Source organism: Paenibacillus sp. NPDC058071 (assembly GCF_042885235.1).
In the GTDB taxonomy this organism is placed as follows: Bacteria; Bacillota; Bacilli; order Paenibacillales; family Paenibacillaceae; genus Pristimantibacillus.
In genome coordinates, this window is the sequence record NZ_JBHVSK010000011.1 from 1 (window position 1) to 115343 (window position 115343).

A 115343-nucleotide genomic window follows, 5' to 3' on the forward strand; every position below is an offset into this window, starting at 1 on the left:
TGTTGTTTTGGCATTGTAGAGATCCGCTCCTTGGCATAATAGGTCTATTCTACAAGCCCTTATTTTTATTGTCCAACTAAGTGTAGCCGATCCAGTCTGAAACCCGCAGTTGTTGCGCGTAAGTACGATGTGACACCCCAAACGATTCATGCCTGGGTCAGAGAGTTTCAAGACACCCTTGGTGAGGATACACTGCCTACACTGAGCGAACGAGCAGCAGAAGAAAAACGTTATCAGGAGCTAGAAGAGAAGCACGCCCGTGTCCTGAAAGCGTTTGGTGAAAAAGAACTCGAACTAGAGATCCTGCGTGAGCTTCTAAAAAAGAAGTCCCCTCTCTCGATGACAAATTCCAGGTTGCTCAAACCTTCATCGAGCGAGGATACGCGGCAGTAACCGTGCTAAATATGACGGGCGTGTCCTCGTCCACCTACTATGCTCGGAAAAAGCAGCATCCTACTCTCCCTCCTACGGCGCATACTTGTAGACGTCCTGTATCCATGCATACCCTACTTCAAGATGGCGAAAAAGTGAGTAATGAGCAAGTGCAAAAGTGGCTGATAGAGCTGATTAGCGGTGAAGAGCACAGCTATGGTTATCGCAAACTTGCTGCATGTTTGCGCCGTCAGCACCATGTGATCATCAACGACAAGAAGGTGTATCGCCTGTGTGAAGAGTTGGACATCCTGAAGCCGCAGCGCCGAAAGATCGTTCATTAAATCAAGATGCAGCTAGCGGAGCGAAAATGAACAACCCAATAATGAGATGAAGATAACTGCGATTCCTGCACTTAGTAGGCCATAACGGAAAATAGAAAACCAGTTACTTTAGGATGACCGGTTTATGATTATTTATCCAATTATACAGCCGACAATACTACTTAAAATCAACGACAGGATAACATCAGGTAAGTGTCATTATTAAATAAAGTTTACAGTTTACACCTGTGAGTAATATCTATGATTGAGATTAATACATGCCAAAACCAATCGATATTATATTTACCACCGATACTTTAAATATTTACAATTGAGACTTTTACCTTAAAATATATTTACCGTTGATACTAATGTACGATCACCTTATAGATATCGACAAATGCCCTTAAAAACTGTTTCACAGTGAAGAAATAAAGCAAGAGGTAGGAAGAATCTTTCCGCTCTTTGGTTGAGTACCGAATTGCGATCGCCGTATAAATTTCACTTCTTTCTATCACTTAATTGATGGGAGTAAAATTCAATATTCTTTTACAAACATCACACTGAACTTCGATGAATAACCCGATTCCTGTTGGAATGAATTTATATTTAAGCTTAGCCCCGGACACATCCACTGCTTTGCACGAGTCCCACTCATGAATTCTTTTCTCCATTTCTTCGGATATTTCAAATATCATCCTAGCCCAGCCCCTCCTTACTTTATGCGTTTACTCTTACTCGTTTATCGCGATATAAAAAGAAGTACCGATTCACTTATAGAGTATATTAATTTGTTCTGCTAGTACTTGAAGAAAACCAATATTATGTCCTAATTGGCTTTGACTTGAAGGATGAACCATATGATTTCGCACGAGACGTGTCATATGAAAGTGCTTAGCATCTTCCTCAAGAATAATTCCATGATGCTTTAGCAAATCAATTTTTTTAGCTAGTTGAATCCTCTTATTTATTTCCTGAAGTTCACTAAGCTTAATAGTTATGGCTAACTCCCAGGATTTCATTGCTTGCTCTAGAGCTACAGTAAAAAATGTCCAATAAAGATAACCATAAACATATAAAGCTCTTGATGTCTCAAATAATTCTTTCACTTCATTTGGTGCGGATTGATTGACATTAAGAAGCTCTACAGCATTAATGTAATCAGATTCCGTAAGAGATTTCATCTGGCCATCTTCATACTTGGCGAATAATGATGCTGCTTCACAAGGCTTATAGTAGTTTTCTACTGTAATCAATTTAACTACATTCATGTAGATCACTCCTGATCGAGATACTATCCCCTATCTATTATAAGAACCAACCTATTCATGAAAAGAAATTTAATTTTTATAGTCGTTCATTTCTAATTGGTTATTTATCGCAGTTCTTTCTTTTGCTTTCATATTTACGTGGTTTCCGTTTACTCTGAAGCTTTTGTACTCAATTCCAGTTGTTCTAATATTGACGTATTTTTTATTGAAAATAATAAATAGATTGTATCTAATTAAAATCACAAAGTTTAGAAAGCAAATAATTGAGAAGCATTTTCCTACAGATGGCATTTTAACTAAAGAACAAAAACAAATGATTCTTTATGATTTAGATTACGTATTCGAAAACGCGCAAATTATTCGTGAAAAGAGTAGGAAGATAGGGAAACCAGTTACTGGAGACATGGAGGAGCTTGCAACGTTATACAATAGTGTAATCGACAATAAAAAACTGACACGAAAACAGATAGATTGATGATGTATGAAGAACACATACTCCGCCTTTACATGTGAGATAGTCCAATTATTCAGGATAGTTATGGTCGCATGGTCTCTCCCCACTCTTTACTGATTTTTTCTTAATTCATCCATTTGAATATGTTCCATAATTATCCCTCCAGGTGTTTGACTACATGATTATAGTATAGATTCAGCGATGTTATAGTAGGTTGATCAGTGTATGTTTTCCAGTATGGTAAAGGGTAACTATATTCAATCTCAAAGCCTTCATGCAATGTTCTGTCAAGAGTTATATAGTAGTTGTCGTATTGCTGGTTTGCAGCTTCAAACTGTTTATATGTTAAGTCGATAATTAAGCCATTCTGCTCCAACCATGCATGACGTTGACCGCCAACTACATGAATATAAGATTGTCCATGTCCATATTCGTCTAAGAAACGTTTTAAAATCCATGCAGTATCTTGACAGCATCCATGAGGAAACGATTCATATGGGAATGGAAGAGGCTTAGCTTTGATTATTGCATTGTAAAAGGAATCAACTAATTGATGAAGATTAGACATGCTATCACATCCTAGTGTTCGATGAAAATAAAGTAATAGACTGGAGTTGTTGATTTGACGCGGTTTTTTAGTTTGAAAATCGTCAGCTTTTGAGAATTTAGTTTTTACTACGTGTACCATATTGTAAAGACTTTTTTTAAAATCAATAATCTATTGTGCTCCTTTTTTCAGGTAAGCAAAGTATCCTTGTAGCTACTGTTGCCGTATTAATCATTGTAATCATCGTGAACAAATATGATGGATCCCCACTATTAATAAATTGATAGGTGTTGTTTTTATGTATAAACCAAATACGAGGAAAATGCCATACCGGATTAACCGCCAATTAAGAAGCACATTTAAAAATTACATACCGTATGCCATGTATCGTTTATTCATAGTATTGCTACTCCTTACACGCCTCAACCGTAAATGTTAAAGCAGCATGTCAGACAATTGATCACTTGTTGTTGGCAATTATGAACGAAAACAAAAATGCATGAGTCAAATAGCCCTCACTTTAGCAATAAGCTGAGAGCTATTTGATGTTTAATTAAGTAAATAGAATTTCATCGGGTTCTGTCACCTCAATTTCTGAAGTTTCAACCCTACTTTTTAAAGAAAAGAATAATGTTTCATCTGGCTCTGTTTGTTCGACAGTAAAGGTATCTTTACGATCTTGATTTACAAAGAACCACTCATCTGGTTCATGCCCTTCAAGACTACGAGTTTCTCTACTATCCTTAGCGTCGCACCACATTTCATCAGGGTCTGTCTGTTCCGTCTGTTCTGTAATAATCCTATCATCGGAAACTACTGAAGTTAAATATGCAGCAATATAAGGTTTTTTCATATATCTCACCTCCTCTCCCAAATGAGATTAACCCACCCCTCTTCAGATTCACGATCATCATATACTTCTATAATCGGCACATTTTCTACATTCCAAAACTTTATCAACTGTAAAATCGCTTCATATTCCTCATTGTTATTTATCCAGTTCCCAATCAAAATAAATTGACTTATTTCTCCATTTAATGCATCTCGTTCGAGTTTCTGGATAGTGGTTGCATGTTTATCCAGAAAGATTCGAGGTGATTGTTTGAGATCTATATGTAGTAAAGATGTAGTGGTCTGGGTATCGGGTACAGTAACAGCACTAGGTTTCTGTAAGTTGGATGGAATGCCCAGATATAAACCTAATATTATTATGCTAAGCATAGTAATACCAGTAATATATCTTTCTATGTTAGCGATTACTGTGACTTCATTTGTCGTATCTAAGTCGAGCTGCTGATAATCTATATACAATTGATTAACATGCGCAATTTCGGGATCAACCGCAATTTTGATTTCCTTATACTTAGATCGTATTGAAGACTTAACCTTAATAAATCTATGAAAAAAAAACATAATTTGAAATAAATTATAACCTATGAAGCCTAATGGAATTACATATAACATAGCTAAATATATAGGAAATTTGGCAAGCAAGTTAATCTTAAGAATATAGGGAATGTAGAGAGGAATAAGAAAGGCAAATACGGCTAGATATGCAAGAAATTTATTGAACGTTCGATTTGTTTTTTCTTTTAACTGATCTAACCGGTATTGTAGCGCATCTTTATATGCTGATATCTTACTAGAACCTTCAACCGTACGCTCCTCTAAAAAACTTAAATGATCACTCCAAAGTCTTTGTTTCTTCTCATCACTTAATTTATGAATTGGCAGTCGAATTCTATAGTACCACTTCCAGTTTTTCAATATTCCTACGCTTGGTTGACCACGATTAAATGACCTGCTAATAAAACTAATATAATAAGGACCGAAATTAAAGCTAAGCAATGAAACACGTAATTTGGTGGATGAACGTGTTAAAGTTCCCCAATTTTCATCGTCTGTGATACGCAGAAATGGTATTAATGATAGAAATTTAAAGAAAACATAAAATCGATTATACATGAGCAGTTGTCCCTTTCTGTAGAACTTTTAGTATCGATTGAGAAATAGGTATTTTTAAAATTTGCTCTAGCCATAACCATTGACCATTCGGATTGGCCTCTAGAAAAACAAATTCTTCTCCGTTATGGATGAAATCAAATGCTGCAAATTCAAGAGATAATTCTTTCATGAGTGCCTGACACTGAAAAAGCAACTGTTTAGGAATATCAGTTACACTGTAGACATTGAGCGATCCTTTTTTACGCCAATCTACTGGGTTATTAGAATTAATCCGGACTGTATATACATCATCACCAACAAAGGTGACTCGATATTCACCGTTTACTTTCGGAATATATTTTTGAAAATATGATGGACTGATTTCTAGTCCTTCAATTGGAATCGTTTGATCTACCTGATTTGTCTGCAATATCCACTCTGTATCACCTCTTTTTACACGCCCAGTTGCTAAGGGCTTAACAATGGCCGGATCCTGTTTAATGAAATGTAAAGCCGATTTATTATCATTTGTAATAAGCGACTCAGGGATTCTAAAACCAATTCTGTGAGCGAGATTTAATTGAACAAGCTTATTTTCAGATCTACGTAATATTGACGGTCTGGTCAGTGCTATACTCCCTAATGACTCAGCTAGTCCTTCCACTACTGCCATGATTTCTCGTTGCATCAGCGAATGCAGAGCAGGTTCATATAATGACAAATCTGGATATGCCACCTTTCGATAATAGACAGCATTAATATCATTGCCATGTATATCAAACTCGTTATTTGCAATTCTTACTCCCGTTGAACTTATATTTATACGATAGTCCTGAATTCTATCAACGTCCAAGCGATACCACATACATTCACTTGAGTATTTTTTAATCATATAATCTACTGTTGCATCTTTGGAATAAGTTATGGTTAGGATCCGCTGCATAAAGTAAACTTCTCCATTCTTTTCATCTGTTTTCCATATTATATCATAATCAAAAGCTACCGATTTACTAACTATCCCATGCTCAGCATATTAACTTTACAAATAGAAAGGAGCTGCTACTTTAAACAACTCCTTAATTTATTTTTTAGAGCTGATTCAATTTCCTGTCTATTTAAAGCATCCCCCTTGAAACCAGCAGTTATTATGCTGGATCTAATCTCATTAAATCTGGAGATTAGATCCGTGTCAGACCTAACATCCAGCACTTCTTTCTTTGGTTTATTTGCCAACTTATTGAACAAACATCAACACCAACTTCTTTCTTATCTCGTTGGCTCTTGCTTCCCGTAAGGCCTTACTTAACAGGCTTTCATGGCATTAAATAGAGTTACTTCGCAATCGACAAGATATGTTAATTCCTCAGTTCGATTGTTGTTTTTGAAAACTATTTACCTAAAGCGGGTAAGACATCTGTCATACAAAAAATGGTCTGATACCTTCACTATACTGAAGGTATCAGACCATTTTTTGTTGTGGTTTATTCTAAGCGCTGTAATTAGTGACGAAATACTAGTCTTACCTCGCCTTGTTCTAATCATGAGGTACTTATCGGGACTATAATCCTATCTCTAGCTACGCAGACTCCATTAGAATAAGATAGCATTCGACATAGTGCTCTCCCCGAATATCAGATGATTCATTTTTAATTTGCCTTCCACTATCTTTTACAATTTGTCCTCTAATGCAGTTACTTCTAATGGCTTCATCACCGCGGTTCAATACTTTCCAATATACCTTGTATTCAAGTTTGTTCTCTTCATCTTTAACTTTCAAATTGATTTCATCAATTTCATTTTCTTCAATGAAAAACTTAAGTTTTTTCTGCTTTGCACGAGTCCCAATCATGAATCCGCTTCTCCATCTCTTCGGATAATTCGAATATCATTCTTAAACCAAATCCTCCTATCTATTTACATGAAGCTAATTTACGATCGTTTCCCAGTCAAGGTTTATTACAAAACTTATAATTATCCAAAACACAGTGAAAAAGTTTTCTTATCTAGAACTCACAGATATTGTTTGAGACATCCAAGGAAAATCACAGCACTCTTACACAACTACAAATGTTGAATGCATCGTTGATTAATATCCCTAGTTTTTAATCAAGAAACTAAACAATATAACCAATCCAATTATCAATATTGTAAGCGTTATGGTTCGATAATACCGTTTAGGATTTGTGATAAAGTCAATAATGGTACCGCATAGCTGCCTGAATGCTATGAATGGTATAAGTGAAATTGCTTCTGGAGAAATTAGTAAACAACGTGACACATGAATCTTTTCGTTATACCATCTAAAACTTTCATATAAAGTAGCTGCTGTTGAAACGTTTCCTAGAATACCAATCGCTTTATCACTTGGCCGAATATACATACGATTTACTTGTAGGTCTGCAAATGGGATAACGACCTTGTATGCCCTCGGCAAAGATTCGGATGAATGGTTCTCCCAAAAAGCAGTGAAAGTTGGTTCCTCACCTTGATCCACTTCGGATAAGTGGAACCAAGTAAACTTTTTCCCTGCATCCTTCCACTTCATAGAATAGTTCGCTCTTCGACTGCCATTCCCCACCAAGTGAACAAACCCCGTATTGCGTTGAAGTGAAACCCCCTGTTCAGAAAGATAGTCCGTATAATGAATCAAATTCCTCTTTAGAAAGCTATTGTATTCTTCTTCAGTGATAGGTCGAAGAAAATAACGTTTTAAACCCAGTACGCTTAATGTTCCAATTAAACAATATGTACCTATAACCCATAGATACAAATGCCAAAAAGGAATAGCTATTATCCTACTAATTAACCAAGCTGCTATAGAAAACAAAATAAAATATATTGAAAGTCCAACTGATGTAAGTATTAAACGGAAGAATCCTCTAAATCCTCTGACTTTGTTATTTGATTTCCTTTTTCTTTGTGAAATATAAATCCCCTCTTTAATAGTAATAGTCAAGATATTCACTTATACTGTGAAGTCCAATACTTCAAATACTGTAATTATTAGATTTTGTTCATGGCCGGTGTTCTCGAAAAATGCCTTAAACAATGACAAAGGCAGCCGATTAGCTTTTCGGCTGCCGCCATGTTCGATTGTGCTATCTTGTTCCGCAATACTTAATCCAGCATTTCATCATTAATTCTCACATAAGGGTCATAGAACATTATGATTTTTGTCAGGCATACCATTATGGTAGAAGCCGATAGTACTAATTAACCTTTAGGTGGGAAAGGATCGTTACCGTAACTGTTCTTATCCCTGAACTGTCCTTTCTGACGATGAATTACAACTTCGGATCGTTGGTTGCGAGCAATCTCTGTCGCTCTCGCTATTGCTTGCGCTTGCGTATTTGTTCGCACTGTAGCTCTTTCGTTCCCTCCGCCTTTCACTTGCCAGCCACCATCTGGATGTGGGGTAACATGTTGGTTTTTTTTCATTTAGTTCATTCTCCTTTTGCTTATCTTGTTTAGATATTAATGCTTTTTTAAGAGGCTAGTCGCTAGCCTCTTACTCATTTTTAATTGTCTTTTACTTTGCTTTTGTTATTATCTCTATTTGCTTTTTTTTCTTGGTATTTTTTTTGTTGTTCTTCAGATACTTCGAAGCAAAATGCTTCCTTACCCTTTTGTGACGCATATAATCTTTGACCATTTTTAAGAGTAATATAAGGAGTACATACAAGCATCATTCTCACCTCACCTAAGTTGATGTTGTCAGAGTCCGATGAGAAATGGTACAATTAATAATACATTTTCCAGATGTGATTTATTAATTGTGCGACAAACCATTTTATATTGCTGTCGGCCCTCTGACGGGTTGGCAGCATTCTTTTTTTATCACCTTATCCCAACTCCTTTAAACCAATTTTATTTAAACCCTTTGAAAAATTTTGATCTTGTTAAAACAAGATCAAAATAACGATTTATAAATAAATTGCGAGCCTTCTGAATTCCTATCCTCAGTTCTTAATACTAATCCATGATCGTACAATTTTTTTAATTTTGTACTTTGACTATTTATATCCTCTTTAAGATCGTCTGCGAGTTGCCTTGCTGTAATTTCCCTTCTATCTTTCATTACTAAAGCGAGTTCCATTAGATATCTTGGTAATTTACTACCGAGAATAGTCCAGTGAGAACCATTGAAACACCAAATTGCCTGCTTTTTCCGATCAAGAGCAATCGATATGTTTTCAAAATGATTTTCTGAAAGGTTTAACAGTACAATTCCCTTTCCATTTCGCTCTGATGGATATTCTTGAAAATGTACAACAATTTCATCGGAACATGAGAAATCAATTCCTGTAACATCTTTAAAGTCTAGAGCTACAACTGCGTCTGCTGCGTTCGCTATAACTGATGAAAGTTCTTTACGTACTCGTGCCCCTTGAAGTCTTAAGATTAGTAATTGAGTATTCAAGATTTCCTTAGTTAAGCTTCCTACGTTGATCATCGTAAATTTATGTATCATATACTCACCTTAAATAAAAACTATTTAAACCCAGTGTAACATATATACCCTATACTATGTCAACTAGCGTTGAGGTAGTCGTAATTCAATCTGTGTTCCCGTGAACTGGGCTATTCTACTATTGATTAAGTACTTTCCTTTACTATCAATAGTTAACTCTGCTGAACCAGATCTTATATATAACGATCCGCTGTACTTCTTAACCATTTCTTTTATACCATAAAAACCTATTCCCCCCTTCTCCTTACTCGTAACCGAATCGATGACCGCGAGCCTTAATGCTCTCATATCATTGATATTAGAAAAAGACAAAAAGGGGCTTTCCACTAACGAACGCTTTACTCCAATTCCGGTATCAGAGATACATACTGACACATAAGAACGATCCGAATTTGGATATCGATATACTTGTGCACAAATGTATCCTGTTGCCTTGCTGTGACGTATGATATTATCTAGTAGTTCACTTAACATAGTGATAAATCCCAATATCTCATTATCACTATATTTTAGGGCTATCTCAAGAATTGATCTTGTTTGTTCTGTAACAATCCGGATTACAGACAGTATATCTTCCGAACTTTCTATTTTCGTTATTTCTAGCATTGTTGAGTTATCTTCTTTCTTCTTATACAAAAATCTCAATGTTTTTGCTTTCTTATCAAGCGATTTGAAATTTTCTAAATGAGAGAAGAAACTTGCTCGAACCATATAGGATGCTACATTATCTAATGGGTAATCAATTCGATCAATAGAATTCATACTTCTTAACAATTGAAGTAAAAGCACCATTCCATATGGATCAACAAACTTCACTGATGAAATATCCAAGTAACTTATAGTCTTGATATTCTTCATTGTCACTAAATCAATTAGATCATTTATTGCTTTTCTATCTAATTTATTTTTAATCGTAAGTTCCATATTGGCCCCCCGATAATAAATATTTTGATTTACAGCTATTCTCTCATCGCGTACTTTATGTAGTCTTGTTGAATATAAAAAGAGCCAGGGATTCTTTCCCACATGCTCTAAAAAAAGTACCATAAAGTAAATAACTTATCAATACTTCGTGGAATGATTTGTAATAAAAATCGAAATAGCGTTGATATTGAACTCATAGTTAATAACCACCACATTCTCAGATAAATAACCTAAGCAATAATCACTCTTATTAGGACATAAATGGATTTACAGTGAAGAAACTTAAATTACTCATCCCCCCTTCCCCGTTCATAATATTGTTTCTATAACTCAAAAAACGCCCTATTGCTTAGGCTTTTTAATTCTTCCAATCCCATCTGAACAGAGGTAGAATCACACGCTTTCTGGCAACGACTTATACTTGTTCTGCCTATTCAGACCCGTTTTAGATACAATTTCCAACTTACCTTATCTATGCTTAATCGTTCGTCTTCACAATTCTATAATTTGCAAATCGTTTCAATCTCTAGCAACCACTAAACCGCTAAATATCTTTATATATCTAGCTAGCATCTTTTAATACTCAGCAAAGAATGAAACGTTGACCTCCTGCTTGCTTGCCCCAATCCTATGAGACTGATTTGCAGCTCGTTGTATCAGCTATTAGAGCACGTGTATAGTCCAGATTATAAAGGTATATTGATTTGATGTCGTTCCCGCCTCACTCTGGTTTAAAACCAAAGACAAATCCCAAGAGATGACATAACTAATTTTTTACTATATTAAGCGCCTTCTATTCATAACTAATAATAATTATTTTGATTGAAATTAAGTATTAAGAAATAATTCCTTACTCCACTTATTATTACTTGCAGCTACTTCGTTCCCTTCATGAAGAAAACCACACACGGAAATTAAGGCAACATTTCATTCAGTTGATCGAAATATTGCCTTAATTTCCGTGTGTGGCCCTGAACTGTCCTAACTCATCCTTCTTAGCAATATATAATTTAGAGGGTTAGGGTAATCGCTGCCTGATCCGAGATTCGGTAATATCTTGACTTTTCTCATCAGTGAGCAACAGCATATCCAATATTCAATGTGAGCCGAATGGCTATATTGTAAGAGAAGTCCTTGTTTGTTGAGACATCGATATTATCTTCGACAAGTAAACTATCTCGGCACCACAGTATGGGCAGTACGTACATGTGAAATTTCATCATCATCCATACGAATTTTCTTAGGTTTTAGATGACAACAAGTTCCCCTTCTTAATCAATTCCTCTATTCTAAGGCGAATCCCTGGTACGGCTCTAGGCTTGATTCTCATCATCTCTTAAATATTCATTAATATTTATTCATTCGTCACCGGATAACCATAAGAATATTTTACATAATTAATAAACTGTTTAACTGCAGGTGATTGAAATTGAGAAGTTGGCCACTGCATCCCTACCTCCCAATACCAATAATTCTCTTCAATAGGGATCCAAACTAATGATTCTAAGAGCAATCCTGCCTTTCTAGGTACAAATGAAATGCCAAGTCCAACAGCCACAAAACCTGCAACAGTAGTCAAATCCTCTGCTTCATAAACTAGATTCAGTTCTGTCTCAGATTGGATGATGCATGCATCCACTAATGCTTTAGACCACAACTGTTCTTCAGACCAATATAATTCTCATTTATCAATTCATGAACGCTAAGTGATGATGCATTAGCCAATCTATGATTTTCCGAAACAATAATGTAAAGCGGGGCCTTTTCTAAGGTGATCCAATTAAATTCCGGGGATACTTCTTTTAATGAAGTGATAGCCAAATCACAGTTTCCTTCACTTAAAACATCATTAATAGGGTCATGATTACCCTGCACTAATTCGAATTTGATTTTGGGATATAGTTCCGTATAATCCCTCACAAGTTTAGGTATAAAGTCTGCTCCGAGAATATTGAGATAAGCGATACTTACTAGGCCTGTATCCGAATTCGACCATTCGTCTAACATTTTTTTTGCCGTGCTTCAACTCCCGCACGGCTCGCTCCACATTTTCGGAAAATAAAGTGCCATATCGACTTAATTGAACATTCCTGCCACTTCGTTCGAATAATGGAACATCCAGCTCCGTTTCCAGTTTGGATATGGCCTGACTAAGGGCCGGTTGCGAAATAGATAATACCTTGGCCGCTCTGGTTATATGTTGATAACGTGCTACTGTAAGAAATATTCCAGCTGTGTTAATTCCATCTTCTTCCCCCTATATTCATAATTAATGCTATTGTTTATATTGGGATTATGAATTATACATTACAAAAAGATAATGATCACAGTACGATACGATCATTATCTTTTTGTTTAGATTGGAACCAAATTTCACATTATTTTTGAATTCATTCCTTGGGGGGCATGAGTAAGAAAAATAAAAACCCAGCAGGATCAAGAACTGATCCAACTGGGCTATAGATATATAGTCTCATTCGTTTATATTAATGTCTCAATGGGTAGTATAAACGGTCTCAATCTTAAGTATTACTCACAACACCTTTTAGTTTTTCATATTAAATCTTATAAGCCTTCATCGCTTTGCGAATCTCTTTCCACGAAGGACGTTTACCGTACATCAGGACGCCAGTGCGATAGATTTTCGCCGAAATCCAGCCCGATACGTAGATCGATACGAACAGAATGCCGAGCGAGAGCAGCACCTGCCAGACCGGCGGATTGCTGAGTCCGATACGAATCATCATGACGAAAGGCGAGAAGAACGGTACGTAGGAGGCGACTTGTACGAGCATCGTTTCCGGGCTGGATAAGCTGAAGGAAGCGATATAAAAGCCTGCCAGCGACAGCAGCGTAATCGGCATTACCGCTTGGCCAAGATCCTCGGTCCGGCTTACAATCGAGCCGATCGCCGCATACAATGTAGCGTACAGGAAGTAGCCTGCCAAATAGTAGATCAACGCGTAAACGAGCAGCATCGGATCAACCTTCGTCAGATCGATGTTGTATGCCATGAAAGCTTCCTTATTGTGCGGTAAGCTCGCGTTGCCGATAATAACAAGTACATAGATCAAGATTTGAGACAAGCCTACGATGAAAATACCGAATATTTTACCGAACATTTGCGTGAGCGGCGCAACGCTCGTAATGAGTACCTCCATGACGCGCGAGCTTTTTTCCGACGTTACTTCGGATGCGATCATTTGCCCCGTCACCATAATGGCGAAGAACAGGATGAAAATGATAATGGTAATGACCCCAATGGCTACCCCTTGCTCGTTCCCGTTCTTCCCAGCACTGCTTCCCGCCCCTTCTGTGGCGGAAATTTGCACCGAATCGAGCGCTACCGGAGCAAACAGCATCGCCTTCTGCTCCTCGGTCAGCCCGGCGTCCTTCAGCAGATTTTCCTTCTGCACATTTTGCAGAGCCGTCTGAAGCTTGTTCATAACGGAGGAAACGATCATTTTCTCCGATTTGTACGTCACGCTCGGAAGCCCGCTTTCGTTCGGGTCGCCGAAGGTCAAGTAGCCTTTTGCCTGCTTATCGGCTACCGCCGCCTTCAAAGCCGTCTCAGCTTCAGCTGAATTAGCGACTTTGGCTGCTTCCAGCAAAGAAATGCCCTGCTCCGGATGTTTGCCGAAGTATTCGGCAAGCTGCTCGGCAAGCTTAGTGCCCGCGGGATCGTCTGCCTGTACGGCATAACCGACGATTTGAGCCGTTGTCTCTTTCTCTTCCTTTGTGAACAGTCCGATAACCGCCGGCAGATTGACACCGATCGTCATAATAATCGCCATAATAAGCGTTGTAATCAAAAACGACTTCGCCCTCATTTTGTTCCGTACCGTAAAGCTGATTACCGTCCATAATTTATTCATGCTTATCACCAACCGTTCTAATAAAGATTTCATTTAAAGTAGGCTCCAATACGTCGAAGCGATAAATGTCCGTTTGCTCAATGGCATGCCGCAAAATGTCGCCTGCCGCTTTCTCGTTCGCAATTCCGATCTCATAGCCCTGCTCGTTCCGGCTAACCCGGGTTACGCCAGTGATCTTATCTAAGCCGTCGACATCGCCCGTCGTCCGTAAAATAACTTTTTCACGCGGGTAACGATTTTTAATCTCCTTCACGCTGCCTTGCAGGACAGCGTTCGAGCGATGCAGAATCGTAATATTGCGGCACAGCTCCTCGACATGCTCCATTCGGTGCGTTGAGAACAGCATCGTTGTGCCATTATCCCGCAGCTCCTTAACGGTTGATTTCAACAGCTCTACGTTAACCGGGTCCAAGCCGCTGAACGCTTCGTCCAAAATGACGAGTTTCGGATTATGAATGACGGAGGCGATAAACTGGATTTTTTGCTGATTGCCTTTCGACAGCTCCTCAACCCGCTTGTTGTAATATTCCGGCACTTCGAACCGCTCAAGCCATTTCTTCAGGTTGACGTCCGCGTCTCGTCTCGACACGCCTCTTAACTCTGCAAGGTAAATCAACTGGTCGCTCACTTTAATTTTCGGATACAGTCCGCGCTCCTCTGGCAAATAGCCGAGCATGTGAAGTTGTTCTTTCGTATATGGTTTTCCATCGTACAGAATCTGTCCTTCGTCCGGGAAAATCAACCCCAGCACCATGCGCATCGTCGTCGTTTTGCCAGCGCCGTTCGCTCCTAGGAGACCATAAATTTCGCCTTCCTCTACCTCGAAGCTGATGCCGTTTACGGCTGTCTTCTCTCCGTACTGCTTATAAATTTGATTCACTTTCAAAGGATTCATCGATTTTTCCCCACTTTCGTCGATTTCATCGTTATCGTCTTGCTAAATGTCTAGGATCTGACCCGAATTCGTTCCTGTTCAATGAGTACGGCTAAAATATCATCCAAGTTGAGCGCTTGACGGCCGATAATACGGATTTGTTCACGTTCAAGCCACTGCTCAGCCTCCAGGGCTTTTCTCGTCACGATGCGATAGGAACCGCCTCCGGTCTCTTCAATGCTGCATTGCCCGGGAACGGATTGCGCCGTTTTCTTCGTAAAGCCCTCGCTGTTGATATAGAACGCATGCCAACTGCTGAAGAGTTCGTCTTTCTCATACACGCCAAGCACTTGGCCATATCCCATAAAAACGATGTAATCGGCCAGTCGCTTCACTTCTTCGATGATATGAGACGCCATTAGAATGGTCCGATCTCCATGCTCCATATAACGATGCAAAATATCAATCATCGTCCGCCATACGAGCGGATCAAGACCGGAAGACGGCTCGTCGAGGAGCAGAAGCTCCGGATGATGGGCAAGCATCAAAGCAAGCTCGTATTTCCGCCGTGTCCCTTTGGACATCCTGTTCAGCTTCATGCTGTCGTCGACCTCAAACAGCCGAAGCAGTTCGCGGTATAGATTAACGTCCCATTGGTCGTACCATACTTTCGTGAAATTGGTTTTCGCCGATGCTTTCATGCCCCCGTCATGACTGCCAAACTGCTCCGGCAAATAACCGATTCGACGCTTTAGAGCTGTATCGCTGCCGTCGCCGATACGATGACCCAATACCGTTATCGTTCCTTTATCCGCCTTAGCCAGATCGAGCAACATGCGAAATGTCGAGCTTTTGCCCGAACCGTTCGGACCAACGATCGCCGTTACATATCCTAACGGAATATCCAGCGTTATTGGCCCAAGCCGAAAATGCGACCGTTGCTGCTCCACCCCTTCTAATCGGATTGCGGATTGTTCATTCACTGTGGAAGCCTCCCTCGTTCTCGTCCATTATGGCTCATCGTATGCCTTATCCAGCACTTCTCGGAATATCTCCGTCAGCTCTTCCTTCGAACACTGCACCAGCTTGCCTGCGGCCACGGCGGTTTCCATCGCTTCGACGACCGCCTCGAGACGGTGACGATCCATCTCCTTCTGTTCCACTCTGGCAACGTACGTGCCGGTGCCTTGCCTAGTGCGCAGCAAGCCTTCGCCTTCCAAGTCCTGATAAACTCTGCGCACCGTTATGACGCTGCATTTGAGAAGCTGGGCCAATTCCCGAATCGACGGCAGCAGCGTGCCTTCCGCCAATTGCCCGCTTACGATCAGCGCTCTGAGTTGGACCTCGATTTGGTAGTAAAGGGGTTCTGCGCTTTGTTCGTTAATTTGAATGGGCAGCCACACGGCTTCACCTTCTTTGCTTCGCTTTTATTCCTGACGCTTAAGCGCCTTTCAATTTGCTCTTATTGATATAGCTTCTTCTCGTTAGTCTTCTGTTGATCGCATAGTAGCCTGCAATGAGCGACGCGCAGCAGATGAGCAGCGCCGCAGCTGTATACCACCATCGTCCCTCGTTCGTCCCGTTTAACACTTCAAGCACAATGCTTTGTTTTGTTACCAATTTTACGATTACAACTGCTACAGCCAAAATCGGAAGGACCAGGTAACTGTAAATGGTGAATGCCATTCCTGAGTGGCCCAATTCGTAGTAGACGTAAGTAACAGCGAAAGCTAATCCGTAAAAGAACCAAAACAGACCATTTAGTGCAAAAGCCGCGATGCTCACGTTCGCAGCGATATATCCGCTGAAGACATACTGTAAGATGAAGAAAATAAGAGTCGCCGGAGCCAACGTTAGCACTAGCTGAATCATTCGCCCTAACGTAAGTGCATGGATCGGAATCGGCATCGACCGCCATTCGGCAAGTTTATCCGTATACGTATCCTCCCGCCATACTCGAAACATCGTGCGATTCATGACGTACGCTAATGTCGGAAACGTAATGATAAAAGCGCTGTCCAGCAACCAGGTCGCAGCGAACGGCACTTCCTTGCTCGGCCCTATTAACACGAATGTGATAAGCGCCATGTAAATGCTGAAGCCTAAAGTAAATAGAAGTCCGTAACGATCTCTAACCATCTCATGCTTGGCTATATGCCAGGCTCCTTGCCATAGGGTCAAAACGCTATCCCCTTTCACCGGTCATCATACTGTATATATCTTTATACACAGTATAATCACAGTGCCGCACACTGTCAACAGCTGTAAATAAAATTATGATTTTTGCCTTGTAATAAAATAAGACCGAGCACTTCCCTTTCAGGAGGTGTCGGTCTTTCAGGTACTATTGCATCTTCGTACACAATTGCAGTGATCTCTTACTTGTTATATCGGTCCGTAATAATCGGTTTCAGCTGCTCTGTCAGCTCTTTGATGAAAAAATGATGGCTGAATCCAGGCGGCAGGTTAGGAATGACCGCATACTCCTTATATCCAAGCTTCGGATAGTAGTTTGGAGCTTGGAAGGTGAATGTATTAAGCTTTATATAATCACAATTCCATTCCTTTGCTTTCTCCTCTATCTGTGCGAGAAGCTGTGCGCCAATCCCTTGCCCGCGAAACTGCTCGTCAATCCATAAAATGTTGACCTCGATCCAATTCCATAGATGAACAGCATTCAGTCCTCCGACTATCCGGCCTTCATCATCGATCGCCTTAAGTACGATTGGTACGTAAACCGTGGGGGCATGCTTGGCATTGTAGGCGAGCAATTGGGAGCGAATCCATTCCCCTTCTTCCTCATTTCCTATGCTGATGGAAAAGTTCGTCATTGCCCGGCCTCTCTCCCGAATTGGTTTCCCGGCCTCGTTAAGCCTAGCCGTTCTCTTAAGGTTGCATCCTCGTACTCTGTTCGATGCAAGCCTCGTATTTGAAGCTCCCGAATAATGCCATCCGCCCAAGCGTCTACACTTTCTGGAAGCAGCGGAGGGATGAAATTAAAACCGTCACAGCTGCCGGAGAGGTACCAACGTTCAAGCTCGTCGGCAATCTGGGCTGGCGTTCCTGCGACTGTCAGCCATCCGCCGATGCCAAGGCCCTGGCTGTTCACACTAGAATCGGCAAACAAAGCTTCTAGAAGCTTTGCTTGCCGATTGGCCTCTTGCTCCGTATCGCCTTGGATAAGCATCACATTCAACAGAAACAATTTCTGATCGCCAGTAACGCTAACAGCCTTAGCAACCTGCTTTACAACTGCATTGGCCTGCTTAGCTTCATCTATTGACTGAGCGCCTCCGAAGACGATATCCGCATGTTCCGCTGCGAAGCGGAGCCCAAACGGTGAGTCGGCTCTTGTCAATTTGATCGGGTGTCCTTGCGGCGGGCGGAGCACATTTAATGCTCCTTTAACTGAATAGTACCGCCCCTTGAACTGCAGCGGATGATGCTTATCCGGGTCTGCGTATATACCCGATTCCTTATCAATAATAAGTGAATCATCTTCCCAACTGTCCCACAGCTTATCCGTTAACCCGAGAAATTCCTCCGCTTGCTCTTGTTGCTCCTCCAGCCCTTTCAAACGCTCCCGCCCGAAATGCCTTTCCGCGGCGTCACCGCTGTTAAAGGCAATATTCCATGCAGCTCTGCCCTTGCTTAAATGGTCTAAGGAAGCGAGTTTTCGGGATATATGGTACGGCTCGTTAAAGGTGATCGGAATGGTCGCCGCTATGCCGACGTGTTCTGTAAACGGGACGAGCATGCCGGCTACGCTGACCGATTCCGGTCGAATGGAAGCGGCGGTCGTCAACTGTTCCGCAGCATAGCCGTTGAATCCGGGCAAATCGTCGATCAAAATGAAATCAAACTTTGCCTTCTCCACGGAAGCAGCAAGTTTTTTGTAAAAGTTCCTATCTAGCCAAGCTGGAGGATCGATTCCTGCCGCTGCAGGCCCCGTCCCTGGAGCATAGCCGGCGCCATTGACGGACAAGCTCAGCACCATCGTTCTATTAGGTTTAATGTCACTCATTTCGTTTCCCCTCCTTCCTTAAACACCGATATGCTGACGCAGCGTTGTCCCCGCATAATCTTGCCGATAAATGCCTCTCGCCTGAAGCTCGGGTACGACTAAATCGACAAATTGCTCCAGCCCGCTTGGGAATTGCGCAGGCAAAATGTTAAAGCCGTCGCATGCCCGATTTTCGAACCATTCCTGCATATGATCGGCCACTTGCGAAGCCGTTCCGTATACCGTCTTATGACCGCGCGAGCCAATCATATGCTTGATCAGACCTCGGATATTCAGCCCCTCCCGCTTCGCCATGTCGGATACAAGCTGAAATCTTCCTTTGCCTGCATTTACCTTGTCGATATCCGGCAATTCCGGTAAAGGTCCGTCCGGATCACAGCCTGTCAGGTCTGTAGCTAGAACAATCGACAGCCAAGCCAATCCTAAAGAATCTACTAGCAAACTATGCATATGCTCGGCTTTTTCTTTCGCTTCCTTCTCCGAATCCCCGATTACCGGGTAAATGCCCGGAAGAATTTTTATGCTGTTAGGATCGCGATTGTACAACGCAAGCTTCTCATGAACGCTTGTATAGAACCGTCTGGCTTCCTCTATCGTATACCAGGCAGTAAATACGATATCGGCGTTTCTCGCCGCGAGATGCTGACCGGCTTCGGATGCGCCAGCCTGAATCAGAATCGGTCTGCCCTGCGGCGTGCGCGGCAGATTTAATGGACCCTCAACCTGAAATTCATTTCCTTGATGGTTGAAGTTCGATTGCCGACTATCCCATAAACCTGTAACGACATCGACAAATTCCTGAGCTCGTTCATAACGGTGAGCATGTTCTAAATGGGCATCGCGGAAATTAAGCGCCTCTTCCTTCTCGGCGGTCGTTACGACATTCCATGCAATACGCCCTCCGCTTAAATGATCGAGTGTGGCGATATCGCGCGCCAGATTATAGGGCTCTGCAAAAGAGGTCGAAACGGTCGCCGCAAGCCCGATTTTTTCAGTTACGCCAATTAATGCCGACAGCAGCGTTATCGGCTCGGGATAAGCGTTAATGGAATGCTTGATCGCCGCTTCATAACGATCGGTGACAGCCAGCCGGTCTGCGATAAACACCATGTCCAGCTTGCCCCGTTCAGCCGTTTGTGCAATATGCTTATAAAATTCAAAATCAAGTAATTTTTCCGGCTCTGCCGAGGGATCTCTCCATGCTGCAATATGATGTCCGACGCCTAACAAAAAGACGCCGATGCTCATCTGCCGTTTGGCAACGGTCATACGTAACACTTCCTTTTTACCCATTATGAATAGACGAGCGGCTTTGTATCATAAGCGCCTTCATGGACAGGCAGTACTGCGTTGATCAGCTTTTGCGTCGCAGGATGCTCCGCTGATTGAAACAGTTGGTCAGATGGAAGCATCTCGACCAGTCTGCCTTTGTCCATGACTGCAACCCGGTCACAGAAAAATTCGATTACAGCGAGATTATGACCGATGAACAAGTAAGTCAGCCCGAATTCTTCCCGTAAATCTAGCAGCAAATTTAAGATTTGAGCTTGAATGGACACATCCAGCGCAGATGTTGGTTCATCCAAAATAAGAAACTCAGCTTGAACGGCCAATGCTCTCGCAATGCCGATACGCTGCCTTTGCCCCCCGGAGAACTCATGCGGATAACGGCTGAAATGCTCCGACTTCAGCCCCACCCGCTCCAGGAGCCTTTGCGCCTCATACACCGCTTCTTTACGCGACGAAGCGGTGCCTAACCGCAGCATGGGAACGATGATTTGCTCGCCTATCGGTTTCCGAGGATTAAGCGAAGAGGTATTATCCTGGAAAATCATTTGCATTCGACGGTAAACCGTCCTCATCTGTTTTTGGGTATACCCGGTTATATCCTCGCCGTTGACTATAATCGATCCTTCGGTAGGCTTTGTTAATTTGCAGAGCATCCGGCCAAGAGTAGACTTTCCTGATCCCGACTCGCCGATCAAGCCCATAATTTCACCGCGTTTGATAACGAGGTCGACGGAATCGACTGCCTTATGTTCCTTACTCCCAAGCCAACCGCCCGTCCCATAGCTTTTGCTCAATCCGACCGCTTCGAGATACGTCGTCATAGTGCTGCACCTTCCTCTACGGCGAAGCAAGCTGCCAGACGATTTTCCGAATACGTTTTTGATTTCGGCATTTCTGCAGAACAGCGGGGAAGCGCCTGCGGACAGCGCTCATAAAACACACAGCCCTCGGGCAGATTGAGCAGATCGGGCGGACTTCCTTCGATTTGCTGCAGGCGAGCGGCGGTTTTTTCCGATGCTTGCCGTTTCCCTCCTTCGGGAACAGAGCCGATCAGACCTTTGGTATACGGATGGAGCGGATTGGCAATGACATCCTGCGTCCTGCCGTACTCAATCAGCTTACCTGCGTACATGACAGCCACTTTATCGCTTATGTTCGCCACAACTCCAAAATCATGCGTAATCATCATAATCGACGTTTGCTCTTCTTGATTGATCGTTCGGAGCAGTTCAAGTATCTGCTTTTGGATCGTGGCGTCGAGAGCCGTCGTCGGCTCGTCCGCAATAATCAATTTCGGTTTGCCGCTTATGGCCATAGCGATAACGATACGCTGCCGCATTCCGCCGCTTAGAGCATGGGGATAAGCGCGCAGCACCCTTTCCGGGTCGGTAATCCCCACCTTTTCGAGCAGCCGGCGGGCTTCCTCCAGCGCTTGTTTGCCGCTTATTCCTTTTCGCCGGAGTCGGATTACCTCAGTTAGTTGACTGCCAATCCGGAAGGATGGATCGAGCGCCGTTAGCGGATTTTGAAATACCATCGACATTTCCTCACCGCGAATACGGTTATATTCTTTAGGAGATAAGCGGGTCAGTTCTTTATTCCCGAACTTGATGCTTCCTTTCGTAATTGAAGCATGCTTGCCATTCAATAGCCCCATAACGGTTAATGCCGTAACGCTTTTGCCAGATCCAGATTCGCCAACAACCGCCAAAATTTCTCCCTCGTCAACTGTAAAATCGATGCCATTAATCGCTTTGACGGTTCCTCGGCCCGTTCTAAACTCCGTATGCAGTTCACTCACTTCAAGCAAAGCCACCGCCCGCACCTCCCTGCCGCTTTAGTTGTAATGTGGATCGAAGGCATTCCGTAATCCGTCTCCCAGCCAGCTAAATCCAATCGATACGATTAAAATAACGAGCCCGGGAATCGTTGCCGCGTGATAGCTGCCCTGCAGCAGGACAGCCATACCGTCTGACGTCATTTTGCCCCAGTCGGATTGAGGCGCTTGAATGCCTAAACCCATGAAGCTAAGACCTGCGGAAAAGATAATCATTTTCCCGACCAGAGAAGTCGCATAGACCGTTAAGGAAGTAATCACATTGGGCAGAAGCTCGCTGTACAGAATCTCCCACCTCGACGCGCCAAGCACGCGAGCCGCTTCGATATATTCCTTTCCCGTCTCCGATATAACGGAGGCATACATAATTCGGGTCATGTGCGGAATAAGAGCGATGGTGAGCGTAATCATGACGGATTTAAGCCCCGCTTCCAACAGAGTAGTTACAGTCAACGCGATCAATATCGTCGGAAAGGCGAACAAAATATCCATAGCGCGCATGATGAGCTCTCCAGCTCTACCCTTTATGAAGCCGGCAACCAGGCCAAACACCGCGCTAACCACAAAGGCCAAAGCGATCGGCAGCAAAGCCGAAATCAGCGATATTCGTCCTCCGTAAATAAGTCTGCTTAAAATATCTCTGCCTTGCTGGTCCAGCCCCAGAATATGTCCTTCTGTTCCCGGTGAGCCCAAACGAAGGGAGTTATTGCCGACATCGGGATCGTACGGAGCAATCCATGGCGCGAACAGCGATATGATGATAGCTCCCGCTACAATAAGCAAACCTGCAAGTGAGAATTTATCTTTCACCCACACCCGCACCCATTTGCGCCAGCGGTTAGAACCTGTTCCAGGCCAGCTTGCCGTCCGCTCATGCTGGAGAGCTATATGATTTCTTTTGCCCAAAAGCCGCTCCTCCTTTTTTCTCTGACGTGATTCCATTAGCCCCTCAGCCGAGGATTTAATAGGGAAACGATAATATCCGCCAGCAAATTGACAAACACATAAATGACGGCGATTAATACGACTCCCGCTTGTATAAATGGAATGTCATGACCCATTATGCCGTTGTACAGCAGCGTGCCGAGGCCCGGCCAGGAAAACACCGTTTCGACGAATAACACGCCTCCAAGCAAATACCCGACTTCAAGTCCCGTAATATTAACTACCGGTGCAAGAATGTTGCGGAGCAAATGCTTGCCGACAATTCTGCGAAACGGTAATCCATGCGATCTGAGCGTCTGAATGAAGTCCGCATTCATCACTTCAATGACGCTTGCTCGGATCAGCCGGGCTACAACAGCCAGCGAGGATACGGCAATGGCGATAGAAGGAAGCAGCATATGTTCTAGCAAACTAGCAAATGTTTTGTCTCCTCGTAAATCGTACATCCCAGATGACGGCAGCCAGCCAAGCTTAACGGAGAACAGGGCTGCTAAGACGATGCCTAGCCAGAAGGTCGGCAGATTGGAGCCGACCGTCGTCGTAAACATAATGATCCGATCCAGCCAAGAAGATGGCTTTAGTCCGGCTGCTACGCCGATCAGAATGCCGAACAAACAGGTCAGCACAAGCCCGCCGGCCGCCAGAATGACCGTATTTTTAAATTTGTCCATTAGAACATCGTAAACGGGAGTTTTGTGAATGTATGAATTCCCAAAGTTCCCTTGGCCAAGATCAGCCAGCCAATTGACGTATTGTACAAGAAGCGGCTTGTCCAATCCCATTTCACGACTAAGATTGGCTACCGCCTCTGGCGTCGCAGCATTGCCGAGAATCATGTCGACGGGATTTCCCGGGCTATAATGAACCGCCAGAAAGACCGTAAAGGTTACAAAAAGCAGCACGGGAACGACAGCTAGCATTCTCTTTCCGATATAAAGCGCCAAAGCCTATCTCCCTCTCACCGCGAGCCCGCCGCGTTACTCTACCCAAACTTTGTCAAGGTCGTACCAGTTTTGCGAAGGCAATACGAAGCCCTTAACGTTTTTGCCCAAAGCTACAAGCGTTTTGCCGCTGAACAGCGGTACAATTGCCGCATCCTCGTCGATAATGTCTCGGGCTTGCTTCCAGTACTCGAATGATTTCTGTTGATCTACTTCATTCAACGCTTTGTCTACGGCAGCGTCAAATTCCGGATTTGCATAATTGCCATAACGCCCGGTGCTCTCCGAATAACCGACGATGTACAGCCAATACGCCGTCACAAAGCCCCAGTCCATCGTGTTGATGCCCACTTTCGGGCTCATGAAACGAAGCGAGCCGAACGTTGCATAATCATAGGATTCAATCTTCACTTTAATGCCGATCTTGGCCAAATCCCGCTGAATCCACTCCACATAAGCGTCATTGCCGTTATAGGTTTGCAGTGTGATCTCGAATCCGTCCGGATAGCCAGCCTCCGCGAGAAGCTGCTTTGCTTTCTCCAAGTTGTATTGAAGCGGCTTATGATTAGGATCGAAAATCTCACTTCCGGCGTTTACAGCGCTGTAAGCCGGCAGGGCGTAGCCTTTCAGCAGATCCTTCGACATGCTCTCACGGTCAATCGCCAGCGTCACAGCTTGGCGAACGCGCACATCTTTGAAAAACTCATTTCCCGTATTAAGCGTCAAGTAATAAACGATAGGCAAATCCGCTTCAGGAACCTGATAGCCCTCTTCCTTGAGCTTGTCGATGCTATCGATCGGAGGTCCTTGAATAATATCTACTTCCCCGGTTTTCAGAGCAGCGATGCGAGCATTTTCGTCTACAATAGGACGGAAAATAATTTTCTCGCTATACGCCTTATCTCCCCAGTACCCGTCAAACCGCTTCAGAACGATTTTTTCGCCCATGACGCGTTCCTCCAACTGATAAGGGCCAGTGCCCGCAGGATGCTCTGCGTAGCCGTCGTTTCCATATTTTCTAATGGCTTCGGCGCTGGCTAACAGCCCGGAACCGCCGCTTCCCTGTGCGAGCAGGCGCAGAAACGCCGGATAAGGGGTGTTGAATTCAAACACTACCGTGTGCTCGTCCGGTGAGGTGACATTTTTCAACGCATGGTAAGTACGGCTCATTAATGCCGCGCTTAATTCATCGAAAAACTCGAAGTCTTTATCCCATGCGCGTCGTACGTTGAATTCTACTGCTTCCGCATTAAAATCTGAGCCGTCCTGGAACTTGACTCCCTGGCGCAAGTGGAATGTATACGTTCGCCCGTCCTCGGAAATATCCCATGACTCGGCAAGACTCGGTACAATGGCAACCTGCGGAGACTCCGCCGAAGTCTTCGACAAATCCTCCTTCACAAGCGATTCGTGAATGTTCCGGTTGACCAGATAGGACTCCCAGCCGGCTTCTCTAGTAGGGTCAAGCGCACTTACATCCGTCGTTAGACCAACGATGAGCGTTCCGTCCTTAACCGGCCCTTTAGCCTCGCCTTCTGGCGTTGTCGCATTGGTTGCATTGCTCGGTGCGTTGTCAACCGTTTTTCCATTCCCGCCCTGACCGCCAGCGCATCCCGTCAAAAGCAATGCAAATGCAAGTACGAGTACGAGTGATGCCTTCCACATATTGCGTTGATACTGTTTTTTCGCTAAAAATTTCATTTTACTTCCTCCTATAGATGGTTTCACAAGCTTTCCTTATATGAATCTGTATATAAATCTCTGCAAGGATCAGCTTCTACAGAGGACTAATTCAACTTTAGGTAAAGTATGGTCATTTCCTCGAATGCTGCGCTAAACCTTCGTCTGGCATCACCCCTTTCATGCCTATTCCTTTAACGCTGCAGCGTTTGAGCAGAATGGTCCAGTAAAGGAAACAGCAGCTCGGCCACACGCTCCGCTTCTCTCAAATGCGGATAACCGGATAAAATGATCCTATCGATTCCTAAGGCCTCATACTCGCGAATTCTGGCCGCTACATTCTCGGCGCTTCCGACCAATGCTGTACCTGCGCCTCCCCATACCAAGCCGATGCCCGACCAAAGATTAGGCCCGGCAACAAGCGAATCCCGCTTTCCTCCATGCAGCTCCGTCATCCGGCGCTGCCCTTCTGATTCCAGTGATTTGAATTTGCTGTGCGCTTTTTCAATCGTTTCGTCATCTACATATCGAATAAGCTCGTCAGCGGCTTGCCACGCTTCTTCTTCTGTTTCTCTGACAATCACATGCAGTCTAATGCCAAATTGAATCGTTCTGCCCTGCTCTTCAGCCAGCGTCCTCATCCGCTTTATTTTGGCTTCCACTGCCGGAAGAGGCTCTCCCCAGGTCAGATAAACATCGATATGACGAGCAGCGACGGCCATTGCCGCTTCCGAGGAACCGCCGAAGTAAAGCGGCGGGGAAGGAGACTGCACAGCCGGATACAGAAGTTCAGCTTCATTAACGCTGATATGCGTACCGCTTGCCGTAACTTTATGCCCTCCGATAACTTGCTTCCATATGTGAAGAAACTCACCCGTCAATTCGTAACGGGCATCATGATCCAGAAATAGCCCGTCGCCCGCCAACTCAGCAGGGTCCCCTCCGGTTACAACGTTGACGAGAAGTCTGCCGCCCGAGAGACGATCGAAAGTGGAAGCCATTCGCGCGGCTAACGTCGGAGACATCAATCCCGGTCTTGCAGCGATTAGAAACTTCAGTCTTTTCGTGAAAGGAAGCAGCGCTGAACCAACGACCCATGCGTCTTCCCATACTTTCCCGGTAGCTATCAACGCGCCTTCGTAGCCCAACTCGTCAAGTCGGCCAGCCAGCTTGGACAAATACCCGTAATCGACGGGGATCGCCTCTATTGAAGAAGACAAGTAAGTTTCATCAGTTGGAGATGTCGGTATAAACCAAAACCATTTCATCAGTGCTTACTCCCTTCCTTGATTAATTGCCACACCGGCCCGGTGAAAAAGGAATGATCTGCGTTTAAATATTGCAAGGCGTGGCCCTTAATAGGGTCTCCGGCATAAAATCGCTCGTATAGCTCATGGCGGGAACCAAACGAGCTGCCGATCAAATCCCAAGCCAGCTTCAGCAGCTGCACTTTTTTCTCCGCGCTTACGGTTGCCCCTTCGAAATAAAGATGCATCTGCTTCGAGATCTGGCCGTAGAAATCTTCCATGCCTGATGGGGTTTGTACGAACCCGCCGCCCCCGACTTGTTGGAGAATCTCGACAGCTCGCGGATAAAATTTAGTTCCCATATTTCTTGCAGTATGGATATAAGAAATGTCTGGCACGTAGATGCCGTCGGCATCAGGGGCCGCATGGCCTTCGGACGCGTAGACAAGCGCTTTGACCGAATCGACCTGTGTCAGCAACTCGCCAAGCTTTTCTTGAATGTGGAGAAAACCGTTTACGCCGATCGATTCGGCAACTGCCATCGTAACTCCGGTTATAAATTCGAGCTTCGCCACCATTCTCACGGCCGTTTGATGATACGCAAGCGAATTGGCTGTCCGGTTTTCTCTCAGCTTTAATACCGCATCGGCATTGCCGTGTAAGAGAACGCGTTCCCAAGGGATTAGCACATCGTCGAAAAACAGCACAGCATCCATTTCCTCATAACGCGAACTTAGAATATGTTCCTTCGAGCGATTGTCAGCAAATGATTCCCTGCAGACAATATGCAGCCCTGGGGAATTCGCCGGCACGATAAGCACGTGTGCATGCTTCGCCTGATCACGATTAAACTGCAGCAAAGAAAAAATAACGAAATCATGGGTGTACGGCGCTCCCGTCGCAATCATTTTGGCCCCCCGAACGACAATGCCTTCGCTTGTTTCCCGAACGACATGAAGGAAACGCTCCGCAATTTTTTCATCCTCCAGCCCATTCGCCCGGTTAATCTGAGGGTCGAGGATAGCTGTCGTCAGGAACAAGTCTTGATCGCGGGCTTCCTTGTAATAAGCCGTTATCTTTGACTCGAAATGAGGATCCAACTGACCAAGCTGTTTCCTTGCGCCGTACCATCCGGTTATCATTGATCTGGCATAATCGGACAGCCTGCTCATCATTCCATTGGTTTCTTTGGACCAGCGATGAAAAGCACGGCTTCTGGCCGCTAGCTCCTCTCGCGAATAAGGCACCAAAAATGAACTGTGGGCGTAGCTTCCATCCGGCTTCAAAAATCCTACCTCATCTTGTTCGCCTGGAGTATCCAGCATGTCGAACAGTCGGCTAATGCTCTGCAGCGTTCCTTTAAACGCGGGGTGATGCTGAAACTGTTCAACTCGTTTTCCTTCCAGCCATACGTTTCTTCCGTCGTTAAAGCTATTGATAAATTTGATTCCTCTAGAGGACATCGTCATTTTTTCTCCCTTGTCAGCTATATTGTGTAGATGGATAAGCGCCTGTAAGTACCCAATCGCCTACGCTGCGCAATTTATATTCAACCGGATCATGCAGGGTATGCGTCCGAACGTTGCGCCAAAATCTGTCGAATCCGTTCTTTCTTGTCGCCGAACGCGCCCCCATGACCTCGAATATCCGGCTGGTCACTTCCAGCGCAGTATTTCCCGCATGCACGTTCGCCGCGCTAACGATGACGGCCGCTTCCCCTCTCTCCTGCTCCGTCAGAGACATTCCCTTGTTCCACGCTGAATCCAGTACGGCAATCGCGTTGTCGGTAAGACTCGCAGCCGCGACAGCTTGTATCCATAATTCGCCATACTGCCTTTTAATCCAAGGGTCCTCAATCGCTTTATCTACGCCAGAGGCTATGTAAGGACGAGTATGATTAACGGTGTATTCCTTAGCGGCCTCTATCGCGCCGAATGCGCTCCCGACGTATACGTTTGTGAGCACGCTTTTGGATAAGATCGGTGTTAATGTGGCGTAAGGCAAGTGAATCCTCTCTTTGGAATCAAGCAGTTCTCCTTTATCGATATACACCTGGTTAAACTGTACGGTCCCGCTACCGGTTTGCCGTTGGCCGATACCATCCCAATCGTCATGAACGGTTATGCCGGCTTTATCCGTCGGAATGGCAGCGAATAAAAGTGAATCATCCGCTTCGTCCCTCCATGAGATTACGAGACGGTCAGATCCCGGCGATCCGGAAGAAAATCCTTTTTCCCCGTGAATGCGGTAGCCATCTCCTTCCCGCTTGCCAGTCAATCTGCGATCGTAATAGTTCACCGAGTTGCCCCAGAACCAATTGTGGCACACAGTGCCGGTTTCCAAATATTCCTGCTGCTTTTCCGTACCGTTCCATCTGGCTGCCAAAATATTAAGTGTGTGAAATCCGTATAAATGAGCTAACGAGGCATCCTCTTTGGCAAGCTCACGCACAATACGAAGCACCACGGACCATGGTTGTCCGTCTCCTCCGTATTTTGGAGAGACAATGACTTTTAGCAACCCGCTGTCCTTAAGGAGATTCAGTTGCTCATAAGCCGCCCCGCCTTCTCGATCCCTCTTTGCTGCGTCAACGGCTAGCTGCTTAGACAATTCAATGGCTTTAATTACGAATACATTGGAATCAGTGCTGCTTATTAATAAGGACTCGGTCATGGCGGAAACTCCTTTTGATTAAATTATATTTTTCCTATTAAATTAGTTGGTTTTTATGCTATCATTATAGCAATTTGGATTAACGTTACAAGCATCATTATTATTGTTTTTAATGTATAAACAACGGAATAATAATAGTTGATGATTATTTATTAAATGTTGGACAGTTTTAAAATAACCGTTTTTTCTTTGAAATCCACATTTGTAATAAAAATATGTAAAATACACAAAAATTAAATATGTTTTTTATGCAACAAATAATGGATTCCTGTCTATTTGTTGTTCAACCCTATTTTATAGATTAAGAGGTGCTATAGTGTCTGAGAAAAAGCTGAATGACCGCAGAATTTTAAGAACAAAAATGATCCTTAGAGAGGCATTGCTGCAAGTTCTATCCGTTAAAATCATAGAACAGATAACGGTTAGCGATATCACGGAGGCAGCTAATATTAATCGTTCCACTTTCTATTTGCACTATCAGGATAAAGAAGAACTTATTGCTACGATGATCGCGGAAAAATTGACGCTTCTTCAGGAATCGATGAATTCTGCTAATGCTAACCATACAACTTCCGGTGAAAATGAAGAACCCGACACTTATTTGCTGGCGCTGTTTCAGCATTTTTCCGACCATGAGAGATTTTACCGGATCATGTTCGACAAGAACGGAGAATTCATTAATGCTAAGCTGTACGAAGTGATTCGGGAAAGCCATTATCATCGGACATCTAGTTTGAACATGGAGCAAAAAATGCTTGTTCCGCTTGATATTTTTCTCGATTATATAACCTCCGCCATTCTTGGTCTTATCCATAAGTGGTTTGATCAGCAAATGGTCTATTCGCCGCGTTATATGTCCATACAACTGACACGTCTTGCTTATCTGGGTACGAACAAGGTTATGGGCATCGAATCGAGTAATTGAACGGCATCCACCGAAAGTCCAAATAAAAAAACCGGCTTTGCTAATTGAGAATGTCAAATTCCCAATTAGCAAAGCCGGTTTCCTAATGCTGTAATGAAGTCGTTGGTTTTACAGTCCAAAAATCGCGTCGATCATCGGCTTCGTGTGGCCGCCCGGATACAATAAGTAAAGCAAAACATAAACGATCACGCCAGTAATCGCCGTAGCAAACCAAATCACCGACGTCACGCGTCCCCACTTCCGATGCTTCGAATACTTTTCCTTGAAGCCCAGCGTCAGCGTCGTAATGCCAAATACAGCCGCTACAGTCGCCATGACGATGTGGAAGTACAGGAAAATATGATAGTAAAGCTTCAAACCTTCCGGTCCGCCCCACGTTGTGTTCCCTACTAGAACAGTTCGGGACGCATAAATAATAAAGAATAGAATCGCCGCGATCGCCGCCGCGATCATCACCTTTTTATGCGATTCCAATTTGCGCTGAACGGCAAGCCGCCAGCCGAACGCGACAAGCACGGCGCTAATAACGATAAAAGAGGTGCTGACGGTTGGAAATATAAAATACCAATTCAACTTGAATCCCACCTAACGGAAATAATAGACTTTCTTCAGTATCGCGCCCTGCTAGACGGTACCGGTATTCGTATTCGGCAGCTCGTCGTCTTTATGCTCGCGTCTAAACCAGTGGAAGAAGATATACGACAAAATAATGCCGTACATAAGTTCTTGCACCAGCTTCATGACGATTCCGCCCAACTGCTGATCCTCGGTCGCCTCCATCAGATTGAAGAACTGCGGGCCCTCGAACATGTCCAACAACCGCGAAGGGTCTCCCGACACGCAATAGCCCATCGCTTGAACCCATACTTGCGGGTCGCTGTAAATCGCATACATCGGCGTACTTGCGAAAATAATAAGTGCGCAGGCCGGCGTCAGCAATACGCCGTTTGCGAATACGTAAGCCATCTTCTTCAAATCGGTCAACCGGTTCCATTCCTGTACCGGACAAACAATTTGCCACCACATCATAAGAGCGGTAACGAATAACACGCTATAGTAGAACCGGTGCAGCGCAAAATGGGTCATTACATAGTCGTGTACGACCGGGATGTGATAGATCGAAAACAAGAGATTAAATAATACGAGCGTTGAAATCGGATTCATCAAGAAACGAAGTTTTTGCCACCAGGCGTGTGAGAAAACTCGGCGCCAGACGTAAGACGGTATCGAATACAGCAGCATTGGCGGCACGATCAGATAGGAAACTGACATATTGACCATATGGAACGTAAACATCACGTGTCCCAGCAGGCTCAACGGTCCCCCCTGCACCAAATAGAACAATACCGCCGCGCCAACAAACATCGTTTTCTGCAGCAGAGTCACTTTCGGTTCATCTGGTGCGTGCTTCTCCCGCCATGGTCCGATGACATAAAAGTAAAGAATGACAATCGCGGCCATCCCGAAAAGAAACCACGGGGTCCACAACTCCTCAAAGCTGAAATATTGTAAGCCAAGCATTTGTGGAAGCTCCTTTCAATTTTGCAAAAGAGGAGGGACCCAATAATCCCGGGACCCTCCTCTTTTTAATTATACGGCCCTTTTACCACCAAACCCAATACTCGGCCATAATGACGCATGTAAATACGATGAATACGCCGGTCAAAATACCGATAGTCGCATAAGCGTGCCCGCGATCCTTCATATGCATCCATACGGCCATCTGCACGAATACTTGAACAACCGCGCAGCCCATCAGAATGATGTAGATGAAGTCTTTATTGATTTCGCCCGAAATAACCGTTGCGAAAGCGATTAGCGTAAGAAGAATCGACAGGATAAAGGAAACAATCGCTTTTTGTGGTCCTTCCAACTTATGACGGACAGGACGTGTCTCCTCTGCGGAATGGCTGTTATTCGACATACGATTAAACCACCTTTCCCATCAGATAAACGACGGTGAAGATAAATACCCAAACGACGTCGATAAAGTGCCAGTATAGGCCGGCCACGTATGCTTTCGGAGCCGTTACGACCGTCAGGCCTTTCTTCATCAATTGACCGATTATAATCGAGATCCATACGATACCGAACGCAACGTGCGCGCCGTGGAAGCCTACGAGAGTATAGAACGAGGAGCTGAATGCGCTCGTCGTAAAGCCGTGGCCTTCATGCAAATAATGCACGAACTCGTAAATTTCAAGAACTAGGAAGCCAAGACCCAGAAGAACAGTAACGATAAGCCAGTTAATTAAAGCTTTCGTATTTTGGCGATGCAGCGCTTGCGTTGCGAAAACGCTTGTCAGCGAGGACGTCAACAGAAGAGCCGTTGCAATCGCTACAAGCGGCAGCTGGAACAGCTCGTGAGCCGGAGGCCCGTCAAGTACTTGATCGCGGAGAGCCAGGAACGCTGCGAACAGCGTTCCGAACAATACCGTTTCACCGCCAAGGAACAACCAGAAACCAAGCACTTTATTGCGTCCCTCAAGGGTCGCTTTTTCGGGCTCATGAGGCAATTGCCCTTCTACATGCGTATGTGCACTCATGCTTTTATCCCCCCGTCATGCTGATCTTCAGGCTCGATATGGAAGCCGTGGTCATCTTTAACCGAACGGAGCACCATACAAGTAAATGTAATAACAAGGCCGATTCCGGCAGCTATATAACCGGTATCGATACCCGCAACTTTGCCCCAAGTGCCGTCGGAGTACAGCAGGCCGAAACCTGTGATGAACAAGCCGAGCGACATAACGAAAGGCAAAATTGAAGGCGATGGCATATGAATCGAACCAACCGGTTCCGCAGGCGTCATGCCGCGCTTGCCATCCATTTTCTCTTTCCAGAAAGCGTCATAACCGCGAACAAGCGGCGTTTGTTTGAAGTTGTACTCTGGCGGAGGCGAAGAAATCGTCCATTCCAGCGTACGTCCGTCTTCCCAAGGATCATTGGCTGCATTCTTCGGTTTGAACGCAGTAATCGTTACGTTCAGCAAGAAGAAGATCGTGCCCAGACCCATCAAAATGGCGCCAATCGTACTGATCAGGTTCATTTCGTTGAAGCCCAGTCCGTCCAAGTACGTCCAGATCCGGCGCGGCATGCCGAGCAAGCCAAGGAAATGCTGGACGAAGAACGTCAGATGGAAACCAATAAAGAAGGTCCAGAACGTCAGTTTGCCAAGCGGTTCGCTGAGCATGCGTCCGAACATTTTCGGCCACCAGTAATGCAAGCCGGAGAAAATACCTAAAATCAAACCGCCTACGATAACGTAGTGGAAATGCGCTACGACGAAGTACGAGTCATGGTATTGGAAGTCGGCCGGAGCCGCTGCCAGCATGACGCCGGTAACGCCGCCCATTACGAAGGTTGGAACGAAGCCTACGGCGAACAAGTTCGCTGCTGTAAACTTGATCGATCCGCCCCACATCGTGAACAGCCAGTTGAAAATTTTAATACCTGTCGGTACCGCGATCAGCATCGTTGCGATGGAGAAGAGCGCGTTCGCTACTGGTCCGAGACCCGTTGTGAACATATGATGCGCCCAAACCATGAAGCCGAGAAAGCCGATCAGGATGGTAGCGAAGACCATCGAGCTGTAACCGAACAACCGTTTACGCGAGAATGTACTGATAACTTCGGAAATAACGCCGAAGGCCGGCAAGATGAGGATATATACCTCAGGATGCCCGAAGATCCAGAAAATATGCTCCCATAATACGCTGTTGCCGCCGCCCGACGGATTAAAGAAGTTCGCGTCGAAAATGCGGTCGAACATCAAAGCGGCCAAGCCGACCGTCAATGCTGGGAAAGCGAACAGGATCAGTGCCGACGTAATGAACGCCGTCCAAGTGAACATCGGCATGCGCATGAATGTCATGCCTGGAGCACGCATGTTGATAATCGTAACGAGGAAGTTGATGCCCCCGATTAATGTACCGATACCTGCAATCTGCAAGCCTAGAACGTAATAATCCATCCCGTGTGACGGGGAATAAGTCGTTCCGGCTAGCGGAGCGTACGCCGTCCAACCAGCTTCAGGAGCACTTCCTGTGAACCAGCTGACATTCAGCAGTACCGCGCCGAAGAAGAACGTCCAGAAGCCAAGCGCGTTAACGAAAGGAAACGCAACGTCGCGCGCGCCGATTTGCAGCGGCACGATAGCATTCATAAGCGCGAACAGCAACGGCATCGCTGCCAAGAAAATCATTGTCGTACCGTGCATTGTAAGCAATTCATTGTATGTATCCGCGCTTACGAAGTCGTTAAGCGGTTTCCATAATTGAATCCGAATAAGCAAGGCTTCCAATCCGCCGACGAGGAAGAAAAAGCCTCCGGCGATCAAATACAAGATCCCGATTTTTTTATGGTCAACCGTCGTCAACCAGTCCATCAAACCGGTATGGCGTTTAACCGTATGTCCATGAGCCAAGGTAGGTACCTCCTTCAATCACCGATGATTTATTTTTCGTAGTCAAGCGTCAATTCCGACAGGTACTTCGCAATGCCGTCAAGCTCTTGCTGAGTCAAATCGACGGCCGGCATTTGGTTGCCCGGTTTGATCGCTTGCGGATCTTCGATCCAACGATGTAGATTCTCGTAAGTTGTGCCTTCGTTGGCATACTTCTTGTCATCGGTATTGACGAGGATGCCGCCAACCGTTTCACGGCTGCCGATACCTGTCAAGTTAGGGAATGCAGGACCGCCTTGGTCGCCAACCGCATGGCAAGTCAAGCACTTGCTGACGAATGCTTCTTTAATAGCCGGATCGCTAGGAAGCGCAACCGGTTCTTGCAGAGCTGCAACCCAACGGTCGAACGAAGACTCGTCCACCGATTTTACTTTAAAGTCCATCAACCCGTGAGAAGGACCGCAAAGCTCGGCGCATTTGCCCAAGTAAACGCCTTCTTTTGGAGCTGAGAAATGCATCGTATTTACGTTAGCGCCAGGGTTCGTATCGATTTTACCGGCAAGCGACGGAATCCAGAACGAGTGAATAACGTCAGCCGATTTTGCTTCGATCGCAATCGTTTTGTTCGTTGGAATGATCAATTCCTGAGCTGTCTTAATGCCGTATTCCGGATACTCGAACTCCCACCAGTATTGGTGCGAAGTAACGATAACCTTGACCGCGTCAGGATCTTTCGAATAATCCTTCGACAGATTGAACACCGATTGCACCGTCGGCACTCCCAAAATGATAAGCATAATGATTGGAATAACGGTCCAAATAATCTCTAGCTTGTGGCTGCCTTCAACCTGCTTCGGAATCGTCTTGTCTCCAGGCCGTCTGCGGAAACGTATTATTACGTATAAAGAAATCGCAAACACGACCACAATCACGATCAGCATGATTGAAATCGCCAGCTTCATCAATCCGAATTGCTCTTCCGCTACAGGACCTTGGGGATTCAACGTGGACAAGTCACTTCGTCCGCACGCTGACAGCACGAGCACCATCAAGGCCAGAAGCGGTGCAAGCCGTTTTACAAACTGCCACCGTTTCATCAATAATCAACCCCACTTTTGACGTTTTCGCAGCTCGCAAATCCCGCTAAAAGGCGGGCAAACTGCGTGTTTTCACAGATGTTATGACAACTCCTGCAACTTAAATCACTTTATTAAATATAAAGTTGAAGCCCCTTTTTGTCAATGTTCCACAGAGAGTTCACAAATTGTTCGCAAAGCTGTCAAAAACGTTAGTTTTTCGGGCTTTCCGCCACTTGATTTGCGCTTTCACCTTCCCATTCCTTACCCTTCATTGTGCACCAAAACCATGGTCAATTATGTATGGAACAGACGCGTATATTTCATCGTTCCCTACAGAACCTATTCCTAATACCGCCCGAATGGAGGCTGATAATTATGATGAACAAACGAGCGGCCGGAGCTTTGCTTCTCCTTGTGCTTACGGTACTTGTTCTTTCCGCTTGCGGTTACGAAAAACGCATTCAGCACAGCGACTACGATTACGGAAGCCGTAAGACCGGCGATCCGAAGATGCTCGGTCCCAAGTTGTTCGGCTCGACGACCGGCAATCCGAAGCAGCACGACAATACCCATTTCGAATACAGCAATACGTTGTCCAACAAAGTTACGCAGCTGAACGGCGTAGGCACGGCCATTGTCATGCTTACGGACAAGAACGCTTATGTCGGAATCGCGCTCGACTGGACGGCCGTCGGAACGAAGAGCACAGGACGCACCAATGAACAAAAGAACGGCGCCCGCGGCGTGTACAACAGCGATACCGGCAGCAAGCGCTGGGATAATCGGCAAGTGGTGACCCCTTACAACTCTTATTTTACCGTTAACGACCATAACCAGCTGTCCGAGGAATTAAAGCAAACGATCGCACGAAGAATTAGGGAAAACGCGCCAAAGGTGCAAGAGGTTCATATTTCGGCCAATATGGATTTCGTCAACCAGCTGAACGAATACGCCAAGCAAGCTTGGATGAATCGTCCGCTTGCTCCTTGGACGGAAGACTTCAACCATTTGGTGAAGCATCAATTTGCTGGGGGCCAGGTCATGCCTTCGCAAATCTTGGAGTATGAACGAATTCGCGCGAAAAATCGCAAAGGAATATCGGTCATTCCCGCCGAATAAGCGGGTTTCCAGAATTATCTCTTCTATTATATATGTGCAACCAAATCTAAACGGTTGGCAGCTTCCCTTGATTGTGTTTCTTCTATTAATAATAGGCAACAAAAGCAGAGGCCGTTTCGGCCTCTGCTTTTGTCATTTTTTTAAAGCTGCTGCTTCTGCGGCGTCAGCGACTTCAATTGCTCAATTGCTTTTCGATAGTCGATTTTATCGTCATCGTTTTTGGCAAATTGCTCGAGCATATGCAGCTCGTCCTCATACTGCTGCAACAATTGCTTAATTTGATCCTTCGGGCTTTTCGGCTGATTGCCGCTTATGCTTACCTCGCCTGTCTGAACGGACAACTGACCAGTGGCGTCGATTTGGGCGAGAAATACGTCCTCTAGCTTCAGCTTCTGCTTCTTCAGCTCCCGCTTCAGCCAGTTCCGATCCCGGCTGGCTGTATCCAGAGCATGCTCTAGCACCAAGCCGTCCATCACGACCGTTTGAGGCTCCTCCTCTTCCGCGATATGCCATCCCAGCATAGCCGGCGTAATCGGCTGATGCTCTTTTTTCAACATCAGATTGATTTCACCGCTCTGCTCCATAATGGCAAATTCGACGTCTGCGACGCGGTACACGTCTTTTTTACGCAGCTGCTCTAGCAATTCGTCAATCGTAATTCGCTCTTTTTTCAAACCCTCTTGCTTCAGTATCCCTTTTTGAATAAGTACTGTTCCCCGTCCGTCGACGAAATCGCGCACCGTTTTATTATGCAGCGTCCAAAACTCCATGCCGACGGAAACCGAAACCCAAACGGCCAAAGAGAGAATGCCCAAATACCAGTTATTATCGAGGTCGAGTGAAATATAAGCGGCGATGTTGCCCATCGTAATCCCCGTAATATACTCGAATAACGACAATTGCGAAATTTGCCTTTTGCCGAGCGCCTTTGTAATGAGGAACAAAATGACGACCGACGAGAGCGTCCTGAGTGATATTTCCAACCAATCCGGCATTTTAGATCTCCTCCTGACAACGTGTGTAGAAACTTACTTGTCTATCGTAACCAAATGGTAAAAACTCATTCATTTGTTTAAAATCTCCTCTTCCTCTTGTAAATCACTTCGATTTGCAGTATACTATCCTTTATACGTAATATTTAACCCCGCAATCCCTCTTGAAATTCCACGACCGTAGATCATTCTACTCTCATGTCAATTTCCATTTTCGTTCATGCAGTGAAGTAAGATTTTTAGTCTTTGACTCACACTGGCGCGGTCTTCGGAGCCGCAAGGACGGAAGAGAGGTAGGGCTTCCGTTGTTTTAAAGCATGCTTTTTATGTAGAATTCCATTGCATCGCCGATATGAGCGATGTATCCGCTAGATAGCAGCTTACGTCATAGTCATGACAGCAAAGCGATCGGCATTACCCGTTATGCCGAATCAGCTAGGGATTGAAAGAATAAGCCAACTGCTGGGGCAGCAGGCTTTGGTTAAATATACGTTTTCAAAGACGGCATCCGGACTCGCTCCGGGTGCCGTCATCCATTTAGGCTCAAATAGCTGAATCTCCGCGCCCCATCGATTCATTACGTCCGCTATTGTGATCCCGCGCCTGCCGTTTCATCATTTCCCCGAATTCTTTTATGCTGAAGTAAACGACGAGCAGCAGGAAGCAGGCGTAGACGATTCCCGCGATAATGCCGTAAACTCCCCTGCTTCCGCCCGCTACACTTCCGAAAACGACCGCCGACGCGCAAACGATAAGGCTAAGCCATACTAGTAGGCCGTACAAATTGTTCTGCTGCTCGCTTGGCATCACCTTTGTCTGGAACAATTTGCGACGTAAGGCAACCCCGATGAGCAAACAGCCGATGTAGACGATCTGAACGCCGAACGTGATCGGAATAATGCCGAAGTTAGTGAACATCGTCACTTCCTCCGTATTGTTAAAGAGCAGAATCGTCAGCATGCCAATGCAAAGAGCGGCAAGTATGTTGATGAAATCGAACTTCTTTTTCTTCGTATAAGAGGCGAATCCGGTAAGAATAGCCGTATACAAAATACCGAATTTCATCAGGATGACGGGGACGTACAACGAAATCAGAAAGAGATCGACCCGATCCAAGAAATCGGTCACATGAATCTGCTGCACAAGAATCCATCCGATATAGGCAAGCCGTGATGCTAGCATCGGGCTAATGACGCTCACGACGCACAATAGCCATAAAGTTAACATGAAGCAGGAGAAAATGACGCCTGCTTTGACCGCGAAATAAATATCACGAGGTTTCCGTACATGGTGCAAAAACGCCCCCAATACGATGATATCGCCGAAAGAACCCGTCGCTAGGATACCGCCCCGAATAGTTGGAACGATTCCGCGCGTCATAACCGGCTCCAGCTTAGTGATATCGATTTCGTTCAAAAAAAGAAAGGGCAGCGGCGAATAGATCAGAATGAACAGCGCAATGAAAACAACGTTCGCTCTCGCCAAATGCTCCGTCGTCCCCGTAGCGATATACATAAGCAGCAGCATCGTCGCCAGCACCATATATTCCGGAGGCGTCTTCAGCAAAATCGAAGCGCTGAAAAAATCGCTGTACAGCCGAATCTGAGAAATAATATCGAGGAGAAGGAACAGCAGCAGCATGCCATTCAGCAACCCCCCGATCCATTTTCCGCAAGCCTGCTGGACAATTTCGTACATGTTTTTGCCCGGCATCCATCCGCACAGTTTCCAGAACAGATAGGCTATGAAAATGCCATAAGGGATCGGCATTAGGAAGGCGATCCAAGCGTCCTGCTTGGCCGCATCCGTGAGCGCCATCGGCAAGCTGACCATATTGGATGCAACGGGAATCGCGATTACCAGCAGCGCCAACTGCAGCGGCGACATTTTCATTTGATCCTTCATTGACTCGTCCCCTTCATCATCGTCATAATGTTTTTCACGATCAAATAAATCGTATCGCTTTCCATAATGGAAATGCGCAGATCCATCGTGTCAATCGTAAGCAGCAGAATGGACAGGCAGAAGAAGAAGCCGTATATCACTTTGCTGGGCGCCGCCGGCAGCCTTTTTCGGTCTCTTCTCCAGGAAATGAGGATAAAGAGAATGGTAATGAGAATGTAGGCTTTATTCATCTTTATTCCTTCTTCGCTAAATTTTCCCGGTTCATGCCGATCCGGAACAAATTGGCTCTTACTTGTACATCGAATTCGCAGTTTGGAAACATCTCGCCCCACTTCGCTCTCCAGTCCTGCTCCCATTTGTCCGGATAAGCGCGGTAAGCGTATAGGCCGAAAGCGATGACGTCGCAATTATACTTCTGCATCAGCGCAATGGACCGCGTTATATCGCTTTTCGCTTTTTGCTCGAACAACTCTTCGATCGCTCTCCGTTGTCCAATATCGTCGTAATTGCGATTCGTATCCATATCCTCGTTAATACTGATCTGCATTTGTGTTTGGATGCGGTAAATTAGCTTTCCGTTTGCCAGCTGCGGCTTTACCTTGACTATCGCTTTATTGATCCCCAGCATAACCTTATTGCCATTCTCGTCCTTGATCGAGTCCCGATATGGTCGAAATCGACCGCTTAACAGGCGGATGCCGTTCGCTTCGCCGTTTCGAGCGACCGCCTTCATCATGCCGCCTTGCGTCAAAGCGAAGCCTGCGATATCAATATCATCTGCTTCCTGTCCTTTGATCTTCGTCGTTTTTTTGATCAAATACGGCAGAAATGCTTCCGTACCGATTACATCCACCTTGCTGGTGATATCCTTTAAAGAAACGCGCACGATCGCTTCCGATTGCATCAGCTCCCTTAGCGACTCCACGGAAAAGCGCTCCAGCCTCACGTCCGCATTCAATATATCAAGCGCCGATCCTTTCGCAACCGCGACAAAAGCGGTCAGCCGGTTTTCCGGCAGCCGCGTTACCGCATCGATGATCGGTGACGCACCAACAGTTCGAGCCAGCTTCTCGCCGATGACCAGTATGCGGCGATGTCCGAAGAAAAGCGTTCGCGGTAGGCTGTTCTGCATAATATCAATCGCTTCTTTAATGCTCTCTCCTTCTTCGATCTTAATGGTAAAAGGCTTCTGTCCGCCGCCCCCTCCCCCAAGGCTGACCGCTCCGCCTATATTGCCAGGCAGCGGAATAAGCACGCTCACCAAATACTTTCCGTCGTCCGTCAAATCGATTCCGCTGCCCAGTACGAAAGCGACGTCGTTAATTTCCCGTCGGTCCCAGCAGCCGGACAGCAGCAATGCGCTGCTCAGCAATAAAGCGACGCACGCCCAAATCCGAAGAATGCCCGTTATTCTCCACACGTTAAAGCGCCCCTCTCTCCCCTCATTTTTGACGGTTCCGGTCTTGCGAGCCCAAATAATTCGGACGCTGCTTCATCCGGTTCCAAGGCGCTCGGATCAGGATGTCCTTCCAATCCGACATCGAGATTGGTGAGGCTGGAGCCAGATATGGCACGCCGAAGGATGTGATTTTCGATAAATGCACAACAATCACAACTACACCGATAATGATGCCAAGCAGTCCGAAAACAGACGCAAACAGCATCAGCGGAAATCTCATCATCCGAATCGAAATGGCCGCATTGTATCTAGGCAAAGTAAAGGACGCTATACCGGTCAGCGATACGACGATAACCATTGCTGCTGATACGATGCCAGCCTGCACGGCCGCCTGCCCGACGACGAGCGCACCCAATATGCTGACGGCCTGACCGACGGTTCGCGGCAGTCGAATGCCGGCTTCGCGCAAAGCTTCGAAGGCGAGCTCCATTATTAAAGCTTCCACTACGGCCGGGAACGGTATGGCCTCCCTGGATGCCGCTATGCTGAGTAGAAGATTGGTCGGTATCATCTCCGGATGATAGGTGGATACGGCGATATAAAGAGCGGGAGTCAGCAAAGAAAGAAAGAGGCAAGCGATTCGCAGCATTCGCGTCAATGACGCAGCGAGAAAACGTTCGTAGTAATCCTCGCTTGCCTGCAGCCACTGCCAGAAGCCGAACGGCGCCATCAATGCAAATGGAGTGCCGTCTACGAGAATCGCCACCCTTCCTTCCAGCAGCCCTGCCGCAACCGTATCCGGCCTTTCCGTATTTTGAAGCTGCGGGAAAGGCGACCATTCCTCATCCTGGATCAATTCCTCGATATAACCGCTCTCTAAAATACCGTCGATCTTAATGGCGTTCAGCCTTCTCTCGGCTTCCTCAATGAGCGACGGAGAAGCGATGCCGGCCATATAAGCCAAAACGACGCAAGTGTTCGTCTCTTTGCCAATCACGAACGGCTTCATTTTCAGTCTCGGTGACTTGATGCGTGCGCGGATAAGAGCGGTATTGACGCGGATGATCTCGTTGAACCCTTCGCGAGGCCCGCGTACGACCGTCTCCGTCTCCGGCTCCGATACCATCCTCCGTATGCCTGCACGCATGCCGAGACAAACCGCCGTCCCGTTCCCGTCGAGGAACAAGGCGACGTCTCCGGCCAGCATATTGACGAGCAGTTCGGAATAGGTCTGTACTTGCAGAGTCTGCCCGACCGGCAGCGCCTGCTTGCACAGTTCGTCGATCGTGAACGAGCCGCCCTCCAAAATCATGAGCGCTTGCAGCATCTCGTCGACCAGCGTAGAGAACGACATGCCGTCTACCATGCAAATTAACGCTTTAGGTCCCTTTTCAATTTGAATGTCGCGAATGACGATATCGGAACTGTCCCGAAACAAATTTTCAAGCAGCTTCCGGTTGGCATCCACGCTCTCTTCGATGTGGATATGCTTGAAATCGTCGATTGCCATATGATCCAAATATTCGTCCGTCTTTCTCTTCGAACGGATGCGCATCGCTTGCTTCACCACCGCTTCTCATTTGCGGATAGTTTTTCCTTGCTCGGCAAAATTATGCCCTTTGTCCAAGACGAGCAGTCCTTCTATGTCAAAAAGGAGAATCAAGAACACCATTTCGCCAATAAAAAAAGCCGCTTGCGCAAGCTTTCGCCCGCACAAGCAGCCCTTGTAATCGCCGCCGTTATTCTTTTTCGTTCGTCGCCGTACCCAGCATGTCCATAAGAGACGCCGGCAGCTTCAGTTGACTGCCCGCTCCGATTAATTGCTTGACGAGATCCTCGAGCTCGTCCGGCTGGCTTTCCTTTATTTGCGCCACCTCGTTATGCAGCCGCTCCATCTTCTGGTCCAGCGCGGCCGCAGAATCTGCAGCTTCTTTCAGCTCCTCCAGCAGTCCAATCGGCACTGCCTTATCGTACTTGTAAAAAATCTTATGCTCCAGACTGGCCCAGAAATCCATCGCGATCGTCCGAATTTGCACCTCGACGCATACCGACTCCTGGCTGTCCGACATAAAGACGGGCACCTCGACAATCAGGTGCAAGCTGCGGTAGCCGTTCGGCTTCGGATCGTGGATATAATCCTTCTCTTCGGTAATCGTTAAATCGGCTTGCCTGCTTAGCATGTCTCGAATCTTGTAAATGTCCGATACGAAGGAACAAGTAATACGCAGTCCGGCGATATCGCGGACGTTAGACCGTATGGACGGCAAAGAAAGCTCGCAATTTTTTCGGTACAGCTTGTTAAAAATACTTTCCGGCGATTTCACGCGCGAGTTGGTATGCTCGATAGGATTATATTCATGGAGCAGTTGAAATTCCTCTTGTAAAATTTCAATTTTCGTTTCCAATTCCCGAAGCCCGAACTTATACAACATAATAAAGCGGGTAAGCTCATTTTTTAATCTGCGGAATTTATCCATTTGAACCGGTTCCATCATGATGCCTCCTAGAAGCGCCTCCCGAATATGGAGACAAGTTACTTCTCTCTTATTATAAGCAACATGAAGCCAATGTTCAAAAAAACGGAGGTGATGCCGTGCAAATGCTAGAAGCTACTGTTCCGGACAGCCGCTTCCCATATGCCCTGAACGATTAATTTTCGTCTGCAAATACTTCTCGTTGTACGCCGACACATCGCCCCAGAGCGGAATTCGATCCGTTACGTGAAGCCCCGCTTCCCGCAGCGCAGTCAGCTTCTTCGGATTATTTGTTATCAGCTTTACCGGCTTCGTCCGCAGCATCCCAAGCACCCGGATCGCATCCCCATAGTTTCTTGAGTCGTCGACAAAGCCAAGGTTAAGGTTCGCATCTACTGTATCGTAGCCCTGCTCTTGAAGCAAATAAGCCATCGCTTTGCTGAACAGTCCAATGCCTCGCCCTTCGTGATTGGCCAAATAAAACAGCGCTCCTGCGCCTTTGTCCGCGATCATCTTCATCGATTGATGCAGCTGATAGCCGCAGTCGCAACGCTTGCTGCCGAATATATCGCCAGTGTGGCAAATGCTGTGCATTCGGACGTACGCCTCTTCAGCGTGTTCAAAATCGCCGTATACTAGGACACTGGACTGCTGCATCTCCGCCAGATTGCCCGACGACAGCTTCTCGATAATCGACTCCAGCCGGTCAAGCTCCTCCTTGCAGAGCAGCCAGCAATACCAACGGAATAAAAACGTTTCCTCTTCCAAATTGACGGGCAGATTTATCGGCCCAACTAGATAGATTTCGCCCCGGTCGCTTTTCACATGCTGAATTTTTGGTTCTAAAATGGATAAGATGTTCGTTTCCATTCGGCACTCCCTCGTTTTATTTTTTCTATACACTGATAACAAATGTCGTATATGATAGCCTTAACCATAAGTTCTAATTTATTCTATTCGGAATGATAAGGAGAGCGAATATGACAAAGCCGATCAATTACGCCCACCGCGGCGCTTCCGCCTATTGCCCCGAGAATACGATGGCCGCTTTCGAGAAAGGTTTGGCGCTAGGAGCCACCGGTATCGAGACCGACGTGCAAATGACGAGGGACGGCAGACTCGTACTCATCCACGACGAAAAGCTTAGCCGCACGGCAGGGCTGGATGATTACGTAGCAAACGTCGATTACAATGATCTGAAAAAGCTGGATGCGGGAAGCTGGTTTGGCGAAGCGTTCGCCGGGGAGACCATTCCGTCACTGGAGGAATTGCTCGATTTCGTCAGGCAGCGCGATACGATCATCAACCTGGAGCTTAAGAACGGACTTGTGCTGTATCCTGGCATGGAGCAAAAGGTGGTAGAAGTTGTAAGGGCTTTCGGATTAAGCGAGCGGATCATCGTCTCCAGCTTCAATCATTACTCGCTTGTCGCGTTCAAGTCGCTAGCTCCGGACATTGCGACCGGCATTTTATATATGGAAGGACTATACGAGCCTTGGAATTATGCGAAAACGGTTGGCGCTACGACTCTGCACGCCCCTTATTATGCGGTGCTTCCAGAGTGGGTAGCAGAAGCGACGAAGCAAGGCATTGTCTTTAATCCGTTTACGGTCAATGACCCCGAGACGATGAAGAAGCTGATTGCTAGCGGCGTCGCTGGCATTATCACCGATTACCCGGATCGACTAGCCGCGTTGCTGTAAGTAAGCTAAGCAATCGCGAGAGATGGGCCAATGATGCGATAGGACGAAGGGAGAATGAAGCGAGCATGAAAAAAACATGGTTGCTTGGATTCGGATTTTTCAGCATCAGCATTACGTGGGCTTTATACAATGCGTTCGTGCCTTTTTTTCTCGACAAATTTTTAACCAGCACCGCTTTAATCGGTTTTATGATGACCATCGATAACTACTTCGCCCTGTTCCTGCAGCCGTGGATCGGCAGCCGCAGCGACCGAACGAACACCCGCTTCGGCAAAAGAATGCCGTATCTCCTCATCGGCATGCCGCTGGCCGCCGTGTTCGGCGCTCTCATTCCGTGGCATACGAGCCTTATCACACTCGTTCTGTTCATGGTATTAATGAATTTGTCGATGAGCCTTTATCGCTCCCCAACCGTTGCGCTCATGCCCGATACGACGCCCGAGTCCCGGCGTACGAAAGCGAATGGGATCATTAACTTCATGGGCGGGATCGGCTCCATTTTGGCATTTGGAGCTGGGTCCGTTTTGTACGAGGCCCATTCTGCCCTGCCGTTTGCCGCCGCTTCCGTGCTGACGCTCATTTGCTTACTTATTCTGATTCGGTCGGTGCGCGAGAAACGGGACGCGCTCGTTTATGCCCCGGCAGAAAAAGCCGCCTTCTCCTTTTCCGGAGAATGGACCCGGCCGACCGTTTTTCTGCTATGCGCCGTCTTCTTCTGGTTTCTTTCCTATCAAGGCGTCGAAGCGCTCTTCACATTGTACGGCAAGCACCATCTGGGGCTAAAAGAAGGCGACGCCTCCCTTTCCCTTGCGTTCTTCTCGCTCATGTTCGTGTTGGCCGCCATCCCGGCCGGCTGGCTGGGCAATCGCTACGGAAAGAAAAAAGTAATCATGGCCGGCGTCATCGGCTTGATCGCTACGTTCGCAGCGATTACCTTCGTCGATTCGCTGCTGCCGCTGCGCTTGCTGCTGTTCGCAGGAGGCATTTTCTGGGCGCTGATCAATATTAACTCCTATCCGTTTGTAATCGGTCTCGGCAAAGAACAAAGCATTGGAACACGCACCGGCATGTACTACTTGTTCTCCTCACTCGCCGCTATTGTCTCGCCGCCGTTGATGGGGCTGCTGGTCGATCTGTTCAATTACTCGGTATTGTTCTATACCGCCTCCGCAGGCATGGTAGTCGCACTGCTGTTCCTGCTAGGCGTCAAAGATAAGGGGCTGTCTGTCGGCAGCGGCGGGAATCCTTCCGCTGTGTCTGACGAGCGCAAGCATAGTACGATGGCACGCTAACTCGAAGAGCCGTACAAAACAAAAAAACAGCGCCATGGTGCGGTCCTTACGGACGCAGTCTCCATGGCGCTGCTTTTTTGTGCTGTGCATAATAAAACAATTAGTGGATGTCTTTCTTGGCAAAATTGCCGCCCGCAACATCCGATACATGCTCAATGGCGATAAAGGCGCGCGGGTCGATCTCCTGTACAATCGACTTCAGCTTCGCCACCTCGAGACGGCTCACGACACAATAAACCATTTGTGTCTCTTCTCGGGAATAGCCGCCTCTCGCTTGAATGTAAGTCGTGCTGCGTCCGAGGCGCGTCATGATTGACTCGGAAATTTCTTCGTAGGACGGCGAAATGATCGTGACCGACTTCGACTCCTCGATCCCTTCCACCACGATGTCGATAACCTTCGTAGCCAAGTAATAGGTAACCATCGAATACATCGCCGAGTCCCAGCCGAATACGAAGCCGGCGGCGGAGAAAATAAAGACGTTGACGAGCATAATGATCTGGCCGACCGGCATACCCATCTTCTTCGAGACGAGAATGGCAACGATCTCAGTACCGTCCAATGAACCGCCATAACGGATCGCAAGGCCAACGCCCGCACCGAGCAGAATACCGCCGAACAGAACCGCCAGCAGTTTCTCTTCCGTGAACGGGTGTACATGGTGCAGCAGCTGCGTCGTCACCGACATGACGATAATGCCGTATAAGGTGGATAGCGCGAATGTTTTACCGATCTGTTTGAAACCGATAAACAAGAAAGGCAAGTTGAAGATGAGAATAAAGAGGCCTAACGGAAGATTCGTTAAATGCGAAACCATAATCGCAATACCGGTTATGCCGCCGTCGATGACGCTGTTGTTAACGAGAAACAATTCCAGGCCAACGCCCATCAGGATCGCCCCGATCGTTATAAATACGACCCTTTTAAGTATTTCGAGCAGTGATAATTTACGATGTGCCTTAGCCATTGTTCCCCCGAACCTCCGAATCCTTTTATTTTAAGACTAGCACAGTCGGCCAGTTTTTTCAAAAAAAAGAAGAAAGCCTTCCTCTCATAAAATGAAAGGAAGGCTCTCTCTGTTATCAGGTATTATTCGTAAATAACCGCTTTGATTTGATCGGAGTCGATGTTCGATTTATCGTACCAGTAGAAACCAGTATCGATGTTAGATGGAACAGATTCGCCTTTCAGCGCTTGTACCGCAGCTTTCACTGTCTCATAGCCGATGCCTACAGGGTTTTGCGTAATCGCGCCTGCCATTGCTCCGCTCTTGATTGCGTCAATTTGCGGTTTGCCGGAGTCGAAACCGACTACGATGATTTTACCTTCTTTTTTCAGCTCGGTAATCGCGTTTACAACGCCAATTGCGGAGCCTTCGTTCGCGCCGAAGATACCTTTCAGGTTAGGATGCGCTTGGATGATTGCTTTTGCAAGGTCAGTCGATTTCAGGTGGTCGCCGCCGCCGTATTGAACGTCAACGATTTTGATGTTCGGATACTCCTTTTCGATGCGCTCTTTGAAACCGTCGCGACGGCCAGCGCCTGTTACGGACGTTTGGTCATGAACGACCATGCCGATTTCGCCTTCTTTGCCGATCAATTCAGCCATTTTGTCAGCCGCCAGAGCCGCAGCTGCATAGTTGTCCGTGGAAGCGGTCGCAATTGGAATGTCGCTGTCTACGCCGGAGTCGAATGCGATAACCGGAATGCCTGCGTCTTTTGCTTTTTGCAAGTAAGGGATCGATGCTTGGCTATCCAATGCGGCAAAGCCGATTGCGCTAGGTTTTTTGTCGAGAGCCGCTTGCAAGATTTCGATTTGTTTATCGACTTGGGATTCATTGTCCGGGCCGTTAAAAGTAATTTCTACGTTGAATTCTTTAGCAGCTTGCTCGGCGCCCGCTTTTACCGATTGCCAGAATTGATGCTCGAAGCCTTTTGAAATGATAGGAATGTAGATTTTGCTATCTGCCGTCTTTGGAGCGGAACCGCTGTTTTTCTCGCCGCTGTTGCTGCTTGCTTTTTCTCCGTTCGAACCGCATGCGCTGAGCAGCGAAATCGACAACAACAATGTCAGCATTGTGACCGTAAACTTTTTCACCAAAATCTCCCCTTCGTTCGCTTTTTTAATATATAGAATCCCTGCACGGACCTGCATGCCGGAGCGAATCCGTGCAAAGAGTTCTAACCGTTAGATTAATTACTTGGACGACCGTTTGCGGCGGCGCAGGATGTCTGCATAAACCGCGAATACGATAACGATACCGACGACGACCGTTTGCCATTCTTGAGGCACCGACAGGATGCGGAGTCCATTCGTCAGTACGCTCATAATGAGCGCGCCGATGACGGTTCCGATAATTGTGCCTTTGCCGCCGGACAACGAAGTTCCGCCGAGCACGACTGCCGCGATCGCTTCCAGCTCGTAGCCTTGACCAAGCGACGGCTGAGCGGAGTTGAGACGCGAAGCCATCAGGACGCCGGCCAAGCCGACAAACGTACCGGTAATCATGTAAATAATGATTTTCCACTTGTTGACGTTAATGCCGGAGAGACGAGTCGCCTCTTCATTGCTGCCCAATGCGAAGTTGTAACGACCGATGACCGTCTTCGAAAGAATGATGCTGCCGATGATGGCCGCCAGGAAGAAGATGACAACGCCGTTTGGAATGCCGCCGATAATCGATCCTAGGGCAAGCTTGTTAAAGCCCAGTTCAATATCGAAGTAGATCGGTCTAGCTCCTGAAATAACTAGCGCAAGTCCTTTCGCGACCATCATCATTGCCAGCGTCGCAATAAACGGCGGAACATTCATCCTGGCAACAACGACGCCGGATATAAAGCCGCAAATCGAACCGGTCAGTATGCCGCCAATGACGCCGACCCAGATCGGCAAGCCCCAATAGGTGATAAATACGCCGGTCATGACTGCCGTCAGCGTCATGACCGTACCGATGGACAAGTCGATGCCGCCTGTAATAATGACAAAGGTGGCACCCAGCGCTAATACGCCAATGACCGCCGTCGACAGCAGAATGCCGACAATATTATCGAAAGTAAAGAAGTTAGACGACAATAACGAGAATGCGATAACTAAAACGGCAAGACTGCCGAACGCGATTAATTGCTGGAGTATGCCAGAATTGATATGAAGCCCTTTCTTTAAACCGGCCGTTGCTGTTGTGCTGCTTTGATTACTCATGTGCTCCCCCTCCAAATCTAAGCCTTCCGTGCATGTTGTTAACCTCTCATTGTGGCGTAACGCATAATCTGTTCCTGTGTCGCGTCTTCATACGACATCTCGCCGGTAACGCGGCCTTCACACATCACGACGATGCGATGGCTCATCCGCAATACTTCCGGCAGCTCCGACGAAATCATAATGATCGACTTTCCGCTCGCCGCGAGCTCGTTAAGCAGGTTATAGATTTCGCTTTTCGCTCCAATATCGATGCCTCTCGTTGGCTCGTCGAAAATGAGAATGTCACAGTCCCGGGTCAGCCATTTGCCGATAACGACCTTCTGTTGGTTGCCGCCGGACAAAAACTTCAGTTCCTGATCGATGCTAGGCGTTTTCACCTTCAGCATTTGGACGATGCCATCTGCCGCTTCAGCCATTTTCTTGCTGTTCACAAACCCGAGCGGATTGATAAATTGATTCATAGAAGCCGCTGCAACATTCATCTTCACGTCCATGTCGACAATACAGCCGAACCGCTTCCGGTCTTCGGACAGATAGCCGATGCCCGCTCGAACCGCATCATGCGGTTCCTTCATTTTCACCTTTTTGCCGTGTACGCGGATCTCGCCGGAATCAATGGAGTCGGCGCCGAAGATCGCCCGGGCAAGTTCTGTCCGTCCCGCTCCGACAAGGCCCGCAAAGCCCAATATCTCACCCTTGCGCAGCTGGAAGCTGACATCCTTGAGAGCGCCTCTGCGGTTCAAGCCAATCGCTTCCAGCACAACTTCCTTGTTTTTCTTCACATCCGTCGGCTTCGAGGAACCGTAAATTTCCCTGCCGACCATCATCGAAATGATTTGCTCGTTCGTGACGTCCTTCGTCGGCACCGTGCCGATATATTGTCCGTCGCGCATAACGGTGACGCGATTCGTAATCCGCTTCAGCTCATCCATCCGGTGAGAAATGTAGACGATTCCAACGCCGCTTTCCCGAAGCTGATGAATAATTTTGAATAATTCATCTATTTCGGCGTCACTTAATGCCGCGGTAGGCTCATCCATGATCAATACTTGCGAATCATAAGAAAGCGCCTTGGCGATTTCGACCATCTGCTGCTTCGCGACCGTCAAATTCTCGACCAGCTCATTCGGGTCGATATCGAGGTTCATGCGGGCGAACAACTGCTTCACTTTACGGTTTAATTCCTTCTCATCAAGGAGCAGGCCGAGCAGCATACGCGGCTCGCGGCCGATAAAAATATTTTGCGCTACCGTCAGATCGGGAGCGAGGTTAAGCTCTTGATGAATGATCGCAATGCCGTGATCCTGCGCCGCTTTCGCGTTCGGGACGACCAGTTCCTTCCCGAGATACGTCATCGTACCCTCATCCTTCTGATAGACCCCTGTCAGCACTTTCATCAGCGTCGACTTGCCCGCCCCGTTCTCGCCCATCAAGGCGTGAACCTCGCCGCTTAGCAGCTCGAATTGGCAATCCTTAAGCGCTTGAACGCCAGGAAACGATTTGTTGATGCCTTTCATTTCAATTAGCACTTTGCTCATGCTAGTGTTCACCTCATTGCTTTGCATTCTACTTTGCAATCGCTTTCTTTTATTCATTGTAGAACGAAGCCCTTGCCTTCTGAATGGAATATCGTACGAGAATAGTTGAAAAACATACACAAGTAAAAAGACAAATATAAAAACAAACGGATGAAATACGCATCAAAATGGACAAGAAACAAAGAAAAAGCTACTTTCCCACGAATGGGAAAAGCAGCTTTTGATTTTGTTCCGTATACATATTTTGCTTGTTTATGACAACCAGCTCGGTATTGATTACTTTCGGAATGCGTTCGCCGTTAATCGCCTTGACCGCCGACTTTACGCTTAAATAGCCCATATTATAAGGCTTCTGAACAATCGTCCCTTGAAGAATCCCTTCTTCGAGCAGCTTTACCTCGTCCAGCGAGCTGTCGAAGCCGACCAGCTTAACCTTGCCGGCACTCCCCAGCTCCCTAATCGCTTTTCCGACACCGACGGTAGACATCTCGTTCAACCCGACAATGCCTTCAATATTGGGATTGCTCATTAACAGCGAAAGCGTGATCTCCCTCGCCTTGTTCTCAATGCCATCCGTATAATAGATGCCGACAACATCGAGTCCCAACTCCTTCATCCGCCGGACGGCGCCCTGCTCCCTCTCCATCTGGGTGGAAGTCCCTTTGCTATGACTCATAACGGCTACCTTAGCGCCTTCTGGCAGAAGATTGGCTAGTTCTTCGCCCGCCTTCGCGCCTGCGGCGATATTGTCGGTAGCGATATGACTGAGCGCGTCGTCGCTGCTAATGCTGGAGTCGACCGTAATGAGCTTGATGCCGGCTTTGACGATTTTCTGGGCAGTTGGAACGAGACGGTTATAGTCGGTTGCCGCAAGAACAATCACGTCGGGCTTCTCTTCGATTGCCCTCTCCAGCTGAGCGATCTGCTCGTCGATCATTACTTCGCGCGGAGGGCCGATCACCTTCGCGGTAGCTCCGAATTCATTGGCTGCATCGTTGACCCCGTCGATCAACACCTTCCAGAAGTCGACGATCTGCTCGGTCGCTTTCACCGATACGATAACCTTGATCTCTCGGTCGGGCTTCTCGTTTACCGCCCATTTGAATACGCCATAGACGACGATCCCCGCAGCCAAAGCGAGCAGCAAGATGAGCAGAGGTATGGAAAGCCTTAGCCTGATCTTCACGAGGACTCCCCTCCTTTCGACGGCTCGTCGTTCTCGATCCGAGCGATTCGTACGGTAACCGTTGTTCCTTCGCCCGGCGCGCTTTCGTAAGACAAGCCATACGACATTCCGAAATACAGTTGAATCCGCTCATGCACGTTTACGACACCGACGCCTTTGCTTTCGCGGTCGTTTTTGCGCGGCTCGAGAATCGAACGCATCGCCTGCTCGTCCATTCCGGCTCCGTTGTCGCTGACCTGAAACCAGACGCAATCGTCCTCTTCGCCGCCGGTTACGCGAATTTCGCCAATGCCGATTTTATTTTTGACGCCGTGATAAATCGCATTCTCCAGCAGCGGCTGCAGCAGCACCTTCAACGTCCGATAGTGATAAATGCCGGGATCGACGTCGATCGTGAAATCGAGCTTGTCCTTATACCGCATTTTCTGAATGGTCAAATAATTAGTTACATGCTCAATCTCCGTGCGAACCGATACAAGCTCCTGCCCTCTGCTGATCGAAGCCCGGAAGAGCCGGGCAAGAGCCGACGTCATCAAGACAACCTCTTCCGTCTTCTTCCCTTCCGCCATCCAAATAATCGAATCGAGCGTATTGTACAAAAAATGAGGATTGATTTGCGCTTGGAGCGCCGACAATTCACTCTTTCGCTTAAATTCCTGCTCGGTGACAATTTGACTCATCAGTTCTTCAATTTTGACGACCATCAAATTAAAGGTGCGGGCCAAACTAGCGATTTCTTTCGGATTTTCGATAGGAACACGATGATCGAAAATGCCCCGCTCCACTTTCTTCATATGCTCCTGCAGCTTCTTGATCGGCCTCGACAAATGGCGTGATATGACAACCGCTAAGATAAGGCCGACAATCAGGCAGAACACGCCTGCAGCGACGAAGCTCAACTGCATTTTTTGCTTGTTTCCGATCAACTCGTTGACGTACGAGACACCGACAATTTTCCAGCCGAAGTTCGTATCCTGCACCGTATAAATCCGGCTCTGCCGACCTTCGTCCGTCACGAAGCTGCCGTTGCCCTGCTTCAGCACATCGTCGATTTTTTCCGTCTTCAGGTTGCTGTACAACAGCTGCTGTTGAGGATGATAGACGATATTGCCGCTGTTGTCGACGATAAAGACGTATCCTCGCTTGCTGAGATCGATATTGTTCAACGTGTCGTTGATTGCGCTGAAGTTCAGATCGACCAGCAGCACGCCAAGCGGTCTTTTCTGATCCTTGCTCCACAGCTCGCGGCTGAGTGAGACGACCCACCCGTACTCGTCCTTGAAAATGTGCTGTACATGCGATGAGGAGACGACGATGCGTCCGGAAGCTGACTGCGCTTTCTTATACCATTCCAGCTCCGTCAGCTTAATGTTTGGGTTCAGCTCGATATCGCTGCGGTCCGAGACGAATTGCCCATTATAGCTGAATACGTTAATCGAACGAACATCTTTTCGCGACACGATAATCGATTGAAAGTAGTCCGATACGCTCTGGGCCGAAGCCATCTCCTCGCCGTCTTCCGCGGCGACGAAATTTCGAACGTCCTCATTGTTCAGGGCGAGCATCGAAATATTTTCCATGCTCGTTATATACGTCTGAATATTGGTCTTTACCTGGTTAATAAGCTCAGCCGTATAGTCTTGGGCCGTTTCCCTCACGGCTGACGCCGACAGCTGATAAGACATGACGCTGAGCAGCACGGCGGTGAGCAGGATCAAACAGGCGAAAGCTGCCGCAATGTTCGTCTGTATGCTTTTGAATTTAAAAATATCCATCATGGCTTCACGCTCGCTCCGCCGCGGTTTTATTGCGATAATCCGTCGGCGACAAGCCCGTATGCTTTTTGAACAGCACGCTGAAATATTGCGCGTCCGGATATCCGGCCTGCAACGCGACCTCATAGGTACGCAGGCTGGTGAATTTCAGCAGCTCTTTGGCCTTTTCCATACGAATGCCGGTCACATACTCAACGAATGTTTTGCCCGTGCGGGATTTGAACGCCGCGCTGAAATAGCTGACGCTCATATGGACCAGTCGGCTGACCGCCTTGACCGACAGCTCCCCGTCCCCATAATGCTGGTGAATGTGGGCAAGCGCCTCATCGATTTGCCTCCTGCATTGGTCGTCCCGAGCGCTTGTCACACTGTTGATCGCTCGGCGGCAAGCTTCCTTGAGCCATTCGCCGATGTCGTCCAGCGTCCTCAGCTTATAAATATCCGTTACCGGATTGACCCCCGGTCCGAATGTGTCGCTTTCGCTGCAGCCGATCTCGTCCAGCGCCTGCATCAGCAAAATAATCGTCCGCTGAATGCGGATATAGCTTCTGTCGATAGGCTGCATCGCACTGCGGTAGTCCTCAATCGCTCCGTCGATCGCCAGCTCGACCTCGGCTGCCGTTCCCGTCTTGATGCCTGCAATGAGCTTGCGGTCGTACTCGGAGGAAGAATTCACTTGCGTACGCGACTTCTTCTCCATATCGGAGATACTGATCACCTGATTATTCCCAAGCAGCAGCCGATACTGCAGCGCCGATACGGCCGATTGACATGAAGCGCTTACATGAGCAAGCGCCGTCGTCTCCGTTCCAATGCCGACCGACACGGTCAGCTTCAGAAACTGCTGAACCGCATGGCGAATCCGCTCGGCCAGCTCCTCGATCCGCTCTCGGTGCTGCGGCTCGTTCTCTCCTGAGACAATGGCGAGTACCTTCTCGTCGCGGGTCCGGAACACGGCAGAGCTGCGAACGCCCTCCATCATCTCCTGGACGATATTGAACACTGCGAACCGCATCAGCTCGCGGTCAGCCGCTCCGGTCCCGATTTGCTCCAGCCGATCGAGATCGACAGCAAGGGCGGTATAGACCGGCCCCGGCAGATCAATCTGGAAATAGCGGATGCGCTCCTCCAATTCCCGGCTTCCGACCTTCGATGTCGCGAGCCGCTCGAGAAACCTTTCCTTAAGCACCGGCAAGCTTTCGCGGAGCTGTCGTTGTAGCTGCTCTAAATCCTCTTTGCTCTTCTTCTGCTCGTCCAGCTCGCTTCTCACTTTTTGCAGCACGACGGTCAGCTCGGCAGCTGTAATCGGTTTTAGAATAAAATCGTTTACCTTCAGCTTGATGGCCTGCTGCGCGTATTCAAAATCGTCATAGCCAGTCAATATGATCATTTTCGTATCGGGGAACCGCTCCGTTACCTCCCGGGTCAGTTCTAGCCCGTCCATAAATGGCATATTGATATCGGTCAATACCACATGCGGTGCAAGTCTAGCGATCGCTTCCAGCGCTTCAACCCCGTTCTCGCAGTCAGCGACGCATTCGAATCCAAGCTCATCCCATGCGATCCTCTCGCGTACGCCTTCCCTAACAACCGCTTCGTCGTCGACAAGTACGATTTTATACACGGGCGCTTCCCCCATTCTCTCTACCGTTCGGAAATGTATGCGCTTTAATTATATCACTGCACCGGTCGATGGCAACTATTCTCCAAAACATAAGATTTTACTAAATGAGGGGTTATTTTTAAAAGGGGGCGCGGACTAGCTTGGATTGGGGGAGTTTAAGTTGGGGGTAGCTTCATGTAGCCTAGTTCGAGGGTGCTTAGGTCGAGTAGCTTAGTTTGAGTAACCTAGTTCGGGGGAGCTTAGTTCGAGTAGCTTAGTTGGAGTAACCTTAGGTAGCCTAGATCGGTTTAGCTTAGATCTGCCTAGCTTAAATCGGGCTAGCCTATTTCGGGGGAGCTGGAGCTAGTATAGTTCGGGCTGAACTGACCCGGTAATAGCTCTATCGATTGTGCTCATCCCGTGGGATAAATATTTTGGGCAAGCAGCTATTTTCGCCATACTCTCACCATTTGCGTCATACCGAGGTCAATAACTGCGTTTTTGCATTTATTTTCTCATTTCCGATGGGATGAAAAGGAATAAATGCTTTTTCGCAGTTATTTCGAGCAAAATCTGTCCATTTGGGCATTGTAGCCGACAATAACTGCTTTTTTGCATTTATTTCCTCAAATTTGTCAGGACGAAGGGAGAATAAATGCATTTTGGCAGTTATTCCTTTGAACAAACCTAATAACACCATCCTAGTGCTAGTACCGCCGACGCCATTTACATCTTTTCGCAAATATTATTACTAATATTATCACTCGACTTCATTTTTCCCACCAGTCTATTGAATCGAGCTCCATCTCTTCTCCAATCTTCTTAATTGAGTTAAAAATGGACTCCGAAATTAAAATACCTTCGTCAATAATGTTTGAGCAAAGATGTTCAAGTGCTAGACCCCACTCAACATGTTCAAGATATTCCAATACTCGATTTGTGGTAGGTCCTCGAAAGCTTTGTAAACGTGTGACCAACTCATTCTTTTATACCGCCCATATAATCTGTTTATTCATTATACTAGATTCCCATTAGCAACAATCAATACGAAAAGAGCCTATTTCATCAAGCGAGCTGCTTTGCCATGTTGGAATACCATTTGGGACAGCTCCATTTGTAAGTTGTGCAGCCATTCTGCCTGAGCAACTACGCCGCAGTTGACAGCTGCGCGATCTGCCGCTCATACTCCTGTAGCAGCCTATCCAGCGCTTTCTTGATTGAAGCGGCATTGCCTCCCTCCACTGCCATTGCTAAAGCGATCTCCGCCCGTACGAAGACAAGGTCTGCATCTTCCGTATCTTCCGCGATGCTTTCCGCCGCATTCCCAGTGCTCCAAGCATGCCGCTCATTCCCAGCACTTTCAATGCCCCCGGTATTCCCAAGGTTCCTAGCATTTCCGATATTCACACCATTCCCGCTGCTCCCGGCGCACCCGTCACTAACGACGTTTCCAGTATTCTCGATACCCCCGGCATTCACTACGTTCCCGCCACTCCCAGTGCTCCCAGCATTCTCGATATTCGCATCGCTCCCGCAACCCCCGCCAGTCCGAGCCATTCCAGTATTCGCGACGCTCCCGGTATTCTCGAAGTTCCCGCCATTCACGCTATTCGCAAAGCCCCCGGCATTCTCGAAGTTTCGGCCACTCCCGCCATTCGCAGTACTCCCACTGTTCCCCGCTTTCGCCGATTCCGTGGATCTGCAGCAGTAGCCGTTAGCCAGCTCGCCGTAGGCGTTCAGCGTCTGCGCCCACGCCTCGGCCGTCTCCGACGCATAGCTTCGCGCCAGCGCAACCGGGTCGGTAAAGCTGTTGATTACGGTATAATGGGACGCTTGCGCGGACGAGACGCAGCTCGCGCTCGTTATAAGCAATGCGGAAATTGCCGCTCTGGAAATGATCGTTTTATGGAACACTGCTCGCACGCTCCTTGCTTCTTCGTTCTATGACTTCCACTTTACCGGACAGTTATGTCAAAACGATAAACAACCGATGTCAAAAAGATGGCGCGCCGCTCCAAATGATGGGAAACTAAAACGGCGGCGCAGGGTCCTCTCCCCACGCCGCCTGCCTTACTCTTAGCTTGCTACTTTATTATTTCGCAGCAGCCTCCAGCTTTTCGATCTGCAGCTTGTACTGCTCGAGCAGATCGCCAAGCGCTTTCTTAATCGTCGCCGCATCCTTGCTTTCCGCGGCTTTGGACAATGCATCCTGCGCATCAAAGAATGCTTTAAGCTCGCCGCTTGGCTGCACCGCTTGAAGGGATACGCTGAACTCGCCCTTCGCATCAGCGTTCACTTCGGCAACAGGCTGGAACTTGCCCTCTTCTACATCGCTCAGCTTAATCACTTTGACGCCCTCCACGACCTTTAGAGGCTGCGCTTGTACTTGATCTGCGTCATCCTTCACTGGACGAGCGGCGGTAAATGTTGTTTTGCCGTCCTTCACAGCGGACTCGATTTCGGAAGGATCAAGCTCTCTAACGGCGATCGCAACGCCTTCAACCGCATCGTCTAGATTCAGCTCGCTGTCGACGGCCACAAGGGAGACGGCCGCTACTGCGCCGGAAGCAGAACCACTAAGCTTGCCGTAGGCTTCCAGCGTTTCCTTCCAATCGTTTACCGTATCGGCGGCATATTGCTTAGCCAACTCCAACGGATCAGCCCATTTGATGGCTGCGGGAGCAGTTGTCAAATTAAAGTCCCCATTTTTCGCTACAGTAGTTACCGCTGCCGCTTTCGCTTCTTTCTCTGGCTTCTCCTCATTGGCGTAAGCCGCTCCCGCCACACTGGACAGCAGCAAAGCAGACAAAGCTGCACTCGTCATCATTTTTCTGTAATTCATCGTCAACACACTCCTTGGTTTGGAATTTTGTCGCCGGACGCTCGGTGTTGCTGGTGAACCGCCCGACAAACTCCACTTTAAGGGACAGGTATGGCAGAACGTTGGTTGATTTGTGGAAAAACGATGGCACGGCCCAATAAGGCTTTCTGCCTTGGTATACTTACAATAGAGAATGAACGAGGAGGACCAGGCGCGTGAAGCATCGTTATCAAATCGCAATCGTGGACGACGATCAACATATCCGGCATTTGGTGGAAGTCTATTTGAAAAAAGAAAACTACGAGACGATCCCTTTGGGCAGCGCGGAAGAAGCGCTGCAGCTGTGGCGGACAAACCCGCCCGACCTCTGGGTTCTCGACATCATGCTACCCGGCATGGACGGGTATGAGTTTTGCAAGCAAATTCGAAGCGGAGAGGCCGACGTGCCGATTATAATGATTTCCGCTAAAGATACTGAAGTCGATAAAATATTGGGACTGGAGCTTGGCAGCGACGATTATATGGTAAAGCCATTCAGTCCGCGAGAGCTAGTCGCCCGCGTCAAACGACAGTTGCAGCGGCAGTATGCAGGAAGAAACGCTGGCGAAGCGGCCGCCTCCGACCGTATTGGGCTTGGCCGTCTGCAGCTTCTAGTGGAGGAACGAAGAATGTTCTGGCATGGAGAAGAGGTCGATATGACAAGCAAGGAGTTCTCGATGCTCAAGGTGTTCGTCGAAAATCCGAACCGCGCCTTTACGCGATCGGAACTGCTGACGCTCGTATGGGGGGACGATTATTTCGGAAGCGACCGCGCCGTCGATCACTTGATCAAGCGGATTCGCAAAAAAGTGGAGCATTTGCCGATCGAGGCGGTATGGGGGCACGGTTACCGCATGAGAGCAGAAGGAGGAGACCAGACGTTATGAAACTTGTCCATCAAATTAATATCGCTTTCGGTGTGGCGCTCATTGTCGTACTGTCTGTTACGGCAGTTCTGATCCACTATGTGCTGTTAGACCATTTTATCGGAGCGCAAAAGCAGGAGATGCAGCTGATCGGCAGTGCGATTTCTTCCAATTTGACCGCAGCGGCACTCGCTCAGGATACGACGGGAAAGACAACGACCGCACCGGCCGATTCGCAGCAAGAGCTTTCACTCGAAAAGTCTGCCTCCACGCTAAATGCTTCGTCGGTCACTACCGTGTCGAAAGCGATTGGCACTTACTCCAATATTTCGGCATTCGTCAGCGACGAGAACGGCAATATCGTTCGCGATGGAATTCCAGTCGGCGCCATGGCAGAAAAAGCAATGCCCGTCCTTTCGTTAAGCGAGGTCGTAGGCGTGGACTTGCCAAAATGGCAAACCACCGCAGCGGGAGCAGTAAATATTAAACCGCTCTGGGAACAACGCAACGGACAGTTCCTCGTCAACATCAGCACAGTGCCGCAGGGCAAGCTGACACTGTATACGCCGATGAGTAAAATTAAAGAAATCGAGAGCGTCCTGTTCGGCCGCATGCTGCTCGTATTCGGGATCGGCTTCCTGCTCATTTTCACTTTAAGCCACTTTATTACGCGCAAACTGATCCGTCCTCTGATGAAACTGAAGGAAGAACTGAGCAAAATAAAAGGACGGCAGTTCGAGCAAGTGAAGCTTATAAAAGCAGGCGGCGAGATCGGTTCGGTCGCTTCCGCCGTTTATGATATGGCCGGCGAGCTGAACCGCTTCAACCGCGCGCAAAAGCAATTTTTCCAAAACGCTTCGCATGAGCTCAAGTCGCCGCTTATGTCGATTGCGGGTTACGCCGAGGGCATTCGCGACGGCGTGTTCGAAGGCGAGGACGTGAACAAAGGGCTAGACATTATATTAAGCGAAAGCGGACGGCTGAAAAATTTAGTGACGGAAATGACGCTGCTCGCCAAGCTGGACAGCGAAGACAATATTTACGAGCGTTCGACCGTCGATCTGTCGGAGCTGCTGACCGAAGCAGTCGAGCGAATAAATCCGCAACTGGTCAAGCAGTCGATCGAGCTTCACGCGGAATGGGATGATGCTAGACCGCTATACTTGATCGGGGACCGTGATAAACTGCTGCAAGCGCTGCTTAATGTAATGAACAATGCCGTTCGCCATGCAAAAGGCCATATTTACGTTCGTGCCTCTGTCGTCAAAGACCGAATCGAGCTGACTGTTAGCGATGACGGAAACGGCATTCCGGAGCAGCTGCTCCCCTATTTGTTCCACCGCTTCGTGAAAGGCCACGACGGCGAAACCGGACTTGGCCTCGCCATCGCCCAGGCGATCGTCGAGCGATGCGGAGGCATGCTGAAGGCCGCCAATCGCGAGGACGGCGGCGCGTTATTTTCATTCGAGTTTCCATCTTTGAACTATGCTTCAGGGACCGGAGCGGCCGCCTGACGGCGAATCTGCCTTTTCCTCTCACGGCAAGCATTGCGGCTCCGAAGACGTCATCCGTCTTCGGGACGCAGATATTCGCGACCTCGACACAGCTTTTAAACTGTCCCCTACCATTTCCCGCAATACGGAATCTTCTATATGGTTCAACAGCTCCCTGCATCTGCTGACAAACCAGTCGGTATGGTGAGCAGGCCAGTTCCTCTCTTCCATGCTTTTCAAAAAGATATACATAAGCTTATTTGCCTTATCTCTATCTATTTCATAGAAACTGGCGATGGTCTCCGGATATAAGCTTGCCATTCTATCGTATATGTCGGGATAGTTGTCCTGATCCGTGGATAATTCAAACAAATGATCGAGCTTCGTGCTTGATTCTGCAAAAAAGAGTTCGGCCTTCGAAAGTAGTTTTCTTGGTTTTACTGTATTCAATTCGGCATGCAAATCTGTAAAAACTTGATACTCCAAAGCTTCCAATTCTTTAATATGATTGGTTAATCGCACTAAAATCGAATGATCTCCCGTAAAAAGAAACTTCAATGCCAAATTTCTCGCGGATAAACATTTTTCAGCCAATGTCCCAGTCGCCGTTAAAAACGCATCTAGATGAAGACCCTTCTGTTTAATGAAATACTCGACTCTTCTATTCATTAACAATTTATGTTCGTACATCGTTAGGAAGGGGTGCAGTTCAAGTCTCCCCGTGCTGGAAGCGTTTTTAATCTGGCTGTACAATACCTTATAGACCTGTATTCCGCTAAAAAAATGATTCGGACTTTGAAGCATACGGGTTCTCACCGAAGTATCTTGGTTGGAAAGATAATCTGCAAGCTGCTCTACTACATTCTCCATATCAAATTTATAAGCAAGATAAGTATAGTTCGGCAGCTTATATTTGCTGTATTTCAACAATTTGATTTCTTTATGAGGCATCGAATCACCGTTTAATGCCGAGCTGGCTAACTCTTCGAACGAAACCGTATAGAATGTATATTGTGAATTTTTCACATAGCCGCTCACATAAAATTTTTGTGCTTCTAAATCATATCCATTTATTAAAAGATCATGAACGTGGGTTCTGATTCCGTACGATCCCGTTCTTGGAATATAAAACTCATCGACAAATAAATAAACATACTGATCGCGATCAATTGCTTGTATGAGTGACTGAACCAGCTCTTCCTCTCCGTATTCCACCAAGCTTTCAAAATCATTAACGACTAGCCAAGGGTAATCCTTGAAATTCGTATCTTCATAGTTATGCATCATAATTTCAAAGCCGTTAGGCGAGTATAATTGGATGAAATTGCTGTATAACCACGGCCATGCTTCGTCATGGGCTAGAATGATCGATAATGGATAGGCAACGCTTTGATAACATTTAATAATTGGTTCTACTATCGGCAGCTTCTTTTCCACACACTCATCTCCAACGATAAAAAACGGAATATTAAGCACTAGCTGATAATCTCTCGTTAATTTTTTGCGTTATTTTCTCGATAGTCGAAAAATTCTCGAACAGCAGCTCCTCGTCATCGAATGCAAGGCTAAACCGCTCCTCTAATTGAACGATAAGCTGAATCGATTTCATGGAGTCCAGACCAAGAGCGCCTAACTCCAGATGATTATCAAGTTCAGTTGTTGGCAGAGCTAGAATCTCTTTAATTTTTTCCTTAATCGTTTGCTCTATAGACATAGAGTCATTCATGCTATACATCACCTCAGTAGACATTGTAATTAACTAATCAAATTCATTGAGATTGAACTCCAGCCTATACTGAGAGGGCGTGAGCCGATGGTAGCGTTTAAAAAGGTCGGCAAATTGGGAACTTGATATGTAACCCAACTGATTGGCAATATCTTTAATGGTCGTGTTCGTACTCGACAGCAAAAATTTTGCCTTCTCCATTCTAATCATTTGCAAATGCTTCATAGGCGAAATCTGAAACACTTTCGAGTAGGTATTGCTTAAATAGATGGGATTGCATTCGATTAATTCCGCTAAATGTTGCAAACTGAGCGTAAGGTGATAGTTGTTGCGAATATATCGGTGGATTTTGATCAATCTGCGATCGATTTTACCGGAGGCTTCTTTTTTCCCTTGAGCGGTTTCATTCTCTTTATCGCTGATAATGGATAGCAACGAGGGTAGTATAGTTTCAAAACGATGGAATGTTTCTGAGGGGGAATTGTGGTGTGCAAAGGCGTTAACGAATAATTCATCCAAGTATTGATTTCCCTTAAAAATGTCAAGCTGATTGAAGGGGGATACGGTTCCACTGTTCAGGACGACTCCTCGAACGGAGACCGCTCTTAGGTTGTGATTTAGCAATTTAAACTTGTTTCCTACTACTATGCAGCCGCACTCGACAACCTCTCGTCGTTTCCTCGACTTCAATTCAAGCGGCCCATGAATTTCGAAACATCCATAATGGCCGCTGTCAAAAGCCCATGACAACTCACTGCCTGGAGCAATAATCTCCTCCGTCTTAATACTGCATATTGTAGCGTTCATAAGAACCACCTTATGGTAGTATATAATCCTGCGATTCTTAAAATATATCATATTTTATATTTATTGTAAACTACATGCTCTTAATCTAAATTATCCCTATTTCCCATTAACTTGCTTCTTCCACCATCTGTTTTGTAACCAAATATCGGTATAGCGCATCTCCGCTCATCAATTGTTCATGGGTGCCGCACTCTACTATCGAACCATCTTCTACAACATAAATGATATCTGCGTTTCGCACCGTAGATAACCGATGAGCGATGACCACGATCGTAAACTTCGGGCTTCTATTATCCAAATTCTCTTGCACAATGCGCTCTGTTTCTAAGTCCAGAGCGGAAGTCGCTTCATCCAACAGCAGGATTTCACGTTTGCTCAGCAACGCTCTCGCCAAGGCAAGACGCTGGCGCTGCCCCCCCGACAATGTGACGCCCCTCTCGCCGATAACAGTGTCATAACCTTTGGGAAGCGTAGCAATAAAATCATGGATATAGGCTGTCCGACAGGCCTCGGCCATCTCTTCCTCGGTCACCCCGCTTTGTCCGAAGCTTAGGTTGTTTTTAATCGTGCCTGCCAAAAAATACGGCTCTTGTGAAACAATTGCAATCCGTGATGTCCAATCTTCGCGGGCAATGTCATCCAAATTCATCTCGTTTACTCGGATCACGCCAGAGACCGGTTCGAAAAATCGCATCAGGAGACTGGCCATTGTCGATTTTCCGCTTCCGCTCGTACCGACAATGGCTATCTTCTTGCCAATGGGAATTTCTAAGTCCACGCTTTTCAACACCGCTTCTTTGTTTTCTTCATAAGAAAACGTCACTTGGTCAAAGCAAAGCGATTGAACAGGTCCGCTCAAACGACTGATGCCATCTTGAACCTTCTCGGCATGAATCGCATTTCTAAGCCGCTCCGTGGAAGACAGTTTGCTTACCATCCCCAGGAAGCTGCTGTATAATATATTAATCGATTCCATCAATCGCGAGGCAAATTGAAAGATGACAATGAAATAGCCCAATGATAGACTTCCTTCGAGCGTCAACCAACCGCCGAATACAAATACAGCAAGCATGGCCAGCCATGTAAACGGCTCGCTCTTCATCATTTGTTTGTTGATTAGCTTTCCTTCTTGCATCACGTTACGGAAATAAACGTCATAAAGCTTTTGGAATTTGCGGTTCTCCCAATCCTGTCGATGAAAAGCTACTACCTCTCGGGTCGCCGCGACGCCTTCATCCATGTGAACGAGCATTTCCGATCGGCTTTGATTCACCTTCCCGGCTGCTTGGTATCGTTCAGCTCCAAACCGGCGTCCCCTCCAGACATAAACAATTCCTAACAAAACAATCAAAATCAGCAATGCTGGACTTGCTTCAAGAACGATCCAGCCTATAATAACGATAGCCACTATTTGCTGCACCATTCGCGGCAAATCCTCTGCTGCAATATCAACGGTCTGATTCAAATCATTGGTGAAGTGATAGACATAGTGTGCCGTTCGCTGATTTTGCAGCTTTGATATAGGCAACCGATACATGGCTTGCATCAGTCGGGAGGCCAGAATTTTCCGAATCCGGCTATATGCTTTCAGCTTTACTGCAGGGCTTATCGTGAATAAAGCCGCGTGTGAAATATAAGCCATAGCTATCCATAACAACACCGTCCAGAAACGCCCGACGTCGTTTTGTTTAAAGACATCGTCGATCATAACTTGCTGCAGCGCGATGGTCGCCAGGCTTGCGACCATCTCCAAACTTAACGTGAAGGAAGCCAGAAGGAGTATCAGCCTGCTCGATCTTATTTCCTTAAACAACCAACGCAGACTATGCATGAACTTCCACCTCCATCGGTTTCTTATGGACAAGGCGATAGAAGGCTCCCCTCTGTTCCAGTAAAGTTTGATAGGTTCCCGCTTCAACAATCTTTCCTTTTTCCATCATAATAATCTGATCGAAATTTTTGATCGTCGATATTCGATGAGCGACGGCAATCATCGTGCGTCCATCCAACAGTTGCTCCATCGCGCGCTGAACTTCCCATTCGCTAATCTGATCCAGAGCAGAGGTCGCTTCGTCAAGAAGAAGCAGTCGGGGCTGCTTGATAAACAACCGGGCAATCGCTATTCTTTGCTTTTGTCCGCCCGATAGCTTAACGCCTCTTTCTCCAACCTCCGAATCGTATCCCTCTGGCAGCGACATGATGAATTCGTGGGCATAGGCTGCCTTGGCTGCTTGAATAACATCCTCATCTGTGGCCTCTGGATTTCCAAAACGTATATTTTCCTTCACCGACATCCCGAAAAGAAACGTATCCTGAAATACGATGCCAAAGGTCCCCCTTAGCGACTCCAAAGACAGTTGATCCAGCGGTACGCCATCAAGACGAATCACTCCGCTGGAAGGGTCGTAAAAGCGGGCCGCCAACTTTAATAGCGTTGTTTTGCCGCATCCGCTTTCGCCAACAATAGCCACTTTAGTGCCCGCCTTAATAACAAGGCTAAAAGAATCCAACACGACCCTGTCGTCATAGGCGAACCCGACACGGTCAAACTCAAGCTCCCCTTCCGGGTTTTCTAACACCACTCCGTCGACCGGCTCCTTAATATTGGGAGTTTCTTGCATAAAGCGATATAACCGTTCAGCTTGATACACCTGCATGCGCTGCTCTGTGACATTCGTAATAACGAGCGTTAGCTTGTGAACTGCACTGAAATAATATAAAAGAAAAGAGATAAAGCCCCCAACTGTTATTTGCTGATTAACGACTAAATGGTTGCCATAAACAAATAGGATAAGGCCACCGATGTAATAAGTCATTCTGCGATTCGTACCACGCAAAAACGCATAAAAGACGGATTTTGTTAATTTATGCGTATAGGCGTCCACTGCGGATTGAAACCGCGAAAAATCCCACTTCTCCGAGCCGTACGCTCTCACCTCCGTGAGCGAGGTAATGCTCTCATAAATCTTTTCGTTTTCCTTCAGTCGGTAATCCGTCGCTTCTTTGGCGTATTTCGCCGCAATGTTCTCGATTTTTGGGCCAAACACATAATAAAGCAGAAGAACGGGGATTAGTACTGCAAGCGTCAGCTTTAGATTCGTGGATATCATAATGGAAACCGCAAGAACAGCGAATATTAAACCATTAAATAGATGAGGAAGCCCCAAACGGTATATTTCTTGCAGCGCCCGTACTTCCGTATTCAAGAAAGAAAGCGTCTCGCCGACCGTATGCTTTTCCAAATAGGGAAAACCAAGTCTTCTCAATTGCTTGAATATGTCCAGTTGCAAATCGCGTGAAGCGCGTTCCTGCAAAATGCGCTGGAAACGATTCTCTCCCGCTTTTGCAATAAAGAGTACTAGGATAGAAACGGCAAATAGACTGCCCAGAATATAGAGGAACTTCTTGTCTTTAGCCGCATAAGCGTGATCAACAAAATATTGAACAAGCTTTGGCACTGCCAGCTCCGCAAGCGTTATGGCTAAGATCGTAGCTACAAGCAAAACAAACGATTTCATATGAACTCGCAAATACGATAAAATCCATAAATATACGCGCATCTTTTTCCCCTCGCTAGGCTATGTCAATGGGAGTGAACAACCCCTCGCCAAGGCGAGGGGCGTTTTTTATACCAAGACATTCTCGTATATTAGGCCATAACTGGAACCAATAATTCGGAACGGTTCATATCAAAAAACCGCTCTAGAAAACCGCGACTCCACTTGTATTTAATGGAAGAATCCGTGGGATCTATGACTTCATCCAAATAAGCTAGATCGAGAGGCCGTAAGCCGTCCAACATTTCCCCAAACTGTTCCGATCCGTTTAAGCTCGGGAAGAGCAGGCTCGTATTGTACAGGGCATAGTAACATTCCTTCTCGATATGATTGGCGCGGGCGATTTCAATCAGCTTCCGGCTGTCAACCAGAATATGCGGATCGGTTAGAAAAGCGTAAATATCGGCGAATTTGTAAAGACCAAGATCCCTCTGCGTTTCGATCCAGTTCATCACAATCGCCTCTTTAAACAAGTGAACGCACAAGTGAGCCAAGAAATATTCCTTAGGCAGCGAGTACGTATATTCTTCGTTATTGAACTGATACTTCTCGGCGCTCTGCAGGAAAGTCTCAACTGCTTGCTGAGTCCCTTGAGGGGTCCAATCCAAAGAAAAATTAATATCCACTTCGATCAGCTCAAGCCCCGGCATATCGCAGGTTTTCATATACTTCTTAACTTCTCCGAAGTTCATCCGGGCGTGAATAATCTCCATTCTGCTTGCAGGGACAATAGTGGCATCCTTTTTATTGAATGTTCCTTGAATAAAGCCTTCCTTCTGCAGCACTTTCCCCACCTCGGTCAAATCTTTGTTCGACATCAAAATATCGATATCATTTGAGACTCTGCAGCCCAGCGGATAGACGATATTAGACAAGACAGAACCCTTCAAGAAGGCATGCGGGAGCCCGCTTTCGTTGAACACAGCCGATAGCTCGGCTACCGTCTTGCGATAGGCTAACGTTCTCAATTTCATAATGTCATGCTGCAAAAATAGACTAAACTCGAAAAAACCGTTTGGAATCGGAATATTGTTCGCTCTTAAAACATAGTGCGCAACACCGCCCATTCGATTGTACGCCAGCAAGCCCAGCACAAGCGACCAGTCAAGCTGACCTTGCATCAGTTCATTTATCCTCTCACAATCAGGGCTTCTAAAATCAGCTAGCTTCAAGACAAGCTCATGCTCTTTCAACATGTTCACAAGCCACTCCTACTTTTCTATAAATTTTGATTTATCCTTTTTCCCTGCCTTATTGCGTGGGATTTCATTGACGATTTGAATACGATCCGGCACCTGATAAGCCTCTAATTTATTGAGGCATATGCGCATAACGTCTTGCTCAGTCATCGTCTCTATGCAACTGACGATTAGGCAAATGCTTTCTCCGTATTTCGGGTCGGCTTCACCGTAAACCAAAGCATCCATAATACTGGCATTCTCAATAATGGCTTCTTCAATCTCACAGGGATACACATTTACTCCAGCCCGTATAATCAACTCGTCTTTGCGGCCCACAATATATAAGAAGCCCTCAGAGTCTATATAAGCCAAATCGCCGGTAATCAACCATCCGTTTATCAGCTTCTGATTAGTGCAGACATCGTCATTCCAATACCCTTTCATCACATTAGGCCCGCGGACCCGAAGCTCTCCAACCTCGCCGGGGTCGCACTGCCATTCATCTTCGTCTACAATCAACAGTTCTACATGATTTAATGGAATGCCAACCGATCCCGCCTTCTCATAAAAGCGAGAAGGGGCAAGAAAGCTGATCCGCGGAGATGCTTCGGTTAATCCATATACATTATAAAAATCAATACCTGGAAATACGCTTGAAATTTCATCAATAACCGGCTTCAAAAGGCGCTCGCCGCTTATAGCAACGACTCTGACGGTATGCAGCACCGCTCTCCTCTTGATCCCGCTCAAGTGATACATGACGGTGGGCGTCGTACAAAAAACGGTGCACTGGAACTGATTAAGCATAGCAATCAGCTTAAAGGGCGAAAATTGAACATCATTATAAAATGTAATTCTGGCGCTATGAAGCAGTCCGTGCAAAAATTCTCCGGTAATCGCCGAGGCGTGGGACAATGGTCGAAAAATTAAAATATGGTCGCTGTCCTTAACAGGAAAGTAATCCTCGATATCCATTAAATTGGATAGAATGTTGCGCTGGGTGAGAATGACGCCTTTGGGCCTGCCCGTCGTTCCAGATGTATACAATATAAAAGCAGCATCTTCTGACAACGTGACTGCTGCAGGCCGCTCGGCCCTAGGCTGGACAAAATCCTGTTCATCCAGCCCGTTGTCGACGAGTACGCCGTGAGGCATGCAATCTTTCAATATTTTCTGCAGCCTGTCTTGTCCGTACTTGCTTGAAACGGGCACAGCCACATGACCCGCTGCCAGAACGGCAAGTATATCGATAGCTTCATCATAAGGCTGGGAACGGTAGATACACAGAACGGAACGCTCCGGGTACCTTTTGTTCAATTCAGCGGCGCGATGCTTAACCAAACTATGCAATTCGCCATAGGTCAGAACCGTTTCGTCGGGCTTTGTCAGGGAAGCGTGTCCCGGATGGTTGCCGAACGCCGCATCCAGGGCATCCCATATCGTCAGTTGATCCGTTATCATTTCACATATCGATTAACAAGATTTTCTAAATCCTGTACCGAGCCAAGCAAGCCCGGGTCCAAGTCGCTTTCGTCAAACATGATGTTGAATCTTTCTTCTAAATTCACAAGTAATTCCACCATTTTAAGCGAATCAATGCCCAGCTCGTCCTTCAGCTTCGCCTCCGACTTTATCTGCTCTGGATCCAAGCTAGGGATAAGTCCTTTAACGCATTCCACAATCAGAGCCTCGCTCATTTTAATCCCTCCAAATTTAAGTTCGATTCGTTGGTCTGAATTCTGCTCAGCCACTGCGTATCCAATGCGGACAAGCTAAACAGAGATTGCTTTATAAATTCTGAATTAATCGTTTTACGCAATCGGTACAGCTCTATTGCGTTGTACAGCTTCTCCGTCAATCTGTTGGCCTCGTTCAACTCATTCAGAAGACTGGCGCCCTGCTCGCCAAGGGAAGCAGCCAGACTCTCCATTCTTCTTCTAGATATTTTTAGAATGCCAACAGCATCTCGCAGGGCGGAGAGATTGTCCAAGCTTATCGATTCCAACATTTGTTCAAAGGCGTGGGCATCATAGGCTATCCTTGCCGCTTGAATTTCGATTAATAATTGCTCATAAGCATTTTGCCGGATTTTATTAGAAGGTAGTAATTCAAAGAGGATGATCTCATCATTGTAGGCGGACTGCAGCTGGCTAAAGTCCATTTCGAACACTCTTTTAGGAAAATCGTCCATCAGCAGAACTTTTTCATCTCGGATGCCAAATATCATAATGAAGTGATCCTCCCTCCAAGGAAGATCTGCAACATTGTCAATTTTGGAAGCATCCACACGCATGAGAATCGGGAGCCTCTTGACCGTAAGCTCCGTCTCCAACATTTGCTTCACCTTTTCGAAATCGAGGTTCTCATAGGCTTTCGTCTGCGCCAATCCCAATTGCTTTCCTGTATATTGAAGCCTTTCGAGACCTCTATAATACGCATATGAAGATCCATTCTTCATAAAATCCACAACAACGTTAATAACAGGTATAAAACTTTTGTAATAAACAGCATGATAGGGAAAGTCATTTTTCATCAGCACCGCCATGTAATGATTTTCGATGCACGAAATACCCAAGCTGCTGTTTAAAAGCTCGGTACTGTAATCCAAACTGATCTGCATGTCATCCCTCGCTATTGCTTTAGTTTCGCACAAAGCTCATCGGAAACCTCGCTATATATTCCCTAGCAATCGTTCTTATGCGGTCGGCTTGTTCCTGATGAAGGAGACTGTACTTGTCCATAAGTTCAGGATGGTCGTAGTAGTAGATCAAGACATCCTGCTCAACCTTGTGCGGATTCAGCCGGCTGATGATTTCTTCTTTGGCGCTCTCCGTTAATTCGGAGCATTCCTCTGTCCTTCTCTTTAGCGGTTTTTGGACCTCGTAGAGATGGTGATTGTGCAAGGCAATTCTTTGGCCGTTGACATAAATGACATCAAAGCCTTTTCTTAATGCAAAGTTCAGCGCCTCTTCAATTGTGTTAATAATAGGCTCTTCATTATCGTTTAACGAGGTATTGCACAGTATCGGAACATTCGTTTTTGAGTAAAACGACTCCAATAATTGATACAGCAGTTTATTGTCATGCTCCTGATTGACCGTCTGGATGCGGGCTGTGCCATCCAAATGCGCAACGGCAGGAATAAGCTCCAGCTTCTCTTTTCTGATTTGAAAGTTTTGCAGCATAAACGGCGAAGCGTTGAAGTCTTCAAAGAACTCATGCCCGTACGACTCCAGAACAATTGGAGCAACCGGCCTCCACCATTGCCGTTTCTTTACCACATTCAAGCGGTCTTTGGATCGAACGCTTCGCGGGTCCGCAAGAATCGAACGGTTCCCTAATGCGCGCGGCCCGAGCTCCGCCTTTCCACAGAACCATACGATAGGCTGATCGATTAGGTCCTCCACCGCTTGCTCAAACGAAATGGTTTGAATGCTTTTTACGTAAGGGCGATAAAGATCGGATGCTGCAATCTCGTCTAATTTGGAATCCTCGATTCCATGATAGGCGTGATTGATAGTGACGTTAACTTCCCCATTCATGTTCTTGTAAAAGGAATATAAGGCCATGCCAAGCGACATGCCGGAATCATTTACGCAAGGAGGGGCTAGCAAGCCTTTGAACTTAAACTTTTTCATAAGATGGCTGTTCGTCGGACAATTCAACGCGTATCCTCCGGATAAAGCCAGATAGCTGTTTTCAACGCTTATGTTGTATTTGTCGCGAATGGCATGAATATTGCTCTCCATGATAAGATCCGACATCTTTTGTACTTCCTTCATAATAGCGCTGATTCGATTCTCTTCTTCACTGAACCGCTCGTCTGCATATAAGAGATTGGAACGATCAGCGGCTATTTCGATCAAATCGTCCAAAAAGGCTTTCGCCTCGTCCCGTGCTGACATATCCATCAAGTTCAGCGTAGAAAGTGCTCGGGGTCGAAGTTCGGCTGTCGTGGCTGTCGCCAATGCCATCAGCGTCCCTTCCCTCAGCTTAAATTGCTTTTTGGCGCGCGACCACAGCTTCCCTGGCGAATGGACAGGGAACACCTCAATCTTCCCTTGATTCACGACACAGCCCGCGTAAAAGCGCTTTTCATAAGCGAACTGGTCAACAACGTTGTCCGGCCCGGAATCTACTGCGAGTCCAATAATGGTTGAATTGTAAAAGATATCGCTTTGCAATAGAACGGAAGAGTATAAGTGGGCGACGCTATGATAGGCGATATCGCTATACTCCTTAATAGAGGTATAGCGGTCGGTTGTGTCCAGTAACGGCGTGCCCCAGACTTCATTCATATCCTCAATGGTCAATCCGAATTCGTTTAACAAATAATTAATGAGCTCAATCGCCTTTTCTTTGTTTAGAAACGTAATGGAATGCTGTTTAAAGCCTGTTACCCTCTCTAGCTCCCAATACCGAACCAAGGAGAGATCGCTTCCATTCTTTTTCCAAAGAGAGGCATTTTGGTTATGCCGCATTTTAATATCCATTGCGCATGCAAGCTCGTCTATATACAAAAACGTTGAAAGATAATATCCGTCTCTCATTTTGGCTCCTTTATATAGGTGTAATCAGAGCTAAGATAGCGATTAAAGAATGGAGTCTCAATTATTGTTTTTCTTTCATGAAGGCTCTTTTCAGAAATTAGTGGGTCCAAATAATAGGAATCGCCGGAGTAATGGTGCGTGGATATTTCCTCAAACAAACAGCCGCCTTGGCTGCTAAAAGAATGATGCCGACCCGGTCTGACCAGGAGACTGTCGCCAAGCCCCAGTTTGACCGCCTGTTCCTCCAAAACAACCGTTAAATCTCCATGCAATAGCCTGAAAGTTTCCTCCTTTTTTTTATGATAGTGCGTCGGGTGCGATTGCTCTGGAGACAAAATAATAAATTTTTTGCAATAGGAGCGGTTGATGAGATTGATAATTATGGCGCCGGTAATAGGAAAATTGTCCAAGCCATAATGGTGTGAAATTTCCATCTGGTAGTCATTTCCTAAGTGGGTTTGACTTTCTAGCAATATGTTGCTTGCAGCTAGCAATATGCCTTCCAACCGACCTGAATCAGGAATCGCATTCAACACGTCACCCCCTCCAATTCAGAAAAAGTTAAATCTTGTACTTAGCCCATTGTGACAAAGTGGTAAGCAAAATAAGCTCGTCTTTATCCGTAAGAATAGGATTAACCGACTGCAGCTGTTGAAGTTGTTTGTCTTTGACGTTATGGAACGCATCCTCATCCGACAGGCATAAATACGTGTAAAGATGATTGAGTTCCGTACATTTCGCATTAACATATTCAGCATTGCTATCGTCAGCGGCAGCGATCTCGTTTTTTATCTTCAAGAACAGCTCGTTGGCAAGCGCCTTTTCCTCCCCGATTATTCTGCGCATTCCGCTTAAGTTGGCAATCCGATTTTGTCCAAGGTCCTCCAGATACCCGATGCACAACTCTCTCAGCAAGCTCTTTTGCCCATAATCATCGGCAATCCCGCGCAAAATCTCATACTTGCACAAGTACAATGATTTAAAGAAGGAGTAATTTCTGCCGAGCTGACTGGAAAAGTATTTGAGCTCGAACAACTCATGCCTGGGCAGCAGCGTCTGCCCCCTCCGGCCCGCCTGCTGCACATTTTCAAGGCCTGTTTGCACGGCTGCTTCCAGTTCCTCTTGTGTGTAGAACGGCGCGGTATCCTTCATAATATCCTTGTAGTTGTCAGGCACATGAACTAAATTCATTGCAATATTGACGGAATTGAATTTACCGCGTATCGTATCGTTCGTATTGTAAAAAGGATCGCCAGCCCCCTTCAGCCGGTTGAGCTGAGCCAAGCAAGTCGATTGTTCGTCGGCAGAGTATACCAGCAGGGATGTCATTGGCCCTGAAGTGACTAGGTCATTGACCATCCACCACCTGAAATATTCATTTTTCGTCAAATGATCCGAGCCGAGCAGAAAGATCTCTTCTGACTCATTTCTGGTTAAGCGCCTTTTAACGTTAGCTCTTAAAATAGTAAATCCGTTGTCCTCAAGAAACTGGATGATAGGCATGACTTCGCCCTGAAAAAATGCATCTGCCCCTAAAAATATAGCGCCTAGTCTTTCAACTTTTTCAGTATTGATCAGCTTCACTAGAAATCCCTACCTCCGTCAAAATGATAGTATTATCGGAAAACGAATGCTTTTGGCTTATATAGCACTACATTGGGTTGATAGTGCCGATGAATCTCATCGTATTCTTTTTTGAGCATCGTCAATTCGTCAATCATGGACACTATGCTTGCTTTCGTCGCGTAAGGAGATATGGCATAGATTTTAAAAACGCCGATAGAAATGCCTTTCTTGGAATTGTCGTATCCGGAAGTATAGTCGAAAGCAAACGAGCAAGTGTTTTCGTGCTGTTTTTCCAACAAATACAAATAGAAATTATAATTGTAGCTGGCAATATGTCGAGCTGTTTCCGCGTCCATATTGCTGATATCGTCAAATTTATAAGTGCTCTCATGCTCTTTTATCATAAAAATCGTTACCCAGCCCTCAGTGTCATTATTGATGACTTCAAATTGCCTGTCCTGATTCAGCAGCTCTTTCGTATAGTCGCCGACTGAAATGAGCTGGGACAGCAATTTCTGATAGCCGGTATAGCCAAATAACTGAAGGTTGACCCATGCCGTTATCGGACCTGTTGCGGCTCTTGATAGTTCTAGGCTATATTGGAAAGGGGAATAGTTTCCATATTCGAAATCTTCAATTGGAATCGCTTTCATGTTGCCCAGATTATAAAGATCAGAACTGTTTTTTACTAAGAACAGGCTGGAGACGTAAGGACAGAAGCCCGTTTTATGAAAATCAACACCCAGCGAGTCCACATATTCCAGCTCCGCAACCATGCGAGCCATATTCTTAATTTTGAGCAGCACGTTCTCCTCAAGATCAAGGACGTTGCGCTCGAAATCGTAATTTTTAAAGAAAAGCCAGGACCATCCGATTACCGAATCCGCATGAATATGGGGAATATAATCAAGATTATATTTATGAACAAGCCTGTCTCGCATTTCAGCCACTTCTTTAATGGGGTCTACGGTCATCTGAATGGTCGTGCCGCAGTTGACGGTAATGCAAGCCAGCCTTCTTCCTTTATCCAGATTTTCACTAATGATCCTTTCCACTGCCGGAACATCCATTCTGCCCATGTGATCAACTGGCACCTTGACGCTGTTTTGTTTTCCAATCCCCAACCAGTCGCACACCTCCGTATGACAAGGGTGTCCTTGAATCGTCGTTATCGTGAACGGATCTCCTTTAACGCCTTCCTTGGACGCCGCCGCATAGCTTTTCGTTAAGCCGACCTTGACGCCGTAAAGATTGGTTGCCTTCCCGCCAAAGGTAAAAACCCCATGCGATAATTTCCAGTTCCAACCGACCATATCGGAAATATATTTGTTCACAAGCAGTTCAGCTTTCGCGAGCCCGCCGGTTACCTGATCTTGAGCAAAATTGGGATTGTACATCGTAGCGTAGGCATTTGCAGCAAGTGCGGCAATACTCGGAGGAGGGGTAATGTTAATCATCGTCTTGTCGTGGTTCCAGCGGACTGCGCCTTTGAAAAATCCAGCCAACTCTTCAAAGACTGTCTCAACACTCTGCGTGTCCGCCGGGATAGAGGAATTCTTCAATTCGTCAAGATAAGAAAACGAGCCTTCTCCTGCAACCCGCGGGGCCTGCACATCAATGTCTCTTGACACTCGATCATGCAGGTTTTCAATAAGCTCAATCATCTTTGAAATATCGTTTGTTTTCGGATTCATAAAGTGTTCCTGCATTTCAATCCTCCATAACCGTATTTTGCTGACTCAAAACATTATAGTTCGAAGAAAACAGCCCTTTAATTTCTATTTAAGTACATTAAAGCAATCATAATATAACAATAAATAGTTATCAATTACATTAAAACAGTTTCTGTATTATTGAATATTTTCTGTGTAATTAGGTTGTTACTTCAATTTTGTTGTCTTTACGGAAGCAGACAATAATCCTGAGAGCAAAAAAAAGACAGCCTTCATCCACAAAAGGGACGAGAAGGTTGTCTCTCGGTACCATCCTAATTAAAAGAAGCATTCATCGCTGCTTTCACTTCGATGTAATAACGGCATTAACAATACTGAGAACAGCGAATCAAGCTCAAGCTCTCAGAAGGCTGTAGATCCTCTTTCTCTTTCTCTTTCTCTTTCTCTTTCTCTTTCTCTTTCTCTTTCTCTTTCTCTTTCTTACTAAGCGGCTAGTCGGCTAGTTGGCTTGCCGACAACCTACAGCTCGGGACCGGCGGCCGCAACCGATTCGCCCGCTTCCGGGAAGCGTCTGAAATTCGCCGCGAACAATTCAGCTAGTTCCTTCGCCTGCCTGTCATACGCCTCAGGGTTCGGCCAAGCGGCGCGCGGCTGGAGCAGCTCGTCCGGCACGCCTTTGACATGCTGTGGAACATACAAGCCGAAGACCGGGTCGACGACATAGTCGGCCTCGGCCAATCCTCCTTCGATGGCCTGCGCCACCATTGCTCTTGTATACGTCAGCTTGATCCGTTCTCCCTCGCCGTAAGGCCCTCCTGTCCAGCCGGTATTGACGAGATAGACATGGACGCCGTTTCTCTCGATCCGCTCACCGAGCATGTCTGCATACACGCTTGGCGCAAGCGGCAGAAACGGCTCACCGAAGCAAGCGGAGAACGTCGCTTCCGGCGCCGTTACGCCTCGCTCCGTTCCGGCCAATTTGGACGTGTAGCCCGAAAGAAAATGATACATCGCCTGCTCTTTCGTCAACTTCGCAATCGGCGGCAGCACGCCGAAAGCGTCGGCCGTCAGAAAGAGGATCGTCCTCGGATGACCGGCGACGCCGGAGAGCAGAGCGTTATCAATATGCTCGATCGGATAAGCGGCTCTCGTATTTTCGGTTAACCGGCTGTCGCTATAATCGGCTAGGCCAGTGCTCTCCTGCAGCACGACATTTTCCAACACTGCGCCGAATCGGATCGCACGCCAAATTTGCGGCTCGCGTTCTTCGGTTAGCCCAATGCATTTGGCATAACAGCCGCCTTCGAAGTTAAAAATGCCTTCGTCCGTCCAGCCATGCTCGTCGTCGCCGATCAGTTGCCGATCCGGATCGGCGGACAGCGTCGTTTTGCCTGTGCCGGAGAGGCCGAAGAACAGCGCGGTGCCGCTGTCCTCCGATGTATTGGCCGAGCAATGCATCGGCAGCACACCTTGCTGGGGCAGCAAATAATTGAGCACTGTAAAGGCCGATTTTTTCATTTCGCCCGCATATTCGGTGCCCCCGATTAGAACGATTCTCCGCTCAAACGAAATAGCTATGAACGTATCAGAACGCGTCCCGTCGACGGCCGGATCGGCCTTGAAGCCAGGCAGCGAGATGATCGTGAACGACGGATTATGCTCCGGCAGCTGCTCCTTCGTCGGACGAATAAACAGCTGAAAGGCGAACAGATTATGCCAGGCGAATTCGTTCATGACGCGAATCGGCAGCCTGTAGCTTTTGTCGGCGCCGACGTAACCGTCGAATACGAACATTTCTCTTTCTCTCATATATGCGACCGCGCGGCGGTGAAGCTTGTCGAACCGCTCCGGAGACAGCGGCTGGTTAACTGTTCCCCATTGAACGGACCTCGAAGCCGCCGGCTCCTCCACGATGTATTTGTCTTTCGGCGATCGTCCGGTAAACGCCCCGGTCCAGGCGCATAGCGCTCCCGTGGAAGACAGCCGCGCTTCTCCCCGCTCCACCGCCTTCTCAATTAATTCCGCAACCGATAATTGATAATGGACGACGACCGGTTTTTCCAATTCAATCAATGGGTGACCCGCCTTTCTTTCCTATTCGCAGCAATATCGATTGCTACTTCAAGTTTTTGCTTCCGCACCCGTATCGATTCATTGAATTTCGGTTATCGCCTTCCTATACGCGTCATATGGTTTAAAAACGTTCCGATACGACCTTCGCCTGCAAAAACAGCTGCAAATAGTCGCGCCCTCCCGCTTTCGAATCCGTCCCGGACATATGAAAGCCGCCAAACGGATGAACGCCGACGAGAGCGCCGGTACATTTACGGTTAATATACAAATTACCGGCAAAAAAAGACTTGCGCGCCCGCTCGATATGCGCACGATTTCGCGTAATGACGGCACCCGTTAATCCGTATTCGGTGCCGTTCGCAAAAGCAAGCGCTTCGTCGAAAGACTTCGCCTTTGTAAAGGCAAGAACCGGCCCGAATATTTCTTCTTGCGACAAGCGTGCCTCCGGCCCGATTTCGCCAAAGACGGTCGGTTCAATATAGTAGCCGCCCGGGTCACCGGTTTTTCCGCCGGCGACAAGCCGGCCTTCCTGCTTGCCGATCTCGACATACGCCAATATTTTGCGGAACGCCTGCTCGTCGATAACCGGCCCAAGGCTGACTGCCGTCTCTGCGGGATCTCCTAGAACGAGCTGCTTGGCGCGGTTCGCCACCTTTTCAAGAACCGTGTCGTATAGCGCCTCGTGAACAATCGCTCGCGAGCAGGCGGAGCATTTCTGGCCGGAAAAGCCGAAGGCGGAAGCGGCGATCGCCGCCGCCGCGTCATCCGGGTCGGCGTCCGCATCGACAATAATCGCATCCTTGCCACCCATCTCGGCCACGACGCGCTTCAACCACTTTTGGCCAGGATGCGTTTTGGCCGCCCGTTCGTGTATGCGCAAGCCGATTTCGCGCGATCCGGTAAAGCTGACAAAACGGATCTGCGGATGATCGACGAGACAATCGCCGATTTGACCGCCCGATCCCGGCACAAAGTTGATGACTCCTGGAGGCAAGCCCGCCTCCTCCAGCAAATCGACGAACTTCGCTGCGATGACCGGCGTTGCGCTAGCCGGCTTTAAGACGACCGTATTCCCGGTTACGATGGCCGCTGCCGTCATTCCTGCCGTAATCGCTAACGGGAAATTCCAGGGCGGAATAACGACGCCTGCTCCAAGCGGAATATAATACAGTTCATTCTCTTCCTCGGCAATCGCCGTCAGCGGCTGAGGAAGGCTGAGGCGCTGCATTTCCCTGCCGTAAAATTCTAAAAAGTCGATGGCCTCGGCCGTATCCGCATCCGCTTCCGTCCGCGTCTTGCCGGACTCCAGCAGCATAAGCGCGGATAACTCATGCTTTCTGCGCCGCATCAGCGCCGCCGCCTTAAATAAATAACGAGCGCGTTCATTCGGCTCCGTCAGCTTCCAGCTTTCGAAAGCTTGATTCGCCGCCGCGATCGCGCGAACGGCCAGCGTTTCGTCGGCCTGGGCGACGACGCCGACCGTTTCGCTTATTTTAGCCGGATTAACGGATGCGCGGACGGCCTCAGTCATGACGCTTTCGCCGCCAATCCGCAGCGGATACGTCCTTCCTAGCTCGCTTCGAACCTTTGTTAATGCGGCATCGAACGCTTCACGGTTTCGCTCTTCTCCGAAATCGGTGAATGGCTCATTTTGAAATTCGATTCTCATCGGTTGTTCGCCCTCCTTCACGATAAGTCGATAAAAGTCTGGATGGCATGCTGCAGCCCGCCTATTTCATCATATGCGGCTATGTCGGGCAATTGATTCCGGTTCCTGCAAACGGCACACCGTTTCATTTCAACGAAAGGGGAATGAGGCATGGATCTTTTGGAAGGATATAGAAAGACGCTGCTGACCATTGCCGGGAACAGGCTCGTGGAGAAGCTTTCCGTCAAGTACGGCAAACGGCTGGCTCGCCGCTTTATTGCGGGAGACACGCTTGCTGAAGCGTTGGCTGAAACAGAGCAGTTAAACCGGAAGGGAATTATGGTGACGCTTGACCATCTTGGAGAAGGAATCGAGAGACTGAACGAAGCGGCCGGATATCGCGAGCAATACATTCAACTTCTATCCGCCATTTCCGAGCGCCAGGTCGATGCCAATGTGTCTCTGAAGCCGACCCAGATGGGACTATCGTTAAACGCAGCCGCTTGCTACCGCAATATCCGCGATGTCGTCTTACAGGCGAAGAAATGCGGAAATTTCGTCCGAATCGATATGGAGCATTCCGGCTTGACGCAGGCGACAATCGATATGGTGCTGAAGCTTCACGACGAAGGGCTGACCAACGTCGGCACTGTTCTGCAGGCTTATTTGCGCCGCACGGAGAAAGATGCGAGAGAGCTGATGGAGAACGGCGTTAATTTGCGTCTGGTCAAGGGCGCCTACAAGGAGCCGGAAAGTCTGGCTTTTCAGCGTACAGAGGACGTAATCGAACATTTTAAAACGATCATCCGTTTGCATCTCGATCAGGGCGTCTATACGGCGGTAGCCTCTCATGACGATCGGATCATTGAGTGGGTGAAGCGTTACACGGCGGATAACGGTATCGGTGCGGACGCATTCGAATTTCAAATGCTATACGGCCTCCGCACGAATGCGCAAGAGCAATTGGCGGCTGACGGGTACCGGATACGCTGCTATATGCCTTACGGCGTTATGTGGTATCCGTACTATACGAGACGGCTTGCAGAGAAGCCCGCCAATCTTCTGCTCGTTCTTAAACACGCCTTCCATTGAGCAATTACCCCTACATACCAAACGAGAGGAAGTATGGAAAATGGCTACATTAACAAGCTTGATTATGCGCGTAGAATTAACGAAAGCCGGAGCCTCCTTTGCCGATATTGCGCGGCGGGTGGCGGAAGCTGGTGGAGACATCATCGCTATCGACACGATCCGGTCCAGCAAGGAAACGACGACCCGCGACATTACGGTCAACGTAAACGAGTCGACTTCCAATGAAATCGTAGAAGCGGTTAAACAGCTTAACGGCGTGAAGCTAATCAACGTATCCGATTCCACCTTCCTCGCGCATCTCGGGGGTAAAATCGAGGTGTCTCCCAAACAGCCGATTAAAACCCGCGAGGATTTGTCCAAGGTGTACACGCCCGGCGTCGCCCGCGTCTGCATGGCGATTCACGAGAAGCCTTCCAGCGCTTATTCGCTGACGATCAAGCGGAATACCGTCGCCGTCATTTCGGACGGCACAGCCGTTCTTGGCCTTGGCGATATCGGTCCTGAGGCGGCGATGCCCGTCATGGAAGGTAAGGCGATGCTGTTCAAACAGCTTGCCGGCGTCGACGCCTTTCCGATCTGTTTGGACACGAAGGATACCGAGGATATTATCCGCACAATCAAAAATCTGGCGCCGACGTTTGGCGGCATCAATCTGGAAGATATTTCGTCTCCACGCTGCTTCGAAATCGAGACTCGGCTGAAGGAAGAGCTGGACATCCCGGTCTTCCACGACGATCAGCACGGAACAGCCGTCGTTCTGCTCGCCGGCCTGCTGAACGCGCTGAAAATCGTCGATAAAACGATCACCGATGTTCGAATTGTCGTAACCGGCATCGGAGCGGCCGGCGCTTCGATCGTTCGCATGCTGATCGCGGCAGGAGCCTCCGACATCGTTGCCGTCGATCGGGAAGGGGCGCTCGTTCGCTCCGCCGAGTACGCCAATCCGATCTGGGCGGAAGTGGCTCGCCGGACGAACCCCCGCCAATCGGCCGGCAAGCTGTCGGATGTAATCCCAGGTGCAGATGTCTTTATCGGCGTTTCCGGCAAAGGCGTACTGAAGGTAGACGACGTGAAGGCGATGAACGCCGACCCCATTGTGTTCGCCATGGCCAACCCCGATCCCGAGATCGATCCAGAATTGGCGGAGCCTTATGTTCGCGTGCTTGCTACTGGGCGGAGCGATTATCCGAACCAAATCAACAATGTGCTCTGCTTTCCCGGCATTTTCAGAGGGGCGCTGGACTGCCGGGCTTCGTCGATCAACGAGGAGATGAAGCTGGCCGCATCGCAAGCAATCGCCTCCGTTGTCACCGACGACGAGCTCAACGAGCAATATATTATTCCCAACATATTCAACGACAGAGTCGTTCCTTCGGTTCGCGACGCCGTTGTACGAGCCGCTATTCGCACCGGCGTTGCCCGCCGCATACCGCGCGAATTCCGTCAGGAAAGCGGCGAATAGCGACCGCGAGCGACTGTTAGCGCGTTAGCGACTCGCAAAGCAAAGGCTGCCTTCGGCGGGAACATGGAACATCCCTCCGGGCAGCCTTTTTTGTTGCTTGTATAAAGCTTAATCGGCATTATCGTCGTCCTGCGGTATAACGGCATACGCCAACTCGTCTTCCAACTCCTTGGCGTACGCTGCACTCCGTTCCTCCGTCCATTCCAGAAGACGCGCCATGCAGGCATGCACGCCGTCCTTCCATTTCAGAACGCGATCGCGATCGAAGAGAAGGCTGCCGGTACGGCGAATCCAAAAATCGCAAGGCGTACTTGCCATTTCGTATCGCACCGCGTACAACAGCTCAAGGAGCAGTCCCTTTGGCAGTCCGGTTGCGACAGCCTCCCGCTTCGCTTCGCCCATCAATCCAAGTACAATGTCGATATTCGTTCCGTATTTGCGAACGAGATGTTCCGCCTCCGTCCGCTCCAAACCGGCCCTCACTCCCCGTTCGGCGTTATCGCGCACGAAAGCCGGGAATACGGCGGAGCCTCCTACATCGCCGCCCGCTAATGGCAAGCTCTTCGTCACACTCGGTCCGATGCCGCCGCCCATTCCGTCTTCGGCGAGAAGCCGAACAGCTTTGTCGACGACCGTCTCCGCCATTTTCCGGTAGCCCGTCAGCTTGCCGCCGGCAATCGAGATCAATCCCGATGTCGAGACGAAAATTTCGTCCTTTCGGGAAATTTCCGAAGGATCCTTCCCCTCTTGATGAATCAGCGGCCGCAGACCGGCCCAGCTCGATTCGATATCGTCGGGGGTAAGGCGCAGCGTTGGAAACATGAAATTGGCGGCGTTCAGCACATAATCGCTGTCCGCTTTCGTCATGCGGGGATGGGCAATATTCGCTTTGTAATTCGTATCGGTTGTACCGATGTACGTCTTGCCGTCGCGCGGAATGGCGAATACCATGCGGCCGTCCGGCGTATCGAAGTAAACAGCCTGACCGAGCGGGAACCGTTTTTGATCGAAGACAAGATGGACGCCTTTCGTTAAATGCAGCGTCTTTCCGCGCTTCGAGCCGTCCGCTTCCCGCAGCGTATCGACCCAAGGACCGGCCGCATTGACAATTTTTTTCGCCTCTAACAGGAACGTCTCTCCTTCAATCAAATCGCGGACATTCGCTCCAATCGCTTTCCCATTCCCGTCGTATTGGAATGATTCGACTTTCGCATAAGGCAGCGCCACCGCTCCGAGCTCGACCGCCTTCTTCATCACTTCTATCGTCAGCCTTGCGTCATCGGTGCGATATTCGACGTAGTAACCTCCGCCCCGCAAGTCTTCTTGCTTGAGCAGCGGCTCCTTCGCCAACGTTTCGTTTGCCGACAGCATCTTCCTCCGCTCACTCCGCTTGACGCCAGCGAGAAAATCGTAGACGCGCAGCCCGAGCGACGTGCTGAATTTGCCGAAAGTACCGCCTTTATAGAAGGGCAGGAGCATCCATTCCGGCGTCGTGACATGCGGGCCGTTCTCATAGACGATCGCCCGCTCCTTCCCAACCTCCGCGACAACTCCAACCTCGAGCTGCTTCAGATAGCGCAAGCCGCCGTGAACGAGTTTGGTCGAACGGCTGGACGTCCCCGCCGCGAAATCCTGCATATCGACAACTGCGGCCTTCAAGCCGCGGGAAGCAGCATCAAGCGCTATGCCCGCCCCGGTAATCCCGCCTCCAATAACTAGCAAATCGAACTTGCTGTCTCTTATCCCGCGAACAATCTCTGGCCGATTTAGTGCATTAAACCTCGTATGATTCGTTTCCATTTTTCCAGTCCTCCTATAGCGAACGGCACGCAAAAAAGGAGAAACCGCAAACTCCCTTGCAGCCGCGCGCTAAGCGCACGGGCAAAGGGGTATTACGGTTTCTCCTGATCTCCGACCGAATATTAACTTGTTATCATCATAGCATATAAGCTCGAATAAAATCCAGCCCATTTATGGCAGCCGGTTATTTGAACGCCATTGCCGCCTGTACCGCTTTTTTCCAGCCGTTATGCAGCTCGGCGCTGCGGACGGGAACCATTTGCGGCTCGAAAATCCGCTCCGAACGCCGCTGATCGTTCATTTGCTCAAGGCTGTTCCAGTAGCCTACAGCCAACCCGGCCAAATAGGCCGCTCCGAGCGCCGTCGCTTCGGCTACCGCCGGACGGTCGACCGGCACCTGCAGCAGATCGCTCTGAAACTGCATCAGCAGGTTGTTGCGAATCGCCCCTCCGTCGACGCAAAGCGATTTCAGCCGCATGCCTGAATCCTGCTCCATCGCTTCAAGCACATCCTTCACTTGATAAGCAATCGCTTCCAAAGTTGCGCGAACGAAATGCTCTTTTCTCGTGCCCCTGGTCATGCCAAAGGCTGCACCGCGCACGTCGCTGTCCCAATACGGGGTACCGAGACCGACGAACGCAGGAACGACGTAGACGCCATCAGACGATTCCACCGAAGCCGCCAGTTGCTCGCTTTCCTCCGAGGTTACGATTAATCCGAGTCCTTCTCTCAGCCATTGGATAGCGGAGCCCGCGACAAATACGCTGCCTTCCAGCGCATAGCTGACCTTGCCGTCTATGCCCCAGGCGAGCGTCGTCAGCAAGCCGTGCTCCGAACGGATCGGCTCGGCGCCGGTATTCATCAGCATAAAACAGCCGGTTCCGTACGTGTTTTTTGCTTCGCCCTTATCGAAGCAGGCGTGACCGAACAGAGCCGACTGCTGATCGCCCGCGGCTCCCGCAATCGGGATCGGGCCGCCGAATAGCTCCGGCGCCGTGTGGCCGTACACCTCGGAGGAGGAACGGACCTCCGGCAGCATCGCAGCCGGAACCGTCAGCCATTCCAGCAGTTCCTTATCCCAGCTCAGCTCGTAAATATTGTAAAGCAGCGTGCGCGAAGCGTTCGAGTAATCGGTCGCATGAACGGCTCCGCCGGTCAGCTTCCAGATCAGCCAGCTGTCGACGGTGCCGAACAGCAAGTCGCCAGCCTCGGCCCGCTCTCTGGCTCCGTCCACATGATCAAGCAACCACTTCACCTTTGTGCCGGAAAAATATGGATCGATGAGCAGTCCTGTTTTGTCGCGAATCGACCGATCCAATCCAGCCTTACGAAGCGACTCGCATATGTCCGACGTTTGACGCGACTGCCAAACTATTGCTTTATAGATCGGCTCGCCGGTTTTTCGGTCCCAGACGATCGTCGTCTCGCGCTGATTGGTAATGCCGATGCCGGCAATGCCGCCGGCCGCTACTCCTTGCTTTTCCATCGCTTCGCGAATGACGCTTACCGACGTCTCCCATAGCTCGTTCGCGTCGATTTCAACCCAGCCGGGCTGCGGGAACAGACAGGTCACCGGCGTCTGCGCGACAGCGCGAGGCTCCCCGTCCTGGTCGAACAGGATGGCGCGGGTGCTTGTCGTCCCCTGATCCAATGCCAATACATACGTTTCCTGATTCACGATACGTTTGTCTCCTCTCATCGGTCGGCGGGGCCGGCCGTTACTTCGGCTCGTACTGCTTCCACAAAGCCCTTCTCGACGTTGTTACGGCTTCGGCTCCAGCCTCAAGCGCAGCCTCGACATCTTCGGCTGTACGAATCAGACCGCCGGCCAGCACTGGTTTCCCTGTCTGCGCGATCACTTCCCCGATCATGCGGGGCATAAGGCCTGGAAGCACTTCAATATAGTCCGGCTGTGTGCGCTCAATCAGCGAGAAGCTTTTCTCCAACGCGTTCGTATCCAGCAGAAAAAGCCGCTGAATCGCAATTAACCCGTTCTGCTTCGTTTTTTGAATAACGCCCGTTCGCGTGGAAATAATGCCTGCAGGTGCGATATGACGACACAAAAATTGCGCCGCATGCTCGTCATTTTTTAACCCCTCGATCAAATCCGCATGTATCAGCATCCGTTTGCCGTACTTCGCCGCCTCGTCCACCAAGCTTTTCAGCTGGCCAATCTGGCTGTCTAGCAGCACCAGATACGTATACGGTGATGCGATCAGCTCCTCGAAGTCTTTCCAGCCGCGAATGGCGGGCACAATCGGCTGTCCGTAAAAAGGCATTGCCGTCCTCTCCCTTCGTCCGTTAACCGCCCAATACGATAAGCTCCTTCGGATAACTTGTCAGTACGACCGCTTGGCCGTCCTCTCCGATATAGACATCGTCCTCGATGCGCACGCCGCCAATAATCGGGTCGTATACGCCCGGTTCAACCGTAAACAGCAAACCCGGCTCGATTAACGCGCTGTTGCTTCCGGACACCGATGGCTGCTCATGAACATCCATGCCGAAGCCGTGACCGACCCGGTGAGTGAAAAGCGGACCATAACCCCTCGCGGCGATAGCGTCCCGCGCCGCCTTGTCGACCGCTGACAGCGGCACCCCTGCGCGCGCCGCCTCGATACCGGCCAGATTGCCCGCCAGCACAGCATCGTAGATTGCCCGCTGCTCCTTCGTCGCATCTCCCATCACAAACGTTCTCGTAATGTCTGAGCAATAGCCGTTCACCTGCACGCCAATATCGATTAGGACGAAATCTCCCTCCCGAAAGGCGTATGGACCCGGGGTTCCGTGCGGCAGCGCGGACCTCGCTCCGGTCAGCACAATCGACTCGAATGCCGGCCGTTCTGCGCCAAGCTTGCGCATTTGATATTCGATTTCGGCAGTCAGCTCGATCTCAGTCATACCGATTTTAGCCAAACCGGCGGCATGGCCGACGACCTGCTCGACCATTTCGACGGCGGTCCGCACCTTTTTGATTTCCTCGGCGCTTTTCTTCATCCGCATGCTTAATATAAACGATTCCAAATCCTCGAATTGGCTTCCTGGTAAAGCAGCCTGCAGCCGCTCCGCCTTGGCGAGCGAAACAGCCTCCTTCTCGATTCCGACGCTTTCCAGCTGAGCGGGGCCGAAGTAGCGTTGCAACACTTCATAAGCGTCATCCGTGTCGGAGATCGGCACTGCATCTGCCTTGTCCACGACATGCTTCTCCGCCTCCGGCAAATCGAGCAGCGGCATGAACAGCTTCTCTCCGCCCGTCTCCGCGTCGATCGCTAGAGCGAGAAAACGCTCATGCGGCTGGCAGAAGAAACCCGTGAAATAATTAACGTTTGTTGGCGAGGTAATGAGCGAAAGACCGATCCCTCGCTCTCTCATATATACAAGCAGGCTTTGTTTTCTGCGCGCGTAAATCGTATCCATAATGGGTATTCCCCTTTCCGTCACTTCGATTGCTTCTGTTTTCCATTGTAGCACAGCCCGCTCCGCCTATTGCAACGAAGGAGAATCGGACGTTGCGCAAATATATTTTTCGTTGTCCAAGGGGTATAATGGGGGTGACTAAATCAAGAAATGAAATGATTTAAACTGATTTAAATTGATTTGAATAGCCGAATACGAAAAGGAGATGGCCTTATGTTGTCATTCGAACAGAAACTGGACCGCTATGCCGAGCTGATTGTCAAAATCGGCGCAAACGTGCAAAAGGGGCAATCGGTCATGCTGAACGCCTCCGTCGATGCGATCGAGCTTGCCCGGCTGGTCGTGAGAAAGGCTTACGAGGCCGGAGCCTACCAAGTCAAAGTCGTCTATAATGACGACGAGGTGTCCCGACTGAAATACGATCTGGCCCCGGAGGCCTCGCTGCTGGAGGAGCCAAAATGGACGGCTGGAGAACGACTGGAGATGGCCGAGCAAGGAGCCGCCTCCATTACGATCTCTTCAGCTGATCCCGACCTGCTTCGCGGTGTACCGATCGAGCGGGTTAATATGGCTGACAAAACGATCCGCCAGGCGAATGCGCAATATCGCAAATACGCGCAAGCCTTCAAATTCAGCTGGTCGCTCGCTACCGTCCCTTCGCAGGCTTGGGCAGCCAAAGTGTTCCCTGACGCGCCTAAGGAAGATCAAGTCGGCCTGCTGTGGGACGCTATTTTCCGCATGGTACGGGCGGATCTTCCCGATCCGATTGCTGCTTGGGAGACCCATATCCGCGGCTTGAAGGAAAAAGCCGCTTATTTGACCAAGAAGGCCTATAAGAAGCTGCATTACATCGGCCCGGGAACCGATCTGACTATTCAGCTTCCGGACCGGCAAGTATGGCTTGGCGGCAGCAAGAGCAACGAGCAGGGCGTTCTGTTCGTCCCGAATTTGCCCACGGAGGAAGTATACACAGCGCCGTTCCGTACGGGCGTTAACGGCACCATCGCCAGTACAAAGCCGCTCAGCTTCGGCGGCAATATTATCGATGGGTTCTCCTTCACCTTTGAGAACGGACGCGTGGTCGACTGGACCGCCGAGCAAGGAGGAGAAGCGCTCAGAGGGCTGATCGATACCGACGAAGGCTCCCATTACTTAGGCGAAGTAGCGCTTGTGCCGCATCGTTCACCGATTTCCGATTCCAACATTTTGTTCTACAAAACGCTGTTCGACGAGAACGCCTCCTGCCACTTGGCGCTCGGCAGCGCGTATACGTCCTGCGTCGAGGGCGGTACAAAAATGTCGCAGGAAGAGCTGCTGGCGGCGGGCTTGAACATCAGCATGGCGCATACCGACTTCATGGTCGGTTCGGGCAAGCTCGATATTTATGGCATTACAGACAGCGGCGAGCGCGAGCCGGTGCTGCTGCAAGGGAATTGGGCGTTCTAGCAACTCTTTGGAGCTCAAAACCGAAATCCGTGCATGACTTGAAGTGAGGGGAATAGCTGCGGGGCAGTTAAGTACTGATTGAAGTTGAGCTGAACATTAAGTAAAAATGTACGGACAACATAAATAAGCGACCTTATGGGCCGCTTATTTATGTTGTCCGCTGTCCGAGAAAGCCTAGCAGCGTGCTCCTCCAACTGCCGAAAGTGCAGAGCTGCAGTGTCTTTGAGCAAATAAGCACGAAAAATCATATATAATTTTTCAAAAATCCGGATTTTGAACGATTATAGTTGAAAAATCATATATAATCGAAGCTTTTGCTCAGAATCCGCAAATTATATATGAAAATTCATATATATTGTATTACGCCGCTCAAAACCGAAATCAGAGCATGACTTGAAGCGAGGGAAAACACTGCGGGTCCCTTACCTTCCGTAAGATGGTTGTGCGATCAACCCGCCTCAATCGATCCACAAGACAAGCTTGTGGAAAGGAGTGTTTGAATGGTTCACAATGGACAGCAGCGTTATCGTATCCATCAAGCGGTCCATTCTGACCGTTAGAGCAAAAAACAAAGCCTATTCCCTTTCTTTAAGGACACTAGTGACCGTTAGAAGATGATTGCACGCTATTCTCCGCCCCGATCCCTTGCTTAGGGACATTAATGTCCCTAAGCGAGCCGAATTTTCGAATAATCGGCGCTAACGGTCACTACTGTCCATTAACTAGGCTCCAAACCGAAAATCAGTGCTTGGCTCAAACCATCACTGCTTCTTTTCGAATGCAAAGTCTTGCTATAACGGTCACTTGTGGTTCAGACCTCACGAATAAGAGGATCAAGCACTGATTATGGTGTTGAGCCGATTTTTCATATATATTGCAATACGCAGCTCAAAACCGAATTTTCTCTCCTTTTCGATCAAGCCCTGATTTAAAAAGGCTGCATGGAATCTGCTTATACTCCATGCAGCCTTTTTTCTCTTCAGCAATTGTTGGTCTCCTCTTCAAATAAACACTAGAAATATCGGATATACGCAAACAATGCGAGTAGCGCAACTCCGATAAACCGATAAAACATCGTCGCTTTATCTCGGGCAAGCGTATCCAGCAAAAGAGTCAATGCGCTAATGCCGGCGAACACCCATCCGATATTTATGCCTTGTTTATCCGTAATGACTCCTTCGTCCCTAAGGTAGATCAGAATGACCAAGCTGGACAGAAAGAGCAATCCTCCAATGATCATCCATTTTTGCGTCATTTCCGGCTTAAGCGTCCTTCTTCTTGACACCGGTTCTTTCGATTTCATAACCATCTTCATTCTCCTTTGCATCAAGGAATATGATTGCATGAAACATGCCTGAAATCGTAAGCGTGCTTTTATGTTAATTATTGTATCTAGATCAATTTTCTTCTTCAAGGGAGAATTTGCAGCAAATTCAGCTCATAATCGAAATCAGCGCTTGACTCTAAGTGAGTAGGAACGCTGCGGGGCAGAGGGTTATTCGCCTTAACCTCCATTTATTCCAAGTATTGATTTAACGTTTGAACCTTAAATTCAATACTGAATTCACTAGCCCCATCAAAGCCGTGATCGCCATCAGGTCAAAACAGACGTTGAACAGAAACAAATGCTTGCCAAGATCAGCTTCTCCGTCTCCGACAAGCGGCACGGCCAGCGCGAACACCCCAATCAGCGCAACGGTCAGCAGCACTTCGAGCGCCAGTCTGCGTCTTGCGCGGGACTCTAGACTTTCACTTCTTCTCCTCTTGAAATAAGATGCGAGAATCACTCCGACATACAACAAATAAAACAGAGCGACAAACCATAACCGATTCGGAACATGGGTATGCTTGAACTCGCTCCAGACGGAATACGCGTAGTTCAGCGCCCCCCGCCCTCTTCCCTCAGCCTGGTCGAAGCTGCCCAAATAGTAAGGCCTCACGCTCATGCCATTCTTCGCTCCCCGCTCAAGCTTCTGAACAAATCGAAGGGGATGCTTCGCATAATACAACAGCACATCCGTATGACCGATCTTGCTAAGCGCCTCTTCGATCCGAGGATCATTCTGCTTAATGACCGCATCCTTTTGAAAATAGTTAGTGCCCGCATTGACCGCAAGCGACTCCGGCAGTCCCAGCTCCTGCAAATCGCGCGCAGGGTCGGGGGAATCCTTCAACACGCCGAAAAATACCGTCTGATATAAATTGATGCCCTTTAATCCTCCCGGCGCAGCGGCGTAAACCACAATCGATGCAGCCAGCACAACCGCGGAGCCGATGACGGCCGTACGCCGCCAGCCCCTGTCCGTTCGGGCTCGCATTAGCCGAATACCGAGCAGTCCGATAACGACGCCAATCGGCGCATATTGCAGCTTGGTCGAGACAAGCAGCGCCGCCGCGAGAAAAAAAGCGGCCAGCAGCCCGCTGGCTCCTCGTTCAGCGCGCAACGCGCCCAATACAAGTCCAACGGTCAGCAGCATAAAAACAAGCGTTGCCGCCTCTCCGAAAAAAGAGTTGAAGTAAGCGGTATAGCCAACATCCGCGAACACAACCACTAGCACACCTGTCAGCGCAAGATTAAACCAAAAGGACGAGCTTTTATTGAATTTGACCAGAATAAAAAGGGCGGCTAGAAACAGCGCCGAATAAAGCGACGCCAGGACGCGAATGTCGAACCATTCTCCGTTCCATACTCTGCCGAGCAGTCCGGCAAGCACAACAAGCGGAATTTGCGAGGAGACATAGCTGCCGAACAAAAAAGGCCCGTAGCCGTATTTCTCATGGGCATAACCGAAGTACCGGTCCTCATACGACTCTCCTTCATCGAAATAAGTTAAACCGCCGGCCGTCATTACCCGGTGAAAGTCGCCATTGTCGGCCACTCCGGTGACCGGCCGTATAAAAAGAAGCATAACCAATATAATAATGCCGGCAGTAACCGCTAACCACTCGAACGGCACTTTTTTGCCCATCCTGTCTCTTCCCCTTCACTTGCATGATCGATTATCATCAGCTTCGCCGCAAGCGGTTCGATATAAACAAACAAAAACGGCTTTCACCTCGGAGAAGTGAAAGCCGCTTCCATCATTATTTATCGACCGAACAACCGCATCATCAAAATACCGGCAAATGCGGCGGTGATCCCAATGGTCTCCAGACGGGTAAATTTTTCTTTGACGACAAATCGGGTATACAGCAGCACGATCAGCACATTAAGCGCCGTCACCGCCGACACGAGGCCAGCTTTGCCGTTAGCAAACGCGATTAAAATCATCATCATTCCTCCTGCGTTGGTCGTCCCGATCGCCATACCAGTCAGAAAAGTCCGCTGACCGCTCCACTTCCTCGCTAGGCTCGCCGCCTGTTCCGAATGACCGGAGACCGCCGCTACAACCGCTCGTTCCCCGTTCGATTGTGCAGAGGCGCCTTTGGAGTCCGCTTTCAGCCTGCGCAGATCGGCCAGCCACCAGATGCCAAAGCAGGCGGCGCCGGCGGAAAACATGCAGACAAGCGTCGGAAACATCGGAGCCGCAAGCAGCGTCGACCATTTGCCCGACAGATCGTTGGCGGCGAATAGCAGCAGCGCCAGCGCCCCCCATTGAGCTCCCTGAAGATTGCCCAGCGATAAGTCGTTGGAATAGCGCACAAGCAAAATACCGGCAACGATGACGATAAAAGCGGCCGCCTGCATCACATTCAGCCTTTCTCCCCAAAGCAGAAAAGCACCGATAACAACGAAGACGGACGGCAGCGCGGTCAAGATCGCGATCAACGACGCTTTTCCAACGGCAAAGCCTTTGAACATGCTCGCATTGGCCGCGAATGAGAAAAGTCCCATCTGGATACCGACGAGCGCGGACGGCGTCCACTGCTGCCCGGTCCAGAATACGCCGATCAAGCAAATTAGAGCCCCAGAGAAAAACGCTCCGCAAAGCAGAGCGTTCCGGTTAAGGGGCTGCTGGCTGGTCCAATGATATAATATGCCGCGCAAGCCGAAGCCGATCGCTGCAAAAAGGGAGAAAACAAGCCACATGGCGTATTCGCCGCTCCTGTCTATACTTGAGATGAGTAAAACAATACTCACTATGATGACAGCTATCGGGCAGCTTGTAAATGTGTTTCCCGTCTTTTTGCACAAGCCCGCCCTAATTCAAGCGGTCGCAATAAATATGCATCGCATCCCGCATAAAAGCAGCCAATCCCGTTCTGTATTTATCGATATTATCAGTAAAACGTTGATCGGCTACATACATGTCGCCCAATCCGCGGAATATTTCCGGTGTACACTCGTAGTAATGGTCGGTAATATGCTGCCTCCATGCGTCGATCGCCAGCTGCGCTTCCTCGGACCCAGCGTCGCCGTCCATCGCGTCCGCGATGCGCTTATAGATCACATCGACCTCGCCTTGGATCCGACGCCAATCGTCTTCCTTGTAGCCGGCCGTACGCGAACGGGATTGCGCGTACGTTTCCGAATCGCCGTACCTCTCCTTCACTTCCTGCTCATATTTCCTTTGGTGCTCCTCGATTTTTTTCATATCAAACGGTTCGAACATTTCCTGTTTCGACATCGTACTTCCTCCTTCAATCGCATGCAGCGTTTTATCGACGGACACAATAATGCTCTCCAGCCGGCTCTTTTTAGCCGTCAGCAGTTCTTTTTGCGCTTCAAGCGCTTTTCTCCGATCAAACCGCGGATTATCGAGAATCGCCTTGATCGCTTCGAGCGGAAACTCCAGCTCTTTAAAAAACAGAATTTGCTGCAGCCTGGCGAAATCCGTTTCGCCGTAGAGCCGATATCCGTTCTCCGCGACTTGAGACGGCTTCAGCAGTCCGATCTTGTCGTAATAGTGGAGCGTGCGCACGCTCACTCCTGCGATTTTCGCCGCCTCGTTTATTTTGATCATCACCATGGCTCCTCCCGTTTTTTTCGAGTCTGTTGAACTGTACGCCTCAGACCGGTTCTATGACTCAATCTCCCGGAACCGTCAGCTCGCTTTGGGATATCCGTCCAGCAGCAAACACTGAGAAAGCGCTTCTTTGCATCCCCCGCGACTTCATGCTAAACGATGACGTGACGTCAGAGTCAACAGTCGAAACATCTTTTTTTCCCGAGAGCTCTTCTGTCGGATTTCAACATGGATCGCCATTCTCACATCGATGTGGATAATTGCATCTGCGAGCTTGTGGATGAACGGCCGAAACCTTAACAAAAGCTCCATATTTTTATGTTGATAATGTGGATAACCTTGTGGATATCGTGAAAAACCGCATTCTCGAAGCCTCATCCGGGTATTTTCGTCTATGCATATTTTCACCCTTCGAGGTTTCCTTTCCGCCATTGTACCCAGACCGCTGAACCTGCTGCAACCGGAACGTACCCTTTGCGTTAATGATAGGCAATTTGCAACGATAGCGAAAATCTAATTAAACCAGCATGACCGGCTTCGGAATGCAAAAAAAAGACCGCATCAGCGGCCTATCAAATCAATATTTGCAAGGCAGAGGAATCCGGTCCCGATATCAGGCTCTTCAATTTCTGCCTATCCCTGCTGTTGCTTCGTTCCGAAAAGGGCTACAACGGCAGCCAATTAAGCACATCCTGAATTTTTTTATCCCAGTAGCCCCACTCGTGATCTGCCGGCTCCTCGCTGTAAGTCAGCTGCAGACCCGTTTGCTCGCAGGCGTTGCGAAAGCTGGTATTTTCCCGGTATAGAAAATCGGAGGTGCCGCAGCATTGATACAAGAGCGGCTTTGGACCCGCCAGCGAGTCGGCCTGATTGACCGCCCAAATCAAATCATCCTTCGTGCCTCTAATATCTTTATCTCCATAAGCTTTATAGATAGGTTCGTACAGCCCGTTGTCCGGTCCGAGCGAATCGCGATGCATGACAAGATCGAGCACTCCCGACAAGCTAGCAGCTGCTGCGAACTGTTCCGGCTGATTAAGCGCCCATTTGAATGCCCCGAATCCGCCCATCGACAACCCGGCAACAAAGTTATCCTCCCGTTTTTCCGACAATGGAAAGAAGGAACGGGCGACGGCCGGCAGCTCCTCCGTCAAGAAGGTCCAATACTTCCCGCCATACTCCATGTCCGCGTAAAAGCTTCTATGTACATTCGGCATGACAACAGCGAGCCCCAGCGAAGAAACGTATCGTTCAATCGATGATCTGCGCAGCCAAATGGTATGATCGTCCGAAAGCCCGTGCAGCAAATACAGCACCGGGTGGCGACCTTCTCTCTGAACCCCTTCCATGCCGATCTGCGACAACGTCTGCTGCGGCAACAGGACTGTCATTGAGCTGCTCATGCCGAGCGTCTCGGAAAAAAAATCGCAATTAATTAATGCCATTGCTGCTTGCCCCTTTCAATCGAGAAGTCTTGTCCTCTATTGTATAAGGAAAGACGACAACTGGCATTAAGCGAAATCGCGACATTTGCCGGAAATGTCTGAATTTGATCAAACATTTGAAACGAAATCGGCGTATAATCGTAATTAGATTATGCAGCAAGCACAACGGCAGTCGCCAGCCATGGCGGCGAAGATACGTTTAGAATCACCAATAACGGAACGGAAAAAATGACCATATTCTAGGAGGACTGAATGATGTCTATTTTCAAACGTCTGCGCGACCTTACGTTGTCCAATGTGTACGCCTTGATCGAAAAAGCCGAAGATCCGATTAAATTAACCGATCAATATATCCGAGATATGACCGAGGATCTTGCCGACGCCGAGAAAGCGGTAGCCGCGCAAATCGCGCTTGAGAAGAAGTTCAAGCAGTTGTACGAAGAGCAATCCCAATTGGTTGAAAAACGGACGGAGCAAGCCCATATCGCCGCCCAGGCGCAAAATATCGATCTCGCCCGCCGCGCATTGGAAGAGAAAAAAGCTGCTGAAGCGAAAGCGGCCGAATACAAAGCAAGCTACGATTCCAACAAAGCGATGGCAGACAACTTGCGAGCCAAGCTCGACGAAATGCGCAAGCAGCTGACCGAGATGAAGAACAAGCGCGAGACAATCGCCGCTCGTTACAACGCCGCCAAAGCACAGGAGCAAATCAACAAATCGATTTCCGGCTTCGGCACCAATTCCGCAAGCGCAGGCCTCAAGCGCATGGAAGATAAGATGCTGGAAATGGAAGCTCGCGCTGAAGCGAGCAACGAGTTGAACCAATCGAAGGGCAAGTCGCTCGACGAAGAATTCGCGGCGCTCGGCAAAGACAAAGCGGTCGAAGACGAATTGGCTGCGCTTCTCAAGCAATACGAGAAGAAAGAATAGCAAGCGGCTTCGCCGTAATTGAATAAAGGCGTTCTAAAGCGCCCTGTCCGCCGGCGTTTGCGATCGGGTTCATCCGAAGCAGAGCCGGCGGATTTTGTTTCACCACTACCCAAAGTATCGGAGGATCGATGGTCATGACGTGGATCGATGTGCTGCAAATCCCGGTGTGGACATTCGCAGGAGCGGCGCTTCTGTTTATATTGATGGTGCTGGATTCGTTAACGACCAAGTACCACGACTTTCAGGAAATGAAGGACGGCAACGTCGCCGTCACGACCCGCTTCGTCATGAAGCTTGGCGCTCAGGCGTATATATTATCGCAATCGATTGTCCAATCGACTTATATGTGGGAAGCTCTCGCCATATCGGTTGCCTCATTTGTCACGCTTCTTGTCGTTGAATGGATTTTCCGTCGCGTGTTCGCGCTTGCGGCTGGCATTCAGCTCGAACAGGGCATTCACGACGGCAAAATCGGCTACGCGCTGATCGCAGGTTCGCTGCATATTGCAGGAGCGCTCATTATCGGATCGATCTAACCGGACCAATCGCATTTGGAAAGAGGGATGGCAGATGAGTCTATTCAAACGAATTAAAAATATCGTGTCCAAACCGGCCCCGGCTCCCGTAGAAAAAAGTATTTTGAGCTTAACCGCCGGCGACGTCTGCGAGGTGTCGCTCGTGACTTATCAAGTGACGGGCAGAACGCAAAATCGCAGCCGCAACGCTGTCGTTCTGACGCTCCAAGACGGAACCGATATCCGTTACTTGTCGATCGAAGAGCGCGAACGGACTGTTTACGCGCTTTACGAAGCAATTGACGGCAGGCTTGATACGTTCGACGAAGTGCCGACGACGCTTGAGCTGGACGACCGCGCCTATCATATGGAGGAGCATTTCTCCGGCCTCATCTCGGCAAATGGCAAAACGCCGTTCATGCAAGGCGGCGACCAGCATGTATGGCAGTATCAATCCGATGATATGAAGCTGCTGCGCGTCGAATGGCAAGACGGCCGATTTATGCTCTATACCGGAGAAAACGTGATTACCGCTGATGTACGCGTACTGCGCGGCGTGTAGTTTACGGCTGCCGACTAGAACAGCGGATCGGCGAACGCCTGCCGCAATTCGTAAGGAGGGCAAGGCATGACGAAGAAATGGTGGCTGCAAGGCATCAAAGTCATTCTGGTACTAAGCTTGATCGTTCCGCTGCTCGCCGCCTGCGCAGTGTCGGACACCGTCAAGGAGCAATATCCGCTGGAATCGGTGAACGGCTCCGGAAGCTCCACTTCCTACGTCTACCGGGCGGAAGGTCAAACCGTGCCGGAAGTCGCCTCCCAGCTTATCGCGAAGAAAAAACCGGAACAGCAGTCAGAGGAAAGCAAGGAGCGGATGTTCCTCGTCTACTCCGATGAAATTATACATGTGCAGCAAGCGCCGGACGATACGAACGATACGCTGATCGAGGTCGATTCGAAAGAATACGTCCGGCAAAATTACAACATGAGCTTCCTGGAAGGCTACCTGCTTGCCAGCCTGCTCGGCGATTTGTTCGATCACGGCAAGTATGGAGGCGGCGGCTACCGCGGTTATTCAACGAAAGACACGTACAAGCCTAAAGGAACCTACAAGGCCCCGACCGATCAGGATATGAAAAAAGCGCCGCCAATGACGGTCAACCGGACGGGCACGATCTTCAAACGCTCGAAGGATGCGGATTCCACCGCTGTCCGTCAAGGCCAAAGCGGCAATCCGTCCCCGTCCTCGGGAACGAAAGGAAAAGTCATTACAGGACAAAAGAAAAATGCCGGGAAACAGAGCCCTGTTTTCACCAAATCGAATAAAAAACCGCCGAAGATCCGCATGGGATCGGGAAAAATTTCAAGGCGAAGGTGATTGCTTTTTCTCTGTCTTTCCCTTATCATTGGAAAAATAATATCGAAGAACGGGAGAGTACTCCCCTATCTGCCATGATCAGCGAGCCGGGAAGGTGAAAGCCGGCGATGGCGTTGGAGACGAAGAGGACCCGGGAGATGGCTTGCCGAACGAATGATTTTTAGTAGGCCTGCCCGGTTCAGTACCGTTACGACGAAAAAGAAGCCCGCGCCGGTCAATCGGCCGTTTGCCGGGCAACAAGAGTGGCACCGCGGGAATCAAGCCCGTCTCTTCCAGGAGACGGGCTTTTTTGCGTTCTCTCGTGCCTCTACCTTACGAAAAGGCTGGTGTTCAGAACATGTTTAAATCAAAAATTGCGGCACAGCTATCGGCAATCATCCCGCTGAGTGAACTGGACGTTCAACGGCTGCTGGAGGTGCCCGCCAATCTTGCTCACGGCGATATCGCCTTTCCTTGCTTTACGCTTGCCAAAGTGCAAAGAAAAAGCCCCGCTCAACTGGCAGCCGAGCTTGCGCCGCTTGCGCAAAGCGAGTACTGGACAGCGACAGCCGCCGGCCCTTACTTGAATTTCGCCCTCCGCCGCACAGCTGCGGCGAAAATCGGCTTGTCCGGGCTGCAGGACGGCTTGCCCGAAGCTCCCAATCTCGGCGACGGCAAACGTGTCATCATCGACATGTCTTCGCCGAATATCGCAAAGCCGTTCGGAATCGGCCACCTGCGCTCGACGATGATCGGCAACGCCCTGTACCGGCTGCTCGCCAAAGTCGGATATGAAACAGTCAACGTCAATCATCTCGGCGACTGGGGAACACAGTTCGGCAAAATGATCGCCGCTTACTTGGAATGGGGCGACGACGCAACGATCGCGAACGACCCGATTAAAGGATATTTGGACTTGTACGTTCAATTTCATCGGGAAGCCGAGCAACGTCCAGAGCTCGAGACGGCCGCTAGAGCGTGGTTCGCCAAGCTGGAAGCAGGCGACGATGAAGCGCTGCGGCACTGGAACAAGTTTGCCGGCGACAGCAAAGCAGCGTTCCAGAAGCTGTATGACCGGCTTGGTGTTCATTTCGATCATGTACTAGGCGAAAGCTTCTACAACGACAAGATGGATGCCGTCGTACAAGAGCTGGACCGCCAGGGGCTGCTGGAGGAAAGCGAAGGGGCGATGGTCGTCCGGCTGGACGAGGAAGGCTTGCCGCCCGCTATTATCAAGAAATCGGACGGTACGTCGATCTATGCGACCCGCGATCTCGCCACCGCCATTTATCGCCATGAAGAAATGGGCGGCGATGAGCTGCTTTATGTCGTCGGAGCTGAGCAAAGCCTGCACTTCAGACAGCTGTTTCTCGTGCTGGAGAAGATGGGCTTGGAGTGGGCGGCCCGCTGCAAGCATATTCCATTCGGGCTGATGCGTCTGAACGGGACGAAAATGTCGACGCGCAAAGGGCAAGTGGTGTTTTTGGAGGATGTGCTGAACGAGGCTGTCGGCCATGCCCGGTTGAAGATTGAAGAGAAGAATCCAGCTCTTGCGGATAAGGAAGCAGTTGCTGAAGCGGTCGGCATCGGCGCTGTCGTGTTTAGCGATCTGCTGCATACGCGTACGCTTCCAGTCGACTTTCAGCTCGAGGAAATCGTCAGTTTTGACGGCGAAACCGGCCCCTATGTCCAATATGCTTACGCCCGGATTCAGCGGCTGCAGGCGAAAGCAGCGGATGAAGAAGGCCTCGCAGGAGCAGCGCCGGGAGATCGGTCGTTCGCCGCTCTTGCAGACGAAGCCTTCCAATATGCCGAGGACGATTCTGCGTGGCAGCTGATTACCGCCGTTCTCGATTATCCCGCCGTTCTCGCGGCATCCGCTGAGCGCTGCGAGCCTTCGGTCTTGGCCAAATATTTGGTCGATTTGGCGCAAACGTTCAACCGTTTCTATCATCGTCACCGCATCCTTGCAGATAATGCCGACGAACGCTCCTTCCGGCTGGCGCTTGCAAATGCGGCTGGCTCATGCCTGCGAGACGGCATGAGCCTGTTAGGCATCCAGACGCCGTCCGAAATTTAAGATGGGCGGACGATTTTATTACGGCGCTGCCTCGCTCGGCACGTTTTATTGGGCCGTATAACCGCCGTCGACGAGGATGCTTGTCCCGGTAACGAAGGAAGCATCCTCGCTCGCTAGAAACAGAACCGCTTTAGCAATCTCTTCTGGCCTGCCCAATCTGCCAATCGGATGCAAGCCAATCAGATGCTGTTTTACCGCGTCGCTCAGCTTGCTGAGCAGCGGCGTATCGATATAGCCAGGGCATACGGCGTTCACCCGAATGCCGTCCTTGGCATAATCGATGCCAAGCGTTTGCGTCAGCAGCTTAACGCCGCCTTTAGCCGCGGCATAAGCCGTTACGCTTCCTTTGCCGACATGGCTGTGGATCGAGCCGCAGTTGACGATAGCTCCACCCTCGCCCTGTTTCAGCATTTGTTCAATGACGTATTTATCGCTCAGAAATACGCCGGTCAAATTAATATCGACGGTCCGCTGCCACGCTTCAAGGCTCAATTCGTCGCCTTTGGCATCCTTCGCAATGCCGGCATTAGCAAAAAGAATGTCGACGCGGCCATATTTTTCAACCGTCTCCTCCACCATCTTTTTCACATCATCTTCACGCGTGACGTCGGTTTTCACAAAATGCGCCTCGAAGCCTTCCTTCTTCAATTGTTCGGCAACCTCTTGGCCTTGCTCGGCAAAATCGGCAATGACCGCCTTCGCTCCTTCGCGAACGAACAGCTTGACGGTTTCCAGCCCGATGCCGCTTGCGCCTCCCGTAACAATCGCCACTTTATGCTGCAGCTTCATTGCTTTTTCCTCCATCATCCATATTTATGACATGACAGATTATATCCAAACCGGCTCAAAAATAACCGAAGTTGATCGCGCGCTTCTCCCAGCGCGCATTATGGCACCGAAGGCGCCGTGCGTCAGGACGCAGCACGATGGCGGCGATTGCACACCTGATGCGCCGCCTCCGTTATGCTGCGAACGGACGAGAAGCTTTTGGTGCCGTAACGCACATGTAGGCATGTAGGGAAAAGCGCTCGCTTCACGGCCGCTGCATTAATCGCTCAAGCTTCGCCTCGGTCGACGAATCGGGGGCTGGCGTATAAATGCTGCAGCGCAAATCGCCGCTGCCCTGCACCGCAAGCGATGTCAGATGGAACAGCATTTTGCCTGCTTTGGAGTGACGAAATTCGATCAGCACCTCCGGCGCTGATTTGACCTCGCTTTGTTTCCAGAGCTTATCGAATTCGGGGCTCGCCTCCTTCATTTCGTCCAGAAAGCGCTCGTACCAGTCGTCTTCCACGTATTGGCCGTAATACGCGCGGAAGATCGCCAAGAAGCCGCTCGTAAAATGCTCCCAATTGACGGCAAGCCGTTTCAATTCCTTTCTCGTAAACAGCAGCCGGATCATGTTGCGCTGGGCTTGCGGAACCTGCTCGAAATCGAGAAAAACATGCGCGGCGGCCGCATTCCAGCCGACAATATCGTAATGTCTATCCGTTACAATAGTTGGACAGTATTGAAGCTCCTGCAAAATGCGCTGCAGAGACGGCGTCATCTCCGGCCTCGCCTCTTTCAGCGGCTCAGCAGGAACGCCCCCTTCCATCGCTAGCGCATACAAATATTTCCGCTCGTCGATGCTAAGGCGCAGCGCTGTAGCGATGCAGTCCAGCACAGAGCTGGAAACGCGGATATCCCTGCCCTGCTCCAGCCATGTGTACCAGGTCGTGCTGACGCCTGCCAGTTGAGCAACCTCCTCACGCCGAAGACCAGGCGTTCTCCTGCGGCCTCCTGCTGGGAGGCCCACATCCTCGGGGGCAAGCTTCTCCCTCTGCGTTTTCAGAAATAGCGACAATGCTTGAAGTCTCGCTTGATGGTTCATACCGGCTCGTGCCCCTCTCTTTTCTCTCGTATGCGATCAGCAGCCTGTCCTCGCTGATACAGACTGCCGTTCCGATTTATCCTGTTAGTCCTTATACCAGTATAAACTATAACTTGTAATAGGATAATATACATGACAATATATCGATTATCACCTATGTGCAAGGGTAGAAGTTGAAGATCATTTCGTTTATTTTAGGAGGGTTACCTGATGGAAAGAGTGGTTATTACAGGCATGGGGATCGTATCTCCGCTAGGCAATTCAGTAGAGCAGTTCTGGGATGGATTATCGAACGGAAAATCGGGGATTAAGGCTATCGATACATTCGATGTTGCTAGACATAAATCTAAAATCGCGGGGCTTGTCCAAAACTTTGACGCGGAAGCTTTGCTCGGGCGTAAAGAAGCCCGGCGGATGGACCGGTTTTGCCATTTCGCCGTCGCCGCTGCCGATCAGGCATGGGCCGATGCAGGGCTGAGCGACGCGAACGGCAATTCTTCGGTTTCGCCTGAGCGAATCGGTGTCTATATTGGATCGGGCACCGGCGGTATTCAGACGCTGGTGGACCAAGCAAATCTTCTGCAAGAGCGCGGGCCGGAACGAATAAGCCCAACGCTCGTTCCGATGATGATTACGAATATGGCCGCAGCCATGATCAGCATCAAATATGGAACGACAGGGCCGACAATGTCGCCTGTCACCGCCTGCTCAATTGGCAATACGGCAATCGGAGAAGCGGCCAGGCTGATCCGTACAGGCGGCGCCGACGTCGTCCTAGCGGGCGGCACGGAAGCCGCCGTTACCGATATCGCGCTGGCCAGCTTCGGCAACGCAACTGCATTATCGACGCGCAACGATGAGCCTGAACAGGCCAGCCGCCCGTTTGATGCGGATCGGGACGGGTTTGTTATGGCGGAGGGAGCAGGCATTCTGGTACTGGAGTCGCTTTCTCATGCCAAGAAGCGCGGCGCAGTCATTTACGCCGAGGTGCTGGGCTATGGCGCAAGCTCCGATGCCTACCATATGGTAGCGACTCACCCGGACGGCAACGGAGCTTATCTCGCAATGAAGCTGGCGCTGGCCGACGCCGGCGTCGATCCGTCCGAAGTCGACGTGATCAGCGCGCATGCGACGAGCACCGTCATCGGCGACCGTTCCGAAACGGCGGCTATAAAACGATTATTTGGCGACCATGCCTCACGTATTCCGGTTACCGCCAATAAATCGATGACCGGTCATATGCTTGGCGCTTCAAGCGCCGCCGAAGCGGTCGCTCTCGTCCAAATGCTCCGGCATAACTTGATTACGCCAACGATTAATTTGGTGACTGCTGATCCGGCATGCGATCTCGACTATGTGCCGGGCGCTTCCCGCGAAGCCGGACTTCGCGTCGGCTTGTCCAACTCGTTCGGCTTCGGAGGACACAACGCGGTCATCGTGCTCCGAACCTATGAGGAGTAACCTTTATTGTCTAAAATGAAACAAAGGGGCTGCCGTCTCGATCCTAAGTGGATCGGGACGGCAGCCCCTTTGCCATACGTCAAAGCGGAATTAGCTTCTCAACGATGCCGGAATCAAATCTTGTTCGAGAATTTGACGCTCGAATTGATCCGCATTTTTTTCGAAACAGCCGCAATAGTAGTCTTTCCGACATAGCGGGCAAGGCACGTTCAACATGCGCGTAACGCCAGTCAGCTTCCACTCGGGCGAATTGCTGTAGAACAATCTGGCTCTAGAGCCGTCGCCAAGCGTCATGATGTACTGGTACAAACCGGATTTGAGGTCTTTGTCGGCCAAGGTTACGCTCTTAATTTGAAGTTTCGAATTCAAGATCTTCACCCTTACTGTTCAAGATTCGCGATTGTGTAATAATAACCTTTATAGCGCGTCAAGTCAATATTTGAGCCGATTTTGCGCATGATGACAAGAGCTTTCTTCCTTATCGGACAAGCTTTTTCGATTCCGTTCCTGTATACTCATAAGTGTAACTAAAAAAATAACAGTTATTTCGCTGTTTTATTCCTTTGGAGGTGCTAATCGATGATCAAGCTGGGCATATTGGACCAGTCCCATATTGGGGAAGGCCAGCGGGCTTCGGACGCTCTTGCCGATACGACCAAATTGGCTCAGGAAGTCGAGAAACTCGGCTACGAGCGCTACTGGATTTCTGAGCATCACGCAAGCCGCATGCTCTCTTTCTCCACTCCCGAAATATTAATCGCTCACATTGCGGCCGCTACAAAACGAATTCGAGTCGGATCAGGAGGCGTCATGCTTCCTCACTACAGTTCCTATAAAGTAGCGGAAAATTTCAAGCTGCTTCAAGCGCTTCATCCCGGACGAATCGACGCCGGCTTCGGGCGGGCGCCAGGAGGCATGCCGATCGCGACTAGAGCGCTGCAGGAAAATAAATACGTCGATATTAGCAAATATCCACAGCAAATTATAGATTTCGTCGGATATTTGCACGGCAAGCTGCCGGACGGGCACCCCTTCGCGGGGCTTCACGCCGCGCCCGCTATTGAGGAGCCGCCGGAGGTTTGGCTGCTCGGCTCGAGCTTCGAGAGCGCCCGAATCGCGGCTCAGCTCGGAACGGCATTCTCGTTCGCGCAGTTTTTCGGAACGCCGGGCGGCGAAGCGGCTATGAAGCACTATCAAGAGCATTTCCAGCCTTCTATCTCGAACGATCGTCCGCGCTCGATGATCGCCGTCCTTGCGATTTGCGCGGATACCGAGGAGGAAGCGAACCAGCTTGCGCTCAGCACTGATCTGTTCTTCCTGCTGCTGGAAAGCGGCATTGATCAGCACTTCTTCCCTTCGGTCCGGACAGCGCAGGATTACCCTTATACGGAAACCGACTTAATGCGGATTAACCGAGCGAGAGAACGGCGTATCGTAGGCACGCCGGAACAGGTGAAAGCCGGTATCCTTCATCTGGCGTTGCAGTATAACGCCGACGAGGTGCTCGTTATGAGCTCGATCCATTCTTTTGAAGCCAGAGTCAAATCCTATAGATTGCTGGCCGAAGCATTCGGATTATCCGCTCCGTCGCTATAATAGCCCTGTGCAAGCTGAAGCCCTACTTGCATAGATAGAAAGATATATAAATAGATAGAGGGACAACAACAGCGGCTGCCGTATATGGTCAGCCGCTGTTGTCTCGTATAGGGACTTTGTGTAGACGATGCCTCCAATTATGCCTGCAAAGCTCTACTGCGGTTAGCGTACGGCCGCAACACTGCCTGCCATATATCGGCGGCATACCGCAACCGCTTCGCTTCGCAGCAGCTTCGCCAGGCAGGCTTCAGCGGTCGGACGGAGCAGCCGCTCGTCGCGATAGATACGGAGCAGCAGTTCTTTGGCTGCTTCATGGGCCAGTCCCTCCGATTGGAGCAGCCCATAGCAAAGCCGATAACTCATAATTTCAATCTCCCTTAACCGCTCCAGTCTGCCACTCCGTTCCATCCTTGCCACCGCCGCTTTCTTCGTCTTCGAGACCTGCTCCTCACTCCGCAAAATGCAGCGAGCAGACCCACTTACTAATAAGACGCCCGACGGACCCTAAACGTAACACTTTTTCCAAAAAAATTATTCGCGAACCTGATACAAATTGCGGTAGCCAAGCTCTTTGGAGATCAGAGCGGCGTACTTTTTCACGTAATAGCTGTATTTTTCGACGTTTTCCGGGGTAAACCGAATCGATGGGCCGGCGCAATTGAGCGAGCCGATGACCGTATTTTCGTAAGAAAAGATCGGCGCCCCAATACCGCTCGTTCCTTCTGTCGCCTCGCCGGACGTCATTGAGTAGCCTTGCTCGCGAATCAGCTCGATATCCTTCTCTATGTAGGATCGACTAAGCGGCTTGAGCGACGGGATCTTCTCCCATTCGACGTCGCTCAGCAGCGCGTCCCGCGTTCTTTTCGGCAAATAGGCCAACATGACCCGGTTAGATGCGCCGATAAACAGCGGCAGGCGCAGCCCGATCGGTTCGGATATTTTCAAAATTTGCGGGGAGTCGATGTTGTCGATATAGACGCCTTCCGTATTTTCACGCGTTGCTAAATAGACGGTCTCCTTCGTCACCCGGGACAGCTCTTCCATGAAAGGACGGGCGACCGAACGGAGCATCAGGCTATCCCACATCAGAAACCCGTACTTCATTACCGACAACCCTAATTTATATTTCTTGGTTCGGCTGTTCTGCGATACGAATCCGTGATCGGCGAGCGAGCCGAGGATACGGTGTACGCTTTGCACGGGCATTTCCAACTCTCTGCTAATTTCCGTCACGCTGACTTCCTTCTCGTTGCCCTGCGGAACCAGGTAATCCAAAATGGCTATCGCTTTTGTGATCACGGACATGGCGGCACCCCCGCAAACGAATCGGACTCATGTTAGATTTTATAACATAACTGACTTATGTCTATTATTAAACTATTCATTGCCTTTCCGCAATCCCTTTGCGGTGATTTTTTTCCATTATAGTGCGTGTTCAAAAAGTCCGGTTTTCAGCACCAAGCAGGTTGGATGAAGCTGGGTACAACCTCTTAAAGGGACAAAAAAGTATAGATTCCCATAGCTAGCGCCAACAGCGAAACGATGCTGCAAACGGCCGTATGCCATAGGCCGCCGGAGCCTCGTTTCGCTCCCCGTTTCACAATTGCCGCGTAAAGCTGGCGAACGGCGAAGTACATGCTTACCAGGTTGACTGCGTACAGCGCGAGAACATACGGACTTAGCTGCTGCGTCCCCCCAGCACCATGATGATGCCCATGTCCTTGCATATCCGCCTGAACGCCGGTCGCCGCCTCCATCAGCAGCGGCAGAGAAAGCCAGTGTAGCAAATGCAGAACGGTAACCCCGAGAAGCGATAACGCGGATAACAACGTATATTTGGACTGCACGCTGAGCGGCTTCCATCTGAGCTTGATCGGTATGACTCTCTCCTCCTTCATCGACATGCGGAAGTTTGTTAGCCCGAGCCTGCGCGGGCGCAGTATGCGCAGTAGGCGCAGTAAGCGCAGTAAGCGCAGTAAGCGCAGGAGCGGCGGCTATCGGCTTCGTATCGCAATCGGCCGCCGCTCAGCTTTGGCAGCCGTCTGCTTTCACTGAGCTGCTGCAATAGCTTTTCTTCGGCTGAGACGGCAGGTTAATCGCCGGGCTTTGATTGAAGAAACTAACCGGCTTCAGCATAAAGCCAATATAGGCGGCAGGCATAACCGGCCAGTCCTCGGGACGGGGCACATGCGTATGGCCCATCGTGTACCAGACAACGATGTCTTTATTTTTAACATCGCGGTCTTTCTCCGCCCAGGCGGATAAGCCGTCGCCTCCAATGTGCTGATTCGGATACTTGCCCGAGGCGTACATTTCATTCTCGTCGTAAGGCGTCACCCACAAATGATGCTTAATAAAACCGGCCCGTTTCAGCAGGCTGGAATTGTCCGAAGCGAATGGGAAACAGTTTTCGCCGGTTACGATTTTATAACCGACGGACTGGCCCAGCTCATTTTTCACATTATCGTTTACAAACTTCCAATATCTTGCCGTCTCCAGCTTTATATCCCGTCTGGCCTGCAACTCCGTCTCGAGCAACGTCGACTTCGCATAGAACGCATTCTCGCGCGGGTTATGCTCGCCCAGTTCCTCCGGCACGACATTGACCTCGTAGACTGAGTTTTGACTGCCGTCGATTTGCAGATCAAGCCGGACATTGAAAAAATGCTGATGATTCGGCGCATACAGTTCGGGTCCGACCAAATTGCCGTACTTCGGCGTTTCGCCGGGATGCAGTCCAGCCGTCGATAAAATGCCGGTGAGCTTAACTTCGAACTCGATGTTGCCGTCCTGATACAGATACCAGAAAAAACCGTATTCATAGTTCGCCACGGTGGAAATCGAGGATACGACCAGCCTGCGCGAACGTCTCACCTCGACCTCATTCGTCCGCCAATCCGTATGCTTCCATAAGATGCCGAAGTCTTCCTCATGCATGCAGATTGCGTTCTTGATGACGAACAGCTCGCCTTTGCTGTCGGTCATGACGCCGTCGAAATATTTGATGTACCCTACGCAGTCGCAGCCAAGCTCCAAGCTATTTGCCAACTGTCCAATTCCATATTCGCCGCTGTCGAAAGCGTTTTTCCGATTCTGAATTGGACCGGGGTCGCCGTAAGGCACGACCATTTCCGATAAGGCGGCCCGGTACAGCACTGGGCGCTCCCGCCCTTGATCGTTGTACGAAAGGGTATGAAGCGTCAGCCCTTCCCGTGAATTAAAACCGATCCGGAACTTCCAATCCTGCCAGCTTATCTCATGACCGTCGATCTCGAAGCTTGGCCCCTCCGGCTGCGTAATCTCCACCGGTTTGGCCGGGCTGCGGAGCGGTCCAACCCGGTCCGGCGTATAGTTGAACGCCTTCGATGGGATGCTTGCGTATTCGTATTGCTCTACGCGCAGCACCTCCATCCGGTTGAGGTCGACGATCGGCACAAGCGGCAGCGGGCGGGCATAGCCGTTATCCTTCTCATCGCTTCGCAGGAAGCAGAGCGGGCGGGCAAGCCTGACATTAGCGTCCTCTTCCGTTCCCCAATTGCCAGCCGACCACAGATCGACCATGACAAACTCCGGCGTATCGATACCGAGCTTCTCCAGCGCCTCCAGAAAGAGCGGGCTTCGCCTAACCGCGATCTCGCATTCGGCTTGCTCATCAAGCATGATCGTCGGCTGCACGCCGGGAACGTGAATCCAGGAAACGACTGTTTGGCCGCTCAGCGACACGACGGCTTCATAGGTAGCGTTATCGTCGTTGTTCAGAAGAACGACATGCGCCTCGCGCTCGAACGGCTGCGTGCCGTCGTAGGCCAGAACGATCTCCTTCGCCGGCTCCTTTAGAGCAACGCTGACGAAGCGATGAGCCGTAGTCCATTCCATTTGTTCTTTCACAATTTTCACGGCAGCCTTCATTTCCTCCCGCGACAAAGGCTCCAACGGATGATTGGCAAGCGTAACAGACAATTGAGTCATGCATGATCCCTCGCTTTTCATTTTTAATGTCAACTTATATGACAATGATATCTCATGAATGAAAGGTGCAGAAACTGATGTTTCCCGAATATCGGGATGAAAACACGAAACATATTTCGTTTCCCACCATTCGAGAAAATCTGTCTTTTTCAGCATTGTTAGCGGGCATGCTCAGGTTGGCCGGCGGTAAAATAAAAAGACTTTCTCAAATAATGAGATTCATCCGTTTGTCATCAGACTGTGTTGCGTGATAATTGCGTCAGAATACATAACACAATATTAGGGAGGGAACACCTATGCTGTCTCTGATCCAACGCTTTAAGAGACCACTCTTTATGACTTCGCTCATCGCCGCCGCGATGGCAGCGCTGCCGATGACGGCGTTCGCGGAAGGAGAAGTCGCGGCAGCTGTCGACACGGGCGACACCACCTGGATTATCGTCGCCACCGTGCTCGTTATGTTCATGTTCATGCCGGGACTCGCCTTGTTCTACGGCGGTCTGGTCAGCCACCGCAACATCCTGTCGACCGTCATGCACAGCTTAAGCGCATTCGTCATCGTCACGCTCGTCTGGGTGCTTTGGGGGTATAGCTTCGCTTTCGGGCCGGGAATCGGCGGCCTGTTCGGCGGTTTCGAACATGTCGGCTTCGCTGGAGTCGGTCCGGAGGCAAAAGAAGGGCTGACGATCCCTCATTTAATCTTTGCAATCTACCAGGGCATGTTCGCTGCTATTACAACAGCGCTCATCTCGGGAGCGGTCGCCGAGAGGATCCGCTTCTCCGTATGGGTCATTTTCTCTATCTTCTGGGTGTCGCTCGTCTATGCTCCGATGGCTTACTGGGCTTGGGGCGGCGGCTGGCTGTCGAAGCTGGGTGGTCTCGACTTCGCTGGCGGCACGGTCGTTCATATTTTGTCGGGAGTTAGTGCGCTCGTTGCCGCGCTTGTCGTGGGCAAGCGGCGTACTTATCCAAAGCAGCCTACGCCGCCGCATAACCTCGTGTTTTTTATGATCGGAGGCATGTGTCTCTGGTTCGGCTGGTTCGGCTTTAACGCAGGCAGCGCCCTGGCATCCGGCGGATTGGCCAGCGTCGCGGTCGCTACAACACAAGTCGCGGCAGCCGCGGGAGGCGTACTGTGGATGGCAATGGAATGGATTTTACGCAAAAAGGCGACTCTCGTCGGAGGCGTTACAGGCGTTATCGCTGGCCTCGTCGCCATTACGCCGGCTGCTGGTTTCGTCTCGACGCTGTCCGCCATTGCAATCGGCGCTATCGCCAGCGTCGTCTGCTATTGGGGCTTGAACGTGGTGAAGGCGAAGCTCCGTTACGACGACTCGCTCGACGTTTTCGGCATTCACGGCATCGGCGGCATTTGGGGCGCGATTGCAACCGGCATATTCTCCAGCACAAAAGTGAATCCCGCCGGAGTCGACGGGCTTCTCTACGGCAATCCGCAACAAGTGCTTATTCAGGCGGCCGATGTGCTCGTCGCCGTCGCATTAGCCGCCGTCGGCACCTTCGTTATTTTGAAAGTAATTGGTCTATTCACCCCTCTGCGAGTAACGGAAGAACAGGAAACAAGCGGTCTCGACCTGAGCCTGCACGGCGAGAACGCCTACAACACGTTCCCGGCGTTAAGCACCGAAGCGCCTAAGCCGATCGCTCCGTCCCCCGCCGCACAAGGTGCACTTCAATCGATCCCGGAAATGAAAGGTGTGTAGAAGCAGCCATGAAAATGCTAACGATCATTATTCGTCCAGAGAAGCTGAGCAGTGTAACGGCCGCTCTGCACGCGATCGGCATAAAAGGGATGACGATCAGCGACGTGCGCGGCCAAGGCATCCAGAAGGGCGTCAGCACTGTGTACCGGGGCGTCGAGTACCATACCGATTTCATTATTAAAAACAAGATCGAGATCGTCATCAGCGACGAGCTCTATGAGGAAACGCTCGCGGCGGTGAAAGAAGCGGCGCGAACCGGCAGCGTCGGCGACGGCAAAATATTCGTAACCGACATCGCCGACGCGATCCGCATCCGAACAGGGGAGCATGGCAGAGCAGCTTTGTAGATTCAGCAGACGCGCATAAAAAAACGGGAAGAGCCTAAAGCTGGCGAACCACGCAGCTTTGCGTTCTTCCCGTTTTAGGTATCAATAGGCTTTATTCCTCGTAAATCATTTTCCGAGTCATGCCGCCGTCGACGACAAGATTGACGCCGTTCACAAAATCATTGCCGTCGTCCGTCAAATAGAAGCAGGCGCGAACGATATCATCAGGCTTGCCGACGCGCATCGACGGATGCTGTTCGTGATCCTCTTTGCGCAGCTTGCCGTAATCACCGGTCTCAATCCAACCGGGACTGATCGCATTGACGCGAATCCGGTCCTCAGCCAGCGATACGGCGAGCGCATGCGTCAGCGACACGATGCCGCCCTTCGAAGCGGCGTAAGCTTCCGTATCGGGCTCCGACATGAGCGCCCTTGTCGAAGCCAGATTGACGATAGCGCCTCCGCCATGCTCGCGCATGAGACGGGCGGCTTCCCGCGCGCACAGAAATGTGCCGCGCAGGTTGGTGTGCAGCACATAGTCCCATTCCTCCAGCGTAATGTCGTAAGGCGACTTCCAGAAGGAAAGGCCTGCATTGTTGATGAGCGTGTCGATTCTCCCGTGGTTCTCTCGAATCGAAGCAAACATCGCATGTATCTCCTCCGGGCGGCTGAGATCGACTGTATAGGCCGACCCGCGTCCGCCGGACGAAACGATCGACTTTATTGTTCGCTCTACTGCCTCGCCATTGCGGTCCGCCGCAAGCACCGTCGCGCCCTCCTCTGCATAGGCCAGCGCGACCGCTTGTCCGATTCCTTGTCCCGCTCCCGTAACGAGAACGATTTTATCCGTAAATCTGCTCATAACCCCCATCCGCCTCCGATACCGATGATTAAGGCGCAAAAAACCTTCGAGCTCTGCATCGGCGCATTCATCCGCAGATCTCGAAGGTTTTTGCACATTCGCGCCGGGATTCTCCTGCATCTGATACTACACGCAGAGCAGGGAGCTCCTGTCGGTCGCATTAAGCGTTATAAAACTGCACCAATTCACGAGCGATCTCTTCTTTCGAGCCGTCAACAAGCTTTTGCCGCTGCGGCTTGTCGAAGAGCGCTTGAATTTGTTCCGGGAACGACTGTTCAATGCCGACCAATTCGATCGCTTCGTTGAACTTGGCCGGATGCGCGGTCGCAAGCGATACCGTCAGTTCGCCTTCGCCGCTGCGTTTGTCCGCCGCCGCAACGCCGCAAGCCGAATGCGGGTCAAGCAAATAGCCTGTTTCGGATTTGTAAGCGCCGATCGTATCCAAGCATTCTTGTCCTAGTACGCCGTATGCGGCGAACTCAGCTTGAACGCGGCCGAGTACATCGCTGGAAATGACGATTTCGCCGTTTTGCTTGAAGCCGTCCATCAGCTCGCGCACCTGCGCCGGATCTTCTCCGAGCACATAGTACAAATAGCGTTCGAAGTTGCTCGCCACTTGAATGTCCATCGACGGGCTGTACGTCGTGCGGAAGTCGCCAGGCTTGTACACGCCCTCTTCGATGAAGCGCTCCAAAATGTTGTTCTCGTTGGTCGCAAGAATCAGCTTGCCGACCGGCAGACCCATTTTTTTCGCCAAGTAGCCTGCAAAAATATCGCCGAAGTTGCCCGTCGGCACACTGAAGTTGACCGGCTTCGCTTCACCCGTCTGCTTTGCTACTTGGAAGTAAGCGTAGAAGTAGTATACGGTTTGCGCCATAATGCGGACGAAGTTGATCGAGTTGATCGCCGCCAGATGGTTGCTCGCCTTGAAGTCGAGATCCGCGAACAGCTCTTTAATGATGCGCTGGCAATCGTCGAAGTTGCCTTCCACCGACAGGTTCAGCACATTGTCTTCCTGTACGGTTGTCATTTGCAGCTCCTGCACCTTGCTCACTTTGCCGTTCGGGTGCAAAATGCAAATTTTGATGCCATCTTTGCCGCGCACGCCCTCGATCGCCGATGCGCCGGTGTCGCCGGACGTCGCGCCGAGAATGTGAATTTTTTTGTTGTGCTTTTGCGAAACGTACGTATAGAGTTGGCCCATAAATTGCAGCGCAATATCTTTAAACGCAAAGGTAGGGCCGTGGAACAACTCCAGCAAGTACAAGTCATCCTTCAGCTTGCGCACCGGCGTTACTTCTGGATCACGGAACGTTGCATAGCTGTCATAGACGAGCTTCTTCAAATCGTCCTGCGGAATTTCACCGTCGACATAAGCGGCGAAAATCTCCAAAACCAGCTCTTGGTAGCTCAGGTCTTGCCATTGCTTCAGCTTTTCCGGCGAGACGGTTGGAATTACGCTAGGCACGAGCAAGCCTCCGTCATTCGCCAATCCCATCAAAAATGCGTCTATAAAACCGATTTTCCCGATGTTGCCGCGGGTACTGATATACTCCATCTCGTTTCCCTCCTGCAGGTTGACACGATCGCCATTCATATTTCCCCTCATTATACGAAAAAGACCGCTCTTACCTCAAGCCTTAAATTGCTTGAGACGCGAACGGTCTTCACTCCGAACAATTATTTTCAGTTTTGCAGCCGCTGGCTCAGCCGCTGTGAGTGTCTTGAAAGTTCTGTTAGCTGCGCATATTCTCGCGGTTCGCCGCTCTTGGAGTTAGATGACGAACATTCAGCGAGAGGTACGCGACGTCTTCACAGTCGGCTCATTTCCTTAGCATGGATGAATGGTTAGGATTGTTACCTAATGATTCGAAGTCCCGTCGATATACGATCGCCGTTTACCGATCATTGTTGCAGTTTCGCTTCTTTTTTTATCATTTCAAACAAGATCGACAGCGTATCCTTGCGCTCTTCCTGCCGCATTAAGCTGATATAGCTGTCTTTGTTGGCGTGCAGCCGTCCAACTTCCGAGACAAGCGTGTCCGCCGTCATCCGCTCCTCATGCAGCACCTCGCAGTAACCGGCTTTGCGGAACGATTCCGCATTCAGCAGCTGATCTCCTCGGCTCTGCTCTTTCGTGAGCGGAATAAGAAGCATCGGCTTGCGCATATAGAGAAATTCGAAAATAGAGTTCGAGCCAGCGCGCGAGATCACAACGTCGGCCATCGCCAACACGTCTGGCAGCTCCTCATTGATATATTCATATTGCTTGTAGCGGGTCGATTCAAGAGACGGGTCGACCTGCCCTTTGCCGCAAAGATGAACGATTTGGTACTGCTCGCTCAACGCACCAAGCGCCTCGCGGACAGTTTGATTGATTTTACGAGCGCCTAGGCTGCCTCCCATAATGAGCAGTACCGGCTTTGCCGATGTAAATCCGCAAAAGCGTCTTCCGCGTGCAGCATCCCCTTGCTTAAGCTGCTCGCGAATGACCGCCCCGACATAGCGTGCTTTGCCTGACGGCAGGTGCTGCTCCGTCTCCGGGAAAGTCGTACATACGCCTGTTGCGAGCGGAATGGCGATACGATTCGCCAGCCCTGGCGTCAAGTCCGATTCGTGGATCAGCACCGGCACCCGGTTTAATCTTGCTCCCAATACGACTGGAACCGAGACGAAGCCACCTTTGGAGAAGAGGACGTCTGGCTTTTCTTTTTTTATAATCCGATAGGCTTGAAAAGCGCCTTTGATAACTTTAAAAGGGTCCTTTACGTTTTGCCAATCGAGGTAACGGCGCAGCTT

General features: G+C 49.0%; 109 protein-coding genes and 1 other annotated feature (1 of these 110 running past the window's edge). Of the genes, 20 read left to right on the plus strand and 89 right to left on the minus strand.

Annotated features, from left to right (window positions below; all coding sequences use genetic code 11):
• Positions 1-129 precede the first annotated feature (129 nt).
• Together ACFVTB_RS18170 and ACFVTB_RS18175 are read left to right on the plus strand one after the other, a co-directional pair.
• Positions 130-393, plus strand: a complete 264-nt coding sequence (locus tag ACFVTB_RS18170; protein ID WP_387752079.1) for a hypothetical protein — start codon at positions 130-132, stop codon at positions 391-393.
• 134 nt (positions 394-527) lie between these two features.
• Entirely contained in the window at positions 528-716 is a 189-nt protein-coding gene (locus ACFVTB_RS18175; RefSeq protein ID WP_387752082.1) for a helix-turn-helix domain-containing protein, read from the plus strand.
• A 749-nt stretch (positions 717-1465) separates the two neighbouring features.
• Here ACFVTB_RS18175 and ACFVTB_RS18180 read toward each other — a convergent pair.
• The 30 genes from ACFVTB_RS18180 to ACFVTB_RS18325 form a co-directional block, all read right to left on the minus strand.
• On the minus strand, positions 1466-1966 hold the full coding sequence (locus ACFVTB_RS18180; protein ID WP_387752084.1) for a hypothetical protein: 501 nt from the start codon (positions 1964-1966) through the stop codon (positions 1466-1468).
• Between the two features lie 608 nt (positions 1967-2574).
• Positions 2575-2988 carry a hypothetical protein gene (locus ACFVTB_RS18185; protein WP_387752087.1) on the minus strand — a complete coding sequence of 138 codons (414 nt, stop codon included), beginning with the start codon at positions 2986-2988 and terminating at the stop codon, positions 2575-2577.
• Positions 2989-3520: 532 nt separating this feature from the next.
• Positions 3521-3820, minus strand: a complete 300-nt coding sequence (locus ACFVTB_RS18190) for a hypothetical protein (RefSeq protein WP_387752089.1) — start codon at positions 3818-3820, stop codon at positions 3521-3523.
• Between the two features lie 5 nt (positions 3821-3825).
• Positions 3826-4932, minus strand: coding sequence for a hypothetical protein (locus tag ACFVTB_RS18195; protein ID WP_387752091.1), 1107 nt, complete (start codon positions 4930-4932; stop codon positions 3826-3828).
• Positions 4925-5854, minus strand: a complete 930-nt coding sequence (locus ACFVTB_RS18200; protein WP_387752093.1) for an MvdC/MvdD family ATP grasp protein — start codon at positions 5852-5854, stop codon at positions 4925-4927. Before ACFVTB_RS18200 ends, ACFVTB_RS18195 begins: the two co-directional genes overlap by 8 nt.
• Positions 5855-6487: 633 nt before the next feature.
• On the minus strand, positions 6488-6760 hold the full coding sequence (locus ACFVTB_RS18205; protein ID WP_387752096.1) for a nucleotide-binding domain-containing protein: 273 nt from the start codon (positions 6758-6760) through the stop codon (positions 6488-6490).
• Positions 6761-7006: 246 nt separating this feature from the next.
• Positions 7007-7867 carry a hypothetical protein gene (locus ACFVTB_RS18210; protein ID WP_387752098.1) on the minus strand — a complete coding sequence of 287 codons (861 nt, stop codon included), beginning with the start codon at positions 7865-7867 and terminating at the stop codon, positions 7007-7009.
• A 257-nt stretch (positions 7868-8124) separates the two neighbouring features.
• Complete coding sequence (locus ACFVTB_RS18215; protein WP_387752101.1) at positions 8125-8349, minus strand: DUF2188 domain-containing protein; 225 nt, start codon at positions 8347-8349, stop codon at positions 8125-8127.
• An 80-nt stretch (positions 8350-8429) separates the two neighbouring features.
• Positions 8430-8600: a hypothetical protein gene (locus ACFVTB_RS18220; protein WP_387752103.1), complete on the minus strand. Its 171-nt coding sequence runs from the start codon at positions 8598-8600 to the stop codon at positions 8430-8432.
• Between the two features lie 221 nt (positions 8601-8821).
• A complete protein-coding gene (locus ACFVTB_RS18225; protein ID WP_387752105.1) occupies positions 8822-9382 on the minus strand; it encodes a hypothetical protein in 561 nt (186 codons plus the stop codon).
• 63 nt (positions 9383-9445) lie between these two features.
• Complete coding sequence (locus ACFVTB_RS18230) at positions 9446-10306, minus strand: ATP-binding protein (RefSeq protein WP_387752108.1); 861 nt, start codon at positions 10304-10306, stop codon at positions 9446-9448.
• A 1354-nt stretch (positions 10307-11660) separates the two neighbouring features.
• On the minus strand, positions 11661-11963 hold the full coding sequence (locus ACFVTB_RS18235; RefSeq protein WP_387752111.1) for a LysR substrate-binding domain-containing protein: 303 nt from the start codon (positions 11961-11963) through the stop codon (positions 11661-11663).
• Positions 11945-12313 carry a LysR substrate-binding domain-containing protein gene (locus ACFVTB_RS18240; protein ID WP_387752115.1) on the minus strand — a complete coding sequence of 123 codons (369 nt, stop codon included), beginning with the start codon at positions 12311-12313 and terminating at the stop codon, positions 11945-11947. The genes ACFVTB_RS18235 and ACFVTB_RS18240 overlap by 19 nt, the downstream gene beginning before the upstream one ends.
• Positions 12231-12548, minus strand: a complete 318-nt coding sequence (locus tag ACFVTB_RS18245) for a LysR family transcriptional regulator (RefSeq protein WP_387752552.1) — start codon at positions 12546-12548, stop codon at positions 12231-12233. The genes ACFVTB_RS18240 and ACFVTB_RS18245 overlap by 83 nt, the downstream gene beginning before the upstream one ends.
• Positions 12549-12864: 316 nt before the next feature.
• Positions 12865-14181: an ABC transporter permease gene (locus ACFVTB_RS18250; RefSeq protein WP_387752118.1), complete on the minus strand. Its 1317-nt coding sequence runs from the start codon at positions 14179-14181 to the stop codon at positions 12865-12867.
• Entirely contained in the window at positions 14174-15076 is a 903-nt protein-coding gene (locus ACFVTB_RS18255) for an ABC transporter ATP-binding protein (protein ID WP_387752121.1), read from the minus strand. The genes ACFVTB_RS18250 and ACFVTB_RS18255 overlap by 8 nt, the downstream gene beginning before the upstream one ends.
• A gap of 50 nt (positions 15077-15126) precedes the next feature.
• The gene (locus ACFVTB_RS18260) at positions 15127-16038 is read right to left on the minus strand and encodes an ATP-binding cassette domain-containing protein (protein WP_387752123.1); all 912 of its coding nucleotides are present in this window, start codon (positions 16036-16038) and stop codon (positions 15127-15129) included.
• A 27-nt stretch (positions 16039-16065) separates the two neighbouring features.
• Positions 16066-16458 carry a GntR family transcriptional regulator gene (locus ACFVTB_RS18265; protein ID WP_387752126.1) on the minus strand — a complete coding sequence of 131 codons (393 nt, stop codon included), beginning with the start codon at positions 16456-16458 and terminating at the stop codon, positions 16066-16068.
• A gap of 37 nt (positions 16459-16495) precedes the next feature.
• Positions 16496-17236 carry a hypothetical protein gene (locus tag ACFVTB_RS18270; RefSeq protein WP_387752129.1) on the minus strand — a complete coding sequence of 247 codons (741 nt, stop codon included), beginning with the start codon at positions 17234-17236 and terminating at the stop codon, positions 16496-16498.
• A 197-nt stretch (positions 17237-17433) separates the two neighbouring features.
• Positions 17434-17886 carry a GNAT family N-acetyltransferase gene (locus tag ACFVTB_RS18275; RefSeq protein ID WP_387752131.1) on the minus strand — a complete coding sequence of 151 codons (453 nt, stop codon included), beginning with the start codon at positions 17884-17886 and terminating at the stop codon, positions 17434-17436.
• Positions 17883-19079: an LLM class flavin-dependent oxidoreductase gene (locus ACFVTB_RS18280; protein WP_387752134.1), complete on the minus strand. Its 1197-nt coding sequence runs from the start codon at positions 19077-19079 to the stop codon at positions 17883-17885. Before ACFVTB_RS18280 ends, ACFVTB_RS18275 begins: the two co-directional genes overlap by 4 nt.
• An 18-nt stretch (positions 19080-19097) precedes the next feature.
• Positions 19098-20348: an LLM class flavin-dependent oxidoreductase gene (locus ACFVTB_RS18285; RefSeq protein ID WP_387752137.1), complete on the minus strand. Its 1251-nt coding sequence runs from the start codon at positions 20346-20348 to the stop codon at positions 19098-19100.
• 23 nt (positions 20349-20371) lie between these two features.
• Positions 20372-21190: an ATP-binding cassette domain-containing protein gene (locus ACFVTB_RS18290; protein WP_387752140.1), complete on the minus strand. Its 819-nt coding sequence runs from the start codon at positions 21188-21190 to the stop codon at positions 20372-20374.
• Positions 21187-22185, minus strand: a complete 999-nt coding sequence (locus ACFVTB_RS18295) for an ABC transporter ATP-binding protein (protein WP_387752142.1) — start codon at positions 22183-22185, stop codon at positions 21187-21189. The genes ACFVTB_RS18290 and ACFVTB_RS18295 overlap by 4 nt, the downstream gene beginning before the upstream one ends.
• A gap of 21 nt (positions 22186-22206) precedes the next feature.
• Positions 22207-23112, minus strand: coding sequence for an ABC transporter permease (locus ACFVTB_RS18300; RefSeq protein WP_387752144.1), 906 nt, complete (start codon positions 23110-23112; stop codon positions 22207-22209).
• Positions 23113-23147: 35 nt separating this feature from the next.
• A complete protein-coding gene (locus ACFVTB_RS18305; RefSeq protein WP_387752147.1) occupies positions 23148-24095 on the minus strand; it encodes an ABC transporter permease in 948 nt (315 codons plus the stop codon).
• 33 nt (positions 24096-24128) lie between these two features.
• On the minus strand, positions 24129-25793 hold the full coding sequence (locus tag ACFVTB_RS18310) for an ABC transporter substrate-binding protein (protein WP_387752149.1): 1665 nt from the start codon (positions 25791-25793) through the stop codon (positions 24129-24131).
• A 173-nt stretch (positions 25794-25966) separates the two neighbouring features.
• Positions 25967-27040, minus strand: coding sequence for an FMNH2-dependent alkanesulfonate monooxygenase (gene ssuD, locus ACFVTB_RS18315; RefSeq protein ID WP_387752152.1), 1074 nt, complete (start codon positions 27038-27040; stop codon positions 25967-25969).
• Entirely contained in the window at positions 27040-28482 is a 1443-nt protein-coding gene (locus ACFVTB_RS18320) for a 4-hydroxyphenylacetate 3-hydroxylase family protein (protein WP_387752155.1), read from the minus strand. Before ACFVTB_RS18320 ends, ssuD begins: the two co-directional genes overlap by 1 nt.
• Positions 28483-28501: 19 nt before the next feature.
• Positions 28502-29692 (minus strand): acyl-CoA dehydrogenase family protein, encoded by a 1191-nt coding sequence (locus ACFVTB_RS18325; RefSeq protein ID WP_387752158.1) that lies wholly within the window; start codon positions 29690-29692, stop codon positions 28502-28504.
• 316 nt (positions 29693-30008) lie between these two features.
• On the opposite strand from ACFVTB_RS18325, the gene ACFVTB_RS18330 reads away from it, so the two are divergent.
• The gene (locus ACFVTB_RS18330; RefSeq protein WP_387752161.1) at positions 30009-30617 is read left to right on the plus strand and encodes a TetR/AcrR family transcriptional regulator; all 609 of its coding nucleotides are present in this window, start codon (positions 30009-30011) and stop codon (positions 30615-30617) included.
• A 108-nt stretch (positions 30618-30725) separates the two neighbouring features.
• On the opposite strand, the gene ACFVTB_RS18335 is transcribed toward ACFVTB_RS18330, so the two are convergent.
• The 6 genes from ACFVTB_RS18335 to coxB form a co-directional block, all read right to left on the minus strand.
• Positions 30726-31190, minus strand: a complete 465-nt coding sequence (locus tag ACFVTB_RS18335; protein WP_387752163.1) for a DUF420 domain-containing protein — start codon at positions 31188-31190, stop codon at positions 30726-30728.
• Positions 31191-31241: 51 nt separating this feature from the next.
• Positions 31242-32138 (minus strand): cytochrome c oxidase assembly factor CtaG, encoded by an 897-nt coding sequence (gene ctaG / locus ACFVTB_RS18340; RefSeq protein ID WP_387752165.1) that lies wholly within the window; start codon positions 32136-32138, stop codon positions 31242-31244.
• A gap of 82 nt (positions 32139-32220) precedes the next feature.
• A complete protein-coding gene (locus tag ACFVTB_RS18345) occupies positions 32221-32541 on the minus strand; it encodes a cytochrome C oxidase subunit IV family protein (protein ID WP_387752167.1) in 321 nt (106 codons plus the stop codon).
• A gap of 4 nt (positions 32542-32545) precedes the next feature.
• On the minus strand, positions 32546-33163 hold the full coding sequence (locus tag ACFVTB_RS18350; RefSeq protein WP_387752170.1) for a cytochrome (ubi)quinol oxidase subunit III: 618 nt from the start codon (positions 33161-33163) through the stop codon (positions 32546-32548).
• Positions 33160-35043: a cytochrome c oxidase subunit I gene (gene ctaD, locus ACFVTB_RS18355; protein ID WP_387752173.1), complete on the minus strand. Its 1884-nt coding sequence runs from the start codon at positions 35041-35043 to the stop codon at positions 33160-33162. The genes ACFVTB_RS18350 and ctaD overlap by 4 nt, the downstream gene beginning before the upstream one ends.
• 29 nt (positions 35044-35072) lie before the next feature.
• Entirely contained in the window at positions 35073-36122 is a 1050-nt protein-coding gene (gene coxB, locus ACFVTB_RS18360) for a cytochrome c oxidase subunit II (protein ID WP_387752175.1), read from the minus strand.
• Positions 36123-36476: 354 nt separating this feature from the next.
• Here coxB and ACFVTB_RS18365 point away from each other — a divergent pair, with 354 nt between their 5' ends.
• Positions 36477-37220, plus strand: a complete 744-nt coding sequence (locus ACFVTB_RS18365) for a hypothetical protein (RefSeq protein WP_387752177.1) — start codon at positions 36477-36479, stop codon at positions 37218-37220.
• Between the two features lie 140 nt (positions 37221-37360).
• Here ACFVTB_RS18365 and ACFVTB_RS18370 read toward each other — a convergent pair whose 3' ends face one another.
• From ACFVTB_RS18370 to ACFVTB_RS18400, 7 genes are all read right to left on the minus strand, one after another.
• Complete coding sequence (locus ACFVTB_RS18370; RefSeq protein ID WP_387752179.1) at positions 37361-38215, minus strand: DUF421 domain-containing protein; 855 nt, start codon at positions 38213-38215, stop codon at positions 37361-37363.
• 540 nt (positions 38216-38755) lie between these two features.
• On the minus strand, positions 38756-40117 hold the full coding sequence (locus ACFVTB_RS18375; RefSeq protein ID WP_387752182.1) for a GerAB/ArcD/ProY family transporter: 1362 nt from the start codon (positions 40115-40117) through the stop codon (positions 38756-38758).
• The gene (locus ACFVTB_RS18380; RefSeq protein WP_387752184.1) at positions 40114-40347 is read right to left on the minus strand and encodes a hypothetical protein; all 234 of its coding nucleotides are present in this window, start codon (positions 40345-40347) and stop codon (positions 40114-40116) included. Before ACFVTB_RS18380 ends, ACFVTB_RS18375 begins: the two co-directional genes overlap by 4 nt.
• Before the next feature lie 2 nt (positions 40348-40349).
• Positions 40350-41537 carry a Ger(x)C family spore germination protein gene (locus tag ACFVTB_RS18385; RefSeq protein WP_387752187.1) on the minus strand — a complete coding sequence of 396 codons (1188 nt, stop codon included), beginning with the start codon at positions 41535-41537 and terminating at the stop codon, positions 40350-40352.
• A 22-nt stretch (positions 41538-41559) separates the two neighbouring features.
• Positions 41560-43083 (minus strand): spore germination protein, encoded by a 1524-nt coding sequence (locus tag ACFVTB_RS18390; RefSeq protein WP_387752189.1) that lies wholly within the window; start codon positions 43081-43083, stop codon positions 41560-41562.
• Between the two features lie 172 nt (positions 43084-43255).
• Complete coding sequence (locus tag ACFVTB_RS18395) at positions 43256-44011, minus strand: GTP pyrophosphokinase (RefSeq protein ID WP_387752191.1); 756 nt, start codon at positions 44009-44011, stop codon at positions 43256-43258.
• 114 nt (positions 44012-44125) lie between these two features.
• Positions 44126-44860 (minus strand): GTP cyclohydrolase II, encoded by a 735-nt coding sequence (locus ACFVTB_RS18400; RefSeq protein WP_387752194.1) that lies wholly within the window; start codon positions 44858-44860, stop codon positions 44126-44128.
• Between the two features lie 110 nt (positions 44861-44970).
• Between ACFVTB_RS18400 and ACFVTB_RS18405 the strand changes: the two genes are divergently transcribed.
• Both ACFVTB_RS18405 and ACFVTB_RS18410 read left to right on the plus strand, forming a co-directional pair.
• On the plus strand, positions 44971-45693 hold the full coding sequence (locus ACFVTB_RS18405) for a glycerophosphodiester phosphodiesterase (RefSeq protein ID WP_387752197.1): 723 nt from the start codon (positions 44971-44973) through the stop codon (positions 45691-45693).
• 65 nt (positions 45694-45758) lie between these two features.
• On the plus strand, positions 45759-46985 hold the full coding sequence (locus ACFVTB_RS18410) for an SLC45 family MFS transporter (protein WP_387752200.1): 1227 nt from the start codon (positions 45759-45761) through the stop codon (positions 46983-46985).
• A 100-nt stretch (positions 46986-47085) separates the two neighbouring features.
• Here ACFVTB_RS18410 and ACFVTB_RS18415 read toward each other — a convergent pair whose 3' ends face one another.
• From ACFVTB_RS18415 to ACFVTB_RS18465, 11 genes are all read right to left on the minus strand, one after another.
• Entirely contained in the window at positions 47086-47952 is an 867-nt protein-coding gene (locus ACFVTB_RS18415; protein ID WP_387752202.1) for a YitT family protein, read from the minus strand.
• A 122-nt stretch (positions 47953-48074) separates the two neighbouring features.
• Positions 48075-49085 carry an ABC transporter substrate-binding protein gene (locus tag ACFVTB_RS18420; RefSeq protein WP_387752554.1) on the minus strand — a complete coding sequence of 337 codons (1011 nt, stop codon included), beginning with the start codon at positions 49083-49085 and terminating at the stop codon, positions 48075-48077.
• Between the two features lie 96 nt (positions 49086-49181).
• A complete protein-coding gene (locus ACFVTB_RS18425; protein WP_387752204.1) occupies positions 49182-50183 on the minus strand; it encodes an ABC transporter permease in 1002 nt (333 codons plus the stop codon).
• Between the two features lie 38 nt (positions 50184-50221).
• Positions 50222-51721, minus strand: coding sequence for a sugar ABC transporter ATP-binding protein (locus tag ACFVTB_RS18430; RefSeq protein ID WP_387752207.1), 1500 nt, complete (start codon positions 51719-51721; stop codon positions 50222-50224).
• Positions 51722-51911: 190 nt separating this feature from the next.
• Positions 51912-52907, minus strand: coding sequence for a substrate-binding domain-containing protein (locus ACFVTB_RS18435; RefSeq protein WP_387752209.1), 996 nt, complete (start codon positions 52905-52907; stop codon positions 51912-51914).
• Positions 52904-54685: a sensor histidine kinase gene (locus ACFVTB_RS18440; protein ID WP_387752212.1), complete on the minus strand. Its 1782-nt coding sequence runs from the start codon at positions 54683-54685 to the stop codon at positions 52904-52906. Before ACFVTB_RS18440 ends, ACFVTB_RS18435 begins: the two co-directional genes overlap by 4 nt.
• A gap of 4 nt (positions 54686-54689) precedes the next feature.
• On the minus strand, positions 54690-56306 hold the full coding sequence (locus tag ACFVTB_RS18445; RefSeq protein WP_387752215.1) for a response regulator: 1617 nt from the start codon (positions 56304-56306) through the stop codon (positions 54690-54692).
• Between the two features lie 454 nt (positions 56307-56760).
• Complete coding sequence (locus ACFVTB_RS18450; RefSeq protein WP_387752218.1) at positions 56761-56970, minus strand: hypothetical protein; 210 nt, start codon at positions 56968-56970, stop codon at positions 56761-56763.
• Positions 56971-57055: 85 nt separating this feature from the next.
• Positions 57056-57262 carry a MafI family immunity protein gene (locus ACFVTB_RS18455; RefSeq protein ID WP_387752221.1) on the minus strand — a complete coding sequence of 69 codons (207 nt, stop codon included), beginning with the start codon at positions 57260-57262 and terminating at the stop codon, positions 57056-57058.
• Positions 57263-57431: 169 nt separating this feature from the next.
• Positions 57432-58199: a dermokine domain-containing protein gene (locus ACFVTB_RS18460; protein WP_387752224.1), complete on the minus strand. Its 768-nt coding sequence runs from the start codon at positions 58197-58199 to the stop codon at positions 57432-57434.
• Positions 58200-58377: 178 nt separating this feature from the next.
• Positions 58378-59127 (minus strand): hypothetical protein, encoded by a 750-nt coding sequence (locus ACFVTB_RS18465; RefSeq protein WP_387752227.1) that lies wholly within the window; start codon positions 59125-59127, stop codon positions 58378-58380.
• Between the two features lie 194 nt (positions 59128-59321).
• On the opposite strand from ACFVTB_RS18465, the gene ACFVTB_RS18470 reads away from it, so the two are divergent.
• Positions 59322-60032: a response regulator transcription factor gene (locus ACFVTB_RS18470; protein ID WP_387752229.1), complete on the plus strand. Its 711-nt coding sequence runs from the start codon at positions 59322-59324 to the stop codon at positions 60030-60032.
• Positions 60029-61525, plus strand: coding sequence for a sensor histidine kinase (locus ACFVTB_RS18475; protein ID WP_387752232.1), 1497 nt, complete (start codon positions 60029-60031; stop codon positions 61523-61525). The genes ACFVTB_RS18470 and ACFVTB_RS18475 overlap by 4 nt, the downstream gene beginning before the upstream one ends.
• Positions 61526-61546: 21 nt before the next feature.
• Here the strand turns inward: ACFVTB_RS18475 and ACFVTB_RS18480 are convergent, their stop codons facing one another.
• From ACFVTB_RS18480 to pruA, 15 genes are all read right to left on the minus strand, one after another.
• On the minus strand, positions 61547-62941 hold the full coding sequence (locus ACFVTB_RS18480) for a cysteine peptidase family C39 domain-containing protein (protein WP_387752235.1): 1395 nt from the start codon (positions 62939-62941) through the stop codon (positions 61547-61549).
• 31 nt (positions 62942-62972) lie between these two features.
• Positions 62973-63230 (minus strand): acyl carrier protein, encoded by a 258-nt coding sequence (locus tag ACFVTB_RS18485; protein WP_387752237.1) that lies wholly within the window; start codon positions 63228-63230, stop codon positions 62973-62975.
• A 33-nt stretch (positions 63231-63263) separates the two neighbouring features.
• Positions 63264-64037 (minus strand): helix-turn-helix transcriptional regulator, encoded by a 774-nt coding sequence (locus ACFVTB_RS18490; protein WP_387752240.1) that lies wholly within the window; start codon positions 64035-64037, stop codon positions 63264-63266.
• Positions 64038-64143: 106 nt separating this feature from the next.
• Positions 64144-65868 carry an ABC transporter ATP-binding protein gene (locus ACFVTB_RS18495; protein WP_387752243.1) on the minus strand — a complete coding sequence of 575 codons (1725 nt, stop codon included), beginning with the start codon at positions 65866-65868 and terminating at the stop codon, positions 64144-64146.
• Entirely contained in the window at positions 65861-67597 is a 1737-nt protein-coding gene (locus ACFVTB_RS18500; protein WP_387752246.1) for an ABC transporter ATP-binding protein, read from the minus strand. Before ACFVTB_RS18500 ends, ACFVTB_RS18495 begins: the two co-directional genes overlap by 8 nt.
• 89 nt (positions 67598-67686) lie before the next feature.
• Positions 67687-68790: a nucleotidyltransferase family protein gene (locus tag ACFVTB_RS18505; RefSeq protein WP_387752556.1), complete on the minus strand. Its 1104-nt coding sequence runs from the start codon at positions 68788-68790 to the stop codon at positions 67687-67689.
• 15 nt (positions 68791-68805) lie between these two features.
• Complete coding sequence (locus tag ACFVTB_RS18510; protein ID WP_387752248.1) at positions 68806-70236, minus strand: class I adenylate-forming enzyme family protein; 1431 nt, start codon at positions 70234-70236, stop codon at positions 68806-68808.
• Entirely contained in the window at positions 70233-70472 is a 240-nt protein-coding gene (locus tag ACFVTB_RS18515; RefSeq protein WP_387752251.1) for an acyl carrier protein, read from the minus strand. Before ACFVTB_RS18515 ends, ACFVTB_RS18510 begins: the two co-directional genes overlap by 4 nt.
• Positions 70469-71395, minus strand: a complete 927-nt coding sequence (locus ACFVTB_RS18520) for a cysteine peptidase family C39 domain-containing protein (RefSeq protein ID WP_387752253.1) — start codon at positions 71393-71395, stop codon at positions 70469-70471. Before ACFVTB_RS18520 ends, ACFVTB_RS18515 begins: the two co-directional genes overlap by 4 nt.
• Positions 71396-71414: 19 nt before the next feature.
• On the minus strand, positions 71415-73325 hold the full coding sequence (locus ACFVTB_RS18525) for a carbamoyltransferase C-terminal domain-containing protein (RefSeq protein WP_387752256.1): 1911 nt from the start codon (positions 73323-73325) through the stop codon (positions 71415-71417).
• On the minus strand, positions 73322-73861 hold the full coding sequence (locus tag ACFVTB_RS18530; RefSeq protein WP_387752258.1) for a cupin domain-containing protein: 540 nt from the start codon (positions 73859-73861) through the stop codon (positions 73322-73324). Before ACFVTB_RS18530 ends, ACFVTB_RS18525 begins: the two co-directional genes overlap by 4 nt.
• Positions 73862-73886: 25 nt before the next feature.
• Positions 73887-74909 (minus strand): nucleoside-diphosphate kinase, encoded by a 1023-nt coding sequence (locus ACFVTB_RS18535; RefSeq protein ID WP_387752260.1) that lies wholly within the window; start codon positions 74907-74909, stop codon positions 73887-73889.
• Between the two features lie 32 nt (positions 74910-74941).
• On the minus strand, positions 74942-76600 hold the full coding sequence (locus ACFVTB_RS18540) for a pyridoxal phosphate-dependent decarboxylase family protein (protein WP_387752263.1): 1659 nt from the start codon (positions 76598-76600) through the stop codon (positions 74942-74944).
• Positions 76601-77083: 483 nt separating this feature from the next.
• Complete coding sequence (pckA, locus tag ACFVTB_RS18545) at positions 77084-78637, minus strand: phosphoenolpyruvate carboxykinase (ATP) (RefSeq protein WP_387752265.1); 1554 nt, start codon at positions 78635-78637, stop codon at positions 77084-77086.
• A gap of 121 nt (positions 78638-78758) precedes the next feature.
• The gene (gene pruA, locus ACFVTB_RS18550) at positions 78759-80306 is read right to left on the minus strand and encodes an L-glutamate gamma-semialdehyde dehydrogenase (protein WP_387752268.1); all 1548 of its coding nucleotides are present in this window, start codon (positions 80304-80306) and stop codon (positions 78759-78761) included.
• Positions 80307-80456: 150 nt separating this feature from the next.
• Between pruA and ACFVTB_RS18555 the strand changes: the two genes are divergently transcribed.
• Both ACFVTB_RS18555 and ACFVTB_RS18560 read left to right on the plus strand, forming a co-directional pair.
• Positions 80457-81377, plus strand: a complete 921-nt coding sequence (locus ACFVTB_RS18555) for a proline dehydrogenase family protein (protein ID WP_387752271.1) — start codon at positions 80457-80459, stop codon at positions 81375-81377.
• Between the two features lie 40 nt (positions 81378-81417).
• A complete protein-coding gene (locus tag ACFVTB_RS18560) occupies positions 81418-82839 on the plus strand; it encodes an NAD-dependent malic enzyme (RefSeq protein WP_387752274.1) in 1422 nt (473 codons plus the stop codon).
• Between the two features lie 108 nt (positions 82840-82947).
• On the opposite strand, the gene ACFVTB_RS18565 is transcribed toward ACFVTB_RS18560, so the two are convergent.
• From ACFVTB_RS18565 to ACFVTB_RS18580, 4 genes are all read right to left on the minus strand, one after another.
• Positions 82948-84639, minus strand: a complete 1692-nt coding sequence (locus tag ACFVTB_RS18565; protein ID WP_387752277.1) for a glycerol-3-phosphate dehydrogenase/oxidase — start codon at positions 84637-84639, stop codon at positions 82948-82950.
• Positions 84640-84823: 184 nt separating this feature from the next.
• Positions 84824-86338, minus strand: a complete 1515-nt coding sequence (gene glpK / locus ACFVTB_RS18570) for a glycerol kinase GlpK (RefSeq protein WP_387752279.1) — start codon at positions 86336-86338, stop codon at positions 84824-84826.
• 19 nt (positions 86339-86357) lie between these two features.
• Positions 86358-86918 carry a glycerol-3-phosphate responsive antiterminator gene (locus tag ACFVTB_RS18575; RefSeq protein WP_387752282.1) on the minus strand — a complete coding sequence of 187 codons (561 nt, stop codon included), beginning with the start codon at positions 86916-86918 and terminating at the stop codon, positions 86358-86360.
• A gap of 22 nt (positions 86919-86940) precedes the next feature.
• Entirely contained in the window at positions 86941-88110 is a 1170-nt protein-coding gene (locus ACFVTB_RS18580) for a M24 family metallopeptidase (protein WP_387752285.1), read from the minus strand.
• Between the two features lie 159 nt (positions 88111-88269).
• Between ACFVTB_RS18580 and ACFVTB_RS18585 the strand changes: the two genes are divergently transcribed.
• Positions 88270-89502: an aminopeptidase gene (locus ACFVTB_RS18585; protein WP_387752288.1), complete on the plus strand. Its 1233-nt coding sequence runs from the start codon at positions 88270-88272 to the stop codon at positions 89500-89502.
• An 833-nt stretch (positions 89503-90335) separates the two neighbouring features.
• Here ACFVTB_RS18585 and ACFVTB_RS18590 read toward each other — a convergent pair.
• From ACFVTB_RS18590 to ACFVTB_RS18615, 6 genes are all read right to left on the minus strand, one after another.
• A complete protein-coding gene (locus ACFVTB_RS18590) occupies positions 90336-90488 on the minus strand; it encodes a hypothetical protein (protein ID WP_387752290.1) in 153 nt (50 codons plus the stop codon).
• A gap of 26 nt (positions 90489-90514) precedes the next feature.
• Positions 90515-90805, minus strand: coding sequence for a hypothetical protein (locus ACFVTB_RS18595; RefSeq protein WP_387752293.1), 291 nt, complete (start codon positions 90803-90805; stop codon positions 90515-90517).
• 229 nt (positions 90806-91034) lie between these two features.
• A complete protein-coding gene (gene wsfD, locus ACFVTB_RS18600) occupies positions 91035-92471 on the minus strand; it encodes a glycan biosynthesis hexose transferase WsfD (protein WP_387752295.1) in 1437 nt (478 codons plus the stop codon).
• 119 nt (positions 92472-92590) lie between these two features.
• Positions 92591-93583 (minus strand): EamA family transporter, encoded by a 993-nt coding sequence (locus ACFVTB_RS18605; protein ID WP_387752298.1) that lies wholly within the window; start codon positions 93581-93583, stop codon positions 92591-92593.
• A 61-nt stretch (positions 93584-93644) separates the two neighbouring features.
• Positions 93645-94406: a MerR family transcriptional regulator gene (locus ACFVTB_RS18610; RefSeq protein ID WP_387752300.1), complete on the minus strand. Its 762-nt coding sequence runs from the start codon at positions 94404-94406 to the stop codon at positions 93645-93647.
• A 668-nt stretch (positions 94407-95074) separates the two neighbouring features.
• On the minus strand, positions 95075-95854 hold the full coding sequence (locus ACFVTB_RS18615) for an alpha/beta hydrolase (protein WP_387752302.1): 780 nt from the start codon (positions 95852-95854) through the stop codon (positions 95075-95077).
• Between the two features lie 255 nt (positions 95855-96109).
• Here ACFVTB_RS18615 and ACFVTB_RS18620 point away from each other — a divergent pair, with 255 nt between their 5' ends.
• The 5 genes from ACFVTB_RS18620 (at position 96110) to argS (ending at position 100736) form a co-directional block, all read left to right on the plus strand.
• On the plus strand, positions 96110-96784 hold the full coding sequence (locus ACFVTB_RS18620; RefSeq protein ID WP_387752558.1) for a PspA/IM30 family protein: 675 nt from the start codon (positions 96110-96112) through the stop codon (positions 96782-96784).
• A 134-nt stretch (positions 96785-96918) separates the two neighbouring features.
• Positions 96919-97320, plus strand: coding sequence for a DUF350 domain-containing protein (locus ACFVTB_RS18625; protein ID WP_387752304.1), 402 nt, complete (start codon positions 96919-96921; stop codon positions 97318-97320).
• Between the two features lie 34 nt (positions 97321-97354).
• Positions 97355-97861 carry a DUF4178 domain-containing protein gene (locus ACFVTB_RS18630; protein WP_387752307.1) on the plus strand — a complete coding sequence of 169 codons (507 nt, stop codon included), beginning with the start codon at positions 97355-97357 and terminating at the stop codon, positions 97859-97861.
• 66 nt (positions 97862-97927) lie between these two features.
• A complete protein-coding gene (locus ACFVTB_RS18635) occupies positions 97928-98677 on the plus strand; it encodes a DUF4247 domain-containing protein (protein ID WP_387752310.1) in 750 nt (249 codons plus the stop codon).
• 36 nt (positions 98678-98713) lie between these two features.
• Positions 98714-98951 (plus strand) — a binding site (T-box leader).
• A gap of 63 nt (positions 98952-99014) precedes the next feature.
• Complete coding sequence (gene argS, locus ACFVTB_RS18640; protein ID WP_387752312.1) at positions 99015-100736, plus strand: arginine--tRNA ligase; 1722 nt, start codon at positions 99015-99017, stop codon at positions 100734-100736.
• Positions 100737-100781: 45 nt separating this feature from the next.
• Here the strand turns inward: argS and ACFVTB_RS18645 are convergent, their stop codons facing one another.
• Both ACFVTB_RS18645 and ACFVTB_RS18650 read right to left on the minus strand, forming a co-directional pair.
• Positions 100782-101525: an SDR family NAD(P)-dependent oxidoreductase gene (locus ACFVTB_RS18645; RefSeq protein ID WP_387752315.1), complete on the minus strand. Its 744-nt coding sequence runs from the start codon at positions 101523-101525 to the stop codon at positions 100782-100784.
• A gap of 244 nt (positions 101526-101769) precedes the next feature.
• The gene (locus ACFVTB_RS18650; protein WP_387752318.1) at positions 101770-102609 is read right to left on the minus strand and encodes a helix-turn-helix transcriptional regulator; all 840 of its coding nucleotides are present in this window, start codon (positions 102607-102609) and stop codon (positions 101770-101772) included.
• Positions 102610-102819: 210 nt separating this feature from the next.
• On the opposite strand from ACFVTB_RS18650, the gene fabF reads away from it, so the two are divergent.
• On the plus strand, positions 102820-104070 hold the full coding sequence (gene fabF / locus ACFVTB_RS18655) for a beta-ketoacyl-ACP synthase II (protein WP_387752321.1): 1251 nt from the start codon (positions 102820-102822) through the stop codon (positions 104068-104070).
• A 90-nt stretch (positions 104071-104160) separates the two neighbouring features.
• On the opposite strand, the gene ACFVTB_RS18660 is transcribed toward fabF, so the two are convergent.
• A complete protein-coding gene (locus ACFVTB_RS18660; RefSeq protein ID WP_387752324.1) occupies positions 104161-104439 on the minus strand; it encodes a hypothetical protein in 279 nt (92 codons plus the stop codon).
• A gap of 210 nt (positions 104440-104649) precedes the next feature.
• Between ACFVTB_RS18660 and ACFVTB_RS18665 the strand changes: the two genes are divergently transcribed.
• The gene (locus ACFVTB_RS18665; RefSeq protein WP_387752327.1) at positions 104650-105666 is read left to right on the plus strand and encodes an LLM class flavin-dependent oxidoreductase; all 1017 of its coding nucleotides are present in this window, start codon (positions 104650-104652) and stop codon (positions 105664-105666) included.
• A 162-nt stretch (positions 105667-105828) separates the two neighbouring features.
• On the opposite strand, the gene ACFVTB_RS18670 is transcribed toward ACFVTB_RS18665, so the two are convergent.
• The 4 genes from ACFVTB_RS18670 to ACFVTB_RS18685 all read right to left on the minus strand — a co-directional run bounded on the left by ACFVTB_RS18670 (position 105829) and on the right by ACFVTB_RS18685 (position 109635).
• Positions 105829-106029: a hypothetical protein gene (locus tag ACFVTB_RS18670; protein ID WP_387752329.1), complete on the minus strand. Its 201-nt coding sequence runs from the start codon at positions 106027-106029 to the stop codon at positions 105829-105831.
• A gap of 168 nt (positions 106030-106197) precedes the next feature.
• Positions 106198-106971, minus strand: a complete 774-nt coding sequence (locus ACFVTB_RS18675; RefSeq protein ID WP_387752332.1) for an IclR family transcriptional regulator — start codon at positions 106969-106971, stop codon at positions 106198-106200.
• 185 nt (positions 106972-107156) lie between these two features.
• The gene (locus tag ACFVTB_RS18680) at positions 107157-107570 is read right to left on the minus strand and encodes a hypothetical protein (RefSeq protein WP_387752334.1); all 414 of its coding nucleotides are present in this window, start codon (positions 107568-107570) and stop codon (positions 107157-107159) included.
• Between the two features lie 121 nt (positions 107571-107691).
• The gene (locus ACFVTB_RS18685) at positions 107692-109635 is read right to left on the minus strand and encodes a primary-amine oxidase (RefSeq protein WP_387752337.1); all 1944 of its coding nucleotides are present in this window, start codon (positions 109633-109635) and stop codon (positions 107692-107694) included.
• Between the two features lie 359 nt (positions 109636-109994).
• Between ACFVTB_RS18685 and ACFVTB_RS18690 the strand changes: the two genes are divergently transcribed.
• Complete coding sequence (locus ACFVTB_RS18690) at positions 109995-111356, plus strand: ammonium transporter (RefSeq protein WP_387752561.1); 1362 nt, start codon at positions 109995-109997, stop codon at positions 111354-111356.
• Positions 111357-111364: 8 nt separating this feature from the next.
• Positions 111365-111703 (plus strand): P-II family nitrogen regulator, encoded by a 339-nt coding sequence (locus tag ACFVTB_RS18695; RefSeq protein WP_387752339.1) that lies wholly within the window; start codon positions 111365-111367, stop codon positions 111701-111703.
• Positions 111704-111794: 91 nt separating this feature from the next.
• Here ACFVTB_RS18695 and ACFVTB_RS18700 read toward each other — a convergent pair whose 3' ends face one another.
• The 3 genes from ACFVTB_RS18700 to ACFVTB_RS18710 form a co-directional block, all read right to left on the minus strand.
• A complete protein-coding gene (locus tag ACFVTB_RS18700; RefSeq protein ID WP_387752342.1) occupies positions 111795-112544 on the minus strand; it encodes an SDR family NAD(P)-dependent oxidoreductase in 750 nt (249 codons plus the stop codon).
• A gap of 160 nt (positions 112545-112704) precedes the next feature.
• Positions 112705-114102, minus strand: a complete 1398-nt coding sequence (thrC, locus tag ACFVTB_RS18705; RefSeq protein ID WP_387752344.1) for a threonine synthase — start codon at positions 114100-114102, stop codon at positions 112705-112707.
• Between the two features lie 347 nt (positions 114103-114449).
• Positions 114450-115343 carry the 3' portion of an undecaprenyldiphospho-muramoylpentapeptide beta-N-acetylglucosaminyltransferase gene (locus ACFVTB_RS18710; RefSeq protein ID WP_387752347.1) on the minus strand. The gene runs 213 nt beyond the window's last position, so 894 of the gene's 1107 nt are visible here — the last part of the coding sequence; its start codon lies beyond the right edge, outside the window — the gene reads right to left on this strand; the stop codon is at positions 114450-114452.

What these genes read in the sequence shown, in the direction of transcription:
- ACFVTB_RS18180 (WP_387752084.1), bottom strand. Translation starts at nt 1,966, where the DNA reads ATGAATGTAGTTAAATTGATTACAGTAGAAAACTACTATAAGCCTTGT.
- ACFVTB_RS18185 (WP_387752087.1), bottom strand. Translation starts at nt 2,988, where the DNA reads ATGTCTAATCTTCATCAATTAGTTGATTCCTTTTACAATGCAATAATC.
- ACFVTB_RS18190 (WP_387752089.1), bottom strand. Translation starts at nt 3,820, where the DNA reads ATGAAAAAACCTTATATTGCTGCATATTTAACTTCAGTAGTTTCCGAT.
- ACFVTB_RS18195 (WP_387752091.1), bottom strand. Translation starts at nt 4,932, where the DNA reads ATGTATAATCGATTTTATGTTTTCTTTAAATTTCTATCATTAATACCA.
- ACFVTB_RS18200 (WP_387752093.1), bottom strand. Translation starts at nt 5,854, where the DNA reads ATGCAGCGGATCCTAACCATAACTTATTCCAAAGATGCAACAGTAGAT.
- ACFVTB_RS18205 (WP_387752096.1), bottom strand. Translation starts at nt 6,760, where the DNA reads ATGATTGGGACTCGTGCAAAGCAGAAAAAACTTAAGTTTTTCATTGAA.
- ACFVTB_RS18215 (WP_387752101.1), bottom strand. Translation starts at nt 8,349, where the DNA reads ATGAAAAAAAACCAACATGTTACCCCACATCCAGATGGTGGCTGGCAA.
- ACFVTB_RS18220 (WP_387752103.1), bottom strand. Translation starts at nt 8,600, where the DNA reads ATGATGCTTGTATGTACTCCTTATATTACTCTTAAAAATGGTCAAAGA.
- ACFVTB_RS18225 (WP_387752105.1), bottom strand. Translation starts at nt 9,382, where the DNA reads ATGATACATAAATTTACGATGATCAACGTAGGAAGCTTAACTAAGGAA.
- ACFVTB_RS18230 (WP_387752108.1), bottom strand. Translation starts at nt 10,306, where the DNA reads ATGGAACTTACGATTAAAAATAAATTAGATAGAAAAGCAATAAATGAT.
- ACFVTB_RS18240 (WP_387752115.1), bottom strand. Translation starts at nt 12,313, where the DNA reads ATGTTAGACGAATGGTCGAATTCGGATACAGGCCTAGTAAGTATCGCT.
- ACFVTB_RS18250 (WP_387752118.1), bottom strand. Translation starts at nt 14,181, where the DNA reads ATGAATAAATTATGGACGGTAATCAGCTTTACGGTACGGAACAAAATG.
- ACFVTB_RS18255 (WP_387752121.1), bottom strand. Translation starts at nt 15,076, where the DNA reads ATGAATCCTTTGAAAGTGAATCAAATTTATAAGCAGTACGGAGAGAAG.
- ACFVTB_RS18275 (WP_387752131.1), bottom strand. Translation starts at nt 17,886, where the DNA reads ATGACGAACTTTTCCATCAGCATAGGAAATGAGGAAGAAGGGGAATGG.
- ACFVTB_RS18280 (WP_387752134.1), bottom strand. Translation starts at nt 19,079, where the DNA reads ATGAGTGACATTAAACCTAATAGAACGATGGTGCTGAGCTTGTCCGTC.
- ACFVTB_RS18285 (WP_387752137.1), bottom strand. Translation starts at nt 20,348, where the DNA reads ATGACCGTTGCCAAACGGCAGATGAGCATCGGCGTCTTTTTGTTAGGC.
- ACFVTB_RS18290 (WP_387752140.1), bottom strand. Translation starts at nt 21,190, where the DNA reads ATGACGACGTATCTCGAAGCGGTCGGATTGAGCAAAAGCTATGGGACG.
- ACFVTB_RS18310 (WP_387752149.1), bottom strand. Translation starts at nt 25,793, where the DNA reads ATGAAATTTTTAGCGAAAAAACAGTATCAACGCAATATGTGGAAGGCA.
- ssuD (WP_387752152.1), bottom strand. Translation starts at nt 27,040, where the DNA reads ATGAAATGGTTTTGGTTTATACCGACATCTCCAACTGATGAAACTTAC.
- ACFVTB_RS18320 (WP_387752155.1), bottom strand. Translation starts at nt 28,482, where the DNA reads ATGTCCTCTAGAGGAATCAAATTTATCAATAGCTTTAACGACGGAAGA.
- ACFVTB_RS18325 (WP_387752158.1), bottom strand. Translation starts at nt 29,692, where the DNA reads ATGACCGAGTCCTTATTAATAAGCAGCACTGATTCCAATGTATTCGTA.
- ctaG (WP_387752165.1), bottom strand. Translation starts at nt 32,138, where the DNA reads ATGCTTGGCTTACAATATTTCAGCTTTGAGGAGTTGTGGACCCCGTGG.
- ACFVTB_RS18345 (WP_387752167.1), bottom strand. Translation starts at nt 32,541, where the DNA reads ATGTCGAATAACAGCCATTCCGCAGAGGAGACACGTCCTGTCCGTCAT.
- ACFVTB_RS18350 (WP_387752170.1), bottom strand. Translation starts at nt 33,163, where the DNA reads ATGAGTGCACATACGCATGTAGAAGGGCAATTGCCTCATGAGCCCGAA.
- ACFVTB_RS18365 (WP_387752177.1), top strand. Translation starts at nt 36,477, where the DNA reads ATGATGAACAAACGAGCGGCCGGAGCTTTGCTTCTCCTTGTGCTTACG.
- ACFVTB_RS18370 (WP_387752179.1), bottom strand. Translation starts at nt 38,215, where the DNA reads ATGCCGGATTGGTTGGAAATATCACTCAGGACGCTCTCGTCGGTCGTC.
- ACFVTB_RS18375 (WP_387752182.1), bottom strand. Translation starts at nt 40,117, where the DNA reads ATGAAGGATCAAATGAAAATGTCGCCGCTGCAGTTGGCGCTGCTGGTA.
- ACFVTB_RS18380 (WP_387752184.1), bottom strand. Translation starts at nt 40,347, where the DNA reads ATGAATAAAGCCTACATTCTCATTACCATTCTCTTTATCCTCATTTCC.
- ACFVTB_RS18395 (WP_387752191.1), bottom strand. Translation starts at nt 44,011, where the DNA reads ATGATGGAACCGGTTCAAATGGATAAATTCCGCAGATTAAAAAATGAG.
- ACFVTB_RS18400 (WP_387752194.1), bottom strand. Translation starts at nt 44,860, where the DNA reads ATGGAAACGAACATCTTATCCATTTTAGAACCAAAAATTCAGCATGTG.
- ACFVTB_RS18405 (WP_387752197.1), top strand. Translation starts at nt 44,971, where the DNA reads ATGACAAAGCCGATCAATTACGCCCACCGCGGCGCTTCCGCCTATTGC.
- ACFVTB_RS18410 (WP_387752200.1), top strand. Translation starts at nt 45,759, where the DNA reads ATGAAAAAAACATGGTTGCTTGGATTCGGATTTTTCAGCATCAGCATT.
- ACFVTB_RS18415 (WP_387752202.1), bottom strand. Translation starts at nt 47,952, where the DNA reads ATGGCTAAGGCACATCGTAAATTATCACTGCTCGAAATACTTAAAAGG.
- ACFVTB_RS18425 (WP_387752204.1), bottom strand. Translation starts at nt 50,183, where the DNA reads ATGAGTAATCAAAGCAGCACAACAGCAACGGCCGGTTTAAAGAAAGGG.
- ACFVTB_RS18430 (WP_387752207.1), bottom strand. Translation starts at nt 51,721, where the DNA reads ATGAGCAAAGTGCTAATTGAAATGAAAGGCATCAACAAATCGTTTCCT.
- ACFVTB_RS18440 (WP_387752212.1), bottom strand. Translation starts at nt 54,685, where the DNA reads ATGATGGATATTTTTAAATTCAAAAGCATACAGACGAACATTGCGGCA.
- ACFVTB_RS18465 (WP_387752227.1), bottom strand. Translation starts at nt 59,127, where the DNA reads ATGAATTACAGAAAAATGATGACGAGTGCAGCTTTGTCTGCTTTGCTG.
- ACFVTB_RS18475 (WP_387752232.1), top strand. Translation starts at nt 60,029, where the DNA reads ATGAAACTTGTCCATCAAATTAATATCGCTTTCGGTGTGGCGCTCATT.
- ACFVTB_RS18485 (WP_387752237.1), bottom strand. Translation starts at nt 63,230, where the DNA reads ATGAATGACTCTATGTCTATAGAGCAAACGATTAAGGAAAAAATTAAA.
- ACFVTB_RS18490 (WP_387752240.1), bottom strand. Translation starts at nt 64,037, where the DNA reads ATGAACGCTACAATATGCAGTATTAAGACGGAGGAGATTATTGCTCCA.
- ACFVTB_RS18495 (WP_387752243.1), bottom strand. Translation starts at nt 65,868, where the DNA reads ATGCATAGTCTGCGTTGGTTGTTTAAGGAAATAAGATCGAGCAGGCTG.
- ACFVTB_RS18500 (WP_387752246.1), bottom strand. Translation starts at nt 67,597, where the DNA reads ATGCGCGTATATTTATGGATTTTATCGTATTTGCGAGTTCATATGAAA.
- ACFVTB_RS18505 (WP_387752556.1), bottom strand. Translation starts at nt 68,790, where the DNA reads ATGTTGAAAGAGCATGAGCTTGTCTTGAAGCTAGCTGATTTTAGAAGC.
- ACFVTB_RS18510 (WP_387752248.1), bottom strand. Translation starts at nt 70,236, where the DNA reads ATGATAACGGATCAACTGACGATATGGGATGCCCTGGATGCGGCGTTC.
- ACFVTB_RS18515 (WP_387752251.1), bottom strand. Translation starts at nt 70,472, where the DNA reads ATGAGCGAGGCTCTGATTGTGGAATGCGTTAAAGGACTTATCCCTAGC.
- ACFVTB_RS18520 (WP_387752253.1), bottom strand. Translation starts at nt 71,395, where the DNA reads ATGCAGATCAGTTTGGATTACAGTACCGAGCTTTTAAACAGCAGCTTG.
- ACFVTB_RS18525 (WP_387752256.1), bottom strand. Translation starts at nt 73,325, where the DNA reads ATGAGAGACGGATATTATCTTTCAACGTTTTTGTATATAGACGAGCTT.
- ACFVTB_RS18540 (WP_387752263.1), bottom strand. Translation starts at nt 76,600, where the DNA reads ATGCAGGAACACTTTATGAATCCGAAAACAAACGATATTTCAAAGATG.
- pruA (WP_387752268.1), bottom strand. Translation starts at nt 80,306, where the DNA reads ATGAGAATCGAATTTCAAAATGAGCCATTCACCGATTTCGGAGAAGAG.
- ACFVTB_RS18555 (WP_387752271.1), top strand. Translation starts at nt 80,457, where the DNA reads ATGGATCTTTTGGAAGGATATAGAAAGACGCTGCTGACCATTGCCGGG.
- ACFVTB_RS18560 (WP_387752274.1), top strand. Translation starts at nt 81,418, where the DNA reads ATGGCTACATTAACAAGCTTGATTATGCGCGTAGAATTAACGAAAGCC.
- ACFVTB_RS18565 (WP_387752277.1), bottom strand. Translation starts at nt 84,639, where the DNA reads ATGGAAACGAATCATACGAGGTTTAATGCACTAAATCGGCCAGAGATT.
- glpK (WP_387752279.1), bottom strand. Translation starts at nt 86,338, where the DNA reads ATGAGAGGAGACAAACGTATCGTGAATCAGGAAACGTATGTATTGGCA.
- ACFVTB_RS18575 (WP_387752282.1), bottom strand. Translation starts at nt 86,918, where the DNA reads ATGCCTTTTTACGGACAGCCGATTGTGCCCGCCATTCGCGGCTGGAAA.
- ACFVTB_RS18585 (WP_387752288.1), top strand. Translation starts at nt 88,270, where the DNA reads ATGTTGTCATTCGAACAGAAACTGGACCGCTATGCCGAGCTGATTGTC.
- ACFVTB_RS18595 (WP_387752293.1), bottom strand. Translation starts at nt 90,805, where the DNA reads ATGAAATCGAAAGAACCGGTGTCAAGAAGAAGGACGCTTAAGCCGGAA.
- wsfD (WP_387752295.1), bottom strand. Translation starts at nt 92,471, where the DNA reads ATGGGCAAAAAAGTGCCGTTCGAGTGGTTAGCGGTTACTGCCGGCATT.
- ACFVTB_RS18610 (WP_387752300.1), bottom strand. Translation starts at nt 94,406, where the DNA reads ATGATCAAAATAAACGAGGCGGCGAAAATCGCAGGAGTGAGCGTGCGC.
- ACFVTB_RS18615 (WP_387752302.1), bottom strand. Translation starts at nt 95,854, where the DNA reads ATGGCATTAATTAATTGCGATTTTTTTTCCGAGACGCTCGGCATGAGC.
- ACFVTB_RS18620 (WP_387752558.1), top strand. Translation starts at nt 96,110, where the DNA reads ATGTCTATTTTCAAACGTCTGCGCGACCTTACGTTGTCCAATGTGTAC.
- ACFVTB_RS18625 (WP_387752304.1), top strand. Translation starts at nt 96,919, where the DNA reads ATGACGTGGATCGATGTGCTGCAAATCCCGGTGTGGACATTCGCAGGA.
- ACFVTB_RS18630 (WP_387752307.1), top strand. Translation starts at nt 97,355, where the DNA reads ATGAGTCTATTCAAACGAATTAAAAATATCGTGTCCAAACCGGCCCCG.
- ACFVTB_RS18635 (WP_387752310.1), top strand. Translation starts at nt 97,928, where the DNA reads ATGACGAAGAAATGGTGGCTGCAAGGCATCAAAGTCATTCTGGTACTA.
- argS (WP_387752312.1), top strand. Translation starts at nt 99,015, where the DNA reads ATGTTTAAATCAAAAATTGCGGCACAGCTATCGGCAATCATCCCGCTG.
- ACFVTB_RS18645 (WP_387752315.1), bottom strand. Translation starts at nt 101,525, where the DNA reads ATGAAGCTGCAGCATAAAGTGGCGATTGTTACGGGAGGCGCAAGCGGC.
- ACFVTB_RS18650 (WP_387752318.1), bottom strand. Translation starts at nt 102,609, where the DNA reads ATGAACCATCAAGCGAGACTTCAAGCATTGTCGCTATTTCTGAAAACG.
- fabF (WP_387752321.1), top strand. Translation starts at nt 102,820, where the DNA reads ATGGAAAGAGTGGTTATTACAGGCATGGGGATCGTATCTCCGCTAGGC.
- ACFVTB_RS18665 (WP_387752327.1), top strand. Translation starts at nt 104,650, where the DNA reads ATGATCAAGCTGGGCATATTGGACCAGTCCCATATTGGGGAAGGCCAG.
- ACFVTB_RS18670 (WP_387752329.1), bottom strand. Translation starts at nt 106,029, where the DNA reads ATGAGTTATCGGCTTTGCTATGGGCTGCTCCAATCGGAGGGACTGGCC.
- ACFVTB_RS18675 (WP_387752332.1), bottom strand. Translation starts at nt 106,971, where the DNA reads ATGTCCGTGATCACAAAAGCGATAGCCATTTTGGATTACCTGGTTCCG.
- ACFVTB_RS18680 (WP_387752334.1), bottom strand. Translation starts at nt 107,570, where the DNA reads ATGTCGATGAAGGAGGAGAGAGTCATACCGATCAAGCTCAGATGGAAG.
- ACFVTB_RS18685 (WP_387752337.1), bottom strand. Translation starts at nt 109,635, where the DNA reads ATGACTCAATTGTCTGTTACGCTTGCCAATCATCCGTTGGAGCCTTTG.
- ACFVTB_RS18690 (WP_387752561.1), top strand. Translation starts at nt 109,995, where the DNA reads ATGGCAGCGCTGCCGATGACGGCGTTCGCGGAAGGAGAAGTCGCGGCA.
- ACFVTB_RS18695 (WP_387752339.1), top strand. Translation starts at nt 111,365, where the DNA reads ATGAAAATGCTAACGATCATTATTCGTCCAGAGAAGCTGAGCAGTGTA.
- ACFVTB_RS18700 (WP_387752342.1), bottom strand. Translation starts at nt 112,544, where the DNA reads ATGAGCAGATTTACGGATAAAATCGTTCTCGTTACGGGAGCGGGACAA.
- thrC (WP_387752344.1), bottom strand. Translation starts at nt 114,102, where the DNA reads ATGGAGTATATCAGTACCCGCGGCAACATCGGGAAAATCGGTTTTATA.